Genomic DNA, 115343 nt, shown 5'->3' with positions numbered 1-115343 from the left:
ATTTGCTCTCGTAGCACTTCGATTTCGTCTCGGGTACACTTTTTCAATTGGATACTGGTCATAGCTTTTTTTCGGCAATTAGGTTTCCATTCTCATAGAACTGGATGACATTGGTGATTTTTGCAAGGGCGTGTTTCTCGAATCGTCTTAGCATACTTTCTATAATGTGTTGTGAATTCCTTTTGTTTTGATTGATTGGCGACCACCAAACCGCATTTTCTTGCTTGCTTTTGGTAAGGATTACCATTTTAATTTTGGAAGCTTCGGGTGCAAATACTGGCATAGATATAAATGGATTAGGTTAGAATTCACTCAAATCATATTGTACAAAATCAGAAGCAGCAACTACTTTTTCATTGCTTTTCAAACACTTTTTTTCAATCATTTGGGGTAGCTTTTCCAAGTAGGTCGCTGGCAAATTCTTTTCGACATAATCAAATAACTGCGGTAGCGTGATTTTGTTTTTGAAAAAGCGGTTGACTTCATTCTCGCATTTTTTAGCGTGATTGATAGTTTCTTTTCTGCGTTGCGCATTACATTCCTGTTTCTTTTTTATGGCTTCGTATTTTGCTTTTCCTTGCAAATGCTCGTTCCATTTTACTTTGGTGTATTCAAAGCCGACTTCTTTTGCCGTTTTTCGGGTCATATCAAAATAATCGAAGGGAAATAAAGGCGGAAATTCATTTTTCACAAACCATTTTCTAGCCCATTCTGCACGCCAACGCATTTGCTGAATATCATCCACAATCGAAGCTTTATTAAAGGCTTCTCCTGTAAAAGCTATCCATTTGTATTCCATGTACAACGAAATTGCTTTTTTCCAAGAACCTGCAAAAGGTGTGGAATTCTTGTAGATTTTAGAAATACTCTTGAAAAAATCTTGGATTACCAATTGCCTAAAATCCTCTTTGAGCATCGTTCCTGAATATGCTTCTTTAAACAAATAGCGAATATCAATCGGTTTGTAATTGTTGTACTCTTTGTTGGCCAAGTTTACCGCCAATTCCTGAGGATGCAAGATTAAATTTTGCAGTTTATCCGATAAAGTATTCTCAATTTTAACAGTTTCCGCGCGCTCCACCTCGGTTGGATTTTGCATCTTGCTGGCTGGTGTTCTAGTAAAAAACAAATGAGAAGGCGTGACCGAAGGGAACTCCTTTTTAAAAAGAGAAATGTTTTTCACATTCTCTTTCTTTTGAGATTCATTTAAAGATGTTCTAGTACTCTCATTGTTATCAGGTAAAACTTTCTCGATTTCAGGACTAAGTTGTTGATTTTCAGTAGTTATTAATTTTGAGGTTTTGAGGTCTAAAACGGTCAAAATTTCAGGATTGATATGCAATTCTACGGGTCTATTTTGCCCTTTGAATACATAATCGACAAACACACCACATTCTTCCAAACGCTGTCTATGATTCCGAACCGTTTTAGTACAAAGAGCTAAACTATTCACTCCATTACGCTTCAACTCGGTTACTAAAAACGAATTGATTTTGAATTCTTCTATTGGTCGAATGGCTGTTACTCCCAGTTTCATATACTGTTCATTGCGCTTCATCAATTGAGAATTATAAAGATGGAGCAAGTTTTGAAAAACCAATTCTGTGGCATACTTAACCGCTTGGATTTTCTTTTTGCAAATAATCATTCCGTATTCATTGCAAAAATCATCTACACTTTGATTAAACGCTCTTGGTTTAAGCGATTGATTTTTCTTTGCAAAAAGGATGGAAAATGTTTTCTGAACCTCAGTAAGTTCATTATCCCTAAGAAATAGCCTAACCCTTTCGTTATGTTTGTCAATTAGATCATTCTCAGCATTGGTCTGAAAATTATAGCCTGCTATGTACTTACGGTAATTATCCATAGTAATGGAAAAGGCTTCCATTGCTATTGCGGGATATACCGCCATAATTCTATTTTCCAGTTGCAAAGAAGTTGCAACGGTCGTTGCAATGCTTTCAAGGGTTTTGTATTTGTGGTCTGTGTTTCCAAAACCAAAAAGATGAGAAGCTAATGAAAAAACATTGCTGTCTAAAGAGGGTTTTTTCATAGTGTTAGGATTTAACCCTGCTGTATCGGGCCAATAGAGCCCGAATACATCAAGGAATTATCAGCATTTGCTGGAGGTATTTTCAGGATCTACGTTTACTCTTGAATTGGGTAGCCAATAAATTTTCGGTTACACTTTCTAAAGTCCAATTCTGTAAGGGTTTTGATTTTCTAATTTTTCGGGGTTCAGGTCTTCCCACTTCTTTATCGATACACAAGGCAAGTTCTTTCAATTCCTCAGTGGAAAGAAAGATTTTCGCATTGTTAAGTATGGATAAGACTTTGGGATTGTTCATTGCCCTTAAACTTTAAATAATCGTTGACGTTTGAGTTGTAGTGCTTTTTTGGCTTTTACAGTTTTGTTTACTAATTGCATAATAGCCAATTCTACTTGTTCATTTTCACGCATTCCATTGACAAAAGTGCGGATGCTCTGTCTCGTGTAGTCTTCGCCAATAGCGTTTTTGATTTTTCTTTTTTTCAAATGCAAGGAAATTGTGGCTGAGTACTGCTTTCCTAAAGTTTTAATAATACAGGTTCTTTCTTGGTTGTTAATCATATTTCAAATTGTATTTGGTAACTAAAATCGTTTTGTAATTCTTTCAAGTCAGCATTCTCAATTTCAAAATTCCACGGCACATAAATGGTTCGAAGCGTTGCACTATAGCGTAATCCAGCTCTACGTAATTTTTGATGCAATCGGTAACGTCTATTTATTTTTTGGGTTCGTATCATATTGCTAGTGTACTATTTATACTTTGTGACGAATAATAATTCAATTATCTGCAACATTTTATACCATATAGCAATAAACTGCAATATATATTTGTTACATTTGCGGCTACAATTACGCTACAAAGGCGTACAAATAGCAATTTCAACTATTGCAAATATATGCAACAATTGCAATATTTTGCAATTTTTATAAAAAAATACCACAAATTTCCAAAAACAAATTTCATGCAACTGATTATCAAAGAAGTAAGAGAGAGTAAAAAACTAACTCAAGACGAAATCGTTGAACTTTCAGGCATAAAAAAGCGAACTTATGTAGATTATGAGAACGGAAAATCAGATATTCCGCTCTCTAAATTGCAAAATATAGCAAATGCCTTAAAAGTTAACCTGTTTGAATTGTTTGAAGGCTATAATGAAACCTTAGCCGAAATGAGCCAAAATAGCTTATTAACAAAATTGCAATTTGAGAATGAAGCTTTAAGAAAAGAAAATGCTGAATTAAAAAAAGACAAAGCCTTTTTACAATCACTCTTAAAACCGAATGACCACGATAAAAGTCAACCCGCATAGTGATATGCGAGTGGTTTGGAAGAGAGAGGAAGAGAATGTTTATTAACAATAAAGATTATTATATTTTTTTTAAGACAATTTAATTTAAACAATATGAATATTTTTTCTAAAAAACTTTCCTCTACAGAAGTTGAACAATTACCTATTGATCCTATTGATATTTTTCAAGGTCTTTTGCACAAAGATGGATATTCATATTTGAGAGGAATTCAAGAAGAAGTTTTAAATTCTTGGCATCAAATAAGAGAACAAAGAGATGTTCTTTGTAAAATGAATACAGGTTCAGGCAAAACCTTGGTAAGCTTATTAATGTTACTTTCTAAAATGAATGAGGGAATAGGTCCATCACTATATTTATGTCCTGATTTACAATTATTGGAACAAGCTAAAATTCAAGCTAATTTATATGGTATACCTGTTTGTGAAATAGAAGAAAAGAATAGTTTTCCATCTGATTTCCATAATAGTAAAAGTATTTTATTGTGTACTTTTCAAAGATTGTTCAATTCAAAATCTATTTTCAAAAGAGATAATATTACCCTTGGAGCGATAGTTATTGATGATGCGCATAGTTGTTTAGATTTAGCAAGAGAAGCTACAACATTGAAATTACCACGAAATCACAAAGCCTGTGAACGAATTATTAAATTGTTTGAAGCTGATTTAAAGGATCAAGCTAAAGGAACTTATAGTAGATTAATCGATGGAGATCCATATGCCAGTGTTTTAAAAGTACAATATTGGGTATGGATTGAAAAGATTGATGAAATTATATCTTTATTGAATGAATTTTCAGATGATACAGAACTAAAATTTAAATGGGGTTTAATTGCTGATGATTTATTGTCTTTTGATTGTTTTTTAGGTCCTAAAGGAATTGAAATAGCACCAATTCATGTACCATATCAAAATGTTATATCATTTTATGAAGCAAAGCACAGATATATTTTATCTGCCACATTTGAAGACCAAATAGATTTAATAAAAGATTTCGGGATAGACAAAGACAGTATTCTAAATGCTTTAATTCCTAAAAACAGGAAAGATTTAGGACAAAGATTAATTTTAGCACCGAAAAGATTTGATCCTTCACTATATGAAAAAGACATTCACAATTTAGGAATCAAATATTCTAAATCTAATATAAATGTTGTTGTGTTAGTTCCATCATTTACTAGAGCTGAACCATGGATAAATGCTGGAGGTGTTGTTCTTAATGATGGCGATATAAATGTAAATATTAATAATTTAAAAAAAAACAATGGCGGTTTACATATACTTATTAATAGATACGATGGTGTAGATTTATCAGGTGATATGTGTAGGGTTCTAATATTAGATGGTTATCCTGCTTTTACATCATTAAAGGAATTATATTCAGAAATGAGATTAGAAAGTGTAAAAGCATCATTAAAGGCACAAATAATAGAACAAGGCTTAGGTCGTGGCGTTCGGTCTGGTAGTGATTATTGTTCTGTAATACTAATGGGTAATGATTTGTTACAATTTCTTGGAAATAAGATAAATATGAAATATTTTACAGCAGTTACAAGAAAACAACTAGAAATTGGCTTATCGTTATTAGATGAAGAAAACAAAGAAAATTCAATAAATACAATTTCTGAAACCATGAATCTATGTTTAACTCAACATCCAGATTGGAGAACTTATCATTCTCAAAATATTTCAAAAGTTGAAATAGATGAGTTGAACGATGAAAAAATTAAAAATATAAACATTGCACAAATTGAAAAGAAGGCTATAGATTTATTTCGTTCGAGAAATTATGTGGCAGCTAAAGATGAAATTTTAAATAACATTATTAATAAAATAAGTTTAACTGAAAAACAAAAAGGATGGTATTTTCAATTCGCAGCTCAACTAACCTATTTAGATAATAAATTAATATCAAATGACTTACAGATTAAAGCATCTTCTTTAGCTCCACATATGTTGAAGACTAAACTTGGATCTAATTACACCAAAATTAATATAAATGAAGAACAAGCTTCTAATGTTTTAAAATTTATAAGCCAATTTGATAAATCACAAGATTTTAAAATTTATTTAGAGGAATTACTATTGAACTTCAGATATACTCCTGATATTAATGCTACTAAATTTGAAAATGCTCTTGCAAATGTTGGTAGAATAATTGGTTTCTATGCACAAGAACCTGAAAATGATTTTGGAAATGGCCCTGATGTTCTTTGGGGTATGACTGATATGCATTATTTAATATTAGAAGCAAAATCGATGGCGATTCATACTGAAATAACTCGTGATAATATTGGTCAGTTATTACAGTCTGGTGAATGGTTTAAAAAGCAGTATGGTGATGCAACTAAACACACATTGGTAACATTACAATCGCCAAATTTTAAAGGATTTAATGTCAATCCTAGTGAGAACACAAAAGTAATTGATGATGTCGCAATTGAAAAAATTAGAACTAATTTATCTCAATTTGTCAATGCAATAGTAAGTACTGGTATAAATGCAATTACAATAGTTGAAATATCAAAACTACTTATTGCTCATGATTTTACACCAACTTCATTTAGGAAAAATTATTTGAACGATATTATAGTTAAAAAAAGATGATTTCAAAAAAACATAAATTTGAGATAAACGTTTAAAAAAAGAAAGTTTGCAAAAAAACAACAATTAATAGTTAATCAAAAATTCATCTTACCTTTGATTATATAAGGAAAATTCAATAACAAAATTGCATACGGAAACGCATACGATTTGTGTCCATTTCAACTAAATTAGCTCTCGGGAACCCCTGTAAACACTGAAATTAATTTTTCATTTCCGAATTCATAACCCTGAGGTCCCGAGTTCAAATCTCGGTCTCGCTACCAAAAGCCTCAAATTTACTATTTGAGGCTTTTTTTTGCGCTCTATTTACCTTTCCTTTCCAATCAATCAATCAATCAATCAATCAATCAATCAATCAATCAATCAATCAATCAATTAATCCATCAATTAAAGTCAAATATTAGCATTTGTTAATTTTTACCAAAAAGAAAGCCTCAAAAATTGTGTGATTGATTTTCTTATTATATTTGATGATATAAAAGTTAATCAAACCTAAATTCTAATAAAATGAAAAAAGTAGCCGCAATTTTAGCTTTTTCATTCTTTGCTTTATCAACACAAGCACAAGAAACTCCAGCTAAAGAGAAAACAAAGAAAGAAGCAACAACTACAAAAAAAGAAGCAACAAAAACAAAGACCGAATGCAAAGCAGAAGGTAAAAAATGTTGCTCTTCCAAAAAAACAAAATAAAAAAAAGCCTCAATCGAGGCTTTTTTTTAATCTAGAATTTTTCTACTTTACTCTAACACTCCATTCAAAATCCATTTCAGAAACCTGTACTCCCTTTTCATCGGTTCCAATGGATTTCATCCAAAAGGTTTGTCCCTCACCTGTTGCGACAGTTTGTTTTATAGCCTCCTCGATTAAATGTCCATCATTACAAATAAAGGTGATTCTTCCTGTAGCCTTTTTGGTAAAATTTCCTTTATTATTAGCCACTAACATGGATATTTTTCTTCCGCTTTTTTGAATTTGATACATTACTAAAGCTCCTGTAGACAACTCTGCCGCCATGGCTTGAACAGCAAAATACATAGAATTAAACGGATTTTGATTAATCCAGCGGTGCTTTACACTAACTACACATTGTTTTTCATTAATAGACTTTACTCTTACTCCACATAAAAATGCTGATGGCAATTTAAAAAGCAAGAATTGATTCAATTTTGATACGTTTATTTCCATTATGTATTGGTTTTTGGGTAAAAATACAAAAAAATACTATGCATACATATAAAAATAAAACTTAGTCCTTCTTCAAAACTCTTTAAAGCTAAAATAGCACTAAACAACTGTAAAACAGTGCAAAACCTTTAACATATAAAAGATTAAGACATATTTAATGTGTTAATATTTTGTTAATATTTACTACTATGCGATACAAGATACTTTCTTTTAGACATATATTTGCATAAGAAATTACTATATACTTTAAATCATGGAAACATCTTCAGAAAAAAACATTGCAACATTTACTCACCTGAGTACACTGAGCCAGTATATAATTCCTTTTGGAAATTATATCTTCCCTATTTTGATTTGGACTTCAAAAAAAGATCAATCAGAATTTGTAGACCATCACGGAAAACAAGCTATTAATTTTCAATTGAGTATCCTTATTTACTCTTTGGTTATGGCAGCAATTGCATTACCGATATTAATTTTTACTGTTTTTAACAATATGACCTTTGATGAATTCTACCACAATCAAGGATTAGTGATGAGAAATTTTAATTTTGAAGACCACATTGGACTTATTACAGTTGGAATCATCGCTGCTCTTGCTTTTGTTGGATTCAAAATAGCAGAATTCTTTTTAATAATTATTGCAGCTGTGAAAACATCAAATGGAGAAAAATACCAATATCCATTCACCATTCCCTTTATAAAGTAATCAATTATAAAGTAGTATATAGTAGTCTAATCAACACTATAAATCATCTCAACTATCACCTGTAATGGAAAGTAATCAAAAAACGAACAGTTCTAATCAAACAAAAAATCAAAACGAAAATTATGAACATTGAAAACACAAAAGCCCAGATGCGTAAAGGTGTTCTCGAGTTTTGCATCTTATCTGTATTAAAAGAAAAAGATGCCTACACTTCTGAAATATTAGACACTTTAAAAGACGCAAAATTGTTAGTAGTTGAGGGAACCATTTATCCTTTGCTAACTCGATTAAAAAATGACGGATTACTCCACTACCGTTGGGAAGAATCCACCTCAGGACCACCAAGAAAGTATTATGGTCTTACCGAAATAGGTCAAACCTTTTTAACTGAATTAAGCGGCACTTGGAATGAATTATCCGAAGCCGTAAGTCTAATAACCAACCAAAAACAATAGTCATGAACAAAACTGTAAATATAAACCTAGGCGGAATGTTCTTCCATATCGATGAAGATGCATACCAAAAATTAACTCGCTATTTTGAAGCTATAAGACGCTCTTTGTCTAAATCTTCTGGTCAAGAAGAAATCATAAAAGATATCGAAATGCGCGTTTCAGAATTGTTGAATGAAAAACAAAAGAGCGACAAACACGTTGTAGGTCTGAAAGATGTAGACGAAGTTATCGCAGTAATGGGACAACCAGAAGATTATATCATTGAAGAAGAATCAAGTAGCTCTCAAAAATTTAATGAGTATAGCACTAGAACCACCAAAAAATTATACCGCGACAAAGAAAAAGGAATGATTGGTGGTGTAGCCACAGGTCTTGGACATTACTTCGGAATCGATGCGGTTTGGTTAAAAATTATGTTCCTAATCTTTGTTTTCGCTGGATTTGGTTCAGGGATTTTGGCTTATATTATTCTTTGGATTGTGACTCCTGAAGCCATCACTACTTCGGAAAAACTAGAAATGACTGGCGAGCCCGTAACGATCTCTAATATTGAAAAAAAAGTGCGTGAAGAATTTGAAAACGTATCTGGCAAATTCAAAAATGCCGATTATGACAAAATGGGAAACCAAGTAAAATCTGGAGCCGAAAAACTGGGAAACTCTTTAGGTGATTTTATTATGACTCTTTTTAAAGTTTTCTCTAAAGTTTTGGGTGTTATTTTAATCTTGACAGGACTTTTCACTCTAGTTAGCTTATTTATTGGGGTATTTACATTAGGCTCTTCAGCATTTATCGATTTTCCTTGGCAAAACTTTGTTGAAGCTGGGAACTTTGCTGACTATCCAATTTGGAGCTTTGGTCTATTGATGTTTTTTGCTATTGGAATTCCTTTCTTTTTCCTTACTGTATTAGGATTTAAACTATTGTCACCAACAATAGGTTCTATCGGAAATATTGCCAAATATAGTTTATTGGCTTTATGGTTAATCTCTGTTGCCATCTTAATCTCTATTGGAGTAAAAACTGCTACTCAAGTGGCGTACGATGGAAAAACTGTAGTAAAACAAAATATTCCTTTGAATGCAAACGATACTTTGTTCGTGAAATTCAGATATAATGATTATTACACTAAAGATATCGACGATCATACTGAATTTGAGTTTGTTCAAGATTCTGCGAACAACAAATTGATCTATTCTAATAATGTAAGCTTGAGAATTTTATACACCGATGAAAAAACACCTTACATTCAAATTGAAAGAACGGCTAAAGGAAAATCGTTTCAAGACGCAAAATTCAGAGCTGAAAAAATTCAATATGGTATAAAAGTAGAAGGAAATCATTTGTATTTAGACAATTATTTGTTGACCGATGTAAAAAACAAATTCCGTGATCAAGAAGTAGAATTGTATTTGTATTTACCAGAAGGGACTTTATTAAAACCAGATGCATCCGTACAAAACTATGATCGTTCAGATAATGATTTCTTTAATTTACACTATAGCTCAGACAAGTACATTTACAAAGTAACTAATTCTCAAATAAAATGTTTAAATTGCCCTGAGGATGAAAGCGAATGGGATGATGTAGAAAACGATTCAACAGCTACTAATGTTACCATCAATGAAAATGGCATTTCTATTAAAAAAGATACTTTAATTAAATCCAATAAGGATATAAAAGAATTAAAAATCAATAAAGACGGAATAATCATCAAAACCGAATAGTCATGGTAAAGATCATCACCATAGTAGCAAAATTTATCATTGTTACCTTAGTTGCTTTGCTTTTTGCTTCCTGCAATTTAGTAACCAACATGAATTCGATTACCGGTAGTGGTAATGTAACCACCGAAAAGAGAATTGTAAATGGGGATTTTAAAAGTATTGAAGTAGGAAACGCTATCGATTTGGTTATTGAACAAGCCGATAAAGTTGAGATTATAGTAGAAGCCGATGATAATTTGCAAAAAGAAATCACTACCAAAGTAGAAAACGGAAAGCTTATTATTGGATGCAAATACAGTTCTTTCTTGAATATCACTTCGAAAAAAGTAATTGTTCGAGCTCCTATCATTGAAGGTATAGAAGCCAATAGTGCTTCGACTGTAAATAGCAAATCAACGCTTAAAGCTACGGAATTCAAGATTGATGCATCGAGTGCGGCTTCTTTGGATTTGAACGTAGAATCTGAAAAAATAATTTGTGATTCTGGAAGTGGAAGTAGTATTGAATTGAAAGGTAAAGCCATTAGTTTACAAACCAGTTCTTCGAGCGGAAGTTCTATTAATGCTGGCGAGTTGTTGGCAAACGATATCAAATCAGAGGCTTCATCAGGAAGTATTCAATCGCTTAATCCATTAGTGAGTCTTGATGCCGAAGCGTCTAGTGGAGGAAATATCTCCTACAAGAATAAGCCGAAAAGCCTGAAAAAAAGTGAAAGTTCTGGCGGTTCAATAAGCCAAGAATAGTTAGTAGTTGATACAAAAAAAGTCCTTCTTCGTGAAGGACTTTTTTTTGTAATACAAATTCAGTATGTGACTAAACATGAGACCATTGCGGCTCTATAGCCCCGATCGCAGTGGAAATCCTTTGTTGCCGGGGTTCGGCAACAAAGATTGTAGCGAAGAGCGGGACTTTGCTCACAAAAAAGCGCTTTGAATACTGCTCCTAAAAAAATTACTCTTTAGCTGCCAAATAACGTTCGGCATCCAATGCAGCCATACAACCTGTACCTGCAGCGGTAATGGCTTGGCGGTACACGTGATCGGCGGCGTCTCCTGCTACGAAAACTCCTGCTACATTCGTTTTTGAACTTCCTGGAACGTTAACGATATAACCCGTTTCGTCTAAGGTCAAGTAATCTTTGAAAATATCGGTGTTGGGTTTATGACCAATGGCTACGAAAAATCCAGTTGCTGGAATGTCATACACTTCATCGGTGGTTTTGTTTTTTACTTTGATAGCTGAAACCACTTGTTCATCTCCTAAAACTTCAACTGTATCGTGGTTTAAAAGGATTTCGATGTTTTCGGTTTTGCGTACTCTTTCTTCCATAATTTTGGAAGCTCTGAATTTTTCGCTTCTAACCAACATCGTTACTTTTTTGCATAACTTAGATAAGTAGTGTGCTTCTTCGCAAGCTGAATCTCCTGCTCCAACGATTACCACTTCTTGATTTCTATAGAAAAATCCATCACAAACGGCACAAGCAGAAACTCCGCCACCCATTTTTAAATAATGTTGTTCTGATGGCAAACCTAAATATTTTGCAGAAGCTCCTGTAGAAATAATTACGGTTTCGCAGTGTAGTTCGATGGTATCATTGATCCAAACTTTGTGGATGTCGCCAGAGAAATCAACTTTGGTAGCCCAACCATCGCGTACATCAGTACCAAAACGTTGTGCTTGTTGTTGCAACTGAATCATCATTTCTGGCCCAGTTACACCGTCTACATAACCTGGAAAATTTTCAACTTCGTTGGTGGTTGTCAACTGTCCCCCTGGTTGCATTCCTTGGTACAAAACTGGATTCATATTGGCTCTAGCAGCATAAATGGCAGCTGTATAACCCGCAGGTCCAGAACCTATAATTAGGCATTTTATTTTTTCGATAGTATTTGACATGGTGTTTTGAGTTTTTTAAAATACATGCAAAAATAGGATTTTAAAAAATAATAACTCGCTTTGAAATATTTGTTTTGATTATGGAGTAATAAAAAAATACCTTTTTGAATAGTAAAAATATTTTTACAAGGGTAGTAAGAATTACTTCCACTTAGTTAATTAATTGTTTTTCGTTCTTCTCGAATCCCAAAAACAAAAACAATCTTGTCTTTAGCTTTTTCTTTTTTGCTGCGGGGAACAACACATTATTTAAAATTAATCGATAACCTGGGGAATTAGGATGTAAGTCTAGTACTGTAGCAGGATCACCAACTTGGTGTTGAAAATCTTCGGGGTCATGACCTCCATAAAATGTAAACATGCCCTTACCTTTTTGTCCATGAATATATCGTGCTTCGCCATTGAGTTCACAACTCCCTAACACAAGGATATTTGATTTTACCAATTCGGCATCAAAAGCAGTAGTTTGCCCCATAAACCCTTTGATCAATTGGGTATGATTCTGACACAACATACTAGGGATTGGATCCCACTTGGCGGAGAATTCCATTAAGGTAAAATAATCTTTTTCCATTGGAATTTTTCTTCTACCAGTCATGTCAATATTTGAGAATTCATATTGTTCTGGACGTCGCTCCAAGGTAAAATTTTTGAAAGCAAAAGAGCGATCAAAATTTAATAAAGATTGATAATTGGGTGTACTGGCATCCCCATCGAACATGGTTTCGCAAATATCTATCCCTTCGGCAGCCAAGGCAATGTCGAAACTGTCGGTTGCAGAACACATAGCAAACATAAATCCACCACCAATTACGAAATGACTTATTTTTTGCGCTACGGCACTTTTCTCCTCTGCTACTTTTGCATAGCCTAATTTCTTAGCTAAAGCTTCTGCTTCCTTTTTTTGATCAATGTACCAAGGGGTGTTTTTATAGGCACTATAAAATTTCCCGTATTGACCCGTAAAATCTTCATGATGCAAATGCAACCAATCATAAAGTAGTAACTGATCTGACAAAACCTCTTCGTCATAAACTGCTGTAAATGGAATCTCGGCATAAGTTAAGACAAGCGTTACTGCATCATCCCAAGGCTGTTTTCCTTTGGGAGTATAAACCGCTATTTTGGGCGCTTTTTCTAGTAAAACCGATTCCATGTTTTGTGAAGGACTCGCAATTTGGTTCAGCAAATCGGCTTCTTCACTATCGGATAGTATTTCAAAACTTACCCCACGAATTTGGCATTCTTTACGAATTTCGGGGGCATCTGGCAACAAAAAAGACCCTCCTCTATAATTGAGTAACCAACTGGCTTTGTAATTTTTATCTAAACACCAATAGGTAATACCATAAGCTTTTAGATGATTTTGTTGTGCTGTTTCATCCATCGGCAACAATATAAACCCCGCATTGGCAGTATGAGACAATACTATGAAGCATAGTATAAAAAAGAAATTTGATTTCATCAGGCGCTATTTGTTTCTCAAAGATAAAACGATACACTTAAAAACTTCACCCTTTTACTGAAAATACTTTAAAATAAATGCCCCCTGACCATTTAAAGATGGAATCTTGCCTCAAAAACACTTGGCTTACATTTATCATTTTTTTGAATTAAAATAAAAACGCGTAATACTACTCTTTTCCAATTTATTGAAAGACAATATATTTGAACCAAAATAAAAACAACTTATGAAATACACTGTTAATTACACCAGCCCGATCTCAAAAAACGTAATAAATTATAGTACTTCAAAAAAAATAGGTGCATGCCTATTAGCTGTTTTATTAGCTACTTTTTACATTTTATCGTTCCAATACTTATTGAATCATTAATAAAATTTTAAAAGCTGTTTTAGTCTAATTGAACTAATTCATTTTGTATAGCATACACTACTAATCCGGCAATATTTCTAGAATTGGTTTTAAGCAGTAAATTGGTGCGATGACCTTCGGCAGTTCTTGGACTAATAAATAATTGCTCACCTATTTCTGCGGCATTTTTTTGTTTACAAATCAATTTTAAAACTTCTATTTCGCGTTCTGAAAGTAAATTTCTGTCTAAACAACTCTTTAGTTTATTTCCAGAGAGCACCACATCTTTAATTACTTTGAGAACATAATCCGAATAATAAAATCCTTTAATAGCTACTTCATTTATTGTATGGATTAATTCGGTAGGTGATGCATTTTTCAACAAATAAGAAACCGCTCCTACATCAATCATATTAGCGACAAATGATTTTGAATCATAACTAGTTAGCGCAATAATTTTTATACTAGGAAATTCTTTATGAATAATTTTGGTAGCTTCAACCCCATTAATAACTGGCATTTTTAAATCGATCAGTACAATATCTGGTAATTCATTGGTACTTCTTAGAAAGTTAAGTAATTCTTGACCATTTGAGTCTTCGTGGAGAATTGTAAAATTAGGCTCTCTTTCTAATATGAAGGTCAATCCCTTTCTGAACAGTGCTTCATCGTCGACTAGAACAATTTTAATTTTTTTATCCATTTTTAAAAAATAAATTCAACGTTTACTCCATTATTTACTTCTGATTGAAAAGACAAACTTCCCTTTAAAAAAGAAATTCTACTCTCAATATTTTTTAATCCTAAACCTTTTTTTTGTGCGCAATTGGCTTCATCAAAACCAATTCCATTATCTGTATATAAACATTTGACATAAGCGCCACTCGAAACAAAACTAACGGTTATTTTTGTCGCTTTCCCGTGTCGTAAAGAATTATTTAATAACTCTTGTAAAATCCTAAAAACATGCAAATGTCTTCGTGTATCAGTTTCATCGAATGTGACTTCATTATGATAAATTACTTCTACCCCTTTGGCAGAGCTAAACTCCATACATAACTCTTCTACACCTGCATCTAAGCCAAATTTTTCTAATACGGGTGGCAATAAGTCATGAGCAATTTTTCGTGAGTTTTCAAGTGCTTTACCTGTCAACGCAATCACATTGGATTTGATTCCCTCTAATTCTTGAATTGAGAGATTGGGTGTAGTTAACAAGTGAGCATTCAATGCCACAACATTTAACTTTGAGCTAATATCATCGTGTAAATCTTGCGCAATACGTTTGCGTTCTGTTTCTTGCGTTTCGATTACGGCTTTTAAAAGCTCTTTTTGATGCTCAATTTCGCTATCCTTTTTTTCAATTTCTTTTTGGATAATTTTTTTTCTAGAAAAGTAGAAGAATACAATTAGTACTACTGCCAAAATGATAAAGAAAAAGGAAGTGTACAGAATTACGAGCACAATTTCTTTTTCTGAAATGGCAGTACTTTCCATGTAATTAAGTGGTATTTAAAAATAGAAACTATTCTAAAACCAAAAATAGTTTTTTTTTATTGAAAACTCCTAAAATAAACTTAAAAAAACATCTTCTTTCTTGATTTATTTTTAAAGAAACTCACTTTCCATTCGTATAAAATAAACAAATAATACAAAACCACTAAAATAGAATTAAATGTCCAAAGCATAAATTTCACTTCATTATTTAATTTAGCATTTATGTTGCCAACTACAAAAACCATGGTACTCGCTAATAAATAAATAATAAGCCCAATAGTAAAATAGTAATATTTCTTTACGGTGGTAAGCATGTTGTATAAATGAAAAACAGCAAATACAATCACACTCAGATTAGTAATCACTATCACGAACAAGTTGTACTGAAAAAATTGTTCATAATCGAGCCAACTCTGTATTCCTATACCGGATAAAACCAAAGCTGTTGTGCTATAAATTATCCGTTTTTGCACTTTCAAACAAGTTAAAGAACCATAAAAAAGCCCCATTAAAAACATCTGCCCAATAAAAAATAAGTTCATTAAAAATAAATTATTCTTATGCAAATGGTACAATGCTTCCATACTTAACTGCATAATGGTAGCAAATAGCAGATACAACAAGAAAAAACCATTAACCTTTTCTTTTTTGAAAAAGCTAATGGCATATAAGCTCAAATTTAACATTAAAATGCTGTATGCTAAATAAAGAAAAAAATCAGTCATATTAATTATTCATCGGACTCTCTGGATCTCCAAAAGGGGGACAAGGACGACCTCCATCAAAAACAATTGGCTCATCTCCTAAAGTTTTAGCTACTCCTGCATTTTCTGGAAAAACATCTTCATAAATCCCTGTTTTAGCATTCAACACTGTTCCTACCAACATCAAGGTTTCTTCGCCAGCTGTATTAATTCCTTTGTAGGCACGAACTGCATCTATTTTTTGATTCATTACCAATTGCAAGGATTCTAACGGAATCAAATAGGCGTCTATTTTTTTAGATTTAGCTGCTTCTTTTGGTGCTTTGTACTTTTTAACCCATTCTTGAGCCGTTGGTAAAGTGATTTCAATTTTTCCCGGAAATTTTTCTTCAGTCATGATAGTATTAGAAAATTAGTTAATAATAGTTGATGCTAAGCTAGCCATTTTTTTATTACAAAAACAAAAAATTAAGGAAGAAATCTCTTCCTAGATCATCACTTCCTGATTTATAAAACACTAAAAAGGAACATCGCTATCATCGTCGGCATCATTGTTAAACGTACTTCCAAAGGCTTCATTGGCTGAAGGCAAATTTCTTGTAAAATCCTCTTGATTCATACTCGAAGGCAAATCGTCATAGCCACTGCTATAATCCTCTAAATTATCAAACTTACCTAAGCTTCCAACGAATTTTAATCGTACATTTTCCAGACCACCGTTTCTGTGCTTTGCGATAATGAATTCTGCTTGACCTGCGGTTGGTGACTGCTCATCGTCATCCCATTCTTCAATTTTATAATACTCCGGACGATAGATAAACGACACAATATCGGCATCTTGCTCAATCGCACCCGATTCACGAAGATCCGAAAGCAAAGGTCGCTTACTAGAGCCACGGGTTTCTACCGCACGGGATAATTGCGAAAGTGCAATAACAGGTACATTGAGTTCTTTTGCCAAAGCTTTTAGGTTTCGAGAAATGGTAGAGATTTCTTGCTCACGGTTTCCACCTCCTTTTCCGTTTCCTCCGGCAGTCATCAGCTGCAAATAATCTACAATAATTAATTTAATTCCGTGTTGTGATGCTAAACGACGGCATTTGGCACGCAAATCAAAAATGGAAAGAGAAGGAGAGTCATCAATAAACAAGGGAGCTTTCTCTAGATTTTTTACCTTGGTACTCAATTGTTCCCATTCGTGTTTTTCTAACTTTCCTGTACGCAATTTTTCAGAAGACAACCCGGTTTCAGAAGAGATCAAACGAGTAATCAGCTGTACCGAAGACATCTCCAAAGAAAAAACAGCCACAGGCTTTTGAAAATCGATAGCAATATTTCTTGCCATCGATAATACAAAGGCCGTCTTACCCATACCAGGACGAGCTGCAATAATAATCAAATCCGAAGGTTGCCAACCTGAAGTAACTTTGTCAAGCTTTTCAAAACCAGTAGCGACACCACTTAATCCTTCTTGACCTGCAATTTCTTCGATTCGTTTTTTGGCTTGAAGTACTAAACTTTGTGCGGTTTCCGAACTACGTTTTACGTTCCCTTGGGTTACCTCGTATAACTTGGATTCGGCTTTGTCTAACAAATCAAAAACATCGGTAGTTTCGTCATACGATTCTTCGATTATTTCAGAAGAAATCCTGATCAAACTTCGTTGAATATACTTTTGGAGAATAATTCTAGAGTGAAATTCGATATGCGCAGATGAGGAGATCTTTTGCGTTAACTGAATCAGGTAAAAATCGCCACCTGAAAGGTCTAATTTGGCATTTTTCCGAAGCTGGGCAGAAACTGTTAATAAGTCAATAGGTTGTGACTCGGTAAACAATTGAACAATAGCCTCAAAGATATGTTTGTGTGCTTCTTTGTAGAAAGCATCGGGTTGTAAAATATCAATTACCTCATCTACCCCTTTTTTGTCAATCATCATAGCTCCTAGCACAGCCTCTTCTAATTCTAGGACCTGTGGTGGTAACTTTCCTTTTTCTAGGTTAATAATAGTGGAGCGATCCACTTTGATTGGGCTTATTGATTTAAAATTTTCCATAGAACGAATTTAAAAAAAAATAGAAGGTTTATGCTATTGAGTTATTACCTAAAAATGTTTATAACTAAAGCTTTTTTGTTGATAACCATAAAAAAGTCCGAAACCAAACGGCTTCGGACTTCAAAATATTTTGTAGGATTTTATTCTTTAAAATGTCCCATTTTGCTGTATTTATCCATCCTTTGAGCGATTAATTCTGCTGTTGATAAGTCTTTCAGTTCATTAAATCCTTTCAAAATATAATGTTCAACCGTTTTGAAAGTCGTTTCTCTATCATAATGTGCTCCACCAAGTGGTTCAGGAATGATATCGTCGACTAATTTTTGTTTTTTCATATCAGCTGAAGTCAATTTTAACGCTTCTGCTGCTTGCTCTTTGTATTCCCAACTTTTCCATAAAATAGAAGAACATGATTCTGGCGAAATTACAGAATACCAAGTATTTTCGAGCATATACACACGATCTCCTACTCCAATTCCTAAAGCTCCTCCAGAAGCTCCTTCTCCAACAATTACGGTGATAATAGGTACTTTTAAGCGTACCATTTCAAAAATATTTCTTGCAATTGCCTCTCCTTGCCCTCTTTCTTCGGCTTCTAAACCAGGATAAGCACCGGGAGTATCTACTAAAGTCAACACCGGAATACCAAATTTTTCAGCCATTTTCATCAAACGCAAAGCTTTTCTGTAGCCTTCTGGATTGGCCATACCAAAGTTTCGGTATTGACGGGTTTTGGTATTGTATCCTTTTTGTTGTCCTACAATCATAAAAGATTGCCCTCCAATTTTCCCTAAACCACCAATCATGGCCTTATCATCTTTGAAACTACGATCACCATGCAATTCTAAAAATGTATCGCCACAAAGTGCTCTAACATGATCTAAAGTATAAGGGCGATTGGGATGTCTGGATAACTGAACACGTTGCCAAGCAGTAAGATTTTTATAGATGCTTTTTTTTGTTTCTACCAACTTCTTGTTAATTTCTTTACACGTTGGGGTAACATCAACATCTGACTCTTTTCCGATAATGACGCATTTTTCTAACTGCTCCTCTAATTCTTTGATGGGAAGTTCAAAATCTAAATATTCCATAGGACTTTTTGCGTTTGTATTATTTTGCAATTCTTAAGGTGTGCAAATGTAAAAATTTAATTTGTTTAAGCCTTACATTTTCCTGGATTGTATAGGAAAGCATAACGCTTATGCTTGAATTTTAAAATTTAGGCTGTTTTAATGTTTTTTATTTTTTTCAGCGGCTAATTCTCTTCTTGATTTGTATTTTTTTAGGTATTCTCCTTTTGGAGTTCCATCATCAAAAGATCCAAACTTCACAATAAATCGGGTTCCTTTCCTAGCGGCTTCATTAGTAAAATTTTCATATTCAATTCTATACAATGCAGAATACATTTCTGCACGCCCAACGCCGTGATAGCAATGAATCAGAACAGGATAATTTGATTTATCATCCATGATTTTAAAAAAAGCATCCAAATTTTGTTGCTTAGGAACCTGATCTGTACCTACATTAAAATAATTTGTATTTGGAATTTGTCTTACCGCTTTAATTTCATCAATGAGCTCTTGGGGATTTTCTGGATTATTAACTAAATCGTTTGTGCCTGGAAATCGAAGATCAATGATTGACTTTATTTTATATTTTTTTACATAACTTTCAATTTCATCTGGCGGAATTACACCTGATTTATACACCTTTCCTTCGGTAATTGTTTCAAAATTATGATTAATATTCATATCATACACATATTTTCCAACGCATATGATTATGATAACAAGTAGGGAAAGAAATAGTATTTTTTTATTTTTCTTCATTTTTATTTAGTAATTAAAATCTATTTGTGATACATTTTTTTGTCTATGATTCTATTCATATAATCTTGAATAAAAGCCTTGCAATTAAGCTCGATTTCATTCATTTCGGCATTTCTATTTTTAATTAAATTTGTTTTTAATGCTTTATCATTTTTATCATAAAAACCAATAGCCGTCTTACCGTCAAAGGTACAAATATAATTCCCTTTAGAAAATTGATAAATATTTCCTGTTGAATTAATAACAAAAGGCTCACTGGATTTTTTATCCAATAAACTTCTTCCCCAGCTTCTAAAAGGTTTAGGATATCCAATCATGTCTAATATTGTTGGATAAATGTCTATTTGTTGCGCCAAATCAGTATCCACTCCTACATATTTGCTGTTCGGTTTATAGATAATTATTGGAACTGCATATCGGTTTATTGGTTTTTCATATTCCTCATAATAAATTTGATTACAATGATCGGCCACAAGAACAAAAATAGTATTGGAAAACCAAGGCTCTTTTTTAGCTTCATTAAAGAAACGTTTTAAGGCAAAATCAGTATATTCAGCACACTTGTGGATAGGAACATTACCTTCTACAAAAGTCTTTGCATACTTTTCGGGTATGATATAAGGCTCATGCGACGAAACTGTAAAAATAGAAGCGAAAAAAGGAGTGCTTTTTTTATCTAACGTTTTTTTCATAAATTGAAAAAAGGGTTCGTCCCAAATACCCCAAAATCCATCAAATTGTGAGTCATCATTAAATTCTGTTCTACCATAATAATTATCTACTCCTAAAATATTTGAGAAACCAAGAAACCCCATGGATCCATTGGCCGCACCATGAAAAAAAGAAGTGTTGTAGCCTTGACTTTCTAGTGTAGAAACTAAAGATTCTATTTTTTGTTTAGGGAATGGAGATGAAGTGAAAGCTTCTTTAAATGAAGGTATTCCCGCCAAAACCGAGGACATTCCATGAATTGATTGTCTACCGTTTGCATAAGCATTAGTAAAAATTAAACTATGCTGAGATAGTGAATCTAAAAATGGAGCATGACTTTTATAATTTGGTATTCCAGATTTTTTATTGAATGCACCAATATATTCACGTCCATAGCTTTCTAAAATAAAAACCACAACATTGGGTTTGGTTTCGGGATTATTATGATATTGCTTTATAGGTTGTACTTTTTCTAAAATCAATTTTTCAGTAACATCTGGATAATTTGTTTTCAAAAAATAATTACTAAACATAGTCCTAATAATAGCGAAGGGAGTGTTTAAAACTATATCTGAATGCACAATATTTTTTACATGTCGGCTCGCATCCAAAATATTAATTGGGCGAGTCGATTTTTTAAAATCCCCTCCTCGAATTCCTCCTATAACAAGAAGTATTACGAGCACAAAACTAAGTATTGAAAAAATAAAATATTTTGATCTCTCTGATGGAACAGTCTGTTTTACCCTAACTTTTTTATACAAATACACCCATAAAGCAGCCAACAAAACAAACAATAGGAAAACGTACCAATAACGAAGCGCAAAACTTAAAAAAAGTGTTGTTTTATTGGTCTCGTGTTCCAAAACATTTAGAACAGCTATTGTAGTCCTTGAAAAAGTATATTTGTAATAAATAAAATCAACAAAATTCGTGGCATAGGCAACCAAATTGGTAGAGAAATAAAGGTAAAAAATAAATTTTTGATAGCTTGGATTCGTATTTTTGACAATTGGTACAATAGAAAACACTATAAACAAAAGATTTACATACAGAATTGCTGTAGTATCAAATGCTAAACCATAGTAACATAAAGCAATAAAATCCGAAAAAGAATCTTGTTTTAGTAGATCACTATTAAATGAATAGAAAAGTATTCTAGCAATAAAATAAAAAATATAGGCTAACAAAATTCGATAGAGCAATACTTTATACTCGTTTATCCGTAAGTGTTTATACATAGCATCAATGAAAATTAATAAAAAAAAAATAACTGCAAATATATTGCATTTTATGGTTTACAAAACATGAATAAGAATTCAGTTTATATTGATTCGGCTAATCTATAGTTATCAAAACTAACCCTAAAACATTTTTATGGTTTCCTTTTTTTGAAAAAAAATGCTAGTGTTTTATACTAGATTATAAACTAAGAAGCCTTGTTATAATAGTGTTTAAAAACGCCGTTTAAAATTACTGTAACAACTATAATGAATGCGCCAATATAAAATTCGGCACTCATTTTTTCTTTTCCTCCAATGATAAAATAGGCCAAAATGATACCATAAACAGGCTCTAAATTTGTGGTAAGCATAACAGTATAAGGCGATAAACGACGCATTACTTTTACCGAAGCCGTAAAAGCATAAGCGGTACAAATGGAAGATAAAAGCAAAATTAGCGCCCAGTTTTTTGGCGTTAAAACAAAAAAATCTGCAGAAAAAGAACCATTACAAACAAAGTAAATGGTAATAAATACAAAACCAGCCAAAAATTCATAAAAAGCGATTACCGAAGGTTCATGGTGTTCGATTAATTTTCCGTTGAATAATGTAAATACGACTCCTAAAATAATGGAGATCAAAGCCAACAACATCCCATGTAAATAATTGATTTCTACCTGAAGTATCATTGCTAATCCCGCTATGATTACTAAACCAAAAATTACTTCATACCACAATACTTTTCGACCATAAAAAATAGGCTCTAGAATTGATGCAATAAAAGCTCCCAAAGAAAAAACAGAGAGAGTAATAGAAACAGTAGCCTCCTTAATCGATTCAAAAAAGGTAATCCAATGCAACGCAATAAGCAATCCAACAAAAACTAGTTTTAGTACTGCACTAAAAGAAATCTGGAAAGGAATTTTCTTAAACAAAAGAAAACCACCTAAAAAGATCGCCGCAAAAAACATGCGATACCAAACCAAAAAATCAGCATCGATCGTAATTAATGCACCCAAAATGGCTGTAAATCCCCAAATAAAAACAATCAAATGAAGATTTAGGTAACTTTTTAAATTATCGTTTGGCATTACGTAATAAATAAATGGCTAATATTCCGAAAAAGATATTGGGCAACCATACGGCTACTAGTGGCGAGAAGGAGGACTTTTCAGCTATAGTACCAAAGATTTTATCAAAAAAAACAAATGCAAACGCAATAGCAATTCCTATGGCAAGATTCGTTCCCATTCCCCCTCTTCGCTTCATGGCCGAAACCGAAACCGCAATTATTGTTAATATAAATGCCGAAACGGGAACACTGTATTTTTTATATAAAACGACCAAATAAACATTTATATTTGAAGAACCTCTTTTGCGTTCTTTCTCAATAAAGGCATTGAGTTCTGAAAGGCTAAGGGTTTCTGCAATATATACCAAAGGCGTTAAATCTTCTAAATCAAAAGCAAAACGAAATTTTTTTTCAGGAGCTTTCTCAATTTTATCACCCATTGCACCAACGGTTCGTTTGGTATAATCATAAAGCGTATAAGTGCTGTCTTCAGGATTCCATTTGATTCTACTTGCTGTCATTTTAGACATCAATTGTTCTTTCTTGAACTTCTCTAGCGAAAAATTAAAAGCCATTTTGGTTTCTGGGTTAAAACTATTCACATAAATGAATTCATGGTCATTGATTTGTCGGTAAACATCTGTATTGTCACCATGCATGGCCTCTTTCCCTCCTCCTTTTAGATAGGTGTACCTAAAATTATTGAACTCCTCACTGGCGGAAGGCACGAGAAAAAACCCCATCAACAACACCAAAATAGAAACAATTGAAGCACCAATAATATACGGTCGTAAAAATCGAGCAAACGAAATTCCAGAACCCAAAATCGCAATAATCTCAGTATTATTGGCCAATTTTGATGTAAACCAAATAATCGACAAGAATAAAAATATGGGAAACAGTGAATTGGCAAAATAGATAGTAAAGTTGTAGTAATAAAATGCAATGTCCAGAAAAGGGATCTTATTTTCTAACATTTTATCAATCTTCTCAGAAACATCAATTACAATTCCAATCGGGATAAACAACAATAACATGACACCAAAAGTAGCCAAGTAGCGCTTCAGAATGTATTTATCTATTATCGTTAAGCCCCCTAACCCCGGAAGGGAGAACCTTTTCTCTGTTTTTTTATCCATAATCCTATTTTTTCCTTACTCCCATTCAGAGCTAAGGCACTATAATCTTTGGCTCATGTTTTTGACCATCATTTCTTTCCAAGGTCTAAAATCGTCCGCTAAGATATGTTTTCTAGCTTCACGAACCAACCACATATAAAAACCTAAATTATGAATAGTAGCAATTTGCTTTCCAAGCATTTCATTAGAAGCAAACAAATGACGCAAATAGGCTTTGGTATAAAAAGTATCTACATAAGTAATTCCCATTTCATCAATTGGAGAAAAATCATCTTCCCATTTTTTGTTTTTGATATTAATTGAGCCATTAGCTGTAAAAAGCATTCCGTTTCTGGCATTACGCGTAGGCATAACACAATCAAACATATCCACTCCTAAGGCAATGTTTTCCAAAATATTGATCGGTGTTCCTACTCCCATCAAATATCTAGGTTTATCTTCGGGTAAAATATCACATACAATTTCGGTCATCGCATACATTTCTTCCGCTGGCTCTCCTACCGAAAGTCCTCCAATAGCATTCCCTTGTTGCCCAGCATTGGCGATATATTCTGCCGACTGACGACGCAAATCTTTATAAGTACTCCCTTGTACAATAGGAAAAAATGTTTGCTCATATCCATATTTGTAAGGCACTTTTTCCAAATGATTGATGCAACGATTCAACCAACGGTGCGTCATGTGCATAGAACGTTGTGCATAACGATAATCGCAAGGATAAGGCGTACATTCATCAAAAGCCATGATAATATCGGCTCCAATGGTGCGTTGAATTTCCATTACATTTTCTGGCGTAAAAAAATGATAGGAACCATCAATATGCGACTTGAATTTTACTCCTTCTTCTTTAATTTTACGATTGGCCGATAGAGAATACACTTGATATCCTCCAGAATCAGTCAAAATATTGCGATCCCAATTCATGAATTTGTGCAAACCTCCTGCTTTTTCCAAAATTGGGGTTTGAGGGCGCAAATACAAATGATACGTATTACCCAAAATAATATCTGGATTAATATCGTCTTTCAGTTCGCGTTGATGCACTCCTTTTACAGTTCCTGCTGTACCTACAGGCATAAAAATAGGGGTTTCAATCACCCCATGATCTGTTGTAATACTCCCTGCTCTCGCTTTAGATTGCGTATCTTTTTGTAATAAATCAAATTTCATATCCTCTTTTTTCAGTGCGCAAAGATAATTTATTTAAGATTTACGAATTGCTATTTACCATTTTATTTAACACGAACGAATTACTGATGCATATAGCAAGGCAACTGCAAGGACAGGTCATCACCTGTCCGAACAGTGTAACAATTGTTACACAAAAAACCATTTTATACCTTTACTTTTGTCTTACTTAAATAAAAAAAACTTATGACCTTAGAACATTTAATTAAAGAAAAACATGGCACCATTGTAGACGTTAGAACCCATGAAGAGTTTATGGGTGGTCATGTAGCCACGTCTATCAATATTCCTCTGAATGAAATTCAAGAACGTCTTGAAGAAATGAAAGCCCTACCTAGCCCTCTTATTTTGTGCTGTGCTTCTGGTGGCCGAAGCGGTCAAGCCGAACATTTCCTCTTACAACATGGTATTGATTGTACAAACGGTGGTTCATGGTTGAACGTGAATTTTTATCAATCTTTACAAAACAAAATCGATTAATATGCTTACTTTTTTTAAAACCCTTTTTGGTCTGGGTCCTGCCACAAATTACAAAGCATTATTACAACAAGGAGCTGTAATCGTAGATGTAAGAAGCAAAGGTGAATTCCGCGATGGACATATTCAAGGTGCTCTTAATATTCCTGTAGATATATTACGCCAAAATTTAAACCAGTTAAAAAATAAAAACCAAGTCATTATTACTTGCTGTGCCTCAGGCATGCGAAGTGCCTCTGCCAAAAGCATTCTAAAAGCAAATGGCTATACTGAAGTGTACAATGGTGGTGGCTGGAGTAACCTAAAAAGTAAATTGTAAACCTTTAAAGTTGTAGATTGGTAGTAGATGGTTTATAGTTTGTGACTCATTGACATAAAACATAAATTGACAAATACAACAGGACAGAGCTGTTCTTGTCTTTACATTTGTTCAATACTTGACATTAATTAATTTAAGACTGGCTTCTCGCTGGTCTTTTTTGTTATTATTCCTACGTCTTTATGAATTATGAAAGCCCACTTATCATTCTCTTGAAATTGCTTCCAAAATCATTGGTCTTACCGAAAATAAAATTTACTTTTGCAGCAGTTTAACTTTTACAAACAAAATGAAGCCTAACACACAACAATTAAACGATTTAACTATCCAAGTTAGAAGAGATATTCTTCGTATGGTACACGCTGTTAATTCTGGACACCCAGGTGGTTCTCTAGGATGTACAGAATTTCTAGTTACTCTTTATCAATATTTAATGGATCGCAAAGAAGGATTTGACATGGACGGTATTGGAGAAGATGTTTTCTTCTTGTCTAATGGTCATATTTCTCCAGTATTTTATAGCGTACTAGCTAGAAGCGGTTATTTTCCTGTAGCAGAATTGGCTACATTCCGATTATTAAATTCTCGTTTGCAAGGTCACCCTACAACACACGAAGGTTTACCTGGAATCCGTATGGCTTCTGGGTCTTTAGGACAAGGATTATCTGTTGCTTTGGGTGCTGCTCAAGCTAAAAAATTAAATGGAGACGCACATATCGTTTATACGTTACATGGAGACGGCGAATTGCAAGAAGGTCAAAACTGGGAAGCGATCATGTATGCTTCTGCCAAAAACGTAGACAACCTTATTGCTACTATCGACGTTAATGGTAAACAAATTGATGGAACTACCGACGAAGTATTGAATATGGGAAGCTTGAAAGCTAAATTTGAAGCTTTTGATTGGGATGTTCTTGAAATCAAAGAAGGAAACAACATCGAAGCGATTATCGCTGGAATGACAGAAGCTAAAGCTAAAACTGGCAAAGGAAAACCAGTTTGTGTGTTATTATATACTGAAATGGGGAATGGAGTAGATTTCATGATGCATACGCATGCTTGGCACGGAAAAGCGCCTAATGATGCTCAATTAGAAAATGCTTTAGCACAAAATAGTTCAACTTTAGCAGATTACTAGAATTAAGATAACAGATTAAAGATTTCTGACTTCAGATGTCTAATCTTTTAATTTTTTAATCTTTCAATTAAAATCAAATAATGAAAAAATATACAAATACAGGAAGTAAAGATACACGTTCAGGTTTTGGAGCGGGAATGACTGAATTGGGTCAGAAAAACGAAAATGTAGTAGCACTTTGTGCCGATTTAATTGGGTCATTGAAATTCGATGATTTCAAGAAAAATCACCCAGAGCGTTTTTTCCAAATCGGAATTGCAGAAGCTAACATGATTGGAATTGCTGCTGGTTTAACAATTGGAGGTAAAATTCCATTTACAGGAACATTTGCCAACTTTTCTACGGGCCGTGTTTACGATCAAATTCGTCAATCAGTAGCTTACTCTGATAAAAATGTAAAAATTTGTGCTTCTCACGCGGGATTAACCCTTGGAGAAGATGGAGCAACACACCAAATCCTTGAAGATATTGGTTTAATGAAAATGCTACCAGGCATGACCGTAATCAACACTTGTGATTACAATCAAACTAAAGCCGCTACGATTGCTTTAGCAGATCACCATGGCCCAGCTTACTTGCGTTTTGGTCGACCAGTGGTACCTAACTTTATGCCAGCCGACGAACCTTTCGTTATCGGAAAAGCTATTTTATTAAACGAAGGGACAGATGTTACGATTGTTGCCACAGGTCACTTAGTTTGGGAAGCTTTAATCGCTGCCGAAGCTTTGGAAGCCAAAGGAATTTCTGCCGAAGTCATCAACATTCACACGATTAAACCTTTGGATGAAGAAGCGATTTTAAAATCGGTTGCCAAAACTAAATGCGTGGTAACTGCTGAAGAACATAACATCTTAGGAGGTTTAGGAGAAAGTGTTTCTAGAGTTTTAGCTTTAAACACTCCTGCACCACAAGAATTCGTGGCCGTAAACGATAGTTTTGGAGAATCTGGAACCCCAGAACAATTGATGGAAAAATACAAACTAAACAACCAAGCAATTTTTGAAGCTGTAGAAAGAGTATTGGGAAGAAAGTAATTATTTTACCAATTATATAAGTCCCGTCAAGCAATACTTGGCGGGATTTTTTTGTCTTGGCAATTTGTAAAAATCATTACTCCTAAATTATATTGATACCCAATCAAAAACTAATTACATGAAGTACATTTTTTGCATTACTCCTAAAAAAGTAAAACAAAAAATAATAAGTAAGCCAAAAAAAACCGCTCTTACAAAAGAACGGTTTCATAATAAATCTTTATAGACTTAATTATAACATTTTGGATCCAAGTGCCTTTTTTTGCCATTACCTCCAGTACACAAAGGAATATTTGCAAAATCATAGTATTGCGTCACTCCGTTAGCATCTTTATAAGAACGCTCTAATTTCGTCGTATAATTATCCCCATCATCATCTACATCAATAAAATCTGGGACATCATCACCATCAGTATCATCAGGATTGGTAGTAGGTTTGGTAGGATACAAAGTAGTATTGGTAAAACTATACATATAACCATCACCATCCAAATCTTCTAAATAAGAAGGAATTCCATCCCCATCTTGATCATTACGTTGAATTTCATATAATTTAAAATTAAAAACTAACGGGGAATAGGAAGGAATTGTTCCTTGACCACTATTATAATACGCTAAGCCCGAAGGAATAAAAACCACTCCAGCTCCAAAATCCTTATAAGATATCGTCCCATCTGAATTGGAAACATAGGTGCCCTTTTTGAACAAAGGAAATATTTCAGACCATCCTTTTATTACCCCTGTTAATTGAAAAAATTGTTGTGGATTACTTAATCTTTCAAATTCAGTTGCAGTAAGTGTAGTTACACCATCTTTAGTTACTTGTTGTAAATAATCTCCTTTATAAGCCGCAAACACAGCATCAACATTACATGGCGACTCACCAACACCTTGATTCAAGGCTAAATAATACAACTTATACTTTACTCCATGCAAGTCCACCTCTCTGAATTTAAGTGGATAAGTTGTTTGCTCCCAAACTGATTTTTGAGTACCTCCTGTAGGAATTTTAGAAATCTTAATATCGAAGTCAGCAGTAACTTCCTCTATATAATAAGTTTTCAAGTACTCTTCAATGTCTTTGATATCAGTGGCATATTGCACGCTATATTCTCTAGGTGGGGTTACCTCCGCCTCATCGCTACTTTTAGAACATGAAAATAATGCTAAAGATAGCATTGATAAAATAAAATAAAACTTAATTTTGTTCATTAGTACTAATTTTTGAGTGCGCAAGATACAATTTAGATTGATTTTGATAAACTATTTAACTTTGATTTTTGAAAATTTATGCGGATAGATAAATATTTATGGTGCGTTCGTTATTACAAAACCAGAAATATGGTTACCGAGGCTTGTAAAAAAAACCAAGTAACCGTAAATGGTCAAGTTGCCAAAGCCTCGAAAGAAGTTTTTCCAACTGACAAAATTACCTTTCGCAAAGATCAAATTACACAAATCATCACGGTTTTAGACATCCCAGAAAGTCGTGTTGGCGCGAAATTGGTCGATATGTATCGCCGCAATGACACTCCTGCAGAAGTTTATCAACATTTAGAATTATTAAAACTTTCAAAAGAACATTATCGAAAAAACGGAACGGGTCGTCCTACCAAAAAAGATCGCCGCGACATTGATGAGTTTGGCAATGTCATTATAGAAGATCAAGATGAAGATTCTCATTTGCAATAAGCTAAACTTCTAAAAAAACAACTCAAAATTCAAACTCACATTATTCCTTTTGTACCTTTCAAAATAAAAACAATGAGCCAAAACATCATTTTAACCCACCTAGAAATAGAACACAAAATCAAACGAATTGCTTACCAAATCTACGAAACCTTTGTAGATGAAGAAGAAATTGTACTGGCTGGTATTACCAAAAACGGTTTTGTGTTTGCTCAAAAAATCGCGGCCGCTTTGGCCTTGATTTCTCCCATTAAAGTTTCACTTTGCGAAGTCGAAATCAACAAACACCAACCTGATTTGGCTATTCGCACTTCATTGGCCAAAGAGAACTATACCAACAAAGGCTTAGTCTTAGTAGACGATGTGTTAAATTCTGGAACGACATTAATTTATGCCGTTCGCCATTTTTTAGAAGTTCCCTTAAAAAAATTCAAAACAGCGGTACTCATTGACAGAAACCACAAAAAATATCCTGTCAAAGCAGATTTCAAAGGAATTTCATTATCAACTTCCCTATTTGAACACGTGCAAGTAGTTTTTGAAGAAGCTGGGAATAGCTATGCGTATTTAAGCTAACAACGCCACGATACTTTCTACCGTTTCCGCTACTGTTTTGTCATCAACAGTAACCTTATATTGTGCTTGGTTGTAATAATAACTTCTATCGAATAAATGTTTTGCAATAAACTCATTTAATTCTACATCGTTTAAATTAGCAATTAAAGGACGTTTGCTCTTGTTTTTAGATAATCTCTCGAACAAAGTAGCAACCGAAGCCTTTAAATAAACTGAGACCAAATCCGGACGTTGTAACAATTCGTGATTATTCGCATAACAAGGAGTTCCTCCACCAAGCCCAAGAATTACAGCTTCCTTTTGTTCTAAAAGTGTCACAAAAGCTTCGTGCTCTAGTTTCCGAAAATAAATCTCTCCGTGCTTTTCAAAGAGTTCTTTGATAGTCAAATTGGCTTTTTCTTCAATATATTGATCTAAATCTAAAAAGGGAATAGTGGTTTTCTCAGACAGTTTATGAGCAATGGTTGACTTACCGCAACCCATATACCCTAATAATATAATTTTTTTCATGGCAATAAAACCTTATTAATTAAGGCATTGTAACTTTTTGATTAAAAAAGACAAATTTATAATAAAATTGCTTTGAAACTTGAAAAAAAAGTACGTATATTTGCACCCGCATTCAAGAAACGAAATGACTCGATAGCTCAGTCGGTAGAGCACATCACTTTTAATGATGGGGTCCTGGGTTCGAGCCCCAGTCGGGTCACAAATACTGTGAACTACGCATTAGTTTCTTGAATGATTGACTCGATAGCTCAGTCGGTAGAGCACATCACTTTTAATGATGGGGTCCTGGGTTCGAGCCCCAGTCGGGTCACAAATACTGTGAACTACGCATTAGTTTCTTGAATGATTGACTCGATAGCTCAGTCGGTAGAGCACATCACTTTTAATGATGGGGTCCTGGGTTCGAGCCCCAGTCGGGTCACAAAGGTTATTCGCTACGGCGAATGACCTTTTTTTATTTGACGGCCATGTGGAGAAACGGTAGACTCGCCATCTTGAGGGGGTGGTGCTCGCAAGGGCGTGAGGGTTCAAATCCCTCCATGGTCACCAAAAAAAAGGGACAAAGATATTTTTTCTTTGTCCCTTTTCAATTAATTACAAAACAAGTTTAAAAGTTAGGGATTAAACAAAACTTTTGAACTTGATCCATGCAAACCGCAAATTCCATCTAAACAAAAAATCCCTTCTGAAACTCAGAAAGGATTTTGTCGGGGTGGCAGAGTCTATTCCGCTTAACAGAAATTAAAACCTGCGACCTTCCCGATTACCATCGGGACGCGATAACCGTTCATTACTTTATTAAGAGTTGAATCTTGACTTTACTCTTCCAACTTTTTATTTCTTTTTCTCTTTTAATAGCCTCACTCTTTTCTGAAAATTTCTCAGAATAAAACAACTCCCAATCCTTAATTCTTCCCGTAAAACCATTATGATTACTCAAATGACGTCTTAGTCGTTCATCAATACTCATAGAAGTATGACCAACATAAAACTTGTCAGCTGATTTTGAATATAATATGTAAACTGTAAATTCCATATATACAAAAAATCCCTCCTGAAACTCAGAAAGGATTTAGTCGGGGTGGCAGGATTCGAACCTGCGACCTCCTGCTCCCAAAGCAGGCGCGATAACCGGGCTACGCTACACCCCGTAACGCGGGTGCAAATATAGTGTAGTTTTATTTGTTTCACAAGCTATTTTTAAGAAAGTATTTAAAAAAAATAGAAAAACAAAAAATGCATTACAAAAAACCTTATTCCAAAAGCATTTAGAAGTTAAAACAAAGACCCCTCAAAAATGGTTTCAAAAAACAAACACAAATGTTATAAAATAGATTTTCAATAACCATAAAAAATTGTATTTTTACCGCTCAAAATTCAAAAACAAATGGGCAAAATCATTGCGATTGCTAATCAAAAAGGAGGAGTTGGAAAAACCACAACATCCGTTAATCTTGCAGCATCATTAGGTGTTTTAGAAAAAAAAGTCTTATTAATTGACGCTGATCCTCAAGCTAATGCTACATCAGGATTAGGAATTGATGTCGAGACAGTTGAAATTGGCACCTATCAAATATTAGAACACAGTCATACGCCACATGAAGCATTGCTGAAATGCACCGCTCCAAACGTAGACGTGATTCCTTCCCATATCGACCTTGTAGCTATCGAAATCGAATTGGTCGACAAAGAAAACCGTGAGTACATGCTCAAAAAATCACTAGACAGCATCAAAGATGAATACGATTACATCTTAATTGACTGTGCTCCGTCTTTAGGCTTACTAACTTTGAATGCGCTTACTGCGGCTGATTCTGTAATTATTCCGATTCAGTGCGAATATTTTGCACTCGAAGGATTAGGAAAATTATTAAACACTGTGAAAAGTATTCAAAAAATTCACAACCCAGATTTAGACATCGAAGGACTACTACTTACTATGTATGACTCGAGATTGCGTTTGTCTAATCAAGTTTTGGAAGAAGTTCAAAAACACTTCAACGACATGGTTTTTGAAACTGTAATCCAACGAAATGTAAAATTAAGTGAAGCGCCTAGTTTTGGTGAAAGCATCATCAACTATGACGCGACTAGTAAAGGAGCGGTTAACTATATTCACTTAGCTCAAGAAATAATAAAGAAAAATAGCAAATAGGTTTTATGACAAAAGCAGTAAAAAAACAAGCACTCGGTAGAGGATTATCCGCATTATTAAAAGACCCTGAAAACGATATTAAATCGGTTGAGGACAAAAATGCAGACAAAGTTGTTGGTAATATTATTGAGCTTGAAATTGATGCTATTGAAATTAATCCATTTCAACCCAGAACAAATTTCAATGAAGAATCACTGCGTGAATTAGCCACTTCTATTAAAGAATTAGGTGTGATTCAACCTATTACGGTTCGTAAATTAGATTTTAATAAATACCAATTAATTTCTGGGGAACGTCGTTTGCGCGCTTCTGTTTTAGTAGGACTTACCACAGTACCTGCTTACATTCGTATTGCAAATGACAATGAATCATTGGTTATGGCTTTGGTGGAAAACATCCAACGTCATGACTTAGACCCAATTGAGATTGCACTTTCCTACCAACGTTTAATGGATGAAATCCAGTTGACACAAGAACAAATGAGCGAGAGAGTGGGAAAAAAACGTTCTACCATTGCCAACTATTTGCGTCTTTTAAAACTAGACCCAATTATTCAAACTGGAATTAGAGACGGTTTCATCAGTATGGGACATGGTCGTGCCATCATCAATGTTGAAGATTTAGATGTTCAGGCGCAAATGTATCAGAAAATTGTAAGCCAGAATCTATCCGTACGTGAAACAGAAACTTTGGTCAAAAACTATCAAGAAAGTTTGTTGCCAAAATCAAACATTCCTGCTAAATCTGCTGCATTTGAAATTGATGATGAGCAACAACATAGCTTTAATTCTTATTTTGGAACCAAAGTAGATTTGAAAGTAGCCAATAACGGAAAAGGAAAAATAACCATTCCATTTCACTCTCAAGAAGATCTCAACCGAATCATTAAATTAATCAAAGGGTAGTGAATAAAATCCTTGCTATATGTATCCTTACTTTTTTTATAGGAAATGGTTTTGTTTTTGCACAAGATAAAAAAGATAAAAGTCTAATTGCAAAAGACACTATCCAATCGAATGATATTGACCCTCTAACACCTGCAAAAGCGGCATTTTATTCTGCTATTTTACCAGGTTTAGGTCAAGCCTACAACAAAAAGTATTGGAAAATTCCATTGGTCTATGCTGGAATAGGCACAAGTTTGTATTTTTATTTAGACAACAATAAGAAATACAATCAATACCGAGATGCTTATAAAAGACGATTAGAAGGCTACACGGACGATCAATTTTCTTATTTAGACAATAGCCGACTCATTGCTGGTCAAAAATTTTATCAACGCAACAGAGATTTATCGGCATTAGTAACGGTTGGTTTTTATGTTTTAAATATTATTGACGCCAATGTTGATGCGGCTTTAATACAATTTAATGTAAGTGAAAATCTATCATTAAGACCTGAAATTTACCCCAACGATGTAACGTTTCGTCCCAATGTCGGACTAACGTTTAATTATACTTTTTAATAAGTACTTATTTTAAATCAAAAAAAATGAAGATTGCGCTTTTAGGATACGGAAAAATGGGTCAAGTAATTGAAAGAATTGCACTTGAAAGAGGCCACGAAATCGTTTTGAAAAAAGACGAATTCAATACTTATGAAGGATTAGAAAAAGCCGATGTTGCCATTGATTTCAGTGTTCCAGCAGCCGCAGTTGCAAATATCTCTGCAAGTTTCAACAATAATGTCCCTGTCGTTTCGGGCACAACGGGTTGGTTGGAACACTATGACGAAATGATTGCCTTATGTATAGAAAAAAAAGGTGGTTTTATTTCTAGTTCTAACTTTAGTTTAGGGGTGAATCTTTTTTTTGAATTGAATTCCTATTTGTCAAAAATTATGGCTCCTTATGATTCTTACAAAGTGGCAATGGAAGAAATTCACCATATTCATAAATTAGACGCACCAAGTGGAACTGCTATTACCCTAGCCGAAGGTGTTATAGAACATAGTAATTATTCTAATTGGACAATGGACAATAGTCCAAAAGAAAACGAACTTCACATTGAAGCCATTAGAACTGGAGAAGTTCCAGGTACACATACGGTAACCTACAACTCCCCTATCGACGCCATCGAAATTAAACATACTGCACACAACAGAGAAGGATTTGCCTTAGGTGCTGTTATTGCAGCAGAATGGTTGGCAGGAAAACAAGGCGTTTTCACCATGAAAGATGTTTTAAATTTTAAATAATCATAGCGCTACTTTAGCTTTAAAAACCGAATTCTATGACACTATATTCTTGGTTTGTATTCTTTTTAGTTATTCAAATAGTCCATTTTTTAGGTACATGGAAAATGTACGAAAGTGCCGGAAGAAAACGCTGGGAAGCGGCTATTCCTATTTACAATGCCATCGTATTGATGAAAATCATAGGAAGACCCACTTGGTGGACGATTTTATTGTTCATTCCAGTAATCAACTTAATCATGTTTCCTGTAGTTTGGGTAGAAACCTTACGTAGTTTTGGAAGACGTTCTACAGTAGATACCATCTTAGTGATTCTAACCTTTGGTTTTTATTTGTACTACATCAATTATACCCAACCATTAAATTATATAGCCGATAGAGACACAGCACCTGACCATAAAGCGGCTGACACTGTTAGTTCATTATTGTTTGCGGTTATTGTTGCTACTATTGTTCATACTTATTTCATTCAACCTTTTACGATTCCAACTTCATCTTTGGAGAAATCCTTATTGGTGGGAGACTTTTTGTTTGTGAGCAAAATGAACTATGGAGCAAGAGTTCCAATGACTACCGTTGCGATGCCAATGGTTCATGATACTATTCCGTTAACTAAGAAAAAATCGTATCTAAATTGGCCACAATTGCCATATATGAGATTCCCTTCTATCGAAGATATCAAGCGAAATGATATCGTAGTATTCAACTGGCCAGTAGATACAGTATATAAATTTAGAGACAAATCTGGTTTACGCGTTGACAAACCTATCGATAAAAAATCAAATTACGTAAAACGTTGTGTTGGTTTACCTGGAGATAATTTATCCATAAAAGATGGTTTAATTTACATTGATGGAAAAGAACTTATTTTACCTGAGAGAGCCAAACCTCAATATTCGTACAAATTGGCTTTGGATGGTAAAACACCTATTGATTTTGAAACTTTGTTCAAAGAACTAGACATTACCGATCCAGCGTTCTTTTTGGATGATCAAAGAAGAGACACTTTATTTATTAGTGCTTTAACTACAGCTGGTGCCGAACGATTTAAGCAAGTACCAGGTATCACTTCGGTGACTAGAATAATCACTAAAGGAGCAGAAAAAAATGTCTTTCCTCATACCAAAGACTGGAATCAAGACAACTACGGTCCCATTTATATTCCGCAAAAAGGAAAAACTGTAGCTTTAAATTTAGAGACGCTTCCTTTTTACAAAACGATTATCACAGATTATGAAAATAAAAAATTAGAAGTAAACGGAACCGAAATCAGAATTGACGGTAAAGTAGCTACTAATTACACTTTTGATCAAAATTATTATTGGATGATGGGAGACAATCGCCATAACTCTGAAGACAGTCGTTATTGGGGATTTGTTCCAGAGAACCATATTGTGGGTAAACCCATTTTTATTTGGTTAAGCTGGGATACTAACGGAAAAGGCATCAACAAAATTCGTTGGGATCGTGTTTTCACAACCGTTAGCGGAGAAGGCCAGCCACAATCCTATTTCAAGTATTTCTTGTTTGCATTAGTTGCTTTCTTTATTGGAGAATATTTTTGGAAAAAAAGAAAAGCTAAAACTGAGATTTAACCCAATGTACAATGTAGATTCAAAAGTCATATTTTTCCTTGTTGGATGAATATGACTTTTGACTTTAAAAAAAGCAGTATGAATACATTAATACATCCCTCGTATTTCCCTTCAATTAGTCAGTTTGCGGCTATGGTACAGTCGGAAGTGGTGACGTTTGAAGTTGAAGATAATTTTCAAAAACAGACGAATAGAAATAGAACTTACATTTATAGCCCAAATGGGATTCAAATGCTAAATATTCCTATCAAGCACGCCAACAAAGGGCATCAAAAAACGAAAGACATCATTATTGAAAATGATTTTGATTGGCAAAAGCAACACTTTAAGTCACTTGAGGCGGGCTATAGAAGCTCTCCGTTCTTTGAGTTTTTTGAAGATGATTTTATGCCATTCTTTGAAAAAAAACATCACTTTTTGATGGATTTGAATTTTGAAACCATCGCTTTGGTAGAAAAATGCCTTCGCTATTCGCTAGAATTCAAAAAAACCGATGAATATTTTCACGAAGTAGCGGATGACATTTTTGATGCTAGAAGCCTAGTAAATGGCAAAAAAGACCCAAATGTATTTGAAAACTACACCCAAGTTTTTGATGACAAACATGGCTTTATCAACAATTTGAGCGTACTGGATTTGATTTTTAATGAAGGAAAATTTGCTTTGGGTTATCTGAAAAATCAAAACATTATTGTGCCATAAAAGCCAATTGATGGTCGTTTAGCCCCGATTGCTTCGCCAGTTCGCTATCGCTCGGGTGAAGCGAAATCCTTTTGTGCCGGGGTTCGGCACAAAAGATTATAGCGAAAAGCGGGAAACCATAACTGCAAAAAAGCCTTTTGTTTCGCTCCTAAAACTGCTTTTAAAAACTCAACTTGGCCATAATGGGATAATGATCTGAGTTTTGAAATTCTGGAAAACTCTGAAACTCTTTGACCTCCATTTTATTATCGGCAAAAATATAATCAATTCTTGCGGGATAATAACGAAAGGTATAGGTTTGACCAAAGCCTTTGCCTGCTTCTTCGAAAGCGTCTCTTAATTTCCCTTTTACATTGCGATACACATACGAAAAGGCGCTATTATTCAAGTCACCGCAAATGATTAAAGGATATTGCGACTCTTTTTTGTGTGCAATAAATATTTCGGCTTGTTCTTGTTGTTGCCTGAAAGCTTTGCTGATGCGATTGAATAATTTCTGTGATTTTTGTTGATTTATTACCTCGATGTTCTCGGAAATTTCGTGTACGTCTGGCGAAATTTTTATGGATTGAAAATGGATATTATACACGCGAATAATGTCTTTTCCTCGCTTTATATCGGCAAAAATGGCGTTATTATTAGAATTAGGAAACACAATATTGCCTTGATTGATTATTGGAAATTTTGAAAAAATGGCTTGCCCTGTGCGAATTTTATCTCCTTCGATAAAAATATAGCGGTAGGGATAGACTTTTAAATCGACATTGCCATGGTTTGAATATTCCTGAATACATAGAATATCAGGGTTGTTTTCGTTGATGAAAGCCAAAATTTCTTGAGGAATATCTTCTCTGTCGATCCATTTAAAAACATTGAACAAACGAACATTGTAACTCATTACCTTAAAATCTTTTGGAGAATCTTGGTAAATCTTGTTTGAAAATTTATAGAATTTATTAATGAAGGTAATGCCCATAAGCAAAACCAGCCCGGAAAGAATCATTCTTTTTTTGAACTGAAGTCCCCAATACAAAAAAAACAAGCCATTTAGCACAAAAAATACCGGCATAAACAAGGTGAAAACCGCAAATAAAGGAAAGACTTTGGGCGATAAAAAGGGAAATATATAGGCAGTAAAGGTGAATACAGTCAGAACTATATTCAAAAAAAACATAATTTTATTAAACCAAGAAAGGTTCTTCATTACTTGATAATTGTTGGTGGTTGTATGGTCTATTGTTCATTGTTTTGGGTTAATTGTTTAAATTAATTTTGATACTAATTTTTCAACAAAACGAACCACAACCTTTAAACTTAAACCATTTGTACTATTTCCCGGCTTTAAACAAAAACTCTTTTTCTTCGGCGGTTAAACAATCATAACCGGACTGACTAATTTTATCTAAAATCTCATCGATTTGTTGTTGAGTTTTGTCTTTGGTTACAATTTTTGAAGCTGTTCTTGGCGCTTCTTTTCTTGCATAATTAACGTGAACTTTCTTGAATGGTTTTTTTTCTTTTTTCTGAAAAAGACTGCCAAAAAAATCGGTTATTCCAGAAACCAATTTACTCAAATCCACACCACTAACCAATAATTTTATAAATAAAAAACCAAAAAAAGCACCCGCAAAGTGAGCGATGTGTCCACCCATGTTTTCTAAACGGAATTGAAGCACATCCAATAAAAGAATTACAGCGGTGATGTACCATAATTTTACCCTTCCGAAAAGAAATAAGTGGACTTCCATCAGTGGTTGATAAGTAGTTGTCGCCATTAAAATAGCGTAAATGGCTGCCGAAGCACCAACTATTAACGAAGAATATTGCAAAAAATAATAAACGATCACAAACACTATTCCCGAAAAAATAGAGCTTAGCACATACAGTCCCACAAATTGCTTAGTGGTAAAAAAGGTCAAAAATAATTGACTACAAAAATGCAAAACCAACATATTGAAGAACAAATGACCAATACCATCATGAAAAAAAGCATACGAGAGATACGTCCATGGGCGACTTAGAGAAACCAAAGGGTCTGATGATAAAGCAATCCAATCAGGAAATGCAAATTGACCTAACTTAAATTGGTAAAAAAAAGGTATGGAGATTAAAAAGATACCTACATTCCAGAAAATGAACTGCAAGGCTACATCTCCCAAACGGTAACGCGATTTTAAATCATCGAATATATTCATAAAGTGATGCATTAATGACTCAAATATAAGCAAAGCTATAAAAAAGAACTCGCTTTTTTAATTCCAACGATTGTTATTGAATTGATTTTTTTTCCAATACCACATCATCAAGAAACCAATTAATGCACCGCCTAAGTGTGCAAAGTGTGCAATTCCTGAAGAACCTCCAAAAATCGAGCCTCCAGAAACGCCAGAATATAAATCGATTAATAATAATCCTGGCACAAAGTATTTTGCTTTGATTGGAATTGGGATAAACATCAAAGCTAATTCTGCATTAGGAAACATAAAAGCAAAGGCAACCAAGAGTCCGTAAATGGCTCCTGAGGCTCCAACCACAGTACCTAAATAGGCACCTATAAATTCATTAAACTCGGTTACAGTGAGCAATTCTTGCCATCTTGTGTCCATTTTACCTTCGCTCAACACTTGTAAAATTTCGGTTTTAGAAAATCCATTTGAAATTAAAGTATTCAATCCATTTTCAAAGAAATAATAATTGACCCCTGTATGTAAAAGTGCCGCACCTAATCCACATGAAATGTAAAAAAACAAAAACTTTTTGCCACCCCAAAAATGCTCTAAAGCCGAACCAAAAGAATACAACGCAAACATATTAAACAAGATGTGCATTATATTGGGCAATGGCGCATGCATAAACATATGCGTGAAAATTTGCCACACATGAAAATCGGGATTATCAAAATAGTACATGGACAACAAATGGTAGGCTGGTTCACCCACTATCATGGAGCCAATATAAAACAGCACGTTAATAATCAACAATTGCTTAACGGTTGGAGTGATATTCATCATACAGCAAATTTTTTATCTAAATCTTCCACACGCATGGTGATGAAAGTCGGTTTATTAAAAGGAGAAATATTGGGCTCTTTGCAAGCAAAAAGACCATTTACAAGATTTTCTTGTTCTTTTTCGGTTAAATACGTTCCGGTTTTTACTGCTAAACTTTTTGCCATTGATTTGGCTATGGTATCGCTTTGACTAAAACTGTTTTCTGGAATCCCATCGTGTAAATCGGCTAATAATTGTTCGATCACCAAGGCTACTTCACTTTCTGAAATTGTAACTGGAATACCCGAAATCACCACATGATCTGTAGCCGAAGTATCAAATACAAAACCTGTAGCGGTCAATGTGCCTTGCAGTTCCTGAATCAATGCCATTTCATCGGTAGAAAAGAATAAATTCAACGGAAACAACAATTGCTGACTAGCTGCTTGATGCATGGTCATATTGGCCAAAAATTGCTCGTACAACACTCTTTGATGAGCGCGCTGTTGATCTACAATCACCATTCCTGACTTTATAGGCGAAACAATATATTTTTTATGTATTTGATACGTTTTTTGCACAGCCTGCTCGACTTCATTCTCCGAAAACAATGAGGAAGAAATCGCATCTGTTTCAAAAGCCATACTAGAAAATTGCTCGGGTTCTGGGTCACGTTCTATCTCTGGCTCTAGTCCAACATACAAACTTTCCCAACTTGCCGTAGCTTCAGGTTTCTTATAACTTGAATAGGATTTTTGAGGTGTTGGAGTCGATTCAGCGAAAGGGTTAAAATTACCATCAACCTCAATCGTAGGAAAAGAACCTTCCAAATCTTTATAATGATAAGGCGTATCCAAATTGGCGTCTCTATCAAAATCCAATACAGGAGCTACATTAAATTGCCCAAGACTGTGCTTGATTGAAGCTCTTAGAATAGCATACAAAGCGTGTTCATCGTCAAATTTAATTTCAGTTTTTGTAGGATGAATATTGATATCAATCGTATTGGGTTCAACGGTGAGGTACAAAAAGTAACTGGGTTGCAGACCATCTTTCAAAATACCATCAAAAGCCGCCATCACTGCGTGGTGCAAATAGCCACTTTTTATGAATCGGTCATTGACAAAGAAAAACTGCTCTCCCCTACTCTTTTTTGCAAATTCGGGTTTGCTTACAAATCCTTGAATGCTCACTATCTCCGTTTCTTCGCTAACGGGCACTAATTTTTCATTGGTTTTGCCAGCAAATATTCCAACTATACGTTGACGTAAAGTGGCCGGAGGCAAATTGAACATTTCATTTCCGTTGTGATAAAAAGTGAAATGAATTTTTGGATGCGCCATAACCACCCGTTGAAACTCATCGACTACGTGGCGAAATTCAACAGTATCTGACTTAAGGAAATTACGACGGGCTGGTATATTAAAGAAAAGATTTTTTACGGCAAAAGAAGTTCCTTTAGGCAAAACAGCGACTTCTTGGGAAACAAACTTGCTCCCTTCGATGATAATGTGAGTACCCAATTCGTCTTGATCTTGCTTGGTTTTCATTTCTACGTGGGCAATCGCAGCGATAGAAGCCAAAGCCTCTCCACGAAACCCTTTGGTGTTTAATGAAAATAAATCTTCAGCCAAACGGATTTTGGAAGTGGCGTGTCGTTCAAAACACAAACGTGCATCTGTCACGCTCATTCCAACGCCATTATCTATGACTTGCACGAGTGATTTTCCTGCATCTTTTATAATCAATTTAATGTCAGTGGCTTTGGCATCTACGGCATTTTCTAACAATTCTTTGACAACAGATGCAGGTCGTTGTACTACCTCTCCAGCAGCAATTTGGTTAGCGACATGATCCGGAAGCAATTGAATAATACTCGACATTAAAAAAAATAGATTTAGAGATTAATTTTTTTTGATTTTGGATTTAAAATCAAAAGACATAAGAAGGACAAATTTAAGCAAAAACTATTGGGTTTTGCTAGCAAGATACTCATAAAAAAAACAAAAAACCTATACTTGAAAATGAGAAGTATAGGTTGTAAAAATAAGAAATTAGCCTTCTATTCTTCAAGTTGTAGCGGCTTGTCTTCGATTTGTAAAGCGCCTGCTCCTAAAAGATTTTGATGCTGAAATTGGTGTGTTAGCGTAGCTTGATGACGAATGTATGCCATTTTTATAGCTGCAATGGCAGCTTCGGTACCTTTGTTTCCGTGTATTCCTCCGCTTCTGTCTATAGATTGTTGCATCGTATTATCGGTTAGTACGCAAAAAATTACAGGAATATCGGTTTGTACGTTTAGGTCTTTGATACCTTGGGTAACGCCTTCGCAAACAAAATCGAAATGTTTGGTTTCACCTTGAATAACGCATCCAACCACGATAACCGCATCTACGTTTTGGGTTTGTAGCATTTTTTTGGCTCCATAAATCAGCTCAAAACTTCCTGGAACATTCCAACGGATAATGTGTTGAGCAGGTACTTGGTTTTCTATCAAGGCTTGGTAAGCGCCATTGAAAAGCCCTTCTGTTATATTCTCATTCCATTCTGCAACCACAATTCCGAAACGGAAATCTTTGGCATCTGGAACTTCGTTTTTATTATAATCCGATAAATTTTTGTTTACGGTTGCCATTGTATTATTGTATTTAAATTAAACTCTTGTTCTTTTTGTTGCCTTTTAAGAATGTAGCCAAAAAAGCAAACACATTACTCCTAGCCCCGATGGGAGGGAATATCCTTTTGTTTGTAGCTGGCAGTTCTTCAACGGCCACCTACAAACAAAAGATAGGAAGGACAGCGGGACGATTTTGCCTGAAAAGCCTATTGTTGCTGCTCCTAAAAAGCAGTAGTAAATATAGGTATAAAAAAAGAGGTTAGAAATGAAAGTATTCAAAAATTAATTCGAATTCCTTTGGTTTCTAACCTCAATTTATTTTGAAAAACAGTGCTTTTTATTGCGCTAGTCCTATCAAACCATCTACAGAAGCGGCTTCTGGAGTGGCGTCATAATTTTCTTTGATATCTGTAAAATATTTCAAAGCTTCTTCTTTTTTGCCTAAGCTTAAAGCTGTTTTACCAGCCTTCATCAAGAAACGTGGCGTAGTGAAATCATTTTTGTTGGTTTCGGCAGCTTTTACATAAAAATCAAGTGCTTCTTGTGGCTTGTTGGTTTGTGCATAAGCATCACCAATTGCCCCTTTGGCCAACGCACTCAAAAGAATATCTTCTGATTTGAATTTCTCTAAATAAGAAATTGCCTCAGCATATTTTCCTGTATTTAGGTAAGCCATACCTGCATAGTAATTGGCTAAGTTTCCTGCATCTGTCCCTGAATATTCGTCAGCGATTTTGATAAATCCGAATTTACCTTCAGAACCGTTCAACGCTAGTTTGTATAAAGAGTCACTAGCTATACCATCGGTTGCCTTTTGGAAATTTTGTTGCGCTACGAACATTTCGTTGGCAGCTTCTTCTTGTTTTGGAGTAGCAATAAATTTTTGATAGGCTAAATATCCTACAGTTATCAAAGCAATACCTGCTACGATACCAATAATGATTTTTTGATTTTTAGCTACAAAATCTTCTGTTTTTGAAGCCGTTTCATCTAACTTAGAGAAAACTTCTGCAGTAGCACTGTCTTTTTCATTAACTTGAACTTCTTCGATAGGTTCTTTAACTTCTTTCTCTTTTGGTGTTTTATATCCTCGTTTACTGTAAGTAGCCATTTAAAATTAATTTAGTGTGCCGCAAAAATAAAATTTTTATTGAAACCCACACAAAAAAAATGAATTTTATATTCAGTATCTTACATTTTATTGTTTCAATTATCGAAAAGCGTTTTATCTCAATAATTTTAGATAAATTTGCACCCTCAAAAACTCGCCCTCATAATGGAAATTTATGCCAAAAAACGAGACACTTAACCCATGTATCTAAAAAAAATTTCTTTATTCAATTATAAAAATTTTGCCGAAGCTGATTTTGAGTTTGATCACAAGATTAATTGCTTTGTTGGCAAAAATGGAATTGGGAAAACAAACGTCCTTGATGCTATCTATCATTTGGCTTACGGCAAAAGTTATTTCAATCCGCTGGCTGTTCAGAACATCAAACATGGCGAGGATTTTTTTGTAATTGATGCCTTATTTGAAAAAAATGATCGCACAGAGCAAATCGTTTGCAGCATCAAAAAAGGACAAAAAAAAATCTTAAAAAGAAATGGCAAAGCTTACGATAAATTCTCAGAACATATTGGTTTCATTCCGTTAGTAATTATTTCGCCCGCCGATCGCGACCTTATTATTGAAGGAAGTGAAACCCGAAGAAAATTTATGGACAGCGTGATTTCGCAATTGGACGCGAATTACTTGCAACAATTAATTCAATATCAAAAAACCATCAATCAACGCAATGCTTTGTTGAAATATTTTGCTTTGAATCATGTTTTTGACAACGATACATTATCTATTTACAACGAGCAATTGGATGGTTTTGCTTCGTTGCTTTTCGAAAAAAGAAAAGCGTTTATTGCTGCTTTTTTGCCAATCTTCAACAAACACCATCAAGCGATTACTGGAAATGCAGAGAAAGTACAATTGGTTTACGAGAGCCATCTTTATGAGAACTCTCTTTTGAACTTACTAAATGAAAATTTAGCCAAAGACCGAGCCTTGCAATACACCAGCGTTGGTATTCACAAAGACGATTTATCGTTTGAAATTGATTCGTTTCCTATCAAAAAATTTGGTTCTCAAGGGCAACAAAAATCATTTTTGATTGCACTTAAACTCGCCCAATTTGATTTTTTAAAACAACAAAGCGGTGTAAAACCTATCTTACTTTTTGATGATATTTTTGACAAATTGGATGAATTTCGGGTAGCTAAAATTGTTGAAATGGTTAAAGACGATTCATTTGGACAACTCTTTATTTCGGACACGCATCCTGAGCGGACCGAAGCGATTATTCAATCCACCTACCAAAGCTATTCAGTAATTAAACTATAATTAAAACATATGAATAACATTACAATAAAAAAATTAGGCTTACTTCTTCTTTTTCTATTAACACTTTTGACACAGTTTTTTATTTACAAAATATGGAGTTCTGACAACTATTTACAAGACAACATCAATCAAAACGCCTATTCTTTATTAAAACCTAATAAATCTTTGGTTTTTTCAAACCTAGCTACAAAAAATTATCTTGAAGCGGGAAACCATTTTAATGAATACATACAATATCACAAACCTATTTCTTTGAAAAAATACCAACTCTCATTGGATAGCATGACGGTGTATTTGGATAGTTTAAACTATTTAAATAAAACTAACAAAGATTTTTCGGTTGTCATAAACAATAAAAAACAAATTGAATTAGAAGTGGTCTCTCTGAAGAATCAATTAGAAACACTCATCAATCAGAAATATGATAAAGATAAAAGTAATATCAACCCAGATTTATCCATAAAAAAATTCAATTACGAAAAAATCTTAAGCTCAATCACTTATGACACCATCAGAAAAGTAACAGAAACCAAGAAAAAATCTTTTTTTGGAAGAATTGGAAACGCACTAAAAGGAAAGTCCGATGTGGACAAACAAGAAGTGCAATCCATTATAAAAATGGTTTTTAATAACAAGGAAAAATCAGGCACATTTGAAGATCAACTCCGAAATACTTTTGTACTTACGGAGAAATACTATTTAAACAATTTTAACAGAATAAAAGCCACTTACAATTCATTAAAAAACAAAGACCAAGAATTATTACTCATCAATAAAAACATTCAAAATAAAAGCCAAAAACTTATACTAGCCTATTCAAAATCGGCTCAAGAAGCTAGCCGAAATAAATTTAATCAAGCGATACAAGACTATAGTAACGAAAATATTAGGCATAAAAAAAGTATTTTTTATCTACTTATTTTAATGAGTGGTGCAACAGTAATTTTGATTCTTTACACCATTTATACCTATATAAATGAAAGCAAATTGGAAAAAGCAAAAGCTACTGCAGAGAAAAATCTTGATTTAAAAAACCAACTCATCGGAATGTTATCACATGAAATGAGAGCTCCATTGAACATCATTTCGAAATACTCTGAAAAAATTAAAAATCAAAACTCAAATGCCGAGTTAACAAAGGATATTAATTCACTTTATTTCACCTCAAATTCACTACAAAATACTGTAAATCAGATTTTAGATTTCTTAAAAAACGAAAACGCTAAACTTAAATTATTCAATACTAACGTGAATTTAAAAAAAGAAATAATCCCGTTATTGGATACACTACAAACCATTTCTGAAACTAAAAACATCACAATTGTTAGTAATATCAACAAGAATGTCGACACGCTTGTTTGGGCAGATAATATTAAAATTCATCAGCTTTTTTACAACACTATCATCAATGCAATAAAGTTCACCAACAAAGGAACAATAACCGTAAATGTTGATTTGAACAAACAAATAAATAACTACCAACTTGATGTTTCAGTCATAGACACAGGGATCGGAATTCCAGAAGAGGACTTGAAAAAAGTATTTAATAAGTTTTACCAAAGTAAAAGTCATCAAAAACAAATGAGCTATGGCGCGGGACTAGGACTCAATCTTTGCAAGAGTATTGTCGACTTATACAATGGAAATATTGATATCAAAAGTAAAATAGGAATTGGAACAGAAATTTCATTTACTCTCTTTCTTGATAAACCAAACGAAAATCAAGAAACATTTGAGACAAAATTGAAAAATCAAACCAAAAACAGCACTATTAAAGCAGTAATTGTTGATGACGACCCTGTAATTATTCAAATTGTAAAAAAATTAATGACCAATATAGGCTTTGAAATTGTAACTTTTGGCAGAGGACCAGAAGCAAAAGAATACCTAAAACATAACATTGTAGACCTAATATTGACTGACATTCAGATTTTTGATTACTCCGGTATAGATTTAGCAAAAGAGATTAAAGCATTAACAAATCAGAACAAAAACAAACCAATAATTGCTTTATCTGGAGACACCTATCTTGATACTGTAGAGATAAATAGCTTTGGCTTTGATGAAATTCTAATAAAACCAATTAATAAAGAGGAACTTTATCAAAAACTATATAACCAACTACAAAATAAACCGTAATTTTATTTACCTTAAAAAATTAAAAAAAATGAAGCCCTTTTTTATAACTTTTATTTACCTGTGTATAATCCTTAGCTCGTGCCAAGCACAAACCTCAAAGAATATAGAATTACTAGAAGCCCCAGCTTTTGCAGAAAAAATAAAAAATATCCCAAATGCACAAATACTTGACGTAAGAACGCCTCAAGAATTTGCAGGCGACCATATAGAAAATGCCCAAAATATAAATTGGCTCAATGCTGATTTTGCCACAAATGCTACAACATTAGACAAAACAAAACCGGTTTTTGTGTACTGCAAAGCAGGAAGTCGTAGTCAAAAAGCTGCCGAAAAATTAGCAGAAATGGGATTTACAACCATTTATGACCTAAAAGGCGGCATTCTAAAATGGGAAGCAGCTGGACTTTCAAAACCAAGCGAGAAACGTATCGGAATCAACAAACAACAATTTGAAGCACTTTTGAACTCAGACAAAAAAGTACTAATCAATTTCTTCGCGCCTTGGTGTGCGCCTTGCAAAAAAATGGAACCGTACATTTTAAAAATGCAAAAAGAAAATAACGACAAAGTGGTTATTGTTCGTTTGAACGCCGATGAAAACAAAACGATTATGAAAGAATTAAAAGTAGAAGAACTTCCAACCCTACTTTTATATGAAAACAAAAACCTAAAATGGAAAAGTAACGGTTTTGTAAGCGAAGAAGATTTGAAAAAACAAATACTATAAGTTATGGTTTCGGAAAGCACGATACAATTCTTGAAAGATTTAAAAACCAACAACAACAGAGAGTGGTTTTTAGACAACAAAAAACGATACGAAGTGGTAAAAAAAGAATACTATCAATTAACCGCTGATTTCCTGGATAGTATGAAGCCTTTAGATCCAGCTTTAGAACTTTTAGAAGTAAAAAACTGTGTATTCAGAATCAATCGCGATATTCGTTTTTCAAAAGATAAATCACCATATAAAACCCATTTGGGCATTTGGCTTTCTACTGGTGCCAAAAATGCTGAAGCGGCTGGATATTATTTACAAATCGATGCCGAAAATCCTTTTGTTGGCGGCGGAATGTATTGTCCGCAACCCGAACAAATTCAGAAAATTAGAAAAGAAATCAACTTTTTTTATGACGATTTGGTAGCTATAACTAGCGACAAAGATTTCGTATCTAATTACAAAGCACTGAATCGTGACGAAAATTCAACGTTAAAAAATCCGCCAAGAGGCTACGAAAAAGACAATCCGGCGATTGAGTTTTTAAAGTTAAAAAGCTATACCGCCACAGAAAACTTCAAGCCTGAACTTTTGACACACAAAGATTTCATTCCGTTAATGGTCCAAAAAATGATTGCTTTGCGACCGCTAAACGAATTCCTCAACAGAGCCTTAGAAATAGAATAACCTGTTTGCAACAGACAAAATAATTATCCTTATGGAAATCCTCGAAAATTTTTCATTAAAAAAATACAACACCTTTGGCATTGAAGCCAAAGCCAAACAATTCGTTGCCGTTCACTCTCCAGAAGAATTGCAAGAAGTACTTGCAACACATCCCAACGAAAAAAAATTCATTTTAGGAGGAGGCAGCAATATGCTGTTAACCCAAGACGTTGACGCCTTGGTCATCCACATCGATTTGAAAGGAAAAAAGATAATCGATGCCAATGACAATTTTGTTTGGGTCGAAGCCCAAGCTGGCGAAAACTGGCACGAGTTCGTGCTTTGGACCATCGAGCAAGATTTTGGTGGATTGGAAAATATGTCGCTCATTCCCGGAAATGTAGGCACCACTCCCGTTCAAAACATTGGCGCTTATGGCACCGAAATCAAGGATACTTTTGTTTCGTGCCAAGCGATGCACATAGCCACTCAAGAAATCAAAAATTTCACCAATGCCGATTGCCATTTTGGATACCGCGAAAGCATTTTCAAAAACGAAGTCAAAGGCCAATTCGTAATCACCAGCGTGATTTTCAAATTAACCAAAAGAAATCACCACATCAACATCTCTTACGGCGATATTACCGGAGAATTAGCAAAAAAAGGCATTACACAACCCACGCTAAAAGACGTGAGCAACGCCGTAATCGCCATCCGACAAAGCAAATTACCCGACCCAAAAGAATTAGGCAATAGTGGTAGCTTCTTCAAAAACCCAATACTTCCAAAAGCCGATTTCGAAAGCATTCATAAAAAATTCCCCGAAATGCGCTTCTTCGAGGTCTCTCCTACCGAGGTCAAAGTGCCTGCAGGTTGGCTTATCGAGCAAGCGGGCTTCAAAGGCAAACGCTTTGGTGACGCCGGAATTCATAAAAATCAAGCGCTAGTGCTGGTCAATTATGGCAACGCAACGGGGCAAGAAATCGTGGCAGTCTCCAAAAACATCCAAGAAACTATTTTCAACACCTTTGGCATCCACATCGAGGCCGAGGTGAATATCATTTAGGAGCAAAACAATAGGCTTTTCAGAAACAAGGTTCCCACTTTCCGCTACAATCTTTTGTGCCGAACCCCGGCACAAAAGGATTTTCGCTGCAATCGGGGCTAGCGAGCCACAAAAGGCATTTTTGCAATCATCCAAAAAACGTAAAAAATCAATGTACACACCCGATATTTATCAACTCGAAAATCCAGCTCAGATTCGTAGTTTTCTTAAAGAAAACGCTTTTGGCATACTCATCAATCAAACCAACGGAAAATTGTGGGCTACCCATATCCCAATGGAATTGGATTATAATAGCGAAGGTAAAGAAATTTTGCACGGTCATCTTTCCAAAGAAAACCCTCAAGGCATCGCTTTTGAAGATAACACCGAAGTTTTAGCTGTTTTTACGGGGCCGCACGCTTACATTTCGTCTTCTTGGTACGACCACGAAAACGTCCCCACTTGGAATTACACCGCCGTTCACGTATACGGAAAAGTGAAAATCATTCACGGAGAAGCTGTAATTGATTCTCTAACAAAATTGGTAGACAAATACGAACAAACCTCAGCTTGTCCAGTAAAAGTTAGCGAATTATCCAAAGCTACGATGCGACAAGCCAAGGGCGTAATTGGTTTTGAAATCGAAATCACTCAAATTGAAGCGACACAAAAAATGTCACAAAATCGGGACGACCACAATTACAAAAACATAATTCAAGAATTAGAAAAAACACAATCTCCTTCAGCTATTGCCGTTGCAGAAGAAATGAAAAAATTAAGAAAGTAAATCACCGTTTGCATGGAAAGTTTACAATTGATAATTAACTTTGCAGCCATTTTATCAGAAACCAATTAGCACAATGTTTTTATATCTACTCTACTTTTTTATCGTCCTTATTCTAATTCAATTCGTTTATTATATTGGCGTTTTTAGAAAATTTTCTTTTGCAAAACCCGAAGCAATTAAGGCTAAAAACCTCCCTATTTCGGTTATTGTTTGTGCCAAAAACGAAGAAGAAAACGTTAAACAATACATTCCAATTCTTGCGCAACAAGACTACCCTACCTTTGAATTAGTGCTAATTGACGATGCCTCGAGCGACGAAACATTAGAGGTTTTCGAAGCCTTTGAACAACAATACCCAAACATTCGATTAGTAAAAGTAAAAAATAACGAAGCCTTTTGGGGCAATAAAAAATACGCATTAACCTTAGGGATTAAAGCCGCAAAGCATGAGCATTTGTTATTCACCGATGCAGATTGCTTCCCACTTACCAAAGACTGGATTACCAATATGTCCGCTCATTTTGACCGAGACAAAAAAATTGTGTTAGGCTATGGAGGTTATACTAAAATCGCCAATTCATTTTTGAATAAAATCATTAGATATGAAACGGTTTTAACAGCTATTCAATATTTTTCTTGGGCCAAAATAGGAAAGCCATACATGGGTGTTGGCCGCAATTTAGCCTACAAAAAAGAAGTTTTTTTTGACGTAAACGGATTTATTGACCACATACAAGTACGCTCTGGCGACGATGATTTATTTATCAATCAAGCAGCGAATTCTGAGAATACTACTATTGCCATCACACCAGAAAGCTTTACGTATTCTGAACCTAAAAAAACATACAAGGAGTGGTTCAACCAAAAAAGAAGACATATTGCCACAGCAGAGCATTACAAACTAAGTGACCAAATTCAATTGGGAATATTTTATTGCACTCAATTATTATTCTTAGTAGTGGGCGTAATTTTATTGGCTTATCAATACCAGTGGATTATCGTTGGGAGTTTAATCGCATTTCGCTATCTTTTTACTTGGATAAGTTTTGGAATAGGCGCCAAAAAGTTAAAAGAAAAAGACATCATCTATTGGTATCCTTTACTTGAAATCTGGCTTTTATTAATGCAAATCAATATCTTTATTACCAATATTTTTTCAAAACCTGTACATTGGAAATAAACAAAAAAATTGAAAAAGCTAAAAAAGGAGATCAAATCGCCTTTACTTTCATTCTAGATCATTACTGGAATGAAGTTTACGGCTTTATGCTCAAAAGAACCGAAAACGAAACCGATGCGGAAGACATCACTATCGAAACTTTCTCTAAAGCATTCGATAAAATTAGCACCTACAACAGCGAATTTCAATTCAATACTTGGCTCATTGCCATTGCAAAAAATGTTCATATTGACTTATTGCGCAAGAAAAAATCAAATCTTTTTGTAGAAATCACCGAAGAACAAGACCGTCAAGCACAAAACATTGCCGACACAACTCCATCAGCGGAAGATGAATTGATTACGGAACAAAATTTATCTCGATTGTTGCAATTCATCAAAGAATTAAAACCGCATTATCAAGAAGTCATACAATTACGCTATTTTCAAGAATTAAGTTATCAAGAAATTGCCACCAAAATTGATGAACCCATCAGTAATGTAAAAATCAAACTTCTGAGAGCTAAAAAGTTACTAGCCGAAATTATCCAACAAAAACGCTAATTTCATCAAGAAGCCAAACTTCTTTTTTTTGATTTTCACAATAAAAACAACACTTTACCACACATTACATCTTTAAAAAGTTAAATACTTGAAATAATTTCTACCATTTAACACAATAACAAAACACTTGTAGCCGTTGTTAAATATAAAAATACTGCTTATGATTCTATAGTTACCTAACCTCTAAAACTATACACCATGTCAAAATTAAGTATTTACGAAAACCGCTGGATTGATCTTGTTTTTGAAGACAAAAACAAAAATTATGGAGCCTATCAATTACGACAAGAAAGTACAAAAAACACAGTATCTGCATTTTTTCTTGGAGTTGTATTAATTATCACTATCATCAGCATTGCATTGGTCATTAACAAGCTAAGCCCAAATACCATCGCTGTGCCTGAAATCCCAGAAACTATATTTCGACCAATAGATTTAGACGAAATCATTCCGCTAACACCTGAAGAACCTGTTAAAAAAACAGCACTCCCAACGGTAAAAAATCCTGTAGAAAACGTGGTAACCACACAAAAAATGACCAATCCTCAGATTGTTAATGCTCAAGCAGCTACTCCAGAGGTTCCTAAAAACAATGAATTCTCACAATCTAGCGCTTCAACTTCTGGCACAGGAGACGCTACAACTGGAACGGTAACTACTGCAATACAAGGCACAACTCCCGAAGTAGAAGTACCCAATAATAGCATTGTAAACACCGCCATGCTAGACAAATCTCCAGAATTTCCCGGCGGAATGAAAAAATTCTACAATTACGTTGGGAATAATTTTTCAAAACCAGACATCGAAGGATTAGAAACCATCCGTGTATCCATAGCTTTTGTCATTGAAAAAGACGGAAGTATGACTGATATTCGCGTCTTAAAAGATCCTGGATATGGATTAGGACAAGAAGCCATTAGAGTATTAAAATCATTAAAAACAAAATGGACTCCTGGCATATTAAATGGCAAGCCCATGCGAACAGCTTACACCCTGCCCATAGTCATCAAATCAGAATAATCACCAAAAGCAGAGCTAAATGTTCTGCTTTTTTTTTTATGATTCTAGTCAAAAAACTGATGGGTTAACTTCTTTTTTTCAAAACAACTTTGCCCTATCTTTGTGACTCTGAAAAATGAAGATATGGAAACTACAACAGATAATACATTACCAATAGGCAAACCAAAATGGTTAAAAGTAAAATTACCTATTGGACAAAAATATACCGAACTACGAGGATTAGTAGACAAATATAGCCTAAACACCATTTGCACATCAGGAAGCTGCCCAAACATGGGAGAATGTTGGGGCGAAGGAACCGCAACGTTTATGATTTTAGGAAATATTTGCACTCGCTCATGTGGTTTTTGTGGCGTCAAAACAGGTAGACCAGAAACCATTGACTGGGACGAACCAGAAAAAGTAGCGCGATCAATAAAAATCATGAACATCAAACATGCAGTAATCACAAGTGTAGACAGAGATGATGTAAAAGATGGCGGATCAATTATTTGGAACGAAACGGTAAAAGCGATTCGAAGAATGAACCCAAACACTACTTTAGAAACGCTAATTCCAGATTTTCAAGGCATAGAAAGAAATATTGACCGCATCATTGAAGCTAATCCCGAAGTGGTTTCACACAATGTAGAAACCGTAAGAAGACTAACTCGCGAAGTTCGAATTCAAGCCAAATACGACCGAAGCTTAGAAGTCTTGCGTTATTTAAAAGAAAAAGGCATCAACAGAACCAAATCCGGAATCATGTTAGGACTCGGGGAGCAAGAAGAAGAAGTTTTTCAAACACTTAGAGATTTGCGCAATGCTAATGTTGATGTTGTTACTATTGGACAGTACTTGCAACCTAGTAAAAAGCACCTTCCTGTAAAAGAATTCATCACACCAGAACAATTTGCAAAATACGAAGCCTATGCCTTAGAACTTGGCTTCAGACATGTAGAAAGCGGACCACTTGTTCGCTCTTCATACAAAGCACAAAAACACATTTTATAAAAGGATCCAAAAAAAAAAGGACCGCAGAAACATATCAATACATTGAAAACAAGAATTGCAATTAATGGTTTTGGACGGATTGGACGTAATTTATTTCGTCTTTTAGTCAATCATCCAACCATCGAAGTTGTCGCTATAAACGACATTGCTGATGTAGCGACGATGGCGCACTTAATAAAATACGACAGTATTCATGGAATCTTACCTGAAAAAGTAAGTCATGATACTACTAGTTTAATCGTAGCCGACAAGCATTACTTGTTTTTCAATGAAAAAAACATAGCCAACCTAGATTGGAAAAAACACAACATTGACTATGTAATCGAATCTACAGGTAAATTCAAAACTTTCGAAGAAATTAATGCCCACATTATAGCAGGAGCCAAGAAAGTAATTCTGTCCGCCCCAGCCGAAGTGGAAAATATAAAAACAGTAGTTTTGGGTGTAAACGAGAACATACTCGATGGCACTGAAATTATAATCTCTAATGCGAGTTGTACCACCAATAACGCAGCGCCCATGATTCAAATCATAGATGAATTGTGTGGCATCGAGCAAGCTTATATCACCACAATACATTCGTATACAACAGATCAAAGCTTACACGATCAACCTCATAAAGACCTTAGAAGAGCACGTGGCGCAAGTCAATCCATTGTTCCAACCACAACAGGAGCCGCCAAAGCACTCACAAAAATTTTCCCTAAATTAGAAGGCAAAATTGGAGGCTGCGGTATACGCGTACCCGTCCCTGATGGCTCACTGACTGATATTACTTTTAACGTAAAAAGAGCCGTTACCATTGAAGAAATCAACAAAGCCTTTAAAAATGCTGCTCATAATGAGTTAAAAGGAATACTGGATTACACCGAAGATCCTATTGTTTCTGTAGACATAATTGGCAACACACACTCTTGTCTTTTTGACGGCCAGCTTACTTCTGTTATAGATAAAATGGTAAAGGTTGTTGGGTGGTACGACAATGAAATAGGCTATTCCTCTAGAATTATTGATTTGATTTTACACACAAAACAGGAATACAAAAAATGAAGCAACAAATAAGATACTTTTGGATTGTATTATTAGTCAGTAGCACTATGCTATATGCTTCGACTACACAAATCATCGATAGTATTTCTATTTATCATAATTTATCACAATACAACTTCAAAATTTACAATTACGAAAAAGCCATTCATTTTGCGAATAAAGCTCTAAAATACAGTCAAACCACCAAAAACATTGAAGCGCAAATCGAAAGAAATTTTGTGCTTGGCAAGCTGTATTTTGATTTGAAAAAATTCAATGAAGCTCAAAATTATTTTGAACAAAGCTTTCAATTGAATACCAAAAACCCCGTTGATTTCGATAAATTAAAAGCCATCTATTTTGTAGGCTATTGTGAAATTGAAAAAAAAGAATGGAACGAAGCCTCTCTTTCTTTTGCGAAAGCAGACCGATTAACCATTACACCTGACCTTATAAATAAGGTTAACCCGTTGCTTTTAAAAAAAGCAAAATTATACTTCAGCAACAATCAATCCGAAATTGCTTCAATTAACTTTGATCGACTTCTTGCAAATAAAGACACTGCTACTGAAAAAAGCAGCAAAGAAGAAGCATACTTCTATAAGGGAATCATTGCCTTGCAAAGCAAAAACTATACTATAGCTCGTGATTTTTTAGAAAAAGCATTGGAGTTAAATAAAATTACCCAAAACCTAAAAAGTAAAGGAGATATTTTACTGCAACTTAGTAAATGCTATAAAGGAATGCGGAATTTTGACCAAGCTTATGCTTATCTTGAAGAGCATCATTTGCTAAGAATACAGTTAGCCGAAATTATAAGCTCAAAACAAAACCAAGAGAATTTAAAGAAACTCAAACATGATGAAGAATACAAAGCCATTTTAAAGGAAAAAAAAGAACAACAACAAACGAAAGAAACCAATAAATACTCCAAATTAATCAACATTTTAGCTATTGCTTTAATCACGATTTTGTCACTTTTGAGTTTGTCCTTATACAAAAACAACATCATAAGAAATGAAAGTAATAAACTATTAAAAGAAAAAAATCAAGAATTAATTATTGCCAAAAATAATGCTGAAAAAGCCTCTAAAGCCAGAGCTGAATTTCTCTCGACAGTGAGTCATGAATTGCGCACGCCGCTCAATGCAATCAACGGAATAACCCATTTATTATTAGAAGAAAATCCCAAAAAATCACAACTAAATTATTTGACCTCACTACAATTTTCAGGTAATCATTTAGCCACTTTTATTAATGAGATCCTTGAAATTAATAAAATTGAATCCAATAAAATTGAATTAGAAAGCATTCCTTTTCACCTAAAAGAATTACTTGAAAACATTCAAAGTTCGCTCAATAAATTTGCATTGACCAATAATAATGAATTCAACTTAGAATTTGATGACAACATCCCGAATTATCTCATCGGAGACCCAACAAAACTCTCCCAAGTTTTCTTGAATTTAATCAATAATGCTTTGAAATTTACCCGAGACGGAAAAGTTACTATTGTAGCCAAATTGTTTAAATCAAAGGAAGAAGAAGTTGTCAAAATTAATTTTCAAATCATCGATACCGGAATTGGCATCCCCAAAGAAAAGTTCGAACTGGTTTTTGAAAATTTCACACAAGGCTCTGTAGAAATTAACAGAAAATATGGTGGAACCGGACTAGGCTTAACCATTGTAAAAAAATTAGTCAAAGTCTTGGGAGGAAAAATAAAACTTGTCAGCGAAGAAGGAAAAGGCTCTACGTTCTCATTCACCTTACCTTTTAAAATCGCAGAAAGCCTTGAAAAATCTTGTGATAAAATAGTAAATTATGACGAAGAGCATTTCAAAAGCAAAAAAATATTATTGGTAGAAGACAATAAAATCAACCAAATGATCACCAAAAAAATGCTTGAAAACAAAGGCATTGTGTGTCTAATCATCGATAATGGAGAAAGCGCAGTAAAACTGATGCACAATCACGATTATGACTTAGTACTAATGGACGTCCATTTGCCTGGCATTAATGGCACAGAAGCGACCAAACAAATTAGAACTTTCGATATAAAAACACCAATCATAGCCTTGACCGCAATATCATTGGATGAAAACAGAGAAATGCTGCTTTCTTACGGAATGAATGATGTCATCACGAAACCATTCATTCCTGAAGAATTTTATACTATTATTTCTAAATATATTGCTAACTAATACGTTAAAACAAGCTCACGAATTAACTGTCTCACTTTAGGCTCTGCACCTTTGGCTGCCTCGAGCACTTCATCATGCGAAATAGTATCTATACTAGCTGCATCACCCATGTCTGTAATGACCGAAATCCCAAAAGTTTCTACATCCATATGACGAGCTACGATAACCTCAGGCACAGTAGACATTCCAACACAATCAGCGCCAAGTATTTTGACCATTTTATATTCTGCCAAAGTTTCAAAAGTAGGCCCTTGCAATCCTAAATAAATTCCAAGATTAATACTGATCCCTAAATCTACTGCCAAAGCGGACGCATGAGCAATCATTTTTCTACTATAAGGTTCGCTCATATTGACAAAACGAGGCCCAAAACGTTCGTCATTCTTGCCACGCAAAGGATGTTCTGGCAAGAAATTGATATGGTCTTTCAACACCACTATCGATCCAACTTGATAGTCAGAATTGACTCCACCCGAGGCGTTAGAAACAATCAATTTGGTCATCCCTAAATACTTCATTACTCGAACAGGAAAAGTCACTTCTTTCATAGAATAGCCTTCATAAAAATGGAAGCGCCCTTGCATCGCTACAACTTTTTTGTCACCAATAGTTCCAAAAACCAAGGCACCTTTATGACCTTGAACCGTTGATACTGGAAAATTTGGAATCTCATTATACGGCAAAGTATATACTATTTCCATTTCTTCTGTAAAACTTCCTAATCCCGATCCTAAAATCACACCATACTCGGGTGTGAAATTGATTTTATTTTGAATAAAACTAACGGTTTCTTGAACTTGTTCCCACATAATTTAAAATTGTTTGATCGAATTCTTTTTCATTATTAATAAAAGAACTTCGAATTGGTAAATAATACAATTGCTCGAAAAGAATAGAATCTTTCAATCGAACATAATCTTTTTCGGTAGTAATAATTTTTCTACCCTTGGCTTGCTTTTGAATGGCTATAATTTCGCTTTCGCTAAAATTGTGATGATCTGGAAATGTTAAACAAATATCATTTTCTTTTTTTAGGTACTCAAAAAAAGGTTCTGGTTTTGCAATTCCTGCCAAAAGCAACTTTGATTCATTTCCTAAATCGATTATTTCTATCTTTGAATCTTTAGCATAAATCGAATCTTCATAGTCGACAAAAGTAAAATATAATTGCTGATTATCGGCTAGCTTTAATCGGCTTTTAACACTTATTTGTTCTGCCATAGACAGGTTCTTCGGGCATTTCGTAACCACCACAATCGCAGCTCTTTGAGCACCACTGCGACTTTCTCTTAAATTTCCTGTAGGCAATAGAAAATCATTGGCATATAAATCTCCGTAAGCGGTCAATAGCATATAAAAACCTGCTTTTACTTTGCGGTGTTGATAAGCGTCATCTAATAAAATAATTTCAGGAGTACTCTTTTGGGACAACAATTGTTCGATACCGTTTTTTCTATTGGCATCTACAGCCACTTGAATAGCAGGAAACTTTTGAAAAAACTGAAACGGTTCATCTCCCAAAATAGCTGCATTAACCGATGCATCAGCTAGCAGAAACCCTTCGGATTGTCTTTTGTACCCTCGACTCAAAGTCGCCACGCGATATTTACCTGAAAGTAAACGAATCAAATATTCAATTTGCGGGGTTTTGCCCGTTCCGCCAACGCTTAAGTTTCCTACCGCAATAATGGGTATTGGAAATGCATACGATTTTAAAAATCCAACATCAAAAAGAAAATTACGGATAGTCGTTATAACGCCATATATAACAGCAAAAGGAAAGAGTAAATTTCGGAGTAATTTCATGCTACGAAATTATAACAAATTGAACATTTGCACTACAAGATCTCAAGAAAAAAGTCTTTACTCCTTGTTCTTACCAACTAGTTCGAGATAAGCGGTATGTTTTTTAAGCAAAAAATCCAGCAAAGTCAATTCATCTTTGTTTATAAAAACTTTTTTTGATTCAGGATCTTCGTTACAATAGACCAAGAAATTATTAATTCCATTTTTTTGAAGTCCTAGTTTCTGCTGATAAAAAGTTTCGTTCAAACTAGCTTTAGCATAAGCTATGAAATCTTCCTCAGGTTGTTTTTCTCGTTTTGGTTTATCTGGATTTTTGAAAAGACTAAATATTTTTCTTCCAATTTCCATCAAATCCATTCCATTGGTTATCGTGCCATCATAGACAAAAGGATTTTTGGGATGAGCAGCTTCCTTACCAATTCGAGCTGCAGCCGCTTGCTCATATGTAAACTTAGGCACTTTTAATTTAGTATTTTTAACGACAACTTCATCCAATTCTACAGCCGACCTAATGAGTTTAATCCCCAATTGCTTCAACTGAAAGTACTCCGGAACAACAACCATCTTTTTAAAAACATACTCTTTTGAATAAAATGCTAAAACGTCTTTATTTTTGGCTGAAATCTCAAAAAAACCTCGACTATCGGTTTTGGTACTTTGCTCTGTATTTAAATTAATTACCTCTACTCCAATTGCAGCAATTGTATCACACATCACTTTTCCTTTCAACAAAGTAGTGGTTTGCGAAAAACCAAAAGCGAAAAACAAAAGTCCCAAAATCAAAAGCAATTGTTTCATGGCCACATAAAAATTAGACTACAAAAATATTCAATTCATGTATTTTATTTCAAAAAATATCCTAATTTACTGTTAACGAAAGCCTAAATAATGTCAACCTAAACAAACGCCTTTTCAGGGAATTCACCTATCAAAAAAGGCAACTATGAATAGTACAAATGAGTACTAATTTTTATTAATTCTAAAAATGGAATTGCACTAATTTTATAGCTTACAAGCATCGTGATTTGAGAAGTCGAATCAAATAAAAGCTGTTATACAGTACTGTTTATTCGTTTTAATTATGGAGGAAATTTAATAAGTGAATGCCCTTTGTCCGTTTTTTATTTTCCGACAAAATACAAAAAACTGTATCTTTGCAAACCATTACAAACACTGATCAAACTAACAATTTGGCAGGATTGAAATCAAAAAAAATCGAATGAAAATAAAACAAATCCTTGCTCTACTTGAAGAAATGGCACCACTAGGCTATGCCGAAGATTTCGACAATGTAGGCTTATTGGTTGGTGACCAAGATGCTGAAGCCACTGGTGTTTTGGTTTGTCACGACGCCTTAGAAAATGTAATTACAGAAGCCATCAATAAAAATTGCAATTTGGTTGTTTGCTTTCACCCCATTCTTTTTTCGGGGATTAAAAAAATTACCGGTAAAAATTATGTTGAAAAAGCGATTCTAAAAGCGATTAAAAACGACATTGCCATTTATGCTGTTCATACCGCTTTAGACAATCATCCTGAAGGAGTAAATCAAATCTTTTGTAATGCCTTGGGCTTATCGAACACTAAAATATTGGTTCCCAAACAAAACTATATTCGCAAATTAGTTACCTACACAATACGAGAAAATGCAGATGCCGTTCGAAACGCTTTGTTTCAAGCGGGCGCAGGAAGCATTGGCAATTATGATAATTGCAGTTTTAATTCAGAAGGCACTTTCACCTACCAAGGCAACGAAAATAGCAATCCCGTAGTAGGACAAAAAGGTGTTTTATCAACAGGAACCGAAACCAAAATAGAGGTTGTTTTTGAAAAACATTTGCAGTCAAAAGTTTTAAAAGCATTATTTACTACTCATATTTACGAAGAAGTAGCTTATGAAATTTATGATTTACAAAATAATTATCAAAAAATTGGACTAGGAATGGTTGGTGAACTAGAAGAATCTATGGAAGAATCTTCCTTTTTGCATTTTGTAAAAGAAAAAATGCAAGCAGAAGGCATTCGGCATTCATCATTTTTGGGTCGTCCCATCAAAAAAGTAGCCGTTTTGGGTGGAGCTGGAAGTTTTGCTATTTCACAGGCCATACAAGCTGGAGCTGATGCCTATTTGACCGCAGATTTAAAATATCATCAGTTTTATGAAGCAGAAAATCGAATACTTTTAGCAGATATCGGACATTTTGAAAGCGAACGTTATACAAAAAATTATATTGTTGAGTATCTTCGAAAAAAAATCCTTAATTTTGCACCCGTCTCGCTACCAAGCGGAATCATTTTATCAGAAGAAAATACAAATCCAGTTAAGTACTTATAGAATATGGCTACTACGAAAGAATTAAGTGTTGAAGAAAAGTTAAGAGCAATCTACGATTTACAACTTATTGACTCAAGAATTGACGAAATTAGAAACGTAAGAGGAGAGCTTCCTTTAGAGGTAGAAGATTTAGAAGACGAAGTGGCAGGTTTAAGCACTCGTACCGAAAAATTAAAAGCCGATCTTGAGGTTATCGAAGACATGATCAAAGTAAAGAAAAATGCCATCGATGAGCACAAAGAAGCGATTAAAAAATACACCAAACAACAAGAAACGGTTCGTAACAACCGTGAATTCAACTCTTTGACTAAAGAAGTAGAGTTTCAAGAATTAGAAATTCAATTGGCTGAAAAGCAAATCAAAGAAATGAAAGCTTCTATTGAGCACAAAAAAGAAGTAATCACCAATTCTAGAGAAAAATTAGAAGCAAAAACTTCTCATTTAAAACATAAAAAATCAGAGTTAGAAGCTATTATGGCAGAAACTCAAAAAGAAGAAGAGTTTTTAACTCAAAAATCAGCGGAGTTCCAAGCAACAATTGAAGAACGATTGTTGACGGCTTACACCAGAATCAGAACAAGTGTTCGCAACGGATTAGCAGTAGTTTCTATCGAAAGAGGAGCGTCTGCAGGTTCATTCTTCACTATTCCACCACAAACTCAGGTTGAGATTGCTGCAAGAAAGAAAATCATTATCGATGAACATTCAGGAAGAATTTTGGTTGACAGTGTTCTTGCCGAGGAAGAAAGAGAAAAAATGGAACAATTGTTTTCAACACTATAAATTATGACAAGCCTCCTTCTGGGAGGCTTTTTTGATATGAAAAAAACCGCTCGCTCTCTTTATATCAAATCTATTGGTTTATCCTTAAATCTTTTGAGTATCGCTTTTCCTAAGAAAGCAACAAGTTTTGCTTACGGACTTTTTAGCGAGCCGCGTTCAGGGAAATTAAACCCAACCCAACTCCCAAAAATCCTTCAAAAAGCACAATCCGAACAGATAACACATGGGGATTCATTTTTTCAAACCTATACTTGGAAAGGAAATGATACGGTTATTCTATTGGTACATGGCTGGGAAAGTAACGCCGCACGCTGGGAAAACTTACTCCCCTTTTTGAAAAAATCAGGCAGTACTATCGTCGCAATGGATGCTCCGGCGCATGGCTTATCAAGCGGAAAAGAATTTAGTATTCCGCAATATGCCGAATTTATCCATATTGCCGTTCAAAAATTCAAGCCAAATTATCTTATTGGACACTCCATTGGCGGACAAACATGTCTCTATTATCAATCCTTATATCAAAACGATGCCATTGAAAAGATAGTAATTCTAGGCTCGCCGAGTGATTTCAATATCATACTTTCGAATTTTGTTACTTTGTTACAACTCAATACAACCATTGCTCAAAATATCGAAAACCATTATTTGAATCATTTCCAATTGGATATTCATGAATTTTCGAGTCGACTGTTTGCCGAAACAATCAATACTAAGGGTTTTATCGCACACGATACAGAAGATATTGTGGTAAAAATCGATGAAGCTAAAAAAATTGCTAGTACTTGGAAAAATGCAGTTTTATTAGAAACTAAAGGATTAGGACACAGCATGCATGACGCTCATTTATACCAAAAAGTGAGTCAGTTTTTATTTGATTAAGATAAAAAACACACTTTACACCACTTTATGAAGAACATTTCAAAATAAAGTATCGTAATAAGTATCCCAAACTGCTATTCAATTTTGTATTTTTGCACTATGGAAGAAAATCTAAAACGGCTCAATAAATTCATTGGAGAAACGGGATATTGTTCTCGTCGTGAAGCCGATAAATTAATCGAAGAAGGTCGCGTAACTATTAATGGCGTGGTTCCAGAAATGGGAACTAAAGTGTCTCCACAAGATGAAGTACGCATCGATGGAAAATTAATTGTTGAAAAACACGAAAAACCAGTGTACTTAGCCTTTAATAAACCCGTTGGCATTGAGTGTACCACCAACCTAGAAGTTCGCAACAACATCGTAGATTACATTAATTACCCTAAGCGTATTTTCCCAATTGGTCGATTGGACAAAGCCAGTGAAGGCCTAATTTTCATGACCAATGATGGGGATATTGTAAACAAAATTTTGCGTGCAAGAAACAACCACGAAAAAGAATATACTGTAACGGTAAACAAACCCATAACGGATCGTTTTATAGAAAGAATGAGGAATGGTGTTCCAATCTTAGATACAGTTACTAGAAAGTGTAAAGTAGAGCAAATTAGCAAATACATTTTCAAGATCATTTTGACCCAAGGATTGAATCGTCAAATTCGTAGAATGTGTGAATACTTAGGCTATGAGGTAACCGCTTTGAAGCGTATCCGAATTATCAATATTTCTCTAGACATTCCTGTAGGACGTTACCGAGATTTGACCGATGCCGAAATCAAAGAGCTCAACACGCTAATCGAACCTTCAAGTAAAACAGAAGAAGCTAGCTTACCCAAAACAGAAGCAACACATCGGAAAACAGATTTTGTTCGAAGAGAAAATTCAAAATTTAGAAGAAAATAACACACCACTAAGGCCGTTCGCGAGAACAGCCTTTTTTGTTTGTATTCAAAAATTATTTATCAAAAACAGATGTGATTATAAAACATTGAACTTGTGTCGAATTAGCAATAATTAGAACTACTCGGATAAGATCTTAAAACTGTTTGATTAAGCTAAAGTATTCAACACTTTTTTTCAATTTGTACAACGGAAGTGTTACCATTAATTCTTTGACTTTTTCTTCGTCAACACCTTTAAAAATAAGTACTGCACCATTTTTAGTTTGTCTTAAAAACAAACTTTCTAATATGCCTTCTGCTTTCCACTTTGCAACAACTTCTTGTTCGTGTTTAATTATTTCTTGAAAATTACTTGGAATATTTTCCATATCCAAAGTTAAAATTGCTTGAATTCTGTTTTCTGCTTTTGGGGTCCCTGATTGTTCCATTTTGTTTGAATTAGATTGTGAAAAAATTGTATTTGAAAAAAGTAAAATTACGAATAGTATTGAAAATTGTAAGTGTTTGATTTTCATTATTTAAAAAAACTATTGTTCTAAAAATGGATAATCGATATAGCCTTCCTCTTTTCCACCATACATTGTGGCTCTATCAGGTTGATTAAGTGGTGCATTTAGCTCAAAACGTTTTGGCAAGTCGGGATTCGCTAAAAATAATGCCCCGTAAGAAATCAATTTTGCAATTCCCTTCTCTAAAGCCGCTTCGCCAGTTTCTTTAGTATAGCCACAATTCGCAATTATTGTATGCTGCGTTAGTACTCCAAAAGTTTCAACTGAATTTGTAGGATATTCTGGGAATTTATCGGCTGGAAAAGGAACGTTCATAATGTGAATATAAGCCAAAGGCATTTTATCAAGTTCGCTAACGAGTAAGCTAAATTGTTCAATTGGATTTTGATGAACAATATTATTATAAGTACTTGTTGGCGATATACGAATGGCTACTTTATTGGCTCCAATAGCAGCAATTAGTTCTTGCATTATTTCTAAAACAAAACGATTACGATTTTCATTAGTTCCGCCATATTCATCTGTTCTTTGATTAGCACTTGCTGCTAAAAATTGATCAGGCAAATAGCCAAATGCCGCATGTAATTCGACACCATCAAAACCTGCTTCAATAGCATTAATGGCTGCTTGTTTATAATCTTGAACAATGATTTTTACTTCGTCTACGCTTAATACACTTGGCGTTTCATAATCTTTCATTCCTTCCAATGTGAAATGTTGCTGTCCTTCAATTGCCAAAGCAGAAGCAGAAACCGGCTGCGCTCCATTTTTTACTAATGAATGCCCAACACGTCCTGTATGCCAAAGTTGAGCATAAATAACACCTCCTTTTTCATGTACGGCATGGGTAACTTTTTTCCAAGCAGTAATTTGTTCATCGGTATAAAGGCCAGGGGTAAGCGGGCTTCCAATCGCTTGTTTAGAAATATTTATGGCTTCGCTAATGATTAATCCTGCACTTGCACGCTGTGTATAATACAAAAGAGTAGCATCTCCTACGATTCCGTCCACATTAGCACGACTTCTTGTCATTGGTGCCATTACCATTCTATTTTTAAGGGTGTTATTCCCCAGTTTTATTGGTTCAAATAATATCATTTTCACTTATATTAAAAATTAAGTTGCAAATTTATGCTCAATACTTTACTTTTGCAAGTAGTTACACAAATATACAGTAGTAACTTAAAGTAAAGCATTTAATAAAATCAATATGTCATGGAAGAAAATAATTCAATAATTTCTAATAAAACTTGCAGTTTAAAAGAAGTTTTAGATATTATAGGCGGAAAATGGGCAATGCCAATCATTTATCACTTATCAAAAGGCAAAATGCGCTTTAAAGAAATAGAAAGAACTGTAGATGGAATTAATACAAGAATGTTAGTCAAAGAATTGAAAAACATGGAAACTAATGGTATTATAACCCGAGAGGTATTTGCGACCGTCCCTCCTACGGTTGAATATGCATTAACCATTAAAGGCGAAAAATTATTACCTAGTATTACGTCGTTATACAATTGGGGGCTAGAGTTTTCAATATAAAAAATTGTCTTGTTACTTTTTCGATACCCAAATTAAAACATTTCGCCAACTTATCCATTAAGTAAATCAATAAAGTCCACTTATCTAAAACGAACAGCCAGCTTATTCAAAAAGAAGACATTAGTTTAAGAAAAGAGGAGATTATTAAATAGAAAACCCAAGAGGAGTGTGTTGGGTTTTCTGTCTATTCTATTTTGATTTATTTTAAACTATAATTGTGTTCTTTCTTTTTTTTAACCAAAAAATTATTCCAAGAAATACCATCAAAATTAAAAGATTTGGCTCACTCATTTGTTGGACTTCCTCGTCAAGATCTAATGATTTATTACTCGCTAAAACTTGCTGCTGTTTTTTCTTTAAAATCTTTTTTTGTGCTTCATTTTCTACCACCAAATAAGAAGTAACAGGTGTCATTATTTTTGACATAAAACTATACTTTATCAAATTAAGCCATTCCTTGTCAGATGTTTCTGGGTGCAAAATCTGAGAATACCACTTCCCTTGCAATAACAACCCTGATTGCCAATTTTTTGGTTTAATTTCATTGGGCTCAATATCAAAAACATCTCTTTTTAAAACAATACTTGCTTGATTATTTTGTGGCAAATAAAACGTATGGTTACCCGTTTTATATTCAAAAACGTTTTGATCAAATCTAAATGTAGTGTTATCTTCAAGACGTCTCCTTGGATTAGACATTAAAGAATGGGGTTCGAGTTCGGCATTTTCGTTAAGATTAAAAAAGAAATCGCTCTCTGGAAAAGTAAATTTCATATCTGAAAAATCTTTATCAAAAATTGCTTCTTGCATATTTTTTGTCACTACAATGCAAACAGGATAAGTATTTTTTTCTGCTTTATAGTTTTTAAACAATACAGTCCTTATGGCTCGATCCAAATAAAAACCGCCTTCAAATTCTTGCTTGATATAGGTCTGTTTCCAATCATCTTGCAACGAAACGTTAGTAACATAACTGTTCACAAAAGACACTTGTGCATTTTCAGCTAACCTTGGATTACTTTTCAATAATGTCGTTATTCTATTCTTAAATTGGTTTGAAAACTTTTTCTTATTTAAAGAAGCGTCTACCAAAAAATGAAAGTATGGTTTACGCCTAATCTGTTTTAAGGCTTTCTTTTGATTTGCTGACAAATAAACGACAGGATCCGTTGCTTTGAATGCCAAAACATTAGCTGTTTTATTTGCACCAAGTTGTACAGTTTTACTATCAATTGTAAAAGGAAATGGTTCTTTATGCAAAATTTCGATGCCCATTTTTCTAACTTCATTTTTTGCGAATGGAAAAACCTTAACTGCCACTTTATTTCCATTGAGATAATACAAAATACCTGGATCTCTGTTTTCATTTTTGATGTTTGAAAAAACCCACAAAGCAGATTTTTTTTCAGCCAAAATCCCCATTTCTTTTTTTTTTCCTACATACAAATAATAGTCGGATATCCAAGAACCTTCTGGTAAATCAATAGTTGTTGCAAATTCTGAAAACCAATTACTATCACTATAATTGGTAATTTCTAAATCAATCCAGCTTTTCCAAGCCTGCTGTTTTTTATAAAAAGTGCTTTTGGAAATAATATTGGTAATCTTTACATTCTCATCCTTACTATTATCCGCTCTAACTTGAGTTGGAACTGTTCCAAAAAACACATTTTCAATAACATTTATTTTCGAATCAGATAGAGTTAGATTATCCAAAACCAACCAATTAAAATAGGTTGACAAATAGGGTGTTTGCTTCCCAAAAATAAACATATCGCGTCTTTCTTTTTGTTGCTTAATGGTACGAAGTGTTTGTTTTAATGCGACTTTATCAATTGAATAGGATTGTGAATAATCGGGACTATACAGATAATCAAGTGATTCATTTACAACACTTTTATCCATAAGATAAGAAAAAGTGATTAAAGTGGGGAGCACTAAACAACTCAAAAAGGATATTGCTAAAATTTTACGTTTAGAAAAGTAGCGCTTTAGAAAAACAAAATCTTTGTAGAGTTCCTTACTATGTAATACAAAAAGGAGCAAGGGCGTTAGCATTAAAAAACCTGAACCAAACGCTATTACTGCAACCACTGAAACAGGTAAAAAAGGAAGAAAAACAAGAAAAAAGTAGCACGTATATACAAAAGTTAGGCTTCTTGCAATGAAAAGAAATACTCTATATTTTTTACTTTCTAAGTTAGGTAAACAAATAAAGACACCATTCAATATTGCTAGTATATAAAACCAATAATTAGAAAAGTCTCCAAAAATTCCCAATTTGTCAGAATCCAACTTACCAAATAGACCTCCATTATTTACTAGTAAACCTATAAAGGGTAGTAAAATTGAAATTGGTATTTTCCATACTAATTGATATTTATGCCAAACACTACCCCTTTTAGTAACTAGAACAAACACCGCTCGAGTAACAAAAAAAAGAAAAACTAATGTGCAAACAATAATTAAAATTAGCAAAGCGTGTAATTCAAAAGTATTACCTATTGGTTTCCAAAGCGGCAAAACAACTTGAATGAATAAATACCCCGCTATTGGGATAATCAATGCTATTACAAAATTTATTAAAGGACTGTGTTCTTTAGTATCAGAGGTAAAATGATACACTAAAATAAATAAAGAATAAGCAAGTGTAGGCATCAAAAAAGTACCAACATATACCATACTATTCCCTGAGATCATCCATTGTGGAATACTAAGTGGAAAAATTTTGTCAATATGCCAACTATATAAGTATAGGAATGGGATATAAAGCAACAAAGCAATAAATCCATACCAAAATGATACGCTTTGTTTCTTACTCGTTAGATACAGAGCGTATCCAAAATTAAGCAACCCTAATATACCCAAAGTCCAACCAAACACTGTCCATAAATAAAGGCTTTCTTTATTTAATAAACTTTTAAAAATAGTAAATTCTCCTGCAAAAAAGACAAACAAGACAACAATGGGAAATGTATTAATAACAAAAATCCATTTAGGATTAAGCACGTTTTTCATAGATAATTTTGTTTTTTAAGTAATCGTTCCAATAGGATATAAATAAGAATCAAAAAAAATAAATTGGTTACTATTCCAATAGTTTCATGCACTATTTCAATACTTTTTTGTGATAAAAAATGTGTAACTTGATTTTGCAAAACAATCGAAACAAATATTCTAGAAGCATTAACAAAAATTGTTACAACATAAGCCAAAAGTAATGCCGCTGGAATAATTACTATTCTTTGCTTAATCAAGTTTATATTTTTAAAAGCTACGATGGCAAACATTGAAAAACATAAAAGCAAAAAATTAAATCCAGAACATGATTTGTTGATGATAAAATTTAAATCATCATAATAAAATCCCTTATCAGCGAAGTAAACCGATTTTGAGCTTATTAACAGTCCAACCAATGTATCGGTTGGGCGAAGTAAAAAAAACAAATCATTAGTATCAGCAATTGTATAACCGAATTTCAATACTAAAAAAAGCAGTATAGTGGTCAAATAGTAATAAATATTTTTGGGTATTGTCATGTCATTTTGATATAAGTTAACTCAACAAAGTTTAATGAGTTTTGGAAAAAAAGCGACTTTCAATAGATAAATTTCACCTCTACTCTGCCAGTGATTCATAATACAAAACCTTAGATAAAAAGGGTTCGTTTTTTTGCTGATGGATAAAGCCTTTTCTATACACTTCTTCATCAGTAGCGCCGATTTTTTTGGCTAAGAAATAGTTTGCTCTTGCTTCATCATTATAATTCAAGCTACATAAAAAGGTAGGCTCCACTCCTTTCCCCACCGAAATATTGTAGACTGTAATTAGATTTCCCCAATTGATACAAGCACACAATACGATGGTTCCATAAAAATACCAGGCCATTTGATTGAAAAGATAGGCATTGGTCTTTTGTCGAGTAATCTTGATGAAAGTATATCCCAAGCCAATAAATGCCAAAATCAAGAAGGCATGCACACCCAATCGTTTGTATGTCAAACCAAAAAAGGCAACATATTCTGAATTCTTGATAATCGTACTTATGATTAATACAGCATTCAAAACAATCCAAATTTTTGCCAAACGCTTCAGATTAATAGCTTTTCTATCAAAATTGAAACCACCTTTGAAGTAAAATAGTAAAACACCAACCGCCATAATCGTTGAAAAAATAACAGCATTCACTCTTTCATGCGTTGCTTTGCTCAAAGTACTACTTGCTGTTTCTTCAAAAAATTGTTCATAGTTGTAGGTGACTATAAAAACCAAAAGCATAACGTTAAGCAAGCATAAAGTGATTTCGCCACTTTTTCTTTCAAAATCCAAATCCAAAAAAGAAAAGGTGGGTTGGTTGACCTTTTCGGCAATAACGAAGTCATTAGCCAATTTTTTATTAACTTCATAAGACATTTCGGGAACCCAATAGTTCCAGAAAGTAAAGGATACATAAAACCCAATCAATACTATTAAAAGCAGTTCAAAAATATCCAAATCTAAAGTGTAGTCTGTAAAAAGTGCAGAAAAATGGTCGCTACCAAAAGAATATACAACAAAAAACAGCAACAAAAACACTAGTGGAATCATTACATAGGCAATCAGTTTTTTGGCAAAATCATTTTTTAATTCTCGTTTAGGCAACCATTGTCCAAACAAAAAAGGCCGACCTAAAGAAGTAAATCCATTTATTATAATCAAAGGAATTACCTGAATCAATTTCAACTCGACCAATTGTGTCCTCAATTGTAAAATAGCAATGGATAAAAAAAGTGCTAAAAAAGAAGCAAAATCGCCATACCAAGCAAACGACAAACAAGATAAAACTGAAGTAAACACTAGCCACCAATGTGATTTGTTTACGAACTGATTTTTAAAGAAATAAACAATCATTGCCGTTAGAAACAAACCAAAAATAGCAAGGTTCAAACCAACAGACTGATTGTAAAAAAGCAAGGTAAAAACAAAGCTTGAGACAAAAATGAAATGGTGTTTTTTCATGATTTAAAATTTAAAAGTACTTTGTATTTCAAAGTGATTAGACAAAAAAATAGTTATTTAGTTTTCAATAATTTTTCAAGACTTTTGAGATGTTGTTCAAAGGCAACACGCCCTTTATTCGTTACTCGATACGAAGTTTTTGGTTTCTTACCTACAAATTCCTTTTTAACCTCAATATATTCCACTTTTTCTAAAGCGCTAGAATGACTGGCTAAATTTCCATCGGTTATATCCAAAAGTGATTTCATTTCAGTAAAATCAACCCAATCGTTAACCATCAAAATAGACATAATGCCCAATCTGACGCGACTCTCGAAATCTTTATTTAGTTTATCAATAATTCCCATCGATGGTTATTTATATTTTTTAAATAATAATAAACCATAGAAAATGTGCAATATACCGAAACCGAGAATCCAAAATACTAAACCATATCCTAAAAAGAATAAAGCAACACTTCCTAAAATCACCTCTGAAAATCCAAGGAATTTGATATCTGAGTAAGTGTATTTCTCTGCATTTAACAATGCTAAGCCATAAAAAATCAAGGTGCTAGGCGCTACCAAAATAAACATCTGATGATAAACAAGTGCAAAACAAAATACAGCTCCAACAAATAAAGGAATTGCTAAATTAAAAAGCATATTTTTTGTAGCTGATGTCCAGATTGGCAACTTTAATTTTTTACTTTTTCTAACCGTGAAAAAAATACCAAAAGCCAAGGCAAAGAACAAAATAACAAAAGCGGTAAGAATTAATTCTGCGATTAAATTAGTGGAATACAAATGATGATTGTCTTCAAAATACTCGATTCCATTAGCTTTAAACAATTGATAAACATATAAACCACCTATTAAGGCAGACAACCCAGCAAAAACGCCAGACAAACCGCTTAAAGAAATAAAACGGGAAGAACGCTCCATCATGGAACGGATATGCAATAAATCTTCTTGATGCTTTTCAGTCATAACAAAAGTACTTTGAAATACAAAGTTATTAAAATAATTCAAAAACTACTCATTTATTTTAATTAATTCCAAAAAAAAGCCACTTAATAAAAAGTGGCCAACCATAAATTTTAAAAAATCTTATTTCAATCTCATTTTTCTCGCTAATAATGTATTCTGCAACAGCATCGCAATGGTCATTGGTCCCACACCACCCGGAACTGGAGTGATGAATGATGATTTTTTGCTTACACCATCAAAATCAACATCACCAGTAATTACATAGCCTTTTGGGTGTGCAGCATCAGCCACACGAGTAATTCCCACGTCGATTACTACTACTCCATCTTTTACCATGTCTGCCTTCAAATAATTAGGAACTCCTAAAGCGGTGATAATGATATCCGCATTCTTAGTAAATTCTTCAATGTTTTTGGTTCTACTATGGGTTAACGTAACCGTTGAATCACCTGGATTTCCTTTACGGCTCATCAAAATACTCATTGGTCGACCCACAATATGACTTCTGCCAATAACCACAGTATGTTTGCCTACAGTATCTACATTATAACGTTTTAATAATTGCATGATTCCGAAAGGAGTGGCTGGAATAAAAGTATCCATATCTAGAGCCATTTTTCCGAAATTAGTAGGGTGAAAACCATCTACGTCTTTGTCGGGATCAATCGCTAATAGGATTTTTTCTTCATTGATATGTTTAGGCAACGGTAACTGAACAATAAAACCATCTAAGTTATCATCTTCGTTTAACTCCTTGATCTTGGCTAACAATTCGTCCTCGGTAATGGTTTCAGGTAAACTCACCAAAGTAGAATCGAAACCAATTTGCTGACAAGAACGCACTTTACTCCCAACATAGGTTAAACTCGCTCCGTCATTTCCAACAATTACAGCAGCCAAATGAGGCACTTTCTCCCCATTCTCTTTCATTTGTTGCACTTCAATGGCGATCTCTTTCTTGATATCCTCTGATGTTTTTTTTCCGTCTAATACTTGCATGTTGTGTATTTAAATTTAGTTATGTTTGGTTTTGGTTGATGTAAATGACAAAGGTTTAAAAACTCATCTTACTGATTTTTTAAACCTTTGCTTTTTATCTTGGCATTCCTCCAGGCATTCCTTTCATGCCGCCCATCATTTTCATCAAATTCTTTCCGCCTGGGCCTTGCATCATTTTCATCATTTTACTCATTTGGTCGAATTGTTTCATCAATTGATTGACTTGCTCCACTTTTGTACCAGAACCTTTTGCGATTCTAATCTTACGTTTGGCGTCGATTAGTGCTGGTTTGCTTCTTTCTCCGGGCGTCATGGAGTGAATGATCGCTTCAATATGTTTGAACGCATCGTCTTCAATTTCGATATCTTTCATGGCTTTGGAAGCACCTGGTATCATTCCAACCAAATCCTTCATGTTACCCATTTTCTTTACTTGTTGAATTTGAGTCAAGAAATCATCAAAACCAAATTCGTTCTTAGCAATTTTCTTTTGTAATTTTCTAGCTTCCTCTTCGTCGAACTGCTCTTGTGCACGCTCTACCAAAGAGACTACGTCTCCCATTCCAAGGATACGCTCGGCCATACGAACAGGGTAGAACACATCAATCGCCTCCATCTTTTCGCCAGTACCCACAAACTTTATCGGTTTGTTCACCACCGTTTTGATTGACAAGGCTGCTCCACCACGAGTATCACCGTCCAATTTGGTCAAAATTACCCCATCAAAGTTTAGACGGTCGTTGAAAGTTTTTGCTGTATTTACTGCATCTTGCCCTGTCATCGAATCCACTACAAACAAGGTTTCTTGTGGCTGAATGGCTTTGTGAACGCGTTCGATTTCGTTCATCATTTCTTCATCAACAGCCAAACGACCTGCGGTATCGACGATGACCACATTGAATCCGTTAGCTTTGGCATGTTTGATTGCGTTTTGAGCAATTTCGACAGGATTTTTATTTTCTGGTTCAGAATACACCTCAACGGCGATAGAATCTCCTACTACATACAATTGCTGAATAGCTGCTGGACGATAAATATCACAAGCAACTAAAAGGACTTTTTTATTTTTTTTGGTTTGAAGATAGTTGGCTAACTTTCCAGAAAAGGTAGTTTTACCAGAGCCTTGTAAACCTGACATTAAAATCACGGATGGATTTCCTGAAAGATTAATGCCGGCTACATCACCACCCATTAATTCAGTTAATTCGTCTTTGACTAATTTTACCAATAATTGTCCTGGTTGCAAGGTCGTCAACACGTCTTGTCCGATGGCTTTTTCTTTTACTTTGGCGGTAAAATCTTTGGCAATCTTAAAGTTAACATCGGCATCCAATAGGGCACGACGTACTTCTTTTAAGGTATCGGCTACGTTGACTTCGGTGATTTTTCCGTGTCCTTTTAAAATATGAAACGCTTTATCTAACTTATCGCTTAAATTATCAAACATGATTTTCTATTTTTTTGAAATGCAAATATACTATAAAGGTTTAGAGGCACAAAGATTTGAAGTTTAAACTTTAGGAATTTAGGTGTTTTTGGAGGGTAAAAAATGAATTATTTTCTGTGCTTTTCGTATTGAAAATGCCGCCAAAAATGCAAAATTGTCCATTCTATAGCCCCGATGGGAGGGAAAATCCTTTTTTTATAGCCAACTGGTTAAAGAAACCAGTTGGCTATAAAAAAAGATTGGAAGGACAGCGGGAAACTTGCCTATAAAAAGGCCAATTGCTTCGCTCCTAAAAAACAACGGTACCCTAGAATTGGAAATAAATAAAAGGCACCAATTCGCTTGAAGCCATCGCAGCAACCAACCAGAAGGTAAGCGCAAGAATTAAGGCTTTGAAAACCATAGGCAACTTATCGAAAATGGATTTGAGTCCTTGAGTGATTTTGGCTGGGACAAAGTGCAGCGCGTACCCAATAGCAATCATTATAAAAACGTTTTCATAGCCTGAAATGACTATCGCCCATTGTTCCCAATTGAATTGTAGGTCACCTATCGAAGTAATCATATCTAAGGCCACTGAGAAATCTTTGGCTCTAAAAAAGATCCAACAGAAAACCACAAAATGAAACGTAACTAGCACAGAAAAAACTGTAGTGATGGCTTTCCAAAACGTTATTTTTTTGTCTTTGGAAGAAGGAAAATAATCCGAAAACAATTTATTAACTGCCAAAGCAATTCCATGTAACGCACCCCAAATAATAAATTTCAAACTTGCGCCGTGCCAAAATCCACCTAGCAACATTGTAGTCATTAAGTTCACATTGGTAAACATCGTTCTTTTCTTGTCTTTGGCTAATAAGAAAGTCAAACAGAAAACTACCAACGAAGCAATTGCAATAATCAACGGAATTGGACTCACTGGATAATACCAACTTGCCCAAGCAATTAATCCTGCAAAAAACAACGAAGGAAATAAAAACCCTCCGAAACTCCCACGACGGTTTCCTCCTACTGAAATGTATAAATAATCACGCAACCAAGTAGATAATGAAATGTGCCATCTTCTCCAAAACTCAGTAATAGAAGCCGATTGATAAGGAGTCCTAAAATTGACTGACAATTTGAATCCCATCAACAAAGCAATCCCTATAGCCATATCGGAATAGCCTGAAAAATCACAATAAATCTGAATCGTGTAGCCATAGGATGCCATAAGGTTTTCGAAGGCGGTATAACTTTTGGGCGCATCGAATACACGGTCCACAAAGTTCAAAGAGATATAGTCAGAAATGACGGTTTTCTTGATTAAACCGCCCATAATAAGAAATACGGCTGAGTCAAAATCTTCACGCGAAAGTTTTATTTTGCTATAAATTTGCGGAATAAACTCCGAAGCACGAACAATAGGTCCCGCCACCAACTGTGGAAAGAAGGACACGAAAAACATATAATCCAACATGTTCTTTGTTGGCTCTAATTCTCGTCTATAAATATCGATGATATAACTCATCGATTGAAAGGTATAAAACGAAATCCCTACAGGCAAAATCACATCGATAAAATGAATCTGACCTTCGAATAACTGATTGTAATTGTCAATTAAGAAATTAGAATATTTGAAATAGCCTAAAAAAGACAAATTGAAGATAACACTAAGAATCAAAAAGAATTTACGATAGCCTTCTTTGGTTTCTTCATAAAGAAATTTAGCCAACGTATAATCGACCAAACCAGAAAACAACAAGAGACAAAAATAGATTCCGCTGGATTTATAATAAAAGAATAACGAGAAAGCAAAAACATAAATGTGTCGGTACACCCTAGTTTTGGCTTTGGTCGTAAGAATATAAATGGGATAGAACAATAAAAAAAGTCCTAAGAAAAAAGCGGTATTAAATAGAATTGGTTCTTTTGGATTGAAGGTAAGCCATTCATTCACTTGCGCAGCATCAATAGTGCCAAAAGTGGTTTGTAACCAATTTGTTATATCTGTAAAAGTAATCACAATCTAGTTTATTTATTAAATTCTTTAAAAGCGTTGAGCAATACATTGGACAGCATATTTCCTTGTAGCTGATACCCGTTCGTCGTGTAGTGCACGCGGTCTGGATTCATTAATCCTTTTCCATAAATTTTACTAACACCATGCATTCCTCCTAAGGTTTGAAACAAATCCCATACCGCATAATGTCCTAACGATGCATAACTCACCAAACTTTTGGCATACTCATCTACAAAAGTATTGAGGCGATGATGCGGCAAAAACGAAGGCGGTGGCGTAATAATTAAAACATCAGCCTCTGGATTTTGTGTTCTCACCTTCAATAAAAATTCCTGCACTTGTCGGAGATAATCCAATGGTGCAATTTTCCCATAGGATTCATTGGTTCCCAAAGACACAATAATCAAATCGGGTTCGAGGGCTTTTAACTGATCAAAAAACAGAGGATATTTATTGTAATCAGAATATTTAGCGCCATTTACACCAATATTGTGATAAATAATTCCTGGATTGTTATTTTCTAAAACCACTCCATTCAAAGCATACAAAGAAGCTTCCTTATTGGGTAATAGAACAAAACGATCCAATGGCTTTTCGGACTCAAAGAAATGGTAATTCATATCTTCTTCAAAAGTTTCAGAATGATATTTCGTGTTTACTACCGATTTCTCACTGGTTTGGTTGGTTGGAATTTTTAATGTCTTACCCGCCGTAATTTTAGTACTTGTGAGTTTGTTTTCTTTTTTTAGTTTCGCCGTACTTACGTTGTAATGGTCCGCAATGGTCGAAAGCGTTTCGCCTTTTTTAATGGTATGAACGACCTTTTTTGGAACAGTTTTTATAGTAACCATTTTTTCTACCTCTCCCGCTCTTTCAAAAAGCGATTCGTTGTTTGGGGTGATTATTTTTAAAGTATTAAAAAAATAGTCTTTGTTTTTGACTTGCAACGTAAGACGTAAACTTTTTGACTTACTAGTCAACGAAATACCACTTATTCCTACTGGACTTCCGTTCAAGGGCAAGATATTACGGTAATTCGTCCATTTTACATTTGATGAAAAACGGACATCAGGAGAGCCATTCGTATGTGCGAGTGTATAAGGAAATACCAAACCACGCCCGGCATTCCCAAAATTCTTTTGTAATTTGTTTCTACAAACTGCTGTCATTATGTCTCCTTGAATATGAGAATCTCCAATATGAACTATATTCAATTTTCCTTTTTGGGTACTCTGCAACACTTTTAATTTGGTAAAAAATGTTGTAAGTCGCTCCGTGTTCTGAATTCCTCTTGGATAGAATTCAGGATCCACCATTTCGTTAACAGATGATATTGACATAAGCACAGGTAAAAAAGTGTTTTGAGAAAACATTTTAAAGCATACAAACAAAAAGATAAAAGTGATTTTAGTCTTCATCTGTTTCTTCTGTTTTAGGAACAATTGGTTCAACTATGGCACTATCCTTTGGAGCTGATGATTTCGCAGTTTTTACAGTGCTACGCAATCTTTTGTATTCCTGATAGCCATTCATAATTTGGTCATAAATCATCCCAGCTACTTTTTTAGACCCTCGTATATTGAAATGCGTATAATCCTTATTAGCCATTACAGGTTCTTGCTCCACCCATTTTACCATAGAGCCATCTCCACCCATAAGCGTGTACAAATTCACAAATCCGGATTGGGTTTTGAGCGCATAGTTTCGTTGAGCATGAGTCAAAGGTACTACCGCTGAATCGGTCTTCATTTCGGTTTTGTATTTCGAAGCTTTATCAGCAGTCGAAACAATCAAAATCGAAGCTCCTGGAAAACCTTCTCTCAAACGGTTTACGGTTTTGGTCATACTTCTGGCGTACCAATTGTAATCTTTTGTACCATAATTCAACACGTTCGTACCGTAATGCAAAACGATTAAGTTATAGTTTAATTTCTTTTGAAAAGCTTGCATCAAAGCGGGGTCAAACTTTGAAATTGGAATTCCAGAATTACCTCGCTGTGAAAAATTATCCACGTGAACGCCTTTTCCGTCATCAAAATTAACACCATATACCGGTACCGATTGTGCACCATCGAAATTTAATTTGATCGTTTTAAGTCCACCATTTTTCAACACAATTGTATTGAGTAAATGATCCGCTGTTAAATTTTTATAAATAGTATCTTTATCTAATTGATACCTTATTTGCCCAGATGTATTGTCTGAACTTCCATAAAACAAGGTAGGATTATTAAGAATAGCGTTATTTCTAGCACGTCCTGCGGTAAATTTCACCCAAATATCTTTATTAGAATCGTTGGCAAAAAATACATGACCATTTACTCCAAAAGGACGAATTGGATTTTTGACATTCAGATACGATTGCATTTTCCAATTGTCTGAAAACTGATGCAAAACAGAACCTCTAGAAGCCGCAGACTCTGAGGTTATAGAAACAAAACCAACGCCTTTTCCTCCAAAATTATTTTGAAATGCTGCACGAACATCTTGCACAATCATATCGCCATCGGTCATAGAATCACCAAAATAAGCGATACGAACTTTACCATTTTGATTGGTTTCTAATTGGTACAATCGCTCATAAAAAGGAATCAAATACTGATAGCCTTTAAAATTTTCAATGGATTCTTCAGGAAAAGTTACCCCAAAGGACTCCTCAAAAACAATTTTTTGATCGGCCATTGTATCATTGGGAGTAATCGCGACACTATCAGGCTCCGACTCAAAAGCATCAATCAACATACTGTCAATCAATACATTTTTAGAAGGACCTTTAGCCGCTGCAAATATTTTTTTTGGCAACACTTCTTTTAATCCTAAGAAAAAGCAAGCTGCCATCAGAATAATCAGAAAAGAGCGAAAAAAATACGATTTTGGTGTATTCACAAGAATGTCTTTTGATTTTAAACGTTTAAAATTACATGCGTTCTGGAACATTAATTCCCAACAAACTAAAAGCTGCCGCAATCGTATCGGCTACTTTTTTAGACAATTGTACTCTAAAAATTTTCTTTTGTTGGTCTTCTTCTCCTAAAATAGAAACCGCTTGGTAGAACGAATTGTACTCTCTAACCAACTCATACGTATAATTGGCAATCAAAGCAGGGCTATGATATTGAGCTCCATTCTGAATCACTTCTGGGAACAATTCTAATTGTTTGATGAGTTCTTTTTCTTTTTCATTCAATTCGTTTAGAGCACTTGGCGCAGAAAAATCAAAAGCCGCTTTACGAATAATCGACTGGATTCTGGCATAGGTATATTGAATGAACGGACCTGTATTTCCAGCAAAATCAACCGATTCTTCAGGATTAAACAAGATGCGTTTTTTAGGATCGACTTTTAGAATGTAATATTTCAAAGCTCCTAATCCAATGGTACTATATAAAGCAGCCTTTTCTTCGGCTGAATATTCGTCTAATTTCCCTAAATCTTCTGCGATTTTTTGAGCGGTAGCTGCCATTTCGTGCATCAAATCATCAGCATCTACTACAGTTCCCTCACGGCTTTTCATTTTTCCCGAAGGCAAATCTACCATTCCGTACGAAAGGTGATACAAGCTAGAAGCCCAATCAAAACCTAGTTTTTTCAATATCAAAAACAATACTTTGAAGTGGTAATCTTGTTCATTTCCTACTGTGTACACCATTCCACCAACATCAGGCATATCTTTTACACGCTGGATTGCTGTTCCTATGTCTTGCGTCATATAAACCGCTGTCCCGTCTGAACGCAAAACAATCTTACGGTCCAAACCTTCATCGGTCAAGTCAATCCAAACGGAACCATCAGGATCTCTTTCGAAAATACCTTTATCTAATCCTACTTGCACGACATCTTTTCCTAGCAAATAGGTATTGCTTTCGTAGTAATAACTATCAAAATCAACGCCCATGTTTTTGTAGGTAGTTGCAAAACCGTTATACACCCATTGGTTCATCACCTTCCAAAGGGCAATTACTTCTTTATCGCCCGATTCCCATTTCAACAGCATTTCTTGGGCTTCCAAAAGAATAGGTGCTTGTTTTTTTGCTTCTTCTTCCGTTTTACCTTCAGCCATTAATTGGTTGATTTCTTCTTTGTACGCCTTATCAAAAGCTACGTAATAATTCCCCACCAATTTATCTCCCTTCAAGCCTGTGCTTTCTGGAGTGGCTCCGTTTCCAAATTTTTGCCAAGCCAACATCGACTTACAAATATGAATTCCCCTATCGTTGATAATTTGTGTTTTGTACACTTTTTTCCCAGAAGCTTTGATAATTTCCGCCACTGAATACCCCAAAAGATTGTTTCTAACGTGCCCTAAATGCAAAGGTTTGTTGGTATTGGGAGAAGAATATTCTACCATTACTGCTTTGGCATCAGGACTTGGCGTTACAAAACCATAACAGGTGTCGTCTTTGATTCCGTTGAAAAAGTTCAAATAATAGGCATCGGCAATGACAATATTCAAAAAACCAGATACTACGTTAAAACGAGCTACTTCGGCTACGTTTTCTACCAAATACGTTCCTATTTTGTTTCCTAATTCTACTGGATTGCTTTTGATTACTTTCAATAAGGGAAAAATAACTAAGGTAATATCGCCTTCGAATTCTTTACGAGTCGCTTGAAATTCAATTTTATCAAGAGATACATCAAACAAGGTTTGAACGGCTTTATGAATAGATGGAGTAAGAATCTGTTGTAATGACATGTAAACTATATTTTAAAAGTGGGCAAAGATACTGCTTATTTAGCAATTAGAAAACCGCTAACTCATCGAAATTGTTTGATTTTTCCTAAAGCTGTTAAAAAAAAAGAGGCTATTTTATATTTTTTTTTGAATTGAGTCCAAAAATTTTTTCTATGCATCCTTTTCATCGATAAACAGCTGACTAAAAAACAATTAAAACCAAGCACTATTCCCCTAAAAACTGCATAAAACCGCCAAAAAATAGTAATCTATGAGTTCCAAACTAAACATTTGTTAATTTTTCTTGTAACATATCGCAAGCTTTTCAGTCTAAATAAAACATCAACCAAAATCAATCAATCATGAAAATTAAATTAATCACCTTTCTATTACTATGTGTAGTCGGAATAGGAACGGCACAAAATTCTGGAAAAATCACTGGAAAAATTACCGAAAAATCTACAAACGCTCCCATTTCTTACGCTATCGTTTCGGTTAAAGAAAACGGAAAAGTAATTTCTGGCGCAAACACAGACGACAACGGCGAATTCATCATCAAGAATTTGGCTTTGAAAAACTACACCGTCGAAATTCAATACATCGGATTTAGAAAATACATCGCTTCAGCATTGTTGACCGAAAACAAAAAAGAAGCCTCGTTCAAAGTTAGTTTAGAAGAAGAAGCGACGCAATTAAAAGGCGTAAACATCGTAAGCGAACGCTCAACCATTGAACAAAAAATCGACCGAAAAGTAATTACTGTCGGAAAAGATTTGACCACGGCAGGCGCTTCGGCTTCTGACATTATGAACAATATTCCTTCTGTAAATGTGGACCAAGACGGAAAACTATCGTTGCGTGGCAATGAAAATGTGCGTGTCTTAATTGACGGTAGACCGACGAACATTGACCCAGCCCAATTGCTAAAACAAATTCCATCGACTTCTATCAAAAAAATAGAATTAATCACTAATCCGAGTGCCAAATACAATCCTGAAGGAATGTCGGGCATCATCAATATCATCTTGCACAAAAATGCTAATACGGGTTTTAACGGAAGTTTTAGCGGTGGAATTACCTTTGGTGAAACTGCCAAATACAACCAATCGTTGGACATGAATTACAAAGTGGGCAAAGTGAATTTCTTTGGTAACGGAGGGCGTAACTTTGGTACTTATTTCAACGATGGAAAAATCTCGAGATTGGATCAAGACCTTGTTCAAAAATTAGATATTTCGAATGAAAACGATTCGTATTTGTACAAAGTGGGAATGGATTATTTGATCAACGACCACAATACCTTGTCTTTTTACACCAACCAAAACAAAGCGGATGGAACTGGAAATGTAAACACCAATATTGACTACAATAACGGAGGAACGATTGACAGAATTCTGCAAAAATCCACTTACGAAGGACCCAATCAAACCGGAACTTACAACTTGGCGTACAAACATATTTTCAAAAAAGAAGGCCACACGCTAGATGTAGAAGCCAACTTTAACGATTACAAAGAAACCCAAAGAGCGAGTTTTGACACCGAAACGACTACGACTAACAATTCCAACAGCACAGTTTTTTTCAAAGACAATATCAAAGACGCTCAAAAACTGAGTACTTTCAATGTGGATTATGTTAATCCAATCAACGAAAAATCAACACTTGAAGCAGGTGCCGAAGCCAGAATCACGAGAACAGAAAACAACTACAGCACCGGAAATCCATTAGTAGCTCCAGCCGATCAGCAATCGAATTACACGTACGATATTGATATTTATTCTGCCTATGCTACTTTTGGTCAAAAATTCAAAAAAATCAGCTACCAAATAGGCGCTCGATTTGAAAGTTATAAAGTAGCTGCCAACTTGAACAGAGGAAAAACCACCTTTGATGACGATTACATTACCGTTTATCCTTCTGCCTATTTGACCTATAATTTGAGTGAGAAAAACACCTTGCAGTTCAGTTACAGCCGTCGCGTAGACCGACCAGGTTTAGAGCAAACCAAACCTATTCGTGAATTTGCAACTCCTTTGGTAACTTCTTTTGGAAATCCAGAATTAAGACCACAATTTACCAATTCGATTGAAGTGAATTACACCAAAGTTTTAACAAAAGGAAGCATTACCGCTGGGGTATTCGTAAGAAGCATCAACGACCAAATTAGCCGCATTTTGTACCCTGACAAAAATGACCCAAGTGGACAAAGACAGATTTTGACCTACACCAACTTCGATAACAATACGGCTTCTGGATTTGAAGTGTCTGCTAATTATAAAATCACCAAATGGTGGGACATACAACCAGCTATTGATTTTTCGAGCATCAAACAACAAGGCGTAGTTTTTGCTTTTGATCCATTAACCAACACTAGCAAACCTTTGGAAAGAAATGTGACCGTTTCAGCTTTCAACGGACGATTGAACTCTAACTTCAAAGCCAACAAACGCTTAAGCTTTTTACTTTTCGGATTCTACAGAGGAAGTGTGGATGGATTGCAAAACAACAGTAAAGAAATGTACAAAATTGACAGTGGCGCGCGCTATACTTTGCTAGACAACAAAATGAACATTAGTGTGCGTTTCAACGATATGTTCAACACTATGCGTTATGCTTTTGATGCTGAATATCCTTATCCACAAACTGGAGAGTTTACTTGGGAAAGCCAGACGGTATATTTAGGTGTGACTTACGGTTTTGGTGGCGGAAAAAACAAAAGTTTACAACGCAAACAAAGAGACGACAATACGAATAAAGGAGGCGGAGGTATGTTTTAACCTAGAATCCGTTCCTTATTTTTTTTTACTTGTAGAAAAAGAACCCCTAGAGACTGCCAACTCTAGGGGTTCTTTGTTTTGAAATCAGAGGTATAAAACAATAGTTACAATCTCATTTACTTTTTAGTGCTCTTTATTTTGATTGAATTTTGTCTCGTATCAAAAACATCAACTACTTCAATTGTATTCAGTTGACTATTGACGAAATAAATGATTTTATCATTTTCAAAAACTATTTATCGAAACTCTTTAATTTATAATTAAAAAAAATCAACTCATTCTTAAAAAAATCCGTCCACTTGACTTTTAACTCCATTTTTCAATTTCTACTAAAAGGTCATTAGCATCCGTTACTTTACCATTTTTAATATTTTCCAAAGACTGATGAATTCTTTTATGAAATTCATCTATCGTCATTAGATTCAGTTCTTCCTCATTCGCAACTGTGCCCCTATGTAACTTTTTAAATTGAGCAATGGTTTTCTCACTCTCTAATTTAAGAAAGTCTTGGATGAAATTTAATTTTCGTGTTTGTAAATCCATTTTCCAATCTGTTTTTTTAAATACAAATGACAATAACTCCTGTTGTGCTTTATGAATACTTTATAAATAATTATAACTATTGAGGTATTTTTTTGGATATTAATTGCCTCCAACTTTAGTTGGAGGGGTTAAATTTGAAGTTTCTAAAGGCTTTAGCCAAAATTAGCTGCTTTTATTTGGCTAAAGCCTATGAAATCAATCCACATAACTCCAGCTAAAGCTGGAGCCAATTGAAAGCAAGATCAATAACTCCAGATCAAGCTGGAGCCAATTGAAAGTAAGACAAGCTGAGTAGTTACAAATAATTAAATTTTTCTATCCAATTAAGCAAAAACTATTTCTTCAAATACACCTCCCCTTCCGAGAAACCATTTTTCTTGATAAATGCTCTAAATTGTTTTTTCGTGGGTTGCACTATAAAGGGACTTGTAGTATCTCTTTTTGTTGCTGTGATTTCTTCCAGTAAGGCGATATCCTCATTGGCTGCAACATCATTAATAGACAATTGTCCTTTTTGAAGAAAAAGCTTTTTAACCAGCCAAAGATCATTGTTACTTTTTGAGTTAAGGAAATAATAGCCTTTCATTTTGCGTAAGACATTATCCTTGTTGATAGTAAAAACAGTGTCGACAAACACATAATTTGTAAAAAGAGAATCGTTGATTTTTTTGATAACGTATTTTTCTGAAGTCTGTAAATTGGTTAATGTATCTTCAGTAATGCGTTCATATTTCGATAAATCTTTTCGGCTAAAGGTATCTTTCATAACCATCGTTCTGATGATTTGAAACGGACTAATTTTCAAGCCTTTTTCTTGTTCTACGTTATAATATTCCCCTAATAAATGTTTGGGAAACGACGATAAATCAGAGGTTTTTTCAGGTTGCGCTTCAGCAAACGCTACTTCTGATTTTTTGCAGGAAATAATTCCAAGCACACAAAATAACAGCACTACTTTTTTCATCTTTTTTGGTCTTTATAGTTAATAATCGCACTTTAACTACAAGCCAACTTTATAAAATAGAGAAGAATGCAATGGAATCCAAAACCTCCTTTCCAATAATAAAATGCTGTAGCAAAGAACACTATCTACACTTTAACCAAAAAGCAAGCCAAAATTTTCTCTTAGCCTTCGACAATTAGTTACTTGAAAACACTTTGAAAATGGAACACGGATGACGCATATTTAAACAGATTCAACATAAAACAAACCAGCGAAAATCCGTACCATCCGTGTCATCCGCGTTCTAGTTTTAAATCTTACTGCTTTTTCCGTTTGAGTATTCGTCCTCGCGGTTCATCCGATTCATAAAGTACGATATCCGAATGTAGAAATTCAGCGGCGGCGGCGGAGTCTTTGACTTTTATCGCGCTTCGGGCTATCATTTCCGCTTCAAATGGGAGTAAAACACTTTTTCGCAATCCTACTGTTCGCCATTGAGACGAGGGTTTACAACCTTTGGTAATACCTCGAGCCAATGCCAAAGCATCCAACAGGGCTTGATTCGCTCCTTGCCCTTTGAACGGACTCATAGGATGGGCGGCATCACCAATCAAAGTACTATTTCCTGCGTTTTCAAACTGGGATGAGGTCAACAAAGTTCGATCATACACTGGATAACCCGATACCTGAGCAGCCTCAGTAGCGCCGACGATTTGCGGAATAGGGGAATGCCATTGCGTTCTTCGTAAGGCTTCTTCCTTTAAGGCTTGTGCACCTTGAGCGCTTAGCATTTTGGCTTCGGCTTCTTCCATTGGGAAACTCAATTGCCACATCACCGAATTTGCTGTAAAAGGCATAATGTAGATACGTTCGTGACCATTGGCCGTCTGAAAAACCGTAGCCGAATCCAACAACTCTGAAGTTACCGTTGGCAGGGCATCCAAAGGACAAATTCCTAAAATCACAAGACAACCCAAATAGCGCAAAGGAGTAAGCGCCTCTCCAATCAATTGTGGACGGACGATACTTCGAATCCCATCGGCACCCACCACCAAATCGGTTGGAATTGTTTTGATTTGCTCACCGACTTGAAAGCGCAACTGGATTTTACCCGAAGCTTCCTCTTCAAATTCGAGCAATTGATGTCCCCATTGTATGTTGTCTTTCCCTCCGAGTTGCTCCACGAGTGCCAAACGCAACGCTTGTCGCGCAATATGAATGTTGGAACGTTTGGTATATTTTTTTTCGGTAGGCTGCACCCATTTTCTCATCCCCCACTCGCCTACTACAGTTCCGTCTGTTTTGTGGACCAAATGCCGTGTAGAAACCACGCCTTCTTTCAAAGAAAAAATTCCAAATCCTTCTATGGCTTTGCTCGCTTGCTGCAAGGTCAGTCCATAACCTTGCGAACGGGCGTCAAAGTGTGTGTCGCGTTCAAAAAGCGTAAACGGAATGCCACGATGCAAACAAGCTACAGCCAACGCCACACCACCAATTCCGCCACCAATAATAGCGATATGGGGATAGTTTTCGTAATCCACTACAGGAAAACTTTCTGAAGAAATCAAACCCGAACCACCGCAGAGGGAACATGACACCAAAGGCGCTTTGGGGGCTTCAGGCAAAACCACTTCACCATCAGCCGAAAGTTTGGCTACCAACTGCTGATACTGCAATCGCACTTTTTTACGAAGTCTTTGACTTTTCTTGCCTTGCCCCTGACAGTCTGGACAACTGCTCCAGCAAGGCGTATTCTTTTTATCCATATCCGATGTACTACCCAACTCTATTGGGTGCAAAAATAGCGATAAAAAACGAGTCGGTTTTTTTGGAGTTGATGTACGAAGCGAGGAAAAAAAAAGTAAGGATAATGCATCTAATGTTGAGCTGACGGAGCATTGATAGCATTGGTGTTTTTTTTTCTAGAAGCAGCACTTCTTTGCGCACCACACGAGTCGTCCCGCTTTACGTTATATCTTGCTTGTCGAACCCCGGCAAGCAAGGATGCCACTGCAATCGGGGCTAAGCGAGTACGTTTTGTTTTCATAACCCAATACCAGATTATATAAAAACAAAAAACTACAAAATAGCCCAACGGTTGTTTTGTAGTTTTCTTTACCCTTTTGAAGAGATAATCATTCTAAAGATAGTTATCGTAAAAAGTCGTGTGACTTTTATCGTAATTACGGACGGCAACACGTTTTAAAGTTGCTCAAAGTCAGAAACGTTCGAGCAGCATAGACAATAAATTTGTTTAGAAGTAAGAATATTGCGGAAACGGGTTTGAACAGAAACTTTGCGAGTACAAAACCAACTTTAAATCAATCCGAAACCCGCCATATTGCCAAACAGCGGTTCAAGTACTTTATTCTTTATTATTCACCAAGTAATTCTTCGACTTCTTTTTGTAAAACAGGTAAATTTTTAATTACAATTCCCCAAATTACATCATCCGAAACAGAATCATATCCGTGAATAATTCTATTTCTAACATCAACAATTTTCCTCGAGTTTGAAATTACAATTTCACTATCAAGTTTCAAAATACGGTTCATCGCTTCTCCAATAATTTCAATATTTCGCTCAACCGCTCTCTTTGTCCTTAAGTCATTTTGATAAATCTCAAATATTTTTGGAGTATCAATATAATAACTTTCTATTTCATTGATTGAACTTAAAATATCATAAAGCCAAGTTTTAATATTATTGTCCATAAATCAATTGTTTTTTTTGATTTATAGTTTTTCTAAAAAAGGGATTTTTTATTGCTTTTTCTTCAAGTAAATCAACACTTCGGTTAAAAATGTTTTCTAAGGAAAATTTAAAATCATAATAATTATCTCCATAATCAAGAACATCCAATTCTTGGAAATCAACAATTAAATCAATGTCGCTTTCTGAATTAAATTTATCAGTTAAAACTGAACCAAAAGCATATAATGATTTCACTTTATGAGATTTACATAAATTTAAAATATCTTTACTATGACTTTCAATTAAATTCATTTTTTCAATTTTTTATAAAAATAATAAAAACAAATTTAGATGTATACTATATTCTGAATTTTCACAATTTTGGGCCTATTTTTGCCAAGGTTTCCGAGCTACAGCGGGGGTAATCATTTAAAAATAGTTATCGTAAAAAATCGTCAGACTTTTATCTCGTTTACGAACGGCAACATCATTTAAAATAGCTCGAAGTCAGAGACGTTCGAGCAGGATACACAATAAATTTATTAAGAAGTAAGAATAGTGCGGTGATCTGAGCTCGCTTTTTCAACGTTTCCATTTTTAATTTTCTACTAGCTTATTTTCCTCTGTTCAGTCTTCTTTTAGATAGTTTTTTCCATATACTATCTGCTAATTCAATTTCAGAGTCAGAAAGTCCGTAATTTTCTTTCAGTATTTTTTGGTTTGTTATTTTTAGTATTTCCGAAATGTCTTTTTTATCTCTTATCATTTTATCAATAAGAGGAAGTAAATCAAAGTTATTTTCATTGTAAGGCAATAGAATTCTTTCTACTTCATTAGGCATCAATTCAAGAACCCCTCCTCCGTGACTTCTTCCACAAATTTCTGTAAACGCTAATGATAAAGAATTGTAATAACTAGCAGTCAAAGCTTTTAGCTCAATGTTTGGTTTGACTGTAACACGATGCATCGTATCTGTCGTAAACGCTTTAGCTTCATTAATAATTAATTTCGGATAATTATTATTTCTACGAATAAAAAGAGCTTCTGAAATTCTTTGTGATGGAACAATTTGCCATTCGTCTCGTATTCTACATTTATAGCCTTCATTAATTTTTTCCTCTTCTCCCCAAGCTATGTAATCTCTTGCACCAATTGAACCATTTAAGTCTGCTTTTTTTGGAAAGGACAAAAAGTGTGTTCTAGCTTCTTTATCTCTATTTTTATCCCAATCTTTGGTTGTGAAGATTGCACTAGGAACTTGAACACTTCTCCCAACTAATGGTTTTGCGTACTTTTCCAGATTATAGAATTGTACTGTAGAAAGAGGAACTGTGAAAAAAGGATTTGAACCAGTTGTAATTCCGACTTCTACTTTTGCAAATTTACCAAATTGCTTGAATTTTTTATCAGATTGAAGTCTTTCTAGGAAGTCAATTTCTTCTTGTTCAAGAAAATAAAAAGTCCATTTATTTGACTTAAAATCAATTTTCTTTTTAGGGCTTTTTAATTTGGAAACATCTAGTTTTTTTAGTTCTTCTGCGTCTCTTAATTCCAGATGTTCAATTAAATGAGAATTAGAGTTGTTTTTCTCACAAAGCAATAAAACTACTTCTTGTTGAATATTAGGAAATACAAGTTTCTCAAAAGAAACAATGTTTATTTTGTTATAAAAATGAGCTAAAAATTCTCTCAAAGGTTGAGCGTAAGAAACTTGAAGAATTTCAGCTGGCAAAACGAAACCAATTTTACCTTGTTCTTTTAAAAGTAAAGATGAACCTACAACAAATGAAACCCAAGCGTTTGTTAATTTTGAATATTTTAAATTTGCTTTATTAAATATATCAGATGCAAATTGTTGTTGTTCTCTATCAAAATATTGGTATCTAATATATGGTGGATTTCCAACAATTAAGTCAAATTTCCTATCTGTATTAATGCAGTATTTATGAAAGTCTTCATTGATTACTGTTGATTTATTTAATCCAATTGATTCTGATTTTTCTGCTTCAATTTCATCAAATTCAATTGCAGTAACAGAATTGTATTCGTAATTTTTCTTTTGAATTTCTTTTAAAAAAATACCATCTCCGCAACTTGGTTCTAAAATGTCTAATTCTTTATTCCCATTAAAAGCCCATTTCAAAATAAATGCTGCAATTGGTTCTGGTGTGTAGAAACCACCTCTTAATTTTTCGTCTGACGCTTCTTTAATTAATTGCATTATTTGGTAGCTTTATTTTTATTGTAATAATTGATTTTCTCTTCTGCAACTTTTAAAACTTCGCTGGCTAATTCCTCATCTAAAATTGAATATACAACAGTATCGCTTAAATGAGCTACAGTAAGTAAGTCTTCATCAATGCTAAATAAATTTGAAATATCCTTAATGAATTGTTTCGATGGATTTCGACTGTTCTTTTCAATTTTACCAAGCATTGAAGTGTCAATTTTTAAATAATCTGCAACTTGACGTAATGTTAGATGATTTTCAATGCGTAAATCTCTAATTGTTTCTCCGAATGATTTTTCTATGTGCATAGTGTTTTGGACAACTTCAGTCCAAAAGTAAATTAAATTTTTGAACTATGAAAATATTTATTCGATAATCAAGGTAAACGCATCTGCAACAGTTACGTCTTTAAAGAGAGTTGCTGTTTTTCCAATTAACTCATCTTGGGCTATTAAATATTTTGCTTCTCCCCAATGTAATTGAGTAGCAGGTTGTTTTACATCCTCCAAATGTTCACTATTTGTATTATGTGATATACCTAACTGAAAAGTGCCATAATCAATACCAGAAATCACTATTTTAAAATCAGCAACAACTCTTTCAATATGTGTTCTATTTATCCTTGTATCAAATGACCATGCTAAAGTTTGAAAAACTTCATCGCGAAAATAATGTCTTGTATTAATATCTTTTAGAGCTCCTTTTTTGAAAAGCATAGAACCAGTTGGATTTGTATTTTGTCCTTTAGGAATATTTAAATCTCTCTCTTTTAAAGGGCCACTTTCCCATAAGATTTTATTATTCTCAACATTTTCAAATTCAAAATCATTTTTAATTTCGAGTTCTGTTATTAGTTTTGAAACAGTTTTATTTGATTTGTATCTGCCTTTAAAATTTGATGGAATTTTGACTGTTGGTCTTTTTGGAATTACCAAGTCACTTTCTTCTTGTGGTGCTTTATTGGAAGTATTTTTCTTGTGTTTTTTCTTCCAAACTTTTCTTGTTGGAACAATTCCTTCACTAACAAATTGATTGATTATTTTTGGTGAAATTTTAAATAAATTTTTATCTGTGAAGTCAAATAATGTACTGTAATAATCTTTTACTTCTTTTAGTAGCTTTATTCCATCTGCATTATCATTTTTGAATTCAACCATTAATGAACTTTCAATGTTTCCAAAAAAACCTCTTGCTGTTAAATTAGATGAGCCTACTATTAATGTTGTGTCATTTTCGCCTTCAAATAAATATATTTTTGGATGAAAAATTGGTGACTCTTTTTGATAAAATATGTAACTGTTTATTGCTAGTTCATTAATTTCTATTAATGCTTTCTTTGAAGTCCCTTCTTGGTCAACCCCGACAATTAAGTTCAAAGTTTTATAAAATTCGGCTCCACTAGCAATACATTCAGAAAGTCCTACAACACCAGCTTCACTAGCGAATGCAGAAATACCAGTAAAAGAGTTAAATTTATTTTCTTTGAATAATTTGATTATTGTATTGCCAACAGATTTTTTTGATTCGGACTCGAAACCTTGCCCTAAAAATGTGATTTTCATTAATGTATTTTATTAAGTTTTTCAAATATTAACTTCATAGATACATCAAGACCTTTTGACAATTTTTCAATATTTTCGAGAGTAATATTTTTTTCTCCTCTTTCAATCATTCCAATATAAGTCCTATGAAGATTAGATTGAAATCCTAATTCTTCTTGAGAAAGTTTTTTTTCATATCGAAGTTCTCTAATAATTTTACCGAAATTTTGAGATAATTCTGTGTTCATTGAGTATACTATAGTTAGCACAAAGTAAGATTATACTTTTGTTCATACTACATACTACAGTTAGCATTTAGGTTTTGGAAAACTTTAGCTCTTTTAGTTTTTTAGAGCGTCTTGATTTAGTTAAATATTCTATGCTGTGGTAAGCTTACCAACAACTTATGTACATTTATGACAAAAGTATACAAAGCCACCCGAATTGTGGCAGACAGGTAGGATAAGCGTCATACTTTATGTAATCCAAAATATATCCTTTTTTCTACAAAACTTATCGAAACTTTCTAAAATCTTCTTACAAAATATCACCATTGTTTACTACTTTCTAATCACTAAAAACCGCCTACTTGTCTGCATTAGAGCAATGTCATTAACTTAAGCGTTTTTTTTTCATTCTTAGGAACGAAGAAACACAAAATGTATCCAATTGGTGTGATTCCTCCTCTGTCGGAATGACAAAATGAAAAGTCTTTTTCCTAAACTTGTATATATTTAAAAAAAAAGGCCTAGAACATTTGCTCCAGACCTTTTCGTTTCCTTAGTCGTAACTTTAGTTTACCACTTGATAATCGCACTCGCCCAAGTAAATCCACTACCAAAAGCAGCTAAAACAACGGTGTCGCCCGACTTGATTTTCCCTTGTTCCCAAGCTTCGGTCAAAGCAATTGGAATAGAAGCTGCAGTTGTGTTTCCGTATTTTTGAATATTATTATAAACTTGATTGTCTGATAATTTGAATTTGTTTTGAATGAATTGCGAAATTCTCAAATTCGCTTGATGTGGAATCAACATGTCAATATCTGAAACTTCTAAATTGTTGGCTTGTAGTCCTTCGTTGATTACCTCAGCAAAACGAACTACTGCATTTTTGAATACAAATTGTCCGTTCATGTAAGGGAAATAACTTTCGTCATTCGGGTCATTATCGGCCAAAATATCATTTACCCAACGACCACCCATTCCTGGTGCAATAAGCGATAATTCTTCAGCATGTTGTCCTTCTGAATGCAAATGCGTAGACAAAATTCCTTTGGTCAAATCTTCTTCTCTTGACAAAACAGCGGCTCCTGCTCCATCTCCAAAAATTACAGATACACCACGACCACGTGTTGTCATGTCTAATCCTGTTGAATGCACCTCAGATCCAATCACCAAAACGTTTTTGTACATTCCAGTTTTGATGTATTGATCAGCCACAGACAATCCGTATACAAAACCAGAGCATTGATTTCTAATATCAATAGCGCCTACAGTTTTTAAACCTAAATCACGCTGCACCAAAACTCCTGGTCCTGGAAAATAATAATCGGGACTTAAAGTAGCAAAAACAACAAAATCAATATCTTCTTTGGCAATACCAGCACGCTGAATAGCAATCTCGGCCGCCTTTACACCCATCGTTGTTGTGGTGTCTTCTCCTTTGATGATGTGTCGGCGCTCCTTAATTCCGGTGCGTTCCTGAATCCATTCATCATTGGTCTCCATTATTTTAGATAAATCATCATTTGTTACCACATTCGAAGGCACATAAAATCCTAATCCTGCTATTTTAGAGTGATACATAAGTATTTGTTTTTCATTAAAAATTGAGTGACAAAATTAAACATCTTTTAAAAAGACAGCTCACAATTTACTCATTTTTTTGATATAATCATTTTTAACGTAAAAAAAATAAGCCCTTCATCTTTATTAACTAGCTCTATTTTGGACTAAAAATAAGCGAATAAATAGATAATTTTCGAATGCTCGGTCAGAACATAAGGTCAATACGGTCAAGTTTAAGATAAAATAATCACCAGTTAATAATTACTACTTTCTTATCTAAAAATCCTCAAAAAAACAAGAATCAAATCTGAAATCACTAACTAATCGAACTCGATTAACTAACTTTCTGTTTTTAAAGTAAATAATATTATTTAGCACTGATATAATATTTTGTGAGTAAATTAGTCTAATTTTATCGCTTACAAATTCTAATTCATAAATTAATACTTCATGAAGTTAAAACTCACACTCCTGTTTCTAGGTTTCGGTTTTTCTATGTTAGCTCAAGAAAACCTGAGCTATCAAAAACCTTCTAAATCCATTTTAGATTTAGCCGATTACGAAAGAGCCCCTTCGGTTTCGATGGATACCAAAAAAGAATACCTTTTGCTTTCCTACAGAAACACGTACAAAACGCTTGAAGAACTCAATCAAGACGAATTGCGTTTGGGCGGGTTGCGTATCAATCCTGTGACGAATATTTCGAGTACAGTAACGTACATCAACAACTTAAAACTTCGAAAAATAAAAGATAAAAACGAAGTTCAAGTGGAGGGATTACCAGCTAATGCAAAAATTAGCAATCTGTCTTGGTCGCCGAACGATACTAAAATTTTGTTTACAAATACCGCTGCCAATGGTGTAGAACTTTGGGTAATTGATGTGGCTTCGGCTCAAGCCAAAAAATTAACCGAGGCGAATTTGAATGCCAACTTAGGTGCTCCGTTTAGCTGGTTTGGCGACAACGAAACAGTATTGGTAAAACTTTTGCCTAGCAACAGAAAACCTTTATTGGATGCCAAAAAAGATTTGCCAGCTGGACCAATTATCTCGAATGCTAGTGGTGCAAAATCTCAAAACAGAACCTATCCAGACATGTTGAAAAACAAAAATGACGAGATCAATTTTGAAAACATCATCACTTCTGAATTATACAAAATCACATTGAGTGGTAACAAAACCCTATTCAAATCAGCAGATATGTTTGCAGGTCAAAGTTTATCTCCTGATGGGAATTATATTATGATTACTACGATTCAAAAACCGTTTTCTTATATCGTTCCTTTGAATCGTTTCCCGATGAAATCCGTAGTGTATGACAAAAGCGGAAGGGAAATAAAAGTCGTAAACGAAACCCCATTGACCGAAATTATGCCAAAAGGATTTATGGCGGTTCAAAAAGGAAAAAGATCCCTAATGTGGAGAAACGACAAACCAGCTACTTTGGCTTTTGTACAAGCCTTAGACGAAGGAGATCCAGCAAATAAAGTTGCGTTTAGAGACGAAATGTTTTTATGGGAAGCTCCATTTACAGCCAATCCAACTTCGTTAGTGAAAACACCTCAACGTTTTAGCGATATTACTTGGGGAAATGACAACGTTGCTATCGTTTCAGATGAATGGTATGACACTAGAAATACCAAAACATACTTGATCAATCCATCGAATCCATCACAACAACCAAAAGTGATTACCGACAGAAACTCACAAGACGTATACGCTGATCCAGGTAATTTTGAAACTAGAAAAAATCAATACAACCGCTATGTTTTGGCTATCGAAAACGACAAAGCTTTCCGTATTGGAGATGGGTACACCAAAGAAGGACAATTTCCATTCATTGACGAATTGAATTTAAAAACGTTACAAAGCAAACGTTTGTATACTTCTACTTTTAAAGACAAAAAAGAAGATTTAATCGAAGTAGAGGATTTCAAAAAAGGAACGGTTTTGGTACAAATTCAGTCCAAAAACGATTACCCAAATTACTACTTCAGAAACATCAACCAAAAAGACAAACTTACTCCTATCACCGATTTCAAAAATCCATTTGAAAGCATTAAAAATGTGAGCAAAGAGGTAATCAAATACAAACGTAAAGATGGTGTAGAATTATCTGGAACCTTGTACTTGCCTGTAGGTTATGACAAAGCCAAAAAAGAAAAATTGCCTTTACTAATTTGGGCCTACCCTGCCGAATACAAAGACAAAAACAGCGCAGGACAAAGTACTCAAAATCCTAACGAATTTACCTTTCCTAACTATGGTTCATTTGTGTACTGGGTGACCAAAGGCTATGTGGTTTTAGACGACGCTTCTTTCCCAATTATCGGAGAAGGCAAAACCGAACCTAACGACAACTTTATCTCTCAACTAGTAGACAATGCTGAAGCTGCTATCAACGCAGTTGACGCTTTGGGTTATATCAACAGAAAAAAAGTCGCTGTGGGTGGTCACTCTTACGGTGCTTTTATGACGGCTAATTTGTTGACAAATTCCAATCTTTTTGCTTGCGGAATTGCTCGAAGTGGCGCTTACAACAGAACCTTAACACCTTTTGGTTTCCAAAGCGAACAACGTAATTACTGGGAAACACCAGAGGTATACAATACCATGTCACCTTTTATGCACGCAGACAAAATGAAAACTCCTTTACTATTAGTTCACGGAGAAGCGGACAATAATCCTGGTACTTTTACTTTGCAAACAGAACGTTATTTCCAAGCCATAAAAGGATTGGGTGGCCCTGCACGTATGGTAATTTTACCTAAAGAAAGTCACGGTTACGCCGCCAAAGAAAACATCTTGCACTTGCTATGGGAACAAGATCAATTCTTAGAGAAGTATTTGAAAAACTAAGACTTTTGACAAACTTAAAAAAAAGTTCAACCACATAGATTCACAGATTAATGACCACTAGCGAAAGAAAAATAGAAATAGCACTATTTTACACAAAGAATATCTATGTGAATAGTAAAACGTCTATTACTTCTTTATCAAAGCTATAAATTCTATGTTTCTATGTGGTAACAAAAAAATCAACCAAAGTGAAAAACACATAAATTCAATTTGTAGCAAAAAAAAGAGACAACCCGAAAAGTTGTCTCTTTTTTTATATTTACTTTGGAAGTTACATGATCTTCAATAGCACTTCTTGGTTCAATTCTAATGCGGTTTCGTGTTCAAAGAAAATGGCCTTTCTATCAAAAGCGGCTTTAATTAAAAATCGGCTTCCTTTGAAATAAGATTGTTTTACTACCGCTTTCACCGTTCCAACAGGAGAGACCTTTAATTGATGTGGATACAATAATACCATTTCATCTTCTCCTTCAATAGGCATTAATTGCGACATTCTCAACTCATTGACTTCACCAAATAAAGAGGCCACATATTTATTAATCGGAAATTGATACACTTCTGCCGAAGGTGCTTTTTCAATTATTTTCCCTTGCTGTAAAACTATGGTTTCATCTGAAAAAGAAAGTGCATCGGTACTATCGTGTGTTGCAATAATACAGGTAATTTCTTTTTTCTTTAGATAAGCGAATAAATTACGACGTAAAGCGTTTTTTCTAAAATTATCAATATGGCTAAACGGCTCATCCAACAACAACACCTGAGGTTCTACCGCTAAAACCTTGGCTAAGGCAACGCGTTGTTGTTGTCCTCCACTCAAATCTTTGGCGCGCACTTTGGCATACTCAGTCATTTCGACCATTTCGAGTAACTCTTGAATACGCAATTTTTTTAAGGGCATAAAACCGTTGGACAAAAACTTTCCTACGTTTTCAGCAACTGTTTCATAAGGCATCAAATCAAAATCTTGTGCCAGATATTTCATAAAGGGCATACCCGGAATCAAATTGTATTTGGGACCCAAAACGCGTGTCTTATTAAAAAAAATTTTTCCTTCATTTAAATCATAGATACCATAAATGAGTTTCAACAAAGTACTTTTGCCGCAACCGCTCTCGCCAATTAGTGCAATATTTTGTCCTTTTTCTACGGTAAAATCAACATTCTGAATAATCGCTTTGTCTGTATAAGCGAAGGAAATATTTTGAACTTCAAGCATTATTTATTGTATCATTAATAAAAAACAAAGATAGTGGCTTTAGGAAAAATAAGCGGTTGAAAATTTCATTTTATATAAAAAAAAGCTGTCTCCAAAGAAACAGCTTTTTAGCTTTCTTTTCTACATCAAATTATTGACCATTTTTGGCATCTTGAATCATTTTGGCATTGGCGGTAATCGCGAATTCTACTCTACGGTTTTTGGCCATACCTTCTGGTGTATCATTTGGAGCAATCGGATCTGCAATTCCAAAACCTGAAGTTTTAAATCGGCTGGCTGCAAGTCCTTTTCCAATTAAATAGGTTTTTACTGATTCAGCTCTTTTTTCAGAAAGGGTCAAATTGTATTCTGGTTTTCCTGAACTATCTGTGTATCCAAAAATTTCGATGTTGGTGTCGCCATATTCTTTAAAAACTGGAATCAGTTTATCTAGATTGGCTTGCGCTTGAGGAGTTAAACTTGATTTATTGGTATTAAATCGCACGGCATTTTCATTCAAAGTCAAGTGTATTCCTTCTCCCACACGTTCTACGTCTGCGCCTGGCAAAGCTTGATTAATCTCTCTCGCTTGCTTGTCCATCTTATTTCCTATCAAAGCGCCGGCTCCACCACCAATAGCTGCGCCAATAGCTGCTCCTAGGGCAGCATTTCCTCCTTTTCCTATATTATTACCAAGGATTCCTCCAATTATTGCACCAGCAGCTACGCCAATTCCCGCTCCTTTTTGCGTGTTATTGGCATTTTTTACAGAAGTACAAGCTGTAAACAAACTGCTGAATAAAAATAGTGCCGTCAAACTTAGTATTGTGATTTTTTTCATAGCTGTAAAATTTATTTATTAGTGGTCATATATGGTATCGCCTTAATTTATGAGTATTTGTTTTCAACAAACTTGTTGTTAAAGGCAATTTCATGTGTCTTAAATATTAATTCACTTTTTTAAAATGATAAACAATGTCTTTTTGTTGTCCCGCAACATCAATTTTGTCGATAAGTTCAAAACTAGTTTCAGTTTGATTGGCTACTTTTAATAAAAATCCCGATTGAACGTTTTTAGATTTTACGCCTGCTTCAACAATTTTCAGAACAAAGATTCCTTCATTATTAATGCTCCAAACAATGGGTGAAGAAAACGAGGTGCATCCAGCTCCAACTAGAGCCATACTCCCTTTATTATTGTTAGAAATAAAATTCCAAGTACTACCAATGAAGCATTTAGAATCTGCTATATTAAATGAATTTACTTTGAAATACTCAGAACCTGGATAGGTCACATCTGTAATTTGCCAATTGCCTTTGATGGCGACTTGCGACTTCTTGTCTAACTTGGTTGCTGCAACGGGAGCGCTAGGAACAACAGCTGGGGCACTTGATTTACAAGCAAAAAGCAAAAAAATAAAGGTGCCCAAAAGAATAAATTTCTTCATATCTATAACTACTTTATTATTAATTTATTAGCAAATATACAATTCAAAAAATTGCTACAACACGAATGTTTCTGTTTTTAACAAAAAATATACTAGTCGCGACATTTTGTCATTATGATGACAAATGGTATTCTATTTGAAGAGCCAATTAGCATTAAATTAAACTATAAATTTATAAGCACTATGACAACAGGTAAAATTAATGTTTCGGTAGAAAACATCTTCCCTTTAATCAAAAAGTTTTTATACAGTGATCACGAGATTTTCTTGCGTGAATTGATTTCTAATGGAACCGACGCTACTTTAAAATTAAAACACCTTACTAGTATAGGAGAAGCTAAAGTAGAATATGGCAATCCAATTATTGAAGTTAAAATAGACAAAGAAGGCAAAAAAATTCATATCATTGACCAAGGTCTTGGAATGACTGCTGATGAAGTAGAAAAATACATCAATCAAGTGGCTTTTTCTGGAGCAGAAGAATTTCTAGACAAATACAAAGATTCTGCTAAAGACTCTGGAATTATTGGACACTTCGGATTAGGATTTTACTCCGCTTTTATGGTGGCTGAAAAAGTAGAAATCTTTACTAAATCGTACAAAGACGAACCAGCAGCGCACTGGACCTGTGACGGTAGCCCAGAATTTTCATTGGAACCTTGCGACAAAACCGATCGCGGTACCGAAATCGTGTTGCACGTAGCAGAAGATTCTTTAGAGTTTTTGGAAGAAAGCAAAATCAGAGAGTTATTGAACAAATACAATAAGTTCATGCCTATTCCAATTAAATTTGGAACCAAAACTGAAACGCTTCCTAAGCCAGAAGATGCTCCTGAAGATTATACTGCAGAAACTGTTGAAGTTGACAACATCATCAACAACCCAAATCCAGCTTGGACCAAACAACCAGCAGATTTAAAAGAGGAAGATTACAAAAACTTCTATCGTGAATTGTATCCAATGCAATTTGAGGAGCCGTTATTTCATATTCACTTAAATGTTGATTATCCTTTCAACTTAACTGGAATTTTGTACTTCCCAAAATTAGGGGCTGATTTACAAATCCAAAGAGATAAAATTCAATTGTTCCAAAACCAAGTTTACGTAACCGATAACGTAGAAGGTATTGTTCCAGAATTCTTAATGATGCTTCGCGGAGTAGTTGATTCTCCAGACATTCCGTTGAACGTTTCTCGTTCTGGATTACAAGCTGATGGTGCTGTGAAGAAAATTTCGAACTACATCACGCGTAAAGTTGCCGATAAGTTGAAATCTCTGTTCAACGAAAACAGAGCTGATTTTGAAGCCAAATGGAACGATATCAAAATTGTATTGGAATACGGAATGCTTTCTGAAGACAAATTCTATGAAAAAGCAGGAGCCTTCGTATTGTATCCAACGGTGGACGATAAATATTTCACACTTGAGGAATTGAAAGTAGCTATCAAAGAAAACCAAACGGATAAAGATGGTAAATTGGTAGTATTGTATGCTGGAAACAAAGAAGCACAACACTCTTATATCGAAATTGCAAAAGATAAAGGCTATCAAGTATTGTTGCTAGATTCTCCAATCATTCCTCATTTGATTCAAAAATTAGAATCAGACAATAGCGGTTTGACTTTTGTGCGTGTTGATTCTGATCACATTGATAATTTGATCAAAAAAGAAGAAACAGCCATTTCAAAATTATCTACTGAAGAACAAGAAAGTTTGAAAACGGTAGTGGAAACTATTGTTCCTAAACAAACGTACACCGTTCAGTTAGAAGCTTTGGATAGCAGTGCAGCGCCATTCATCATCACGCAACCAGAATTCATGCGTCGTATGAAGGAAATGAGTCAAACTGGTGGCGGTGGAATGTTCGGAATGGGTAATTTCCCAGAAATGTACAACTTAGTGGTGAACACCAATTCAGCATTAGCGACCAGCATTTTGAACAACGAGGACAAAAACGTTCAAGAAAACTTGGTAAAACAAGCCCTTGATTTGGCCAAATTATCTCAAAACTTATTAAAGGGTGAAGCCTTGACTGCCTTTGTAAAAAGAAGTTTCGAAATGATTAAATAATTTCATTAACACTTTAAAAGAGCCTGTAAATTAAATTTTACAGGCTTTTTTTTGGGCAATTCATTTGTTTTATTACATTTAGCACACCAAATCAAAACACAACTTTTATGAAAAATTTCTCATTAGCTTTATGCTCGTTACTCGTTTTTTCGTTCACTTTTAATTCTTGTACCAAAGACGAAGTTGTCAACTTTACCGATACCAATTCAATTGTAGCCTCAGCCACTATTGATGGGATTAACGAATTAGATTTTCAAACAGGAACTCAAGTTACTTTTGAAAATGCATTATCCAAAACCACAAGCACTACCACTGTAAAATCCTTAGTAGGTGCTTGCGCTGCCGTTAGTATAGATAATGTAACTCCCAATTCTTTTCCAAAAATAATTACAATTGATTTTGGAACTGGCTGTACCAACAACGGGATTACCCGAAAAGGAAAATTAAAAATCACCTTATCTGGATTAGTAAGTACACCAAAGTCGACCATGAAAATTGAGCGTGACAATTACTATGTAAACGGTATGAAAGTAGAGGGTATCATTTTATATACCAACGAAACCACCACAGCTACTATTCCACAATGGAGCCGAACCATTACAAATGGTAAACTAACTAGCGCAGATGGATCCGTATATTTTAATTCAGGTAACCATACCATCAGACAAACAGAAGGGGTGAGTACTCCATTGATATTAGCCGACAATACCTACGAAATGATTAGTGGAGACCATATGGTGAGTAAAGAAAATGGTGCTAAGTTGACCCTTTCGGTTGCAGTTCCTTTGGTAAAAAAATACGATTGCAATTATGTTTCCAAAGGGAAATTAAATGTAAAAGGACCATTATTAAACGGAACCCTTGATTATGGAAATGGCGATTGTGATAATAAATTAACTTATACCCACGAAAATGGTATGGTTTTTAACTTAACCATGTAACATAAACTTATAAACTAAAAAATCTTCGTTTCAATTATTGAAACGAAGATTTTTTTTTTTGAAATGAAACCAAAGTTATCCGACCTTTGTAAAAAAAAAGATGACCTTACAAATAGAAACCCCAGCACTACTATTCTCAGCAACTTCCTTGATTTTATTGGCTTATACCAATCGTTTTTTAACTTTAGCCACAATCATTCGTGGGTTAAAGAAAGCTTACAAAGAAAAAGAGAACAGCATGATTTTATTAGAAATTAAAAATCTTAATTTGCGGTTAACGCTAATTCGGTACATGCAAATGGCAGGCGTAATGAGTTTATTTCTATCTGTTTTCGCCATGTTATTGCTGTATCTTAACCAACAAATTGCTGGGATTTACTTATTTGGTTTTAGTTTATTCGCTTTATTGGTTTCTTTGGGATTATCGTTTTGGGAAATCAATATTTCTGTTGATGCTTTACGTCTTCATTTGAGCGATTTAACACAAAAAGGGAAAGCCAATGATTATCCAGCCATTACAATGGATAAATAAATTGGCATTCCAAATGTAATGTTAAAAGGGAATGTAACAGCTAAAGCCATGGGCAGAAAAATACCTGGATTTGCCTTAGGTACCGCAATTTTCATAGCTGCAGGCACAGCAATGTAAGAGGCGCTCGAAGCTAAAACGGCAAATATGAAGCGATTCCCCACATCTTCTGTTACCAACTGACTTAAATATGCCACTACACTTCCGTTGATTAATGGAATGATAACTGCAAAAACAAAACTAAACCACCCACTTTTAAAGAAGTCTCCTAGTTTTCTTCCGCTTACAATTCCCATATCCAAAAGGAAGATGGCTAAAAACCCTTTAAAAATATCAGTGGTAAAAGGTTTGATTCCCAAGGCAGCTTTATCACTAGCTAACCAACCGATAACCAAACTTCCGATAATTAATAATACACTACCATTGGTAAAAGAGTGCTTCACGATTGGACCAATTTTACTATCAATAGCTGTTTTTTTAGAAAACATTTGAATTAAAATTACACCCACTATAATTGCTGGGGCTTCCATCAAAGCCATGACAGCTACCATGTGCCCACTAAAGTTTAGAGACTGCATTTCTAAAAAAGATACAGCTGTAACAAAAGTCACTGCACTTACCGAACCATAAGCGGCCGCAATTGCACCAGAATTTTCGATGCTGAATTTTTTCTTCAAAATAAAGAAGGTATACAATGGAATCAATATAGAAACTACCATCCCGAAAACAACTGACCAAATGATTTCAATCGAAAAATCACTATGCGCCAACTCCTGCCCTCCTTTAAACCCTATAGAAAACAAAAGGTAAAGAGAAATAAACTTGGAGGTATTGTTTGGAATTTCTAAATCACTTTTTAAGTATACGGCTATGATTCCGAGTAGAAAGAAAAGCAATGCAGGATTAGTAACGTTTTCAATTAATAAATCTAAATTCATAGGTTTTGCTTTGTTTTTTTTTAAAATTTATACTGCTGAGGCTCTTAACAACTTGTCGTTGATGGCTACCCCAATGCCTTCGTTAGGAACTTTTTCGACTATAATAACATCAATAGGCTGAGCATCCATTTCATGAAGTGTTGCATACAATCGATTGGCAGCTTCTTCTAAACTACCATTGCTTGACAATTTTTTTTGATAATGAATAGCCGGGTGGTTATATTCTTTGCAGAAAGACACCACACCTACCCTTTTTCTAGTGATTGTTGCAAGTGTTTTTTCAACATCTTCTGTGAAAATTGTACTAGTAGAAGGCGCATAATGCTTGGATAACATTCCCGGAGCGATGGGAGCTACATCATCTTTAGTGAAAACTTTTAAAGTCCCAACTAGTGCTTCAATATCCGCTATGGGTGTAGCACCAGCTCGATACAAAACAGCTTGGTCTTCTTCAAATCCAACAATCGTAGACTCGATACCTTGCGAACATGCTCCTCCATCTAAAACATGGACTAAACTGGAATCGAAATAATTTGAAACATGCGCTGCTGTGGTAGGGCTGATTGAGCCAAATGGATTCGCACTTGGAGCAGCTAAAGGAAAATCCAACTGATTCAAAAGTTCCAGCGCAACAGGATGATTGGGTACTCGAACCGCAACTGTATCCTTTCCTGCAGTAATCAAATCAGAAATGTTATTTTGTTTTTTTAGAACTAGTGTTAATGGCCCAGGCCAAAAAGTTTCAGCTAGCAATCTCGCTTTATCTGTTATATTCACAGCAACTTTTTCTAATTCGGTATACGATTTTAAATGAACAATCAAAGGGTTGTACATTGGGCGATTCTTTAACTCAAAAATACTTCGGATGGCTTTTTCACTATATATGTTGCCAGCCAAACCATAAACGGTCTCAGTAGGAATAGCTACCACTGATTCCTTTTGTAGCAATTGTATTGCTTTTGCTATATCTTTAGTATTACTCATTCTTTAAGGATTACAATAATTACAAAAACCTGGGTCCTCTGTTTTTTTATGCTTCGGATACCAATCTTCTTGGGTATAAGAACACTTTTTACAACTATAAATATGGCTCAATACAGAGGATGTAGCACTCCCGCACCAAGAACAAGGCAGTCCTGTTTTGACATCTGTAATGGTAAATCCAGGAGTTTGACATTCTGGACACAAGGACTGAACGTTTTGAACCAATTGCTTAGTAGCTACGCTAATGATCTCCATTCGGGTAGGATTGTACAAAGCCCTCATATCGGTCTCTACGAATACTGTTGAATACTTCGTTTTTAGGTAATGAAACTGTTCTAACAAAACGTCTGGAGAAACAATTCCTTTGACCATATCTTCGGTACTATACTGACTCGGTCTGAGAATTAGTCCATGACTTGGAAATTGAGCTTGAGAAGCAAAATCGAGAAGGTCCTTTTCACTTTCTACTGCCTTCACCGAAAAATTGGTTTTGAAACTTACTGCTCTGCCGATAATCTCCAAATTATGAAGTCGATCAACTAAAAGAACCAGTTCATCATCTGCTGTTGCAAAATAAGCGGAAGGATGAGGGCCGAATGAACCTTCGGAAGCTACCACCAAATCACAATCTGTAGCAGCAATTGCTGCCAAACATTTTTGTCGTGCTACAGAAAGTGCATCTGAAACTCTAGCTATTTCACCCGAAAAAGTACCAAAACTATCCGTGTCAAAATCTTTTGGCGTGGTGCAAATTACACCTAAACCATTTTCTAAAATAGGAGCCATCACTTGCTCTTTATGATGCATAGTGGCTATCACAAGCTGACGCCCTTTGAAACTATTTAATGTCGTCGAACTCAATTTTAATCTGGCTAGTGATTTTTAATTTTGATCCGTTTTCTTCTGCTTTCTCTAATAATTCTTGAATTTGCAACTGTACTTCTTGCAACTCTGAAATTCTCTTCTTAGAGTTGGTAGCATCTTTCTCAAACCGAATTTCATTACTAAAACTCTCCAAAGAATGATAATTAATCTTATTGTTAATCAAAGGAAATAGCACTTTGGCTGCTCCTGCTGGAGTAAATTCTCCATCGATTAATTGAAATTGGAAGTCTTTTTCCATAAAAAAGTAGCTATTTAAATTAAAGTTTATATTTTAAATCTTTCAACATCTGAGTTCCACAAAGAATTCCAATGACTAACAAGACACTAAAAAAGGAATTTTCAGGGTCTAAAAAAGCAAAGGCAAGCAAAACAACTAATACAATAAGTACTGCCGTCAATTTTACTTTTTGAAACAATGTCAATTCTTGATGGTTCATAATTTTATTTTTTCTGTGGCAAAATTCAATAAACCAAGTCATTAATTTTTATTTATATTTGTAATGAACATCATTAAATATTTTTATGAATTATACACTCCACCAATTACAAGTATTTCTAAAAGTAGCACAATGTCAAAGTATTACTAAAGCGGCTGAAGAACTGCATTTAACCCAACCCGCGGTTTCGATTCAACTGAAAAATTTTCAGGACCAATTTGAAATTCCACTAACAGAAATTATTGGCAGAAAACTGTATGTGACTGATTTTGGAAAAGAAATTGTACTAGCCGCCGAAAAAATAATCAACGAAGTACACGCCATCAATTATAAAATGCAGGCCTATCAAGGAAAATTGAGTGGAAGACTTAAAATTTCTATCGTTTCCACCGGTAAATATATCATGCCTTATTTTCTGGCAGATTTCTTAAAACTGCATCCCGATGTAGAGTTAATTTTGGATGTAACCAACAAATCAAAAGTGATTAAAAGTTTAGAAAAAAATGAAGTCGATTTTTCTTTAGTTTCTATTTTACCAGAAACCTTAACAGTTAATCGCATTGAATTAATGCCCAATCGCTTGTTTCTAGTTTCGAACTCAGCTACCGAGTTTCCAGAAAAAATATACGATAAAAACATTTTAGAAAACATTCCAATTATTCTGAGAGAAATGGGGTCTGGTACCCGACAAAGTATGGAGCAATTCATGCGTTTGAACAATTTGAATGTAAAGAAAAAACTAGAACTTACCAGTAATGAAGCTGTAAAACAAGCCGTTATTGCAGGATTAGGCTGTTCAATTATGCCTATCATTGGCATAAAAAATGAAATCACTACTGGTAATCTTCAAATCATTCCGGTACGTGGGTTACCGATACAATCAACATGGAATTTAATATGGCAAAAAAATAAGAATTTCTCACCAGTTGCAAAAGCCTATCTCACTTTTTTAGAAGAATACAAGCAAGAAATTATCAAAACCAAATTTGATTGGGAGAATGCTTATTAGTTGTCCACAAAACTATTTCAGCCTATCTAAGCCTTATACCGTAACACATGAAGAAATAATAAAGAACTGCTCTGCTCGCAACAACTAGATTTTTGGCGTTCAACAAGCTTCAGTAATTCAAAAATTAGGATTGAAACGTTCTCATAGACAATCGCTTCAAGCATATTTATTTTTCATTTTTTTGAATTAGTCTCATAGCTTCAAAACGGCAAGAAAATTTCAGCGAAAGAAAATTAAAATACCAAATCGATTTTAGAAGTATTTGCGGAATCCTTTTACAACAAAAATTAATTTTGATTCTAAAAACAATAGGACCAAAAATTGTCTGCTGCAGGGTTTGTGCTAAACCTTATATTCCCTTAACATAATTTCGAAAAAAATGGCGTATCTTTGCCCGCTTTTAAAAATTTAAAAATGACAAAGAATCAAGTATTAAAAGGAGTTTTTTTGGTAGGGCTAGGCGCTACTAGTTATGGTATGTTGGCTACTTTTGTAAAAATGGCTTACGATGAAGGATATTCTACTCCAGAAGTTACCTCGGCTCAATTCGTTCTTGGTATTCTTGGTATGTTATTGATTAATTTATTTCAAAAAAACAAAAAAGGAAACACAGTTGTAAAAGCAACTTCAAAAAATATTTTCCAGCTTATCATTGCTGGTACTTCACTTGGTATGACCAGTGTTTTCTATTACTTAGCTGTAAAATATATTCCTGTTTCAATTGCTATTGTGCTATTAATGCAAACCGTTTGGATGGGGGTTGTTGTGGAGATGGCCATCGACAAAAAACTTCCAGCGCTCAAAAAAATAATCGCAGTGGCTATAGTATTAACAGGAACTTTTTTGGCGACCAATGTAATGGCCACAACAGCTTCTTTAGATTGGAGAGGAATAGGACTAGGCTTACTAGCTGCTGCATCTTTTACCGCTACTATGTTTACTGCAAATCATATTGCAAATCATATTTCATCGGCACAACGAAGTCTATATATGCTTTTGGGTGGTGCTATTATTGTATTTGCTTTTAGCTTTTTCACACAAGTAGGTCCTTTTCAAATGGGTATTTTTATGAAATGGGGAATTATTTTGGCTCTTTTCGGAACCATTATTCCGCCTTTGTTGATGAATGCTGGTTTTCCTCTTACTGGAATTGGGCTTGGTAGTATCGTTTCCGCCCTTGAATTACCCGTTTCTGTTACAATGGCTTACGTTCTACTGAATGAAGAAGTAAGCTTTCTACAATGGTTTGGAATCGTTTTGATCATTGTGGCCATTATCATCATGAATACGAATGCTTCTAAAAAATAACCAAACCCAAAATATTTCTCAATAACATCATCAAACTGTTAAATTTTTTATAAATTCGTAACAAACAACCTTGTTATGAATTCACTTTGGCATCTGTATGTAATGGCTATTCTCTATATAATTGCTGGTGCCAATCATTTTAGAGTCCCTCGTTTATATCAAAAGATCATTCCTTCTTATCTTCCAAACTCCTCATTATTAAACATTTTATCTGGAGTTATGGAAATTGCTTTAGGAATTTCACTGCTAATTCCTGCTATTTCCCGCTATGCTGCTTGGGGAGTTATCTTGTTGCTAATTGCTGTCTTTCCAACACATATTTTCATGTTGACCAACCCAAAAGCAAGTATGGGACTCCCAAAATGGGTTTTATATCTTCGTTTGCCCTTACAATTCCTATTGATGTATTGGGCTTACACTTATACTTTATAATTTTTTAAGAATTCACAACAAATTAGTAACCAATAAAAACTAAATACTTATGAAAAAACTATTTGCAGAATTTTTTGGAACATTTTGGCTTGTTTTCGGAGGATGTGGGAGCGCTTTATTCGCTGCTGGAATACCTAATTTGGGTATTGGCTTTGCCGGAGTTGCTCTAGCTTTTGGATTAACAGTACTAACAATGGCTTATGCCGTTGGTCACATTTCTGGCGGACACTTTAATCCCGCCGTCTCATTTGGTTTATGGGCTGGTGGCCGATTTTCAACTAAAGATTTGGTTCCTTACATCATCGCACAATGTGTTGGCGCAATTGCAGCAGCAGGAACATTGTACACGATTGCTTCTGGAAAAGCAGGCTTTATGATTGACAATACCAAAGCAGGAGCTTTTGCTTCTAACGGTTTTGGAGCTTTCTCGCCAGATGGTTATTCTATGCAAGCTGCATTTATCACAGAGTTTGTACTAACTCTTTTCTTTTTATTAGTAATTCTTGGCGCAACCGATAAATTTGCAAATGGCAAATTTGCTGGAGTAGCCATTGGTTTAGCGTTGACATTAATTCATTTAATCAGTATTCCAATTACCAATACTTCTGTGAATCCTGCTCGTTCATTATCACAAGCTATTTTCGTTGGAGGAGAACCTTTGGGACAGGTATGGTTATTTTGGGTTGCACCAATTTTAGGAGCCATTGCAGCTGGTTTCATCTATAAAAATCTACTTCAAAATCATTCTGAAGCTTAAAATGAGTCTATAATTAAAAGAGAAAAAGAACAAAATTGATGTTCTTTTTCTCTTTATTTTTACCAAATGAAATCCCTTTTTGATTCTGAACCCATTATTTTTGATGTTCCTGATGCATCCATTAGTTATTACCCTAATTTCTTCTCAAACGAAGAAGCAGCCATCCTATTTGACGCATTACAAAAAGAAATTCCTTGGCAACAGGACGACATCAAAGTCTATGGGAAAGTGTATCTACAACCAAGATTAACAGCTCTGTTTGGTAACGAAGGAAAATCCTATTCCTACTCAAATCTGACTATGAATCCACATACTTGGTCTTCCCTTCTTTTGGCGATCAAAGAAAAAGTAGAAAAAGCAACTCAAACAATTTACTCTACGGTATTACTCAATTATTACCGAGACGGCAAAGACAGTAACGGCTGGCATGCTGATAATGAGAAAGAATTAGGAATAAACCCAATCATAGCCTCACTGAGCCTTGGTGCAGAAAGGGTGTTTCAACTAAAACATAATCATCTTAAAAATCAAAAAATAAATCTAACTTTAGAACATGGTAGTTTACTACTAATGAAAGGAAAAACACAACATTTTTGGAAACATCAAATTCCGAAAACAACTAAACCAATAGGCCCCAGAATTAACCTAACTTTCAGGATTATCAAATAAAACCAAAATACTCAACCAAAATAATTATGAACGAAATTGTTACTTATTTCACAAATATTCCATCCTCACATAGAAGTTTAATCCTTGTAGGGGGCATCACTTTTTTTTGGATCATCGAAAATGCTTTTCCATTATTTAATTTTAAATATAAAAAATGGCAACATGCTAGCATTAACATCTTTTTTACTTTAACAACGATAGTAATCAATTTTTGTTTGGCCTATCTTCTATTAAAAACAGCTGATTGGACCATCAAAAATGATTTTGGAATCCTTCAAATCCTTCCAGAAATGTCCCTGTGGTTGTATACTATTATTGGATTACTCTTATTGGATTTAATTGGAGCTTATCTAGTTCATCTTATCGAACATCGAACAAAAGTCTTATGGCGTTTTCATCTGATTCACCATACAGATACCTGGATTGATACTACAACAGCCAACAGGCATCATCCTGGCGAAAGTGTGATCCGTTTTGCTTTTACCTTGTTGGGCGTTTTTATTGTGGGTAGTCCAATGTGGATGGTTTTCTTGTACCAAACATTATCGGTTGTGGCGACGCAGTTTAATCATGCTAATATTGCTTTACCACCAAAATTAGACAAACTCTTAAGCTATTTTATTGTCTCTCCAGACATGCACAAAATACACCATCATTACAAATTACCCTATACAGACAGCAATTACGGGAACATTTTTTCTGTTTGGGATCGATTGTTTGGTACATTCAAAACTATGTCGAGAGAAGAAATAATTTACGGAATCGACACACATCAAGATCCAAAAGAACACAATGAGTTAAAAAACTTATTAAATATTCCTTTTCAAAAACACAGGTCGCCAGAAATAGATTAAGGAGCAAAAAAAAATAGCATTTTAATCAAAGTAATTGTTATTTTTATTAATATTGGTATATCATTAGAGATCTATTTTATTAATCATTAACACCAAATTTTGAATTAATTTTCATGTGATGAAAAAGAGTAACCGCAAAGAATTGAATTGGGAACAAACAGAAAAGCTTGTTACATTGGCCTTAGAAGAAAGAAATCCTTTCGAAATAATTAAAAAAGAATTCGGACTTTCTGAAAAAGAAGTGTTAGAATTTATGAAAAAGAAAATGCCTGCTGAAAAATACGAAATGTGGAAAAAGAAAGCAATTGCAAGTAAGCCAAAACCAAAACCAGTAAAAATTGATGATTTTGATGAAGATTTAGATGGCAAATATTACTTTAAAAACAAATTAGATTAATACCATATCAACTCCTGCTTTTAGTAGGAGTTTTTTATTGAATCCCAAAAAAACAGAGCTATTTATGATGCAATGTAACAATTACATTATTTTATAGTCTAACGTAAAACGTAAACAAAAAAACATGAAAAAAATAATACTATCCTTAGCTTTTGCTGCTGTTCTTCTAGGCTGTAAGTCAAGTGTTTCGACTACGGACAAAATTAAGCAAGAAATTAAAGTAGCCATAAACCTGAAAGATGTTAAAGATGACAAAGTGCAAGTAACCGTTTATGCACCAAAAATCAATTCCGATATAATTACGTATAGCATCCCTAAAATCGTTCCTGGAACCTATTCCAATGACAATTACGGTCGTTATATAGAAGATTTTAAAGCATTTGACGAAAAAGGAGCAGTTTTAGAAGTAAACAAAACAGACGAAAATACTTGGTCCATTCAATCGGCTAAGAAATTAAATAAAATAACTTACTTAGTAAACGACACCTATGACACCGAAAAAGGAAGTGGTTTTGGTCAAGAAGATATTTTTTCTCCAGCAGGAACAAACATTGAGGCAGGAACCAATTTTATGATAAACATGCATGGATTTGTAGGCTATTTTCAAGACAAAAAAGAAATACCATACAAAGTAAACATCACCCATCCGGAAACACTTTGGGGAGCTACTTCTATGATTGATATGGATGCTAAAAATGATTCTGACGAATTTATTGTTTCCCGCTATGGCGAATTAGTAGAGAATCCTGTAATGTATTCAAAACCTGATTACACCACCTTTACGGTTGATGGAATGGATATCACAATTGCAGTTTTTTCCCCTAACGGAAAAGTGACCGCAGAGAGCATCACACCAGAGATGAAGAAAATGATGATTGCCCAAAAAACATTTTTAGGAAAAATCAATGCAAATAAAAAATACACCGTTCTTTTGTATTTATCAAGCATGAAACCCAGCGATGCTAAAGGTTTCGGAGCCCTAGAACATCCAACAGCAACAACAGTAGTAATGCCCGAAACAATTCCTGCTAAAATGCTTCAAGAACAAATGAAAGATGTAGTTTCGCATGAATTCTTTCATATTGTAACCCCATTAACTATACATTCAAAAGAGATACAGTATTTTGATTACAATACACCAAAAATGTCAGAACATCTGTGGATGTATGAAGGAGTGACTGAATATTTTGCTAATTTATTCCAAATCAATCAAGGATTAATAACCGAAGAGGAGTTTTACGAAAGAATAGCAGACAAAATAGAACAGTCTAAAAGAATGAATGACACTATGCCATTCACCACCATGAGTGCTAACGTACTTCAAGAACCCTACAAAGAACAATATCTAAATGTCTATCAAAAAGGGGCGTTAATTGGAATGTGTATCGATATCATCATCCGTGAAAAATCTGAAGGAAAAAGAGGAATCCTTGACCTAATGCATAAACTTTCAAATGAATATGGAGTTAACAAAGCATTTGATGACAATGAATTATTTGATAAAATTGTCTCTTTAACCTACCCTGAAGTTGGTGAATTCCTTAAAACATATGTAGCTGGTCCAACACCAATCCCATATGATGTTTTTTTAGCTAAAGTAGGAGTTACAAAATCCGTGACAAAAGTTCCAGGAGGAATATTTTTAAAAGGACAAAAACCCTATATCACTATAAATCCACAAACAGGCGAAATTTCAATTTTACCTAATGTTGAATTAAACGAATTCTTTAAAGGCTTATCATTAAAAGGAGGAGACGTAATTATAGCTATTAACAATAAATCGTATAGTAAAGAAAACATATTTGAATTGATAACAACGAGTCAAGAATGGAAAGAAAATGACACCATCACTTTAAAAATAAAAAGAGCTGAAAAAGAAGAAACCATTACAGGAAAAGTTACTTTACCTTACGAAGAAAAAGAAAGTTTAACTGCTTCTAATGTTACTAAAAAAGCATTAAATGAAGCGTGGTTAAAAGGATAATCAATTTTCAAAAATACTACAATCCCAATTTAGAAATAGATTGGGATTTTTTTTTAATTTAAGGCATAGATAGTATAGCAATTCAACATTTTTCTTTATTTTGCGACAAATTAAAATTCAAATGAAAAAAACTATTTTAGCTCTAGTAGCATTAACATCAATAATTGCCTGTACTAAAAACGAATCAAAAAACAACTTGCATCTAACTGGAAATGTAGTAGGATTAAAAAAAGGAACCTTATACATTCAACGTTTAAAAGACACCACGCTTATCACTATCGATTCCATTAAAATTGAAGGAGACTCTAAATTTGAAACAAATATCCCGTTAGAATCACCAGAAATGTTTTATTTGTCTTTAAACAGAGGCGTTTCGAATTCCCTAGACAACAATCTACTATTCTTTGCTGAACCAGGAAACATCAATATTGAGACTAATCTTGACAGTTTTCTTTATGGAGCAAAGATTACAGGCTCAGAAAACCATGATTTATATGAAGAATTTGTAAAAATAAATTCCCAATTTAAAGATGAAAATTTAAATATTATTGAACAAAAATTTAAAGCTACAAAATTCAAAAACATTAAAAAATTAGACAGTTTAAAAGTCAAAGAAGAGTCAAATATAAAAAGAAGATATCTATATGCTACTAATTTTGCGGTAAACCACAAAGACCATGAAGTAGCTCCTTACATTGCTCTTTCTGAAATTTATGACATCAACATCAAATTTTTAGATACGATACAAAAATCAATGACTCCAAAAGTAGCTCAATCTTTATATGGAAAAAAATTAACCAAATTTGTAAATGATATAAAAAAACAGGAATAATTTTTTTTACCAACCAAAAAGGCTGTCTTAAATATTAGACAGCCTTTTTTTTTGCTTTATTATAAAGGTAATTAAAGGTAATTTTATTAATAGACTAAGAAGTAAGTAAGTAAGTAAGTAAGTAAGTAAGTAAGTAAGTAAGTAAGTAAGTAAGTAAGTAAGTAAGTAAGTAAGTAAGTAAGTAAGTAAGTAAGTAAAGAATCAGAAATAGAAGTTTACGATTATAGATATCTTTTTTATCAAATATCAAATAACAATTGTATACAAGTAAAATAAACTTATACCACCTAAACTAGGTCTCAACAAACAATAAGTAATTCACCATTAAACTAAAGCTTACAATAAAGAAATGTGTGTGTCAGGATAGAAAAGAGTTTGAAATAAAATAACAAAAGAAAGGTTTGGAATTGTTTGAACACTCAAGTAGAATCATTTATATCTCAATTCATTATATCTGACCTGTAGAATTATTCCTTTTTAGACTAACAATACTTCTGCTTACTTTTAGCTTACCACAAGTTTTGAACTTGATCCTTTATATCTCATGCTTTTTCATAAAACTACAAAACAAAA

At 34.4% G+C, this 115343-nt stretch carries 113 protein-coding genes and 5 tRNA genes (1 of these 118 running past the window's edge); 54 read left to right on the top strand and 64 right to left on the bottom strand.

Features of this window, described 5'->3' with window-relative positions; genetic code table 11:
• The 6 genes from FLB_RS02650 to FLB_RS02625 all read right to left on the bottom strand — a co-directional run.
• Window positions 1-62: the 5' end (the start) of a hypothetical protein gene (locus FLB_RS02650; RefSeq protein WP_064714412.1), read on the bottom strand. 292 nt of this gene lie to the left of the window's left edge; 62 of the gene's 354 nt are visible here — the first part of the coding sequence; it begins with the start codon at window positions 60-62; its stop codon lies beyond the left edge, outside the window.
• Complete coding sequence (locus tag FLB_RS02645) at window positions 59-283, bottom strand: hypothetical protein (protein WP_064714411.1); 225 nt, start codon at window positions 281-283, stop codon at window positions 59-61. Before FLB_RS02645 ends, FLB_RS02650 begins: the two co-directional genes overlap by 4 nt.
• Window positions 284-301: 18 nt before the next feature.
• Entirely contained in the window at window positions 302-2053 is a 1752-nt protein-coding gene (locus tag FLB_RS02640; protein ID WP_064714410.1) for a hypothetical protein, read from the bottom strand.
• Window positions 2054-2135: 82 nt separating this feature from the next.
• Window positions 2136-2348 carry a hypothetical protein gene (locus tag FLB_RS02635; protein ID WP_064714409.1) on the bottom strand — a complete coding sequence of 71 codons (213 nt, stop codon included), beginning with the start codon at window positions 2346-2348 and terminating at the stop codon, window positions 2136-2138.
• Between the two features lie 5 nt (window positions 2349-2353).
• A complete protein-coding gene (locus tag FLB_RS02630) occupies window positions 2354-2611 on the bottom strand; it encodes a hypothetical protein (RefSeq protein WP_064714408.1) in 258 nt (85 codons plus the stop codon).
• Window positions 2608-2787, bottom strand: coding sequence for a hypothetical protein (locus tag FLB_RS02625; protein ID WP_064714407.1), 180 nt, complete (start codon window positions 2785-2787; stop codon window positions 2608-2610). The genes FLB_RS02630 and FLB_RS02625 overlap by 4 nt, the downstream gene beginning before the upstream one ends.
• Window positions 2788-3012: 225 nt before the next feature.
• On the opposite strand from FLB_RS02625, the gene FLB_RS02620 reads away from it, so the two are divergent.
• From FLB_RS02620 to FLB_RS02610, 3 genes are all read left to right on the top strand, one after another.
• Window positions 3013-3360, top strand: a complete 348-nt coding sequence (locus FLB_RS02620) for a helix-turn-helix domain-containing protein (protein WP_189318523.1) — start codon at window positions 3013-3015, stop codon at window positions 3358-3360.
• A 93-nt stretch (window positions 3361-3453) separates the two neighbouring features.
• Entirely contained in the window at window positions 3454-5964 is a 2511-nt protein-coding gene (locus tag FLB_RS02615; protein ID WP_064714405.1) for a DEAD/DEAH box helicase, read from the top strand.
• 507 nt (window positions 5965-6471) lie between these two features.
• Complete coding sequence (locus tag FLB_RS02610) at window positions 6472-6654, top strand: hypothetical protein (RefSeq protein ID WP_064714404.1); 183 nt, start codon at window positions 6472-6474, stop codon at window positions 6652-6654.
• 42 nt (window positions 6655-6696) lie between these two features.
• Here the strand turns inward: FLB_RS02610 and FLB_RS02605 are convergent, their stop codons facing one another.
• Window positions 6697-7149, bottom strand: coding sequence for a DUF4442 domain-containing protein (locus tag FLB_RS02605; RefSeq protein WP_064714403.1), 453 nt, complete (start codon window positions 7147-7149; stop codon window positions 6697-6699).
• Between the two features lie 253 nt (window positions 7150-7402).
• Here FLB_RS02605 and FLB_RS02600 point away from each other — a divergent pair, with 253 nt between their 5' ends.
• From FLB_RS02600 to FLB_RS02585, 4 genes are all read left to right on the top strand, one after another.
• Window positions 7403-7858: a DUF4870 domain-containing protein gene (locus FLB_RS02600; RefSeq protein WP_064714402.1), complete on the top strand. Its 456-nt coding sequence runs from the start codon at window positions 7403-7405 to the stop codon at window positions 7856-7858.
• A 122-nt stretch (window positions 7859-7980) separates the two neighbouring features.
• Window positions 7981-8313, top strand: coding sequence for a PadR family transcriptional regulator (locus FLB_RS02595; RefSeq protein WP_064714401.1), 333 nt, complete (start codon window positions 7981-7983; stop codon window positions 8311-8313).
• Window positions 8314-8315: 2 nt separating this feature from the next.
• Window positions 8316-10040, top strand: coding sequence for a PspC domain-containing protein (locus FLB_RS02590; protein WP_064714400.1), 1725 nt, complete (start codon window positions 8316-8318; stop codon window positions 10038-10040).
• A gap of 2 nt (window positions 10041-10042) precedes the next feature.
• Window positions 10043-10783 carry a head GIN domain-containing protein gene (locus FLB_RS02585; protein WP_064714399.1) on the top strand — a complete coding sequence of 247 codons (741 nt, stop codon included), beginning with the start codon at window positions 10043-10045 and terminating at the stop codon, window positions 10781-10783.
• Between the two features lie 208 nt (window positions 10784-10991).
• Here FLB_RS02585 and trxB read toward each other — a convergent pair whose 3' ends face one another.
• From trxB to tgt, 13 genes are all read right to left on the bottom strand, one after another.
• Window positions 10992-11939, bottom strand: coding sequence for a thioredoxin-disulfide reductase (gene trxB, locus FLB_RS02580; protein WP_064714398.1), 948 nt, complete (start codon window positions 11937-11939; stop codon window positions 10992-10994).
• 151 nt (window positions 11940-12090) lie between these two features.
• The gene (locus FLB_RS02575; protein WP_064714397.1) at window positions 12091-13404 is read right to left on the bottom strand and encodes a hypothetical protein; all 1314 of its coding nucleotides are present in this window, start codon (window positions 13402-13404) and stop codon (window positions 12091-12093) included.
• Window positions 13405-13793: 389 nt separating this feature from the next.
• A complete protein-coding gene (locus FLB_RS02570; protein WP_064714396.1) occupies window positions 13794-14456 on the bottom strand; it encodes a response regulator transcription factor in 663 nt (220 codons plus the stop codon).
• 2 nt (window positions 14457-14458) lie between these two features.
• The gene (locus tag FLB_RS02565; protein ID WP_064714395.1) at window positions 14459-15250 is read right to left on the bottom strand and encodes a sensor histidine kinase; all 792 of its coding nucleotides are present in this window, start codon (window positions 15248-15250) and stop codon (window positions 14459-14461) included.
• A gap of 80 nt (window positions 15251-15330) precedes the next feature.
• Complete coding sequence (locus FLB_RS02560; RefSeq protein WP_231891035.1) at window positions 15331-15936, bottom strand: hypothetical protein; 606 nt, start codon at window positions 15934-15936, stop codon at window positions 15331-15333.
• 40 nt (window positions 15937-15976) lie between these two features.
• Window positions 15977-16351, bottom strand: coding sequence for a hypothetical protein (locus tag FLB_RS02555; protein ID WP_064714394.1), 375 nt, complete (start codon window positions 16349-16351; stop codon window positions 15977-15979).
• Between the two features lie 120 nt (window positions 16352-16471).
• Window positions 16472-18010, bottom strand: a complete 1539-nt coding sequence (gene dnaB, locus FLB_RS02550) for a replicative DNA helicase (protein WP_064714393.1) — start codon at window positions 18008-18010, stop codon at window positions 16472-16474.
• Between the two features lie 140 nt (window positions 18011-18150).
• Window positions 18151-19104 carry an acetyl-CoA carboxylase carboxyltransferase subunit alpha gene (locus tag FLB_RS02545; RefSeq protein WP_064714859.1) on the bottom strand — a complete coding sequence of 318 codons (954 nt, stop codon included), beginning with the start codon at window positions 19102-19104 and terminating at the stop codon, window positions 18151-18153.
• A gap of 138 nt (window positions 19105-19242) precedes the next feature.
• A complete protein-coding gene (locus tag FLB_RS02540) occupies window positions 19243-19842 on the bottom strand; it encodes a dual specificity protein phosphatase family protein (RefSeq protein WP_064714392.1) in 600 nt (199 codons plus the stop codon).
• A gap of 20 nt (window positions 19843-19862) precedes the next feature.
• Entirely contained in the window at window positions 19863-21794 is a 1932-nt protein-coding gene (locus FLB_RS02535; RefSeq protein ID WP_064714391.1) for an LTA synthase family protein, read from the bottom strand.
• Window positions 21795-21982: 188 nt separating this feature from the next.
• Window positions 21983-22867 carry a DMT family transporter gene (locus FLB_RS02530; protein ID WP_064714390.1) on the bottom strand — a complete coding sequence of 295 codons (885 nt, stop codon included), beginning with the start codon at window positions 22865-22867 and terminating at the stop codon, window positions 21983-21985.
• The gene (locus FLB_RS02525; protein WP_064714389.1) at window positions 22854-23987 is read right to left on the bottom strand and encodes an LptF/LptG family permease; all 1134 of its coding nucleotides are present in this window, start codon (window positions 23985-23987) and stop codon (window positions 22854-22856) included. The genes FLB_RS02530 and FLB_RS02525 overlap by 14 nt, the downstream gene beginning before the upstream one ends.
• A 39-nt stretch (window positions 23988-24026) precedes the next feature.
• Window positions 24027-25157 carry a tRNA guanosine(34) transglycosylase Tgt gene (gene tgt / locus FLB_RS02520; RefSeq protein ID WP_064714388.1) on the bottom strand — a complete coding sequence of 377 codons (1131 nt, stop codon included), beginning with the start codon at window positions 25155-25157 and terminating at the stop codon, window positions 24027-24029.
• Between the two features lie 204 nt (window positions 25158-25361).
• Here tgt and FLB_RS02515 point away from each other — a divergent pair, with 204 nt between their 5' ends.
• The 4 genes from FLB_RS02515 to FLB_RS02500 all read left to right on the top strand — a co-directional run bounded on the left by FLB_RS02515 (window position 25362) and on the right by FLB_RS02500 (window position 28143).
• Window positions 25362-25655: a rhodanese-like domain-containing protein gene (locus FLB_RS02515; RefSeq protein ID WP_064714387.1), complete on the top strand. Its 294-nt coding sequence runs from the start codon at window positions 25362-25364 to the stop codon at window positions 25653-25655.
• 1 nt (window position 25656) lies between these two features.
• Window positions 25657-25971, top strand: coding sequence for a rhodanese-like domain-containing protein (locus FLB_RS02510; protein WP_064714386.1), 315 nt, complete (start codon window positions 25657-25659; stop codon window positions 25969-25971).
• Between the two features lie 289 nt (window positions 25972-26260).
• The gene (locus FLB_RS02505) at window positions 26261-27109 is read left to right on the top strand and encodes a transketolase (RefSeq protein ID WP_064714385.1); all 849 of its coding nucleotides are present in this window, start codon (window positions 26261-26263) and stop codon (window positions 27107-27109) included.
• Window positions 27110-27189: 80 nt separating this feature from the next.
• The gene (locus FLB_RS02500) at window positions 27190-28143 is read left to right on the top strand and encodes a transketolase family protein (RefSeq protein WP_064714384.1); all 954 of its coding nucleotides are present in this window, start codon (window positions 27190-27192) and stop codon (window positions 28141-28143) included.
• Window positions 28144-28371: 228 nt separating this feature from the next.
• On the opposite strand, the gene FLB_RS02495 is transcribed toward FLB_RS02500, so the two are convergent.
• Entirely contained in the window at window positions 28372-29355 is a 984-nt protein-coding gene (locus FLB_RS02495) for an FKBP-type peptidyl-prolyl cis-trans isomerase (protein WP_064714383.1), read from the bottom strand.
• A gap of 78 nt (window positions 29356-29433) precedes the next feature.
• Here FLB_RS02495 and FLB_RS02490 point away from each other — a divergent pair, with 78 nt between their 5' ends.
• The gene (locus FLB_RS02490; protein ID WP_064714382.1) at window positions 29434-29835 is read left to right on the top strand and encodes an RNA-binding S4 domain-containing protein; all 402 of its coding nucleotides are present in this window, start codon (window positions 29434-29436) and stop codon (window positions 29833-29835) included.
• 72 nt (window positions 29836-29907) lie between these two features.
• Window positions 29908-30408: a phosphoribosyltransferase domain-containing protein gene (locus FLB_RS02485; protein ID WP_064714381.1), complete on the top strand. Its 501-nt coding sequence runs from the start codon at window positions 29908-29910 to the stop codon at window positions 30406-30408.
• Here the strand turns inward: FLB_RS02485 and FLB_RS02480 are convergent.
• On the bottom strand, window positions 30400-30918 hold the full coding sequence (locus FLB_RS02480) for a shikimate kinase (protein ID WP_064714380.1): 519 nt from the start codon (window positions 30916-30918) through the stop codon (window positions 30400-30402). The genes FLB_RS02485 and FLB_RS02480 overlap by 9 nt on opposite strands.
• A 126-nt stretch (window positions 30919-31044) precedes the next feature.
• Here FLB_RS02480 and FLB_RS02475 point away from each other — a divergent pair.
• From FLB_RS02475 to FLB_RS02460, 4 genes are all read left to right on the top strand, one after another.
• A tRNA-Lys gene (locus tag FLB_RS02475) sits at window positions 31045-31117 on the top strand.
• 38 nt (window positions 31118-31155) lie between these two features.
• Window positions 31156-31228: transfer RNA gene (locus tag FLB_RS02470), tRNA-Lys, on the top strand.
• 38 nt (window positions 31229-31266) lie between these two features.
• Window positions 31267-31339: transfer RNA gene (locus FLB_RS02465), tRNA-Lys, on the top strand.
• Window positions 31340-31381: 42 nt separating this feature from the next.
• Window positions 31382-31467: transfer RNA gene (locus FLB_RS02460), tRNA-Leu, on the top strand.
• 241 nt (window positions 31468-31708) lie between these two features.
• Here FLB_RS02460 and FLB_RS02455 read toward each other — a convergent pair.
• Entirely contained in the window at window positions 31709-31954 is a 246-nt protein-coding gene (locus tag FLB_RS02455; protein WP_064714379.1) for a GIY-YIG nuclease family protein, read from the bottom strand.
• A gap of 40 nt (window positions 31955-31994) precedes the next feature.
• Window positions 31995-32069, bottom strand: a tRNA-Pro gene (locus tag FLB_RS02450).
• Between the two features lie 236 nt (window positions 32070-32305).
• Here FLB_RS02450 and FLB_RS02445 point away from each other — a divergent pair.
• The 6 genes from FLB_RS02445 (at window position 32306) to FLB_RS02420 (ending at window position 37563) form a co-directional block, all read left to right on the top strand.
• Complete coding sequence (locus tag FLB_RS02445; protein WP_064714378.1) at window positions 32306-33073, top strand: ParA family protein; 768 nt, start codon at window positions 32306-32308, stop codon at window positions 33071-33073.
• Window positions 33074-33078: 5 nt separating this feature from the next.
• On the top strand, window positions 33079-33978 hold the full coding sequence (locus tag FLB_RS02440) for a ParB/RepB/Spo0J family partition protein (RefSeq protein ID WP_064714377.1): 900 nt from the start codon (window positions 33079-33081) through the stop codon (window positions 33976-33978).
• Window positions 33978-34538 (top strand): DUF5683 domain-containing protein, encoded by a 561-nt coding sequence (locus tag FLB_RS02435; RefSeq protein WP_064714376.1) that lies wholly within the window; start codon window positions 33978-33980, stop codon window positions 34536-34538. The genes FLB_RS02440 and FLB_RS02435 overlap by 1 nt, the downstream gene beginning before the upstream one ends.
• A 26-nt stretch (window positions 34539-34564) precedes the next feature.
• Complete coding sequence (gene dapB, locus FLB_RS02430) at window positions 34565-35269, top strand: 4-hydroxy-tetrahydrodipicolinate reductase (RefSeq protein ID WP_064714375.1); 705 nt, start codon at window positions 34565-34567, stop codon at window positions 35267-35269.
• A 35-nt stretch (window positions 35270-35304) separates the two neighbouring features.
• Window positions 35305-36861, top strand: a complete 1557-nt coding sequence (gene lepB / locus FLB_RS02425; protein WP_064714374.1) for a signal peptidase I — start codon at window positions 35305-35307, stop codon at window positions 36859-36861.
• 78 nt (window positions 36862-36939) lie between these two features.
• A complete protein-coding gene (locus FLB_RS02420; RefSeq protein ID WP_064714858.1) occupies window positions 36940-37563 on the top strand; it encodes a WbqC family protein in 624 nt (207 codons plus the stop codon).
• A gap of 160 nt (window positions 37564-37723) precedes the next feature.
• Here the strand turns inward: FLB_RS02420 and FLB_RS02415 are convergent, their stop codons facing one another.
• From FLB_RS02415 to FLB_RS02390, 6 genes are all read right to left on the bottom strand, one after another.
• On the bottom strand, window positions 37724-38767 hold the full coding sequence (locus FLB_RS02415; protein WP_064714373.1) for an endonuclease/exonuclease/phosphatase family protein: 1044 nt from the start codon (window positions 38765-38767) through the stop codon (window positions 37724-37726).
• A 124-nt stretch (window positions 38768-38891) separates the two neighbouring features.
• Window positions 38892-39758: a rhomboid family intramembrane serine protease gene (locus FLB_RS02410; RefSeq protein WP_064714372.1), complete on the bottom strand. Its 867-nt coding sequence runs from the start codon at window positions 39756-39758 to the stop codon at window positions 38892-38894.
• A 57-nt stretch (window positions 39759-39815) separates the two neighbouring features.
• Window positions 39816-40574: a rhomboid family intramembrane serine protease gene (locus FLB_RS02405; protein WP_082923198.1), complete on the bottom strand. Its 759-nt coding sequence runs from the start codon at window positions 40572-40574 to the stop codon at window positions 39816-39818.
• The gene (mutL, locus tag FLB_RS02400) at window positions 40571-42436 is read right to left on the bottom strand and encodes a DNA mismatch repair endonuclease MutL (RefSeq protein ID WP_064714371.1); all 1866 of its coding nucleotides are present in this window, start codon (window positions 42434-42436) and stop codon (window positions 40571-40573) included. Before mutL ends, FLB_RS02405 begins: the two co-directional genes overlap by 4 nt.
• A gap of 179 nt (window positions 42437-42615) precedes the next feature.
• Window positions 42616-43188 (bottom strand): 6,7-dimethyl-8-ribityllumazine synthase, encoded by a 573-nt coding sequence (ribH, locus tag FLB_RS02395; protein WP_064714370.1) that lies wholly within the window; start codon window positions 43186-43188, stop codon window positions 42616-42618.
• Window positions 43189-43507: 319 nt separating this feature from the next.
• A complete protein-coding gene (locus tag FLB_RS02390) occupies window positions 43508-44281 on the bottom strand; it encodes a tetratricopeptide repeat protein (RefSeq protein ID WP_064714369.1) in 774 nt (257 codons plus the stop codon).
• A 201-nt stretch (window positions 44282-44482) separates the two neighbouring features.
• Between FLB_RS02390 and recF the strand changes: the two genes are divergently transcribed.
• The 12 genes from recF to FLB_RS02330 all read left to right on the top strand — a co-directional run bounded on the left by recF (window position 44483) and on the right by FLB_RS02330 (window position 57882).
• Entirely contained in the window at window positions 44483-45562 is a 1080-nt protein-coding gene (recF, locus tag FLB_RS02385) for a DNA replication/repair protein RecF (RefSeq protein ID WP_064714368.1), read from the top strand.
• Between the two features lie 9 nt (window positions 45563-45571).
• Window positions 45572-47701, top strand: a complete 2130-nt coding sequence (locus FLB_RS02380; RefSeq protein WP_082923197.1) for a hybrid sensor histidine kinase/response regulator — start codon at window positions 45572-45574, stop codon at window positions 47699-47701.
• A 28-nt stretch (window positions 47702-47729) separates the two neighbouring features.
• Window positions 47730-48428: a thioredoxin domain-containing protein gene (locus FLB_RS02375; RefSeq protein ID WP_064714366.1), complete on the top strand. Its 699-nt coding sequence runs from the start codon at window positions 47730-47732 to the stop codon at window positions 48426-48428.
• A gap of 3 nt (window positions 48429-48431) precedes the next feature.
• The gene (locus FLB_RS02370; RefSeq protein WP_064714365.1) at window positions 48432-49103 is read left to right on the top strand and encodes a DUF2461 domain-containing protein; all 672 of its coding nucleotides are present in this window, start codon (window positions 48432-48434) and stop codon (window positions 49101-49103) included.
• 31 nt (window positions 49104-49134) lie between these two features.
• Window positions 49135-50148, top strand: coding sequence for a UDP-N-acetylmuramate dehydrogenase (murB, locus tag FLB_RS02365; protein ID WP_064714364.1), 1014 nt, complete (start codon window positions 49135-49137; stop codon window positions 50146-50148).
• A gap of 151 nt (window positions 50149-50299) precedes the next feature.
• Window positions 50300-50914: an FMN-binding negative transcriptional regulator gene (locus FLB_RS02360; RefSeq protein WP_064714363.1), complete on the top strand. Its 615-nt coding sequence runs from the start codon at window positions 50300-50302 to the stop codon at window positions 50912-50914.
• 73 nt (window positions 50915-50987) lie between these two features.
• Window positions 50988-52094 (top strand): glycosyltransferase, encoded by a 1107-nt coding sequence (locus tag FLB_RS02355; protein WP_064714362.1) that lies wholly within the window; start codon window positions 50988-50990, stop codon window positions 52092-52094.
• Window positions 52085-52636 (top strand): RNA polymerase sigma factor, encoded by a 552-nt coding sequence (locus tag FLB_RS02350; RefSeq protein ID WP_064714361.1) that lies wholly within the window; start codon window positions 52085-52087, stop codon window positions 52634-52636. Before FLB_RS02355 ends, FLB_RS02350 begins: the two co-directional genes overlap by 10 nt.
• A 198-nt stretch (window positions 52637-52834) precedes the next feature.
• Entirely contained in the window at window positions 52835-53656 is an 822-nt protein-coding gene (locus FLB_RS02345; RefSeq protein WP_064714360.1) for an energy transducer TonB, read from the top strand.
• 123 nt (window positions 53657-53779) lie between these two features.
• A complete protein-coding gene (lipA, locus tag FLB_RS02340; RefSeq protein WP_064714359.1) occupies window positions 53780-54649 on the top strand; it encodes a lipoyl synthase in 870 nt (289 codons plus the stop codon).
• A gap of 42 nt (window positions 54650-54691) precedes the next feature.
• Entirely contained in the window at window positions 54692-55699 is a 1008-nt protein-coding gene (gene gap, locus FLB_RS02335) for a type I glyceraldehyde-3-phosphate dehydrogenase (RefSeq protein ID WP_064714358.1), read from the top strand.
• On the top strand, window positions 55696-57882 hold the full coding sequence (locus tag FLB_RS02330) for an ATP-binding protein (RefSeq protein ID WP_231891034.1): 2187 nt from the start codon (window positions 55696-55698) through the stop codon (window positions 57880-57882). Before gap ends, FLB_RS02330 begins: the two co-directional genes overlap by 4 nt.
• Here the strand turns inward: FLB_RS02330 and FLB_RS02325 are convergent.
• Genes FLB_RS02325 through FLB_RS02315 form a run of 3 tightly spaced genes read right to left on the bottom strand, consistent with a single transcriptional unit; the run spans window position 57879 to window position 60486 of the window.
• Window positions 57879-58691, bottom strand: coding sequence for a purine-nucleoside phosphorylase (locus FLB_RS02325; protein WP_064714357.1), 813 nt, complete (start codon window positions 58689-58691; stop codon window positions 57879-57881). The two genes, FLB_RS02330 and FLB_RS02325, sit on opposite strands and share 4 nt — an antisense overlap.
• The gene (gene lpxK, locus FLB_RS02320; protein ID WP_064714356.1) at window positions 58663-59688 is read right to left on the bottom strand and encodes a tetraacyldisaccharide 4'-kinase; all 1026 of its coding nucleotides are present in this window, start codon (window positions 59686-59688) and stop codon (window positions 58663-58665) included. The genes FLB_RS02325 and lpxK overlap by 29 nt, the downstream gene beginning before the upstream one ends.
• 57 nt (window positions 59689-59745) lie before the next feature.
• Window positions 59746-60486, bottom strand: coding sequence for a hypothetical protein (locus FLB_RS02315; RefSeq protein WP_064714355.1), 741 nt, complete (start codon window positions 60484-60486; stop codon window positions 59746-59748).
• Between the two features lie 421 nt (window positions 60487-60907).
• On the opposite strand from FLB_RS02315, the gene FLB_RS02310 reads away from it, so the two are divergent.
• The 4 genes from FLB_RS02310 to rluF all read left to right on the top strand — a co-directional run bounded on the left by FLB_RS02310 (window position 60908) and on the right by rluF (window position 64588).
• Complete coding sequence (locus FLB_RS02310; protein WP_064714354.1) at window positions 60908-62023, top strand: Nif3-like dinuclear metal center hexameric protein; 1116 nt, start codon at window positions 60908-60910, stop codon at window positions 62021-62023.
• A gap of 3 nt (window positions 62024-62026) precedes the next feature.
• The gene (locus FLB_RS02305; protein WP_064714353.1) at window positions 62027-62806 is read left to right on the top strand and encodes a zinc ribbon domain-containing protein; all 780 of its coding nucleotides are present in this window, start codon (window positions 62027-62029) and stop codon (window positions 62804-62806) included.
• A 3-nt stretch (window positions 62807-62809) separates the two neighbouring features.
• Window positions 62810-63685, top strand: a complete 876-nt coding sequence (locus tag FLB_RS02300) for an alpha/beta fold hydrolase (RefSeq protein WP_231891033.1) — start codon at window positions 62810-62812, stop codon at window positions 63683-63685.
• A 99-nt stretch (window positions 63686-63784) separates the two neighbouring features.
• Entirely contained in the window at window positions 63785-64588 is an 804-nt protein-coding gene (gene rluF / locus FLB_RS02295) for a 23S rRNA pseudouridine(2604) synthase RluF (RefSeq protein ID WP_064714351.1), read from the top strand.
• 133 nt (window positions 64589-64721) lie between these two features.
• Here the strand turns inward: rluF and FLB_RS02290 are convergent, their stop codons facing one another.
• Complete coding sequence (locus tag FLB_RS02290; protein WP_157490518.1) at window positions 64722-65015, bottom strand: hypothetical protein; 294 nt, start codon at window positions 65013-65015, stop codon at window positions 64722-64724.
• Window positions 65016-65114: 99 nt separating this feature from the next.
• Window positions 65115-66194 (bottom strand): alkene reductase, encoded by a 1080-nt coding sequence (locus FLB_RS02285; protein WP_064714349.1) that lies wholly within the window; start codon window positions 66192-66194, stop codon window positions 65115-65117.
• Window positions 66195-66311: 117 nt separating this feature from the next.
• Between FLB_RS02285 and FLB_RS02280 the strand changes: the two genes are divergently transcribed.
• Entirely contained in the window at window positions 66312-66638 is a 327-nt protein-coding gene (locus tag FLB_RS02280; protein ID WP_064714348.1) for a winged helix-turn-helix transcriptional regulator, read from the top strand.
• 204 nt (window positions 66639-66842) lie between these two features.
• Here the strand turns inward: FLB_RS02280 and FLB_RS02275 are convergent, their stop codons facing one another.
• From FLB_RS02275 to argS, 11 genes are all read right to left on the bottom strand, one after another.
• Window positions 66843-69656: an MSEP-CTERM sorting domain-containing protein gene (locus tag FLB_RS02275; RefSeq protein ID WP_064714347.1), complete on the bottom strand. Its 2814-nt coding sequence runs from the start codon at window positions 69654-69656 to the stop codon at window positions 66843-66845.
• The gene (gene xrtK / locus FLB_RS02270; protein ID WP_064714346.1) at window positions 69653-70177 is read right to left on the bottom strand and encodes an exosortase K; all 525 of its coding nucleotides are present in this window, start codon (window positions 70175-70177) and stop codon (window positions 69653-69655) included. The genes FLB_RS02275 and xrtK overlap by 4 nt, the downstream gene beginning before the upstream one ends.
• 79 nt (window positions 70178-70256) lie before the next feature.
• Entirely contained in the window at window positions 70257-71636 is a 1380-nt protein-coding gene (locus FLB_RS02265) for a DUF4173 domain-containing protein (RefSeq protein WP_064714345.1), read from the bottom strand.
• A 53-nt stretch (window positions 71637-71689) separates the two neighbouring features.
• Window positions 71690-71983: a winged helix-turn-helix domain-containing protein gene (locus FLB_RS02260; RefSeq protein WP_064714344.1), complete on the bottom strand. Its 294-nt coding sequence runs from the start codon at window positions 71981-71983 to the stop codon at window positions 71690-71692.
• A 6-nt stretch (window positions 71984-71989) separates the two neighbouring features.
• Window positions 71990-72604 carry a hypothetical protein gene (locus tag FLB_RS02255; RefSeq protein ID WP_064714343.1) on the bottom strand — a complete coding sequence of 205 codons (615 nt, stop codon included), beginning with the start codon at window positions 72602-72604 and terminating at the stop codon, window positions 71990-71992.
• A gap of 120 nt (window positions 72605-72724) precedes the next feature.
• Complete coding sequence (locus FLB_RS02250) at window positions 72725-73603, bottom strand: bifunctional 5,10-methylenetetrahydrofolate dehydrogenase/5,10-methenyltetrahydrofolate cyclohydrolase (protein ID WP_064714342.1); 879 nt, start codon at window positions 73601-73603, stop codon at window positions 72725-72727.
• A gap of 94 nt (window positions 73604-73697) precedes the next feature.
• Complete coding sequence (gene ffh / locus FLB_RS02245; protein WP_064714341.1) at window positions 73698-75050, bottom strand: signal recognition particle protein; 1353 nt, start codon at window positions 75048-75050, stop codon at window positions 73698-73700.
• Window positions 75051-75357: 307 nt separating this feature from the next.
• On the bottom strand, window positions 75358-77055 hold the full coding sequence (locus tag FLB_RS02240) for an MBOAT family O-acyltransferase (RefSeq protein WP_410503410.1): 1698 nt from the start codon (window positions 77053-77055) through the stop codon (window positions 75358-75360).
• Window positions 77056-77063: 8 nt separating this feature from the next.
• Window positions 77064-78470 (bottom strand): GDSL-type esterase/lipase family protein, encoded by a 1407-nt coding sequence (locus tag FLB_RS02235; RefSeq protein WP_064714340.1) that lies wholly within the window; start codon window positions 78468-78470, stop codon window positions 77064-77066.
• The gene (locus FLB_RS02230) at window positions 78460-79938 is read right to left on the bottom strand and encodes an SGNH/GDSL hydrolase family protein (protein ID WP_064714854.1); all 1479 of its coding nucleotides are present in this window, start codon (window positions 79936-79938) and stop codon (window positions 78460-78462) included. The genes FLB_RS02235 and FLB_RS02230 overlap by 11 nt, the downstream gene beginning before the upstream one ends.
• 31 nt (window positions 79939-79969) lie before the next feature.
• Complete coding sequence (argS, locus tag FLB_RS02225; RefSeq protein ID WP_064714339.1) at window positions 79970-81748, bottom strand: arginine--tRNA ligase; 1779 nt, start codon at window positions 81746-81748, stop codon at window positions 79970-79972.
• A gap of 341 nt (window positions 81749-82089) precedes the next feature.
• Here argS and FLB_RS02220 point away from each other — a divergent pair, with 341 nt between their 5' ends.
• A complete protein-coding gene (locus FLB_RS02220) occupies window positions 82090-84504 on the top strand; it encodes an outer membrane beta-barrel family protein (RefSeq protein ID WP_064714338.1) in 2415 nt (804 codons plus the stop codon).
• Window positions 84505-84810: 306 nt separating this feature from the next.
• Here FLB_RS02220 and FLB_RS02215 read toward each other — a convergent pair whose 3' ends face one another.
• The 10 genes from FLB_RS02215 to FLB_RS02170 all read right to left on the bottom strand — a co-directional run bounded on the left by FLB_RS02215 (window position 84811) and on the right by FLB_RS02170 (window position 94260).
• Window positions 84811-85047, bottom strand: a complete 237-nt coding sequence (locus FLB_RS02215; protein WP_064714337.1) for a hypothetical protein — start codon at window positions 85045-85047, stop codon at window positions 84811-84813.
• Between the two features lie 334 nt (window positions 85048-85381).
• On the bottom strand, window positions 85382-86011 hold the full coding sequence (locus tag FLB_RS02210) for a hypothetical protein (RefSeq protein WP_064714336.1): 630 nt from the start codon (window positions 86009-86011) through the stop codon (window positions 85382-85384).
• 296 nt (window positions 86012-86307) lie between these two features.
• A complete protein-coding gene (locus tag FLB_RS02205) occupies window positions 86308-87756 on the bottom strand; it encodes an FAD-dependent oxidoreductase (RefSeq protein ID WP_064714335.1) in 1449 nt (482 codons plus the stop codon).
• Window positions 87757-88365: 609 nt separating this feature from the next.
• A complete protein-coding gene (locus tag FLB_RS02200; protein WP_064714334.1) occupies window positions 88366-88704 on the bottom strand; it encodes a DUF86 domain-containing protein in 339 nt (112 codons plus the stop codon).
• Window positions 88694-88996, bottom strand: a complete 303-nt coding sequence (locus FLB_RS02195; protein ID WP_064714333.1) for a nucleotidyltransferase family protein — start codon at window positions 88994-88996, stop codon at window positions 88694-88696. The genes FLB_RS02200 and FLB_RS02195 overlap by 11 nt, the downstream gene beginning before the upstream one ends.
• Window positions 88997-89297: 301 nt before the next feature.
• Window positions 89298-90905 (bottom strand): class I SAM-dependent methyltransferase, encoded by a 1608-nt coding sequence (locus FLB_RS02190; protein ID WP_064714332.1) that lies wholly within the window; start codon window positions 90903-90905, stop codon window positions 89298-89300.
• Window positions 90905-91222 carry a helix-turn-helix domain-containing protein gene (locus tag FLB_RS02185; RefSeq protein WP_064714331.1) on the bottom strand — a complete coding sequence of 106 codons (318 nt, stop codon included), beginning with the start codon at window positions 91220-91222 and terminating at the stop codon, window positions 90905-90907. The genes FLB_RS02190 and FLB_RS02185 overlap by 1 nt, the downstream gene beginning before the upstream one ends.
• Before the next feature lie 57 nt (window positions 91223-91279).
• Window positions 91280-92476, bottom strand: coding sequence for a phospholipase D family protein (locus FLB_RS14100; protein ID WP_082923196.1), 1197 nt, complete (start codon window positions 92474-92476; stop codon window positions 91280-91282).
• Window positions 92476-92703, bottom strand: coding sequence for a helix-turn-helix domain-containing protein (locus FLB_RS02175; protein WP_064714330.1), 228 nt, complete (start codon window positions 92701-92703; stop codon window positions 92476-92478). The genes FLB_RS14100 and FLB_RS02175 overlap by 1 nt, the downstream gene beginning before the upstream one ends.
• Before the next feature lie 549 nt (window positions 92704-93252).
• Complete coding sequence (locus tag FLB_RS02170; RefSeq protein WP_064714329.1) at window positions 93253-94260, bottom strand: 3-oxoacyl-ACP synthase III family protein; 1008 nt, start codon at window positions 94258-94260, stop codon at window positions 93253-93255.
• A gap of 432 nt (window positions 94261-94692) precedes the next feature.
• Between FLB_RS02170 and FLB_RS02165 the strand changes: the two genes are divergently transcribed.
• Window positions 94693-97101 (top strand): alpha/beta hydrolase family protein, encoded by a 2409-nt coding sequence (locus FLB_RS02165; protein ID WP_064714328.1) that lies wholly within the window; start codon window positions 94693-94695, stop codon window positions 97099-97101.
• 271 nt (window positions 97102-97372) lie between these two features.
• Here FLB_RS02165 and FLB_RS02160 read toward each other — a convergent pair whose 3' ends face one another.
• The 3 genes from FLB_RS02160 to FLB_RS02150 form a co-directional block, all read right to left on the bottom strand.
• Window positions 97373-98317 carry an ABC transporter ATP-binding protein gene (locus FLB_RS02160; protein ID WP_064714327.1) on the bottom strand — a complete coding sequence of 315 codons (945 nt, stop codon included), beginning with the start codon at window positions 98315-98317 and terminating at the stop codon, window positions 97373-97375.
• Window positions 98318-98447: 130 nt separating this feature from the next.
• Window positions 98448-99137 carry an OmpA family protein gene (locus tag FLB_RS02155; RefSeq protein ID WP_064714326.1) on the bottom strand — a complete coding sequence of 230 codons (690 nt, stop codon included), beginning with the start codon at window positions 99135-99137 and terminating at the stop codon, window positions 98448-98450.
• Window positions 99138-99243: 106 nt separating this feature from the next.
• Window positions 99244-99744 (bottom strand): lipocalin family protein, encoded by a 501-nt coding sequence (locus FLB_RS02150; protein WP_064714325.1) that lies wholly within the window; start codon window positions 99742-99744, stop codon window positions 99244-99246.
• 183 nt (window positions 99745-99927) lie between these two features.
• On the opposite strand from FLB_RS02150, the gene htpG reads away from it, so the two are divergent.
• The 3 genes from htpG to FLB_RS02135 all read left to right on the top strand — a co-directional run bounded on the left by htpG (window position 99928) and on the right by FLB_RS02135 (window position 103287).
• Window positions 99928-101814, top strand: a complete 1887-nt coding sequence (gene htpG, locus FLB_RS02145) for a molecular chaperone HtpG (RefSeq protein WP_064714852.1) — start codon at window positions 99928-99930, stop codon at window positions 101812-101814.
• A gap of 107 nt (window positions 101815-101921) precedes the next feature.
• Window positions 101922-102755 carry a hypothetical protein gene (locus tag FLB_RS02140; RefSeq protein ID WP_064714324.1) on the top strand — a complete coding sequence of 278 codons (834 nt, stop codon included), beginning with the start codon at window positions 101922-101924 and terminating at the stop codon, window positions 102753-102755.
• A gap of 100 nt (window positions 102756-102855) precedes the next feature.
• Complete coding sequence (locus FLB_RS02135; protein WP_064714323.1) at window positions 102856-103287, top strand: DUF2721 domain-containing protein; 432 nt, start codon at window positions 102856-102858, stop codon at window positions 103285-103287.
• Here FLB_RS02135 and FLB_RS02130 read toward each other — a convergent pair.
• The 5 genes from FLB_RS02130 to FLB_RS02110 are packed head-to-tail and all read right to left on the bottom strand — an operon-like array spanning window position 103260 to window position 106570.
• Complete coding sequence (locus FLB_RS02130; protein WP_064714322.1) at window positions 103260-104222, bottom strand: sodium-dependent bicarbonate transport family permease; 963 nt, start codon at window positions 104220-104222, stop codon at window positions 103260-103262. The genes FLB_RS02135 and FLB_RS02130 overlap by 28 nt on opposite strands.
• Before the next feature lie 27 nt (window positions 104223-104249).
• On the bottom strand, window positions 104250-105206 hold the full coding sequence (locus FLB_RS02125) for an L-threonylcarbamoyladenylate synthase (RefSeq protein WP_064714321.1): 957 nt from the start codon (window positions 105204-105206) through the stop codon (window positions 104250-104252).
• A gap of 3 nt (window positions 105207-105209) precedes the next feature.
• Window positions 105210-106067, bottom strand: a complete 858-nt coding sequence (locus FLB_RS02120) for a DUF6671 family protein (protein WP_231891031.1) — start codon at window positions 106065-106067, stop codon at window positions 105210-105212.
• A complete protein-coding gene (locus tag FLB_RS02115; RefSeq protein WP_064714319.1) occupies window positions 106045-106329 on the bottom strand; it encodes a hypothetical protein in 285 nt (94 codons plus the stop codon). Before FLB_RS02115 ends, FLB_RS02120 begins: the two co-directional genes overlap by 23 nt.
• Before the next feature lie 19 nt (window positions 106330-106348).
• Entirely contained in the window at window positions 106349-106570 is a 222-nt protein-coding gene (locus FLB_RS02110; protein ID WP_157490517.1) for a hypothetical protein, read from the bottom strand.
• A gap of 43 nt (window positions 106571-106613) precedes the next feature.
• Here FLB_RS02110 and FLB_RS02105 point away from each other — a divergent pair, with 43 nt between their 5' ends.
• The 9 genes from FLB_RS02105 to FLB_RS02065 all read left to right on the top strand — a co-directional run bounded on the left by FLB_RS02105 (window position 106614) and on the right by FLB_RS02065 (window position 114770).
• Window positions 106614-107537: a LysR family transcriptional regulator gene (locus FLB_RS02105; protein WP_064714317.1), complete on the top strand. Its 924-nt coding sequence runs from the start codon at window positions 106614-106616 to the stop codon at window positions 107535-107537.
• Between the two features lie 414 nt (window positions 107538-107951).
• Complete coding sequence (locus FLB_RS02100; protein WP_064714316.1) at window positions 107952-108845, top strand: EamA family transporter; 894 nt, start codon at window positions 107952-107954, stop codon at window positions 108843-108845.
• Between the two features lie 75 nt (window positions 108846-108920).
• Window positions 108921-109277: a DoxX family membrane protein gene (locus tag FLB_RS02095; RefSeq protein ID WP_064714315.1), complete on the top strand. Its 357-nt coding sequence runs from the start codon at window positions 108921-108923 to the stop codon at window positions 109275-109277.
• 49 nt (window positions 109278-109326) lie between these two features.
• Window positions 109327-110034, top strand: coding sequence for an aquaporin Z (gene aqpZ / locus FLB_RS02090; protein ID WP_064714314.1), 708 nt, complete (start codon window positions 109327-109329; stop codon window positions 110032-110034).
• A 66-nt stretch (window positions 110035-110100) separates the two neighbouring features.
• A complete protein-coding gene (locus tag FLB_RS02085) occupies window positions 110101-110703 on the top strand; it encodes an alpha-ketoglutarate-dependent dioxygenase AlkB family protein (protein WP_064714313.1) in 603 nt (200 codons plus the stop codon).
• Window positions 110704-110729: 26 nt separating this feature from the next.
• A complete protein-coding gene (locus FLB_RS02080; RefSeq protein ID WP_064714312.1) occupies window positions 110730-111557 on the top strand; it encodes a sterol desaturase family protein in 828 nt (275 codons plus the stop codon).
• Between the two features lie 118 nt (window positions 111558-111675).
• A complete protein-coding gene (locus tag FLB_RS02075; protein WP_064714311.1) occupies window positions 111676-111954 on the top strand; it encodes a DUF2805 domain-containing protein in 279 nt (92 codons plus the stop codon).
• Between the two features lie 124 nt (window positions 111955-112078).
• Window positions 112079-113938 carry a peptidase M61 gene (locus tag FLB_RS02070; protein WP_064714310.1) on the top strand — a complete coding sequence of 620 codons (1860 nt, stop codon included), beginning with the start codon at window positions 112079-112081 and terminating at the stop codon, window positions 113936-113938.
• A 121-nt stretch (window positions 113939-114059) separates the two neighbouring features.
• On the top strand, window positions 114060-114770 hold the full coding sequence (locus FLB_RS02065) for a DUF4369 domain-containing protein (RefSeq protein WP_064714309.1): 711 nt from the start codon (window positions 114060-114062) through the stop codon (window positions 114768-114770).
• Window positions 114771-115343: the final 573 nt, after the last annotated feature.

The organism is Flavobacterium succinicans (assembly GCF_001662485.1).
In the GTDB taxonomy this organism is placed as follows: Bacteria; Bacteroidota; Bacteroidia; order Flavobacteriales; family Flavobacteriaceae; genus Flavobacterium; species Flavobacterium succinicans_A.
Note: the sequence above shows the minus strand (reverse complement) of the source record. Positions and strands in the feature narration are given on the sequence as shown.

Bases quoted from the DNA above. Each gene is read 5' to 3' on its own strand.
- FLB_RS02530 (WP_064714390.1), bottom strand. From the start codon at position 22,867: ATGCCAAACGATAATTTAAAAAGTTACCTAAATCTTCATTTGATTGTT.
- FLB_RS02575 (WP_064714397.1), bottom strand. From the start codon at position 13,404: ATGAAATCAAATTTCTTTTTTATACTATGCTTCATAGTATTGTCTCAT.
- recF (WP_064714368.1), top strand. From the start codon at position 44,483: ATGTATCTAAAAAAAATTTCTTTATTCAATTATAAAAATTTTGCCGAA.
- FLB_RS02585 (WP_064714399.1), top strand. From the start codon at position 10,043: ATGGTAAAGATCATCACCATAGTAGCAAAATTTATCATTGTTACCTTA.
- FLB_RS02485 (WP_064714381.1), top strand. From the start codon at position 29,908: ATGAGCCAAAACATCATTTTAACCCACCTAGAAATAGAACACAAAATC.
- FLB_RS02300 (WP_231891033.1), top strand. From the start codon at position 62,810: ATGACAAGCCTCCTTCTGGGAGGCTTTTTTGATATGAAAAAAACCGCT.
- FLB_RS02555 (WP_064714394.1), bottom strand. From the start codon at position 16,351: ATGACTGAAGAAAAATTTCCGGGAAAAATTGAAATCACTTTACCAACG.
- FLB_RS02175 (WP_064714330.1), bottom strand. From the start codon at position 92,703: ATGAACACAGAATTATCTCAAAATTTCGGTAAAATTATTAGAGAACTT.
- FLB_RS02390 (WP_064714369.1), bottom strand. From the start codon at position 44,281: ATGGCTACTTACAGTAAACGAGGATATAAAACACCAAAAGAGAAAGAA.
- FLB_RS02615 (WP_064714405.1), top strand. From the start codon at position 3,454: ATGAATATTTTTTCTAAAAAACTTTCCTCTACAGAAGTTGAACAATTA.
- FLB_RS02275 (WP_064714347.1), bottom strand. From the start codon at position 69,656: ATGAAAAACGTGCTTAATCCTAAATGGATTTTTGTTATTAATACATTT.
- FLB_RS02065 (WP_064714309.1), top strand. From the start codon at position 114,060: ATGAAAAAAACTATTTTAGCTCTAGTAGCATTAACATCAATAATTGCC.
- argS (WP_064714339.1), bottom strand. From the start codon at position 81,748: ATGTCATTACAACAGATTCTTACTCCATCTATTCATAAAGCCGTTCAA.
- FLB_RS02290 (WP_157490518.1), bottom strand. From the start codon at position 65,015: ATGGAACAATCAGGGACCCCAAAAGCAGAAAACAGAATTCAAGCAATT.
- FLB_RS02455 (WP_064714379.1), bottom strand. From the start codon at position 31,954: ATGGAATTTACAGTTTACATATTATATTCAAAATCAGCTGACAAGTTT.
- FLB_RS02195 (WP_064714333.1), bottom strand. From the start codon at position 88,996: ATGAATTTAATTGAAAGTCATAGTAAAGATATTTTAAATTTATGTAAA.
- FLB_RS02405 (WP_082923198.1), bottom strand. From the start codon at position 40,574: ATGATGAATATCACTCCAACCGTTAAGCAATTGTTGATTATTAACGTG.
- FLB_RS02440 (WP_064714377.1), top strand. From the start codon at position 33,079: ATGACAAAAGCAGTAAAAAAACAAGCACTCGGTAGAGGATTATCCGCA.
- FLB_RS02080 (WP_064714312.1), top strand. From the start codon at position 110,730: ATGAACGAAATTGTTACTTATTTCACAAATATTCCATCCTCACATAGA.
- FLB_RS02190 (WP_064714332.1), bottom strand. From the start codon at position 90,905: ATGCAATTAATTAAAGAAGCGTCAGACGAAAAATTAAGAGGTGGTTTC.
- lepB (WP_064714374.1), top strand. From the start codon at position 35,305: ATGACACTATATTCTTGGTTTGTATTCTTTTTAGTTATTCAAATAGTC.
- FLB_RS02445 (WP_064714378.1), top strand. From the start codon at position 32,306: ATGGGCAAAATCATTGCGATTGCTAATCAAAAAGGAGGAGTTGGAAAA.
- FLB_RS02495 (WP_064714383.1), bottom strand. From the start codon at position 29,355: ATGAACAAAATTAAGTTTTATTTTATTTTATCAATGCTATCTTTAGCA.
- FLB_RS02285 (WP_064714349.1), bottom strand. From the start codon at position 66,194: ATGATATTATTTGAACCAATAAAACTGGGGAATAACACCCTTAAAAAT.
- FLB_RS02305 (WP_064714353.1), top strand. From the start codon at position 62,027: ATGGCTACTACGAAAGAATTAAGTGTTGAAGAAAAGTTAAGAGCAATC.
- dapB (WP_064714375.1), top strand. From the start codon at position 34,565: ATGAAGATTGCGCTTTTAGGATACGGAAAAATGGGTCAAGTAATTGAA.
- FLB_RS02185 (WP_064714331.1), bottom strand. From the start codon at position 91,222: ATGCACATAGAAAAATCATTCGGAGAAACAATTAGAGATTTACGCATT.
- FLB_RS02105 (WP_064714317.1), top strand. From the start codon at position 106,614: ATGAATTATACACTCCACCAATTACAAGTATTTCTAAAAGTAGCACAA.
- FLB_RS02130 (WP_064714322.1), bottom strand. From the start codon at position 104,222: ATGAATTTAGATTTATTAATTGAAAACGTTACTAATCCTGCATTGCTT.
- lpxK (WP_064714356.1), bottom strand. From the start codon at position 59,688: ATGAAATTACTCCGAAATTTACTCTTTCCTTTTGCTGTTATATATGGC.
- FLB_RS02500 (WP_064714384.1), top strand. From the start codon at position 27,190: ATGAAAAAATATACAAATACAGGAAGTAAAGATACACGTTCAGGTTTT.
- ffh (WP_064714341.1), bottom strand. From the start codon at position 75,050: ATGTTTGATAATTTAAGCGATAAGTTAGATAAAGCGTTTCATATTTTA.
- FLB_RS02640 (WP_064714410.1), bottom strand. From the start codon at position 2,053: ATGAAAAAACCCTCTTTAGACAGCAATGTTTTTTCATTAGCTTCTCAT.
- murB (WP_064714364.1), top strand. From the start codon at position 49,135: ATGGAAATCCTCGAAAATTTTTCATTAAAAAAATACAACACCTTTGGC.
- tgt (WP_064714388.1), bottom strand. From the start codon at position 25,157: ATGAAATTTGATTTATTACAAAAAGATACGCAATCTAAAGCGAGAGCA.
- FLB_RS02125 (WP_064714321.1), bottom strand. From the start codon at position 105,206: ATGAGTAATACTAAAGATATAGCAAAAGCAATACAATTGCTACAAAAG.
- FLB_RS02610 (WP_064714404.1), top strand. From the start codon at position 6,472: ATGAAAAAAGTAGCCGCAATTTTAGCTTTTTCATTCTTTGCTTTATCA.
- FLB_RS02635 (WP_064714409.1), bottom strand. From the start codon at position 2,348: ATGAACAATCCCAAAGTCTTATCCATACTTAACAATGCGAAAATCTTT.
- FLB_RS02345 (WP_064714360.1), top strand. From the start codon at position 52,835: ATGTCAAAATTAAGTATTTACGAAAACCGCTGGATTGATCTTGTTTTT.
- FLB_RS02625 (WP_064714407.1), bottom strand. From the start codon at position 2,787: ATGATACGAACCCAAAAAATAAATAGACGTTACCGATTGCATCAAAAA.
- FLB_RS02570 (WP_064714396.1), bottom strand. From the start codon at position 14,456: ATGGATAAAAAAATTAAAATTGTTCTAGTCGACGATGAAGCACTGTTC.
- FLB_RS02135 (WP_064714323.1), top strand. From the start codon at position 102,856: ATGACCTTACAAATAGAAACCCCAGCACTACTATTCTCAGCAACTTCC.
- FLB_RS02200 (WP_064714334.1), bottom strand. From the start codon at position 88,704: ATGGACAATAATATTAAAACTTGGCTTTATGATATTTTAAGTTCAATC.
- FLB_RS02515 (WP_064714387.1), top strand. From the start codon at position 25,362: ATGACCTTAGAACATTTAATTAAAGAAAAACATGGCACCATTGTAGAC.
- FLB_RS02545 (WP_064714859.1), bottom strand. From the start codon at position 19,104: ATGGAATATTTAGATTTTGAACTTCCCATCAAAGAATTAGAGGAGCAG.
- FLB_RS02160 (WP_064714327.1), bottom strand. From the start codon at position 98,317: ATGCTTGAAGTTCAAAATATTTCCTTCGCTTATACAGACAAAGCGATT.
- FLB_RS02110 (WP_157490517.1), bottom strand. From the start codon at position 106,570: ATGACTTGGTTTATTGAATTTTGCCACAGAAAAAATAAAATTATGAAC.
- FLB_RS02605 (WP_064714403.1), bottom strand. From the start codon at position 7,149: ATGGAAATAAACGTATCAAAATTGAATCAATTCTTGCTTTTTAAATTG.
- FLB_RS02375 (WP_064714366.1), top strand. From the start codon at position 47,730: ATGAAGCCCTTTTTTATAACTTTTATTTACCTGTGTATAATCCTTAGC.
- aqpZ (WP_064714314.1), top strand. From the start codon at position 109,327: ATGAAAAAACTATTTGCAGAATTTTTTGGAACATTTTGGCTTGTTTTC.
- FLB_RS02220 (WP_064714338.1), top strand. From the start codon at position 82,090: ATGAAAATTAAATTAATCACCTTTCTATTACTATGTGTAGTCGGAATA.
- FLB_RS02115 (WP_064714319.1), bottom strand. From the start codon at position 106,329: ATGGAAAAAGACTTCCAATTTCAATTAATCGATGGAGAATTTACTCCA.
- FLB_RS02155 (WP_064714326.1), bottom strand. From the start codon at position 99,137: ATGAAAAAAATCACAATACTAAGTTTGACGGCACTATTTTTATTCAGC.
- FLB_RS02205 (WP_064714335.1), bottom strand. From the start codon at position 87,756: ATGGATAAAAAGAATACGCCTTGCTGGAGCAGTTGTCCAGACTGTCAG.
- FLB_RS02510 (WP_064714386.1), top strand. From the start codon at position 25,657: ATGCTTACTTTTTTTAAAACCCTTTTTGGTCTGGGTCCTGCCACAAAT.
- FLB_RS02360 (WP_064714363.1), top strand. From the start codon at position 50,300: ATGTACACACCCGATATTTATCAACTCGAAAATCCAGCTCAGATTCGT.
- FLB_RS02565 (WP_064714395.1), bottom strand. From the start codon at position 15,250: ATGGAAAGTACTGCCATTTCAGAAAAAGAAATTGTGCTCGTAATTCTG.
- FLB_RS02215 (WP_064714337.1), bottom strand. From the start codon at position 85,047: ATGGATTTACAAACACGAAAATTAAATTTCATCCAAGACTTTCTTAAA.
- trxB (WP_064714398.1), bottom strand. From the start codon at position 11,939: ATGTCAAATACTATCGAAAAAATAAAATGCCTAATTATAGGTTCTGGA.
- FLB_RS02525 (WP_064714389.1), bottom strand. From the start codon at position 23,987: ATGGATAAAAAAACAGAGAAAAGGTTCTCCCTTCCGGGGTTAGGGGGC.
- FLB_RS02480 (WP_064714380.1), bottom strand. From the start codon at position 30,918: ATGAAAAAAATTATATTATTAGGGTATATGGGTTGCGGTAAGTCAACC.
- FLB_RS02540 (WP_064714392.1), bottom strand. From the start codon at position 19,842: ATGAAGAAAAATAAAAAAATACTATTTCTTTCCCTACTTGTTATCATA.
- FLB_RS02075 (WP_064714311.1), top strand. From the start codon at position 111,676: ATGAAAAAGAGTAACCGCAAAGAATTGAATTGGGAACAAACAGAAAAG.
- FLB_RS02330 (WP_231891034.1), top strand. From the start codon at position 55,696: ATGAAGCAACAAATAAGATACTTTTGGATTGTATTATTAGTCAGTAGC.
- FLB_RS02095 (WP_064714315.1), top strand. From the start codon at position 108,921: ATGAATTCACTTTGGCATCTGTATGTAATGGCTATTCTCTATATAATT.
- FLB_RS02070 (WP_064714310.1), top strand. From the start codon at position 112,079: ATGAAAAAAATAATACTATCCTTAGCTTTTGCTGCTGTTCTTCTAGGC.
- FLB_RS02415 (WP_064714373.1), bottom strand. From the start codon at position 38,767: ATGAAGAACCTTTCTTGGTTTAATAAAATTATGTTTTTTTTGAATATA.
- htpG (WP_064714852.1), top strand. From the start codon at position 99,928: ATGACAACAGGTAAAATTAATGTTTCGGTAGAAAACATCTTCCCTTTA.
- FLB_RS02235 (WP_064714340.1), bottom strand. From the start codon at position 78,470: ATGAAGACTAAAATCACTTTTATCTTTTTGTTTGTATGCTTTAAAATG.
- FLB_RS02100 (WP_064714316.1), top strand. From the start codon at position 107,952: ATGACAAAGAATCAAGTATTAAAAGGAGTTTTTTTGGTAGGGCTAGGC.
- FLB_RS02560 (WP_231891035.1), bottom strand. From the start codon at position 15,936: ATGTTAAATTTGAGCTTATATGCCATTAGCTTTTTCAAAAAAGAAAAG.
- FLB_RS02620 (WP_189318523.1), top strand. From the start codon at position 3,013: ATGCAACTGATTATCAAAGAAGTAAGAGAGAGTAAAAAACTAACTCAA.
- FLB_RS02250 (WP_064714342.1), bottom strand. From the start codon at position 73,603: ATGCAAGTATTAGACGGAAAAAAAACATCAGAGGATATCAAGAAAGAG.
- FLB_RS02085 (WP_064714313.1), top strand. From the start codon at position 110,101: ATGAAATCCCTTTTTGATTCTGAACCCATTATTTTTGATGTTCCTGAT.
- FLB_RS02265 (WP_064714345.1), bottom strand. From the start codon at position 71,636: ATGAAAAAACACCATTTCATTTTTGTCTCAAGCTTTGTTTTTACCTTG.
- xrtK (WP_064714346.1), bottom strand. From the start codon at position 70,177: ATGACAATACCCAAAAATATTTATTACTATTTGACCACTATACTGCTT.
- ribH (WP_064714370.1), bottom strand. From the start codon at position 43,188: ATGGCAACCGTAAACAAAAATTTATCGGATTATAATAAAAACGAAGTT.
- FLB_RS02210 (WP_064714336.1), bottom strand. From the start codon at position 86,011: ATGAAAAAAGTAGTGCTGTTATTTTGTGTGCTTGGAATTATTTCCTGC.
- lipA (WP_064714359.1), top strand. From the start codon at position 53,780: ATGGAAACTACAACAGATAATACATTACCAATAGGCAAACCAAAATGG.
- FLB_RS02315 (WP_064714355.1), bottom strand. From the start codon at position 60,486: ATGAAACAATTGCTTTTGATTTTGGGACTTTTGTTTTTCGCTTTTGGT.
- FLB_RS02600 (WP_064714402.1), top strand. From the start codon at position 7,403: ATGGAAACATCTTCAGAAAAAAACATTGCAACATTTACTCACCTGAGT.
- FLB_RS02630 (WP_064714408.1), bottom strand. From the start codon at position 2,611: ATGATTAACAACCAAGAAAGAACCTGTATTATTAAAACTTTAGGAAAG.
- FLB_RS02490 (WP_064714382.1), top strand. From the start codon at position 29,434: ATGCGGATAGATAAATATTTATGGTGCGTTCGTTATTACAAAACCAGA.
- FLB_RS02355 (WP_064714362.1), top strand. From the start codon at position 50,988: ATGTTTTTATATCTACTCTACTTTTTTATCGTCCTTATTCTAATTCAA.
- FLB_RS02370 (WP_064714365.1), top strand. From the start codon at position 48,432: ATGGTTTCGGAAAGCACGATACAATTCTTGAAAGATTTAAAAACCAAC.
- FLB_RS02280 (WP_064714348.1), top strand. From the start codon at position 66,312: ATGGAAGAAAATAATTCAATAATTTCTAATAAAACTTGCAGTTTAAAA.
- FLB_RS14100 (WP_082923196.1), bottom strand. From the start codon at position 92,476: ATGAAAATCACATTTTTAGGGCAAGGTTTCGAGTCCGAATCAAAAAAA.
- FLB_RS02505 (WP_064714385.1), top strand. From the start codon at position 26,261: ATGAAGCCTAACACACAACAATTAAACGATTTAACTATCCAAGTTAGA.
- mutL (WP_064714371.1), bottom strand. From the start codon at position 42,436: ATGTCGAGTATTATTCAATTGCTTCCGGATCATGTCGCTAACCAAATT.
- FLB_RS02535 (WP_064714391.1), bottom strand. From the start codon at position 21,794: ATGTATAAACACTTACGGATAAACGAGTATAAAGTATTGCTCTATCGA.
- FLB_RS02170 (WP_064714329.1), bottom strand. From the start codon at position 94,260: ATGTATCACTCTAAAATAGCAGGATTAGGATTTTATGTGCCTTCGAAT.
- rluF (WP_064714351.1), top strand. From the start codon at position 63,785: ATGGAAGAAAATCTAAAACGGCTCAATAAATTCATTGGAGAAACGGGA.
- FLB_RS02590 (WP_064714400.1), top strand. From the start codon at position 8,316: ATGAACAAAACTGTAAATATAAACCTAGGCGGAATGTTCTTCCATATC.
- FLB_RS02140 (WP_064714324.1), top strand. From the start codon at position 101,922: ATGAAAAATTTCTCATTAGCTTTATGCTCGTTACTCGTTTTTTCGTTC.
- FLB_RS02595 (WP_064714401.1), top strand. From the start codon at position 7,981: ATGAACATTGAAAACACAAAAGCCCAGATGCGTAAAGGTGTTCTCGAG.
- dnaB (WP_064714393.1), bottom strand. From the start codon at position 18,010: ATGGAAAATTTTAAATCAATAAGCCCAATCAAAGTGGATCGCTCCACT.
- FLB_RS02325 (WP_064714357.1), bottom strand. From the start codon at position 58,691: ATGTGGGAACAAGTTCAAGAAACCGTTAGTTTTATTCAAAATAAAATC.
- FLB_RS02310 (WP_064714354.1), top strand. From the start codon at position 60,908: ATGAAAATAAAACAAATCCTTGCTCTACTTGAAGAAATGGCACCACTA.
- FLB_RS02645 (WP_064714411.1), bottom strand. From the start codon at position 283: ATGCCAGTATTTGCACCCGAAGCTTCCAAAATTAAAATGGTAATCCTT.
- FLB_RS02260 (WP_064714344.1), bottom strand. From the start codon at position 71,983: ATGGGAATTATTGATAAACTAAATAAAGATTTCGAGAGTCGCGTCAGA.
- FLB_RS02165 (WP_064714328.1), top strand. From the start codon at position 94,693: ATGAAGTTAAAACTCACACTCCTGTTTCTAGGTTTCGGTTTTTCTATG.
- FLB_RS02420 (WP_064714858.1), top strand. From the start codon at position 36,940: ATGAATACATTAATACATCCCTCGTATTTCCCTTCAATTAGTCAGTTT.
- FLB_RS02410 (WP_064714372.1), bottom strand. From the start codon at position 39,758: ATGAATATATTCGATGATTTAAAATCGCGTTACCGTTTGGGAGATGTA.
- FLB_RS02255 (WP_064714343.1), bottom strand. From the start codon at position 72,604: ATGACTGAAAAGCATCAAGAAGATTTATTGCATATCCGTTCCATGATG.
- FLB_RS02150 (WP_064714325.1), bottom strand. From the start codon at position 99,744: ATGAAGAAATTTATTCTTTTGGGCACCTTTATTTTTTTGCTTTTTGCT.
- FLB_RS02380 (WP_082923197.1), top strand. From the start codon at position 45,572: ATGAATAACATTACAATAAAAAAATTAGGCTTACTTCTTCTTTTTCTA.